General features: G+C 71.1%; 97 protein-coding genes and 5 pseudogenes (2 of these 102 cut by a window edge). 60 read left to right on the top strand and 42 right to left on the bottom strand.

From position 1 onward, the window contains the following. The 5 genes from OHS82_RS38235 to OHS82_RS38215 all read left to right on the top strand — a co-directional run. Window positions 1-739: the 3' portion of a carbohydrate ABC transporter permease gene (locus OHS82_RS38235; protein ID WP_057581456.1), read on the top strand. 185 nt of this gene lie to the left of the window's left edge; the window shows 739 of its 924 coding nt (coding positions 186-924); the start codon falls outside the window, past its left edge; it ends in the stop codon at window positions 737-739. Continuing rightward, a complete protein-coding gene (locus tag OHS82_RS38230; RefSeq protein WP_057581454.1) occupies window positions 736-1,641 on the top strand; it encodes a carbohydrate ABC transporter permease in 906 nt (301 codons plus the stop codon). The genes OHS82_RS38235 and OHS82_RS38230 overlap by 4 nt, the downstream gene beginning before the upstream one ends. Beyond that, window positions 1,638-2,672 (top strand): LacI family DNA-binding transcriptional regulator, encoded by a 1,035-nt coding sequence (locus OHS82_RS38225; RefSeq protein WP_057581453.1) that lies wholly within the window; start codon window positions 1,638-1,640, stop codon window positions 2,670-2,672. Before OHS82_RS38230 ends, OHS82_RS38225 begins: the two co-directional genes overlap by 4 nt. Window positions 2,673-3,993: 1,321 nt before the next feature. Next, window positions 3,994-4,341 carry a VOC family protein gene (locus OHS82_RS38220; protein ID WP_057581450.1) on the top strand — a complete coding sequence of 116 codons (348 nt, stop codon included), beginning with the start codon at window positions 3,994-3,996 and terminating at the stop codon, window positions 4,339-4,341. 82 nt (window positions 4,342-4,423) lie between these two features. Continuing rightward, on the top strand, window positions 4,424-4,816 hold the full coding sequence (locus OHS82_RS38215) for a MarR family winged helix-turn-helix transcriptional regulator (RefSeq protein ID WP_057581448.1): 393 nt from the start codon (window positions 4,424-4,426) through the stop codon (window positions 4,814-4,816). A 33-nt stretch (window positions 4,817-4,849) separates the two neighbouring features. Here OHS82_RS38215 and OHS82_RS38210 read toward each other — a convergent pair whose 3' ends face one another. Both OHS82_RS38210 and OHS82_RS38205 read right to left on the bottom strand, forming a co-directional pair. Beyond that, entirely contained in the window at window positions 4,850-5,248 is a 399-nt protein-coding gene (locus OHS82_RS38210; RefSeq protein WP_057581446.1) for an SseB family protein, read from the bottom strand. 239 nt (window positions 5,249-5,487) lie between these two features. Further along, a complete protein-coding gene (locus OHS82_RS38205) occupies window positions 5,488-6,105 on the bottom strand; it encodes a MerR family transcriptional regulator (protein WP_057581444.1) in 618 nt (205 codons plus the stop codon). Window positions 6,106-6,223: 118 nt separating this feature from the next. Between OHS82_RS38205 and OHS82_RS38200 the strand changes: the two genes are divergently transcribed. The 3 genes from OHS82_RS38200 (at window position 6,224) to OHS82_RS38190 (ending at window position 9,762) form a co-directional block, all read left to right on the top strand. Continuing rightward, window positions 6,224-6,625, top strand: coding sequence for a DUF3291 domain-containing protein (locus OHS82_RS38200; protein ID WP_328435532.1), 402 nt, complete (start codon window positions 6,224-6,226; stop codon window positions 6,623-6,625). 28 nt (window positions 6,626-6,653) lie between these two features. Beyond that, complete coding sequence (locus OHS82_RS38195) at window positions 6,654-8,096, top strand: MFS transporter (protein WP_328435530.1); 1,443 nt, start codon at window positions 6,654-6,656, stop codon at window positions 8,094-8,096. Between the two features lie 220 nt (window positions 8,097-8,316). Continuing rightward, window positions 8,317-9,762, top strand: a complete 1,446-nt coding sequence (locus tag OHS82_RS38190; RefSeq protein WP_057581440.1) for a glyceraldehyde-3-phosphate dehydrogenase — start codon at window positions 8,317-8,319, stop codon at window positions 9,760-9,762. Between the two features lie 89 nt (window positions 9,763-9,851). On the opposite strand, the gene gndA is transcribed toward OHS82_RS38190, so the two are convergent. The 9 genes from gndA to OHS82_RS38145 form a co-directional block, all read right to left on the bottom strand. Further along, window positions 9,852-11,291, bottom strand: a complete 1,440-nt coding sequence (gene gndA, locus OHS82_RS38185; RefSeq protein WP_057581439.1) for an NADP-dependent phosphogluconate dehydrogenase — start codon at window positions 11,289-11,291, stop codon at window positions 9,852-9,854. Window positions 11,292-11,445: 154 nt separating this feature from the next. Further along, complete coding sequence (locus tag OHS82_RS38180) at window positions 11,446-11,952, bottom strand: MarR family winged helix-turn-helix transcriptional regulator (RefSeq protein WP_057581437.1); 507 nt, start codon at window positions 11,950-11,952, stop codon at window positions 11,446-11,448. Window positions 11,953-12,183: 231 nt separating this feature from the next. Continuing rightward, window positions 12,184-13,785, bottom strand: coding sequence for a cellulase family glycosylhydrolase (locus OHS82_RS38175; protein WP_079041459.1), 1,602 nt, complete (start codon window positions 13,783-13,785; stop codon window positions 12,184-12,186). Window positions 13,786-14,229: 444 nt separating this feature from the next. Continuing rightward, on the bottom strand, window positions 14,230-14,820 hold the full coding sequence (locus OHS82_RS38170) for a MarR family winged helix-turn-helix transcriptional regulator (RefSeq protein WP_057581433.1): 591 nt from the start codon (window positions 14,818-14,820) through the stop codon (window positions 14,230-14,232). Window positions 14,821-14,966: 146 nt separating this feature from the next. After that, a complete protein-coding gene (locus tag OHS82_RS38165; protein WP_057581431.1) occupies window positions 14,967-15,908 on the bottom strand; it encodes an LLM class flavin-dependent oxidoreductase in 942 nt (313 codons plus the stop codon). Between the two features lie 29 nt (window positions 15,909-15,937). Continuing rightward, window positions 15,938-17,635, bottom strand: a complete 1,698-nt coding sequence (locus OHS82_RS38160) for an amidohydrolase (RefSeq protein WP_328435525.1) — start codon at window positions 17,633-17,635, stop codon at window positions 15,938-15,940. Between the two features lie 100 nt (window positions 17,636-17,735). Further along, window positions 17,736-18,737 (bottom strand): ABC transporter permease, encoded by a 1,002-nt coding sequence (locus tag OHS82_RS38155; RefSeq protein ID WP_057581427.1) that lies wholly within the window; start codon window positions 18,735-18,737, stop codon window positions 17,736-17,738. After that, window positions 18,734-20,440, bottom strand: coding sequence for a sugar ABC transporter ATP-binding protein (locus OHS82_RS38150; RefSeq protein ID WP_063894293.1), 1,707 nt, complete (start codon window positions 20,438-20,440; stop codon window positions 18,734-18,736). The genes OHS82_RS38155 and OHS82_RS38150 overlap by 4 nt, the downstream gene beginning before the upstream one ends. 11 nt (window positions 20,441-20,451) lie before the next feature. After that, window positions 20,452-21,489 (bottom strand): sugar ABC transporter substrate-binding protein, encoded by a 1,038-nt coding sequence (locus OHS82_RS38145; protein ID WP_057581425.1) that lies wholly within the window; start codon window positions 21,487-21,489, stop codon window positions 20,452-20,454. A 239-nt stretch (window positions 21,490-21,728) separates the two neighbouring features. On the opposite strand from OHS82_RS38145, the gene OHS82_RS38140 reads away from it, so the two are divergent. The 3 genes from OHS82_RS38140 (at window position 21,729) to OHS82_RS38130 (ending at window position 25,358) form a co-directional block, all read left to right on the top strand. Then, window positions 21,729-22,766, top strand: coding sequence for a helix-turn-helix transcriptional regulator (locus OHS82_RS38140; RefSeq protein ID WP_057581424.1), 1,038 nt, complete (start codon window positions 21,729-21,731; stop codon window positions 22,764-22,766). Window positions 22,767-23,029: 263 nt separating this feature from the next. Further along, window positions 23,030-24,454: a family 43 glycosylhydrolase gene (locus OHS82_RS38135; RefSeq protein ID WP_057581804.1), complete on the top strand. Its 1,425-nt coding sequence runs from the start codon at window positions 23,030-23,032 to the stop codon at window positions 24,452-24,454. A 235-nt stretch (window positions 24,455-24,689) separates the two neighbouring features. Continuing rightward, the gene (locus OHS82_RS38130; protein WP_057581422.1) at window positions 24,690-25,358 is read left to right on the top strand and encodes a YceI family protein; all 669 of its coding nucleotides are present in this window, start codon (window positions 24,690-24,692) and stop codon (window positions 25,356-25,358) included. A 176-nt stretch (window positions 25,359-25,534) separates the two neighbouring features. Here the strand turns inward: OHS82_RS38130 and OHS82_RS38125 are convergent, their stop codons facing one another. After that, entirely contained in the window at window positions 25,535-25,915 is a 381-nt protein-coding gene (locus OHS82_RS38125; protein ID WP_057581420.1) for a winged helix-turn-helix transcriptional regulator, read from the bottom strand. A gap of 130 nt (window positions 25,916-26,045) precedes the next feature. Here OHS82_RS38125 and OHS82_RS38120 point away from each other — a divergent pair, with 130 nt between their 5' ends. Next, window positions 26,046-26,699: an FMN-dependent NADH-azoreductase gene (locus tag OHS82_RS38120; protein WP_057581418.1), complete on the top strand. Its 654-nt coding sequence runs from the start codon at window positions 26,046-26,048 to the stop codon at window positions 26,697-26,699. A 528-nt stretch (window positions 26,700-27,227) separates the two neighbouring features. Here OHS82_RS38120 and OHS82_RS38115 read toward each other — a convergent pair. After that, the gene (locus tag OHS82_RS38115) at window positions 27,228-28,037 is read right to left on the bottom strand and encodes an MBL fold metallo-hydrolase (RefSeq protein WP_057581803.1); all 810 of its coding nucleotides are present in this window, start codon (window positions 28,035-28,037) and stop codon (window positions 27,228-27,230) included. 87 nt (window positions 28,038-28,124) lie between these two features. On the opposite strand from OHS82_RS38115, the gene OHS82_RS38110 reads away from it, so the two are divergent. Then, window positions 28,125-28,727 (top strand): CGNR zinc finger domain-containing protein, encoded by a 603-nt coding sequence (locus OHS82_RS38110; RefSeq protein WP_328435516.1) that lies wholly within the window; start codon window positions 28,125-28,127, stop codon window positions 28,725-28,727. A 205-nt stretch (window positions 28,728-28,932) separates the two neighbouring features. Here the strand turns inward: OHS82_RS38110 and OHS82_RS38105 are convergent. Continuing rightward, a pseudogene (locus OHS82_RS38105) lies at window positions 28,933-32,120 on the bottom strand (RICIN domain-containing protein). Between the two features lie 222 nt (window positions 32,121-32,342). Between OHS82_RS38105 and OHS82_RS38100 the strand changes: the two are divergent. Both OHS82_RS38100 and OHS82_RS38095 read left to right on the top strand, forming a co-directional pair. Then, window positions 32,343-33,086, top strand: coding sequence for a class I SAM-dependent DNA methyltransferase (locus tag OHS82_RS38100; RefSeq protein ID WP_328435514.1), 744 nt, complete (start codon window positions 32,343-32,345; stop codon window positions 33,084-33,086). A 206-nt stretch (window positions 33,087-33,292) separates the two neighbouring features. After that, window positions 33,293-35,455, top strand: a complete 2,163-nt coding sequence (locus OHS82_RS38095) for an ATP-binding SpoIIE family protein phosphatase (protein ID WP_057581411.1) — start codon at window positions 33,293-33,295, stop codon at window positions 35,453-35,455. A 51-nt stretch (window positions 35,456-35,506) separates the two neighbouring features. Here the strand turns inward: OHS82_RS38095 and OHS82_RS38090 are convergent, their stop codons facing one another. Continuing rightward, window positions 35,507-36,691 carry a polyketide synthase gene (locus OHS82_RS38090; RefSeq protein WP_057581409.1) on the bottom strand — a complete coding sequence of 395 codons (1,185 nt, stop codon included), beginning with the start codon at window positions 36,689-36,691 and terminating at the stop codon, window positions 35,507-35,509. Between the two features lie 803 nt (window positions 36,692-37,494). Here OHS82_RS38090 and OHS82_RS38085 point away from each other — a divergent pair. The 3 genes and pseudogenes from OHS82_RS38085 to OHS82_RS38075 all read left to right on the top strand — a co-directional run. Further along, window positions 37,495-37,815, top strand: a complete 321-nt coding sequence (locus OHS82_RS38085; RefSeq protein ID WP_328435511.1) for an MFS transporter — start codon at window positions 37,495-37,497, stop codon at window positions 37,813-37,815. Further along, window positions 37,815-38,486: an MFS transporter gene (locus OHS82_RS38080; RefSeq protein ID WP_328435509.1), complete on the top strand. Its 672-nt coding sequence runs from the start codon at window positions 37,815-37,817 to the stop codon at window positions 38,484-38,486. Before OHS82_RS38085 ends, OHS82_RS38080 begins: the two co-directional genes overlap by 1 nt. Window positions 38,487-38,625: 139 nt before the next feature. Beyond that, window positions 38,626-38,907: pseudogene (locus OHS82_RS38075) on the top strand (sigma-70 family RNA polymerase sigma factor); the annotation flags it as partial. Between the two features lie 340 nt (window positions 38,908-39,247). Here the strand turns inward: OHS82_RS38075 and OHS82_RS38070 are convergent. Next, window positions 39,248-40,003 (bottom strand): hypothetical protein, encoded by a 756-nt coding sequence (locus OHS82_RS38070; protein WP_057581405.1) that lies wholly within the window; start codon window positions 40,001-40,003, stop codon window positions 39,248-39,250. 819 nt (window positions 40,004-40,822) lie between these two features. On the opposite strand from OHS82_RS38070, the gene OHS82_RS38065 reads away from it, so the two are divergent. Beyond that, the gene (locus OHS82_RS38065) at window positions 40,823-42,019 is read left to right on the top strand and encodes a M4 family metallopeptidase (RefSeq protein ID WP_328435507.1); all 1,197 of its coding nucleotides are present in this window, start codon (window positions 40,823-40,825) and stop codon (window positions 42,017-42,019) included. A gap of 68 nt (window positions 42,020-42,087) precedes the next feature. Next, window positions 42,088-42,384 (top strand): protealysin inhibitor emfourin, encoded by a 297-nt coding sequence (locus tag OHS82_RS38060; RefSeq protein ID WP_242433268.1) that lies wholly within the window; start codon window positions 42,088-42,090, stop codon window positions 42,382-42,384. Window positions 42,385-42,505: 121 nt separating this feature from the next. On the opposite strand, the gene OHS82_RS38055 is transcribed toward OHS82_RS38060, so the two are convergent. From OHS82_RS38055 to OHS82_RS37995, 13 genes are all read right to left on the bottom strand, one after another. Further along, window positions 42,506-42,715 (bottom strand): DUF6243 family protein, encoded by a 210-nt coding sequence (locus OHS82_RS38055; protein ID WP_057581399.1) that lies wholly within the window; start codon window positions 42,713-42,715, stop codon window positions 42,506-42,508. A 398-nt stretch (window positions 42,716-43,113) separates the two neighbouring features. Then, on the bottom strand, window positions 43,114-43,638 hold the full coding sequence (locus tag OHS82_RS38050; RefSeq protein WP_242433267.1) for a peptidylprolyl isomerase: 525 nt from the start codon (window positions 43,636-43,638) through the stop codon (window positions 43,114-43,116). Between the two features lie 417 nt (window positions 43,639-44,055). Next, a complete protein-coding gene (locus OHS82_RS38045) occupies window positions 44,056-44,577 on the bottom strand; it encodes a hypothetical protein (RefSeq protein ID WP_328435501.1) in 522 nt (173 codons plus the stop codon). Window positions 44,578-44,590: 13 nt separating this feature from the next. Further along, on the bottom strand, window positions 44,591-44,959 hold the full coding sequence (locus OHS82_RS38040; RefSeq protein WP_328435500.1) for an ArsR/SmtB family transcription factor: 369 nt from the start codon (window positions 44,957-44,959) through the stop codon (window positions 44,591-44,593). Then, entirely contained in the window at window positions 44,956-45,402 is a 447-nt protein-coding gene (locus OHS82_RS38035; RefSeq protein ID WP_057581801.1) for an SRPBCC domain-containing protein, read from the bottom strand. Before OHS82_RS38035 ends, OHS82_RS38040 begins: the two co-directional genes overlap by 4 nt. A 598-nt stretch (window positions 45,403-46,000) precedes the next feature. Further along, a complete protein-coding gene (locus OHS82_RS38030; protein ID WP_328435499.1) occupies window positions 46,001-47,335 on the bottom strand; it encodes an RICIN domain-containing protein in 1,335 nt (444 codons plus the stop codon). A 48-nt stretch (window positions 47,336-47,383) separates the two neighbouring features. After that, window positions 47,384-49,366, bottom strand: coding sequence for an alpha-L-fucosidase (locus OHS82_RS38025; protein WP_057581388.1), 1,983 nt, complete (start codon window positions 49,364-49,366; stop codon window positions 47,384-47,386). Between the two features lie 81 nt (window positions 49,367-49,447). Beyond that, window positions 49,448-51,856, bottom strand: coding sequence for a ricin-type beta-trefoil lectin domain protein (locus tag OHS82_RS38020; RefSeq protein WP_328435498.1), 2,409 nt, complete (start codon window positions 51,854-51,856; stop codon window positions 49,448-49,450). Window positions 51,857-51,933: 77 nt separating this feature from the next. Beyond that, entirely contained in the window at window positions 51,934-52,182 is a 249-nt protein-coding gene (locus tag OHS82_RS38015; RefSeq protein ID WP_242433266.1) for an RICIN domain-containing protein, read from the bottom strand. Next, window positions 52,179-52,598 (bottom strand): hypothetical protein, encoded by a 420-nt coding sequence (locus OHS82_RS38010; protein WP_328435497.1) that lies wholly within the window; start codon window positions 52,596-52,598, stop codon window positions 52,179-52,181. The genes OHS82_RS38015 and OHS82_RS38010 overlap by 4 nt, the downstream gene beginning before the upstream one ends. A gap of 330 nt (window positions 52,599-52,928) precedes the next feature. Next, complete coding sequence (locus tag OHS82_RS38005) at window positions 52,929-54,356, bottom strand: arabinofuranosidase catalytic domain-containing protein (protein WP_328435496.1); 1,428 nt, start codon at window positions 54,354-54,356, stop codon at window positions 52,929-52,931. A 361-nt stretch (window positions 54,357-54,717) separates the two neighbouring features. Next, a complete protein-coding gene (locus OHS82_RS38000) occupies window positions 54,718-55,854 on the bottom strand; it encodes a ricin-type beta-trefoil lectin domain protein (RefSeq protein WP_328435495.1) in 1,137 nt (378 codons plus the stop codon). Window positions 55,855-55,909: 55 nt separating this feature from the next. Next, window positions 55,910-58,360, bottom strand: coding sequence for an RICIN domain-containing protein (locus OHS82_RS37995; protein WP_328435494.1), 2,451 nt, complete (start codon window positions 58,358-58,360; stop codon window positions 55,910-55,912). 385 nt (window positions 58,361-58,745) lie between these two features. On the opposite strand from OHS82_RS37995, the gene OHS82_RS37990 reads away from it, so the two are divergent. From OHS82_RS37990 to OHS82_RS37960, 7 genes and pseudogenes are all read left to right on the top strand, one after another. Further along, the gene (locus OHS82_RS37990) at window positions 58,746-59,789 is read left to right on the top strand and encodes a LacI family DNA-binding transcriptional regulator (protein ID WP_057581378.1); all 1,044 of its coding nucleotides are present in this window, start codon (window positions 58,746-58,748) and stop codon (window positions 59,787-59,789) included. 892 nt (window positions 59,790-60,681) lie between these two features. Then, window positions 60,682-60,972, top strand: coding sequence for a hypothetical protein (locus tag OHS82_RS37985; protein ID WP_443042389.1), 291 nt, complete (start codon window positions 60,682-60,684; stop codon window positions 60,970-60,972). Between the two features lie 27 nt (window positions 60,973-60,999). Continuing rightward, window positions 61,000-61,158: pseudogene (locus tag OHS82_RS37980) on the top strand (transposase family protein); the annotation flags it as partial. 775 nt (window positions 61,159-61,933) lie between these two features. Then, window positions 61,934-62,806 (top strand): annotated as a pseudogene (locus OHS82_RS37975) (SGNH/GDSL hydrolase family protein); the annotation flags it as partial. A 63-nt stretch (window positions 62,807-62,869) separates the two neighbouring features. Next, window positions 62,870-63,925 (top strand): glycoside hydrolase family 5 protein, encoded by a 1,056-nt coding sequence (locus OHS82_RS37970; RefSeq protein WP_328436155.1) that lies wholly within the window; start codon window positions 62,870-62,872, stop codon window positions 63,923-63,925. Between the two features lie 116 nt (window positions 63,926-64,041). Then, complete coding sequence (locus OHS82_RS37965; protein ID WP_328435493.1) at window positions 64,042-65,409, top strand: poly(ethylene terephthalate) hydrolase family protein; 1,368 nt, start codon at window positions 64,042-64,044, stop codon at window positions 65,407-65,409. Window positions 65,410-65,649: 240 nt separating this feature from the next. Then, window positions 65,650-67,230, top strand: a complete 1,581-nt coding sequence (locus OHS82_RS37960; RefSeq protein WP_057581369.1) for a ricin-type beta-trefoil lectin domain protein — start codon at window positions 65,650-65,652, stop codon at window positions 67,228-67,230. A 151-nt stretch (window positions 67,231-67,381) separates the two neighbouring features. Here the strand turns inward: OHS82_RS37960 and OHS82_RS37955 are convergent, their stop codons facing one another. Further along, entirely contained in the window at window positions 67,382-68,377 is a 996-nt protein-coding gene (locus OHS82_RS37955; RefSeq protein ID WP_057581367.1) for a LacI family DNA-binding transcriptional regulator, read from the bottom strand. A 224-nt stretch (window positions 68,378-68,601) separates the two neighbouring features. Between OHS82_RS37955 and iolC the strand changes: the two genes are divergently transcribed. The 14 genes and pseudogenes from iolC (at window position 68,602) to OHS82_RS37885 (ending at window position 85,520) form a co-directional block, all read left to right on the top strand. Beyond that, window positions 68,602-69,594 (top strand): 5-dehydro-2-deoxygluconokinase, encoded by a 993-nt coding sequence (iolC, locus tag OHS82_RS37950; RefSeq protein WP_328435492.1) that lies wholly within the window; start codon window positions 68,602-68,604, stop codon window positions 69,592-69,594. Window positions 69,595-69,598: 4 nt separating this feature from the next. Continuing rightward, a complete protein-coding gene (locus OHS82_RS37945; RefSeq protein WP_057581364.1) occupies window positions 69,599-70,471 on the top strand; it encodes a Cgl0159 family (beta/alpha)8-fold protein in 873 nt (290 codons plus the stop codon). Beyond that, window positions 70,468-71,346: a 5-deoxy-glucuronate isomerase gene (gene iolB / locus OHS82_RS37940; protein WP_328435491.1), complete on the top strand. Its 879-nt coding sequence runs from the start codon at window positions 70,468-70,470 to the stop codon at window positions 71,344-71,346. The genes OHS82_RS37945 and iolB overlap by 4 nt, the downstream gene beginning before the upstream one ends. Beyond that, complete coding sequence (gene iolD, locus OHS82_RS37935) at window positions 71,346-73,229, top strand: 3D-(3,5/4)-trihydroxycyclohexane-1,2-dione acylhydrolase (decyclizing) (protein WP_328435490.1); 1,884 nt, start codon at window positions 71,346-71,348, stop codon at window positions 73,227-73,229. Before iolB ends, iolD begins: the two co-directional genes overlap by 1 nt. A 30-nt stretch (window positions 73,230-73,259) precedes the next feature. After that, window positions 73,260-74,756 carry a CoA-acylating methylmalonate-semialdehyde dehydrogenase gene (locus OHS82_RS37930; protein ID WP_328435489.1) on the top strand — a complete coding sequence of 499 codons (1,497 nt, stop codon included), beginning with the start codon at window positions 73,260-73,262 and terminating at the stop codon, window positions 74,754-74,756. Between the two features lie 28 nt (window positions 74,757-74,784). Then, complete coding sequence (locus tag OHS82_RS37925; RefSeq protein WP_057581357.1) at window positions 74,785-75,735, top strand: TIM barrel protein; 951 nt, start codon at window positions 74,785-74,787, stop codon at window positions 75,733-75,735. Between the two features lie 9 nt (window positions 75,736-75,744). Further along, window positions 75,745-77,175, top strand: a complete 1,431-nt coding sequence (locus tag OHS82_RS37920; protein ID WP_057581355.1) for a sugar porter family MFS transporter — start codon at window positions 75,745-75,747, stop codon at window positions 77,173-77,175. A gap of 24 nt (window positions 77,176-77,199) precedes the next feature. Further along, window positions 77,200-78,219, top strand: a complete 1,020-nt coding sequence (locus OHS82_RS37915) for a Gfo/Idh/MocA family oxidoreductase (RefSeq protein ID WP_057581353.1) — start codon at window positions 77,200-77,202, stop codon at window positions 78,217-78,219. Further along, complete coding sequence (locus tag OHS82_RS37910) at window positions 78,216-79,115, top strand: sugar phosphate isomerase/epimerase family protein (RefSeq protein ID WP_328435488.1); 900 nt, start codon at window positions 78,216-78,218, stop codon at window positions 79,113-79,115. Before OHS82_RS37915 ends, OHS82_RS37910 begins: the two co-directional genes overlap by 4 nt. A gap of 602 nt (window positions 79,116-79,717) precedes the next feature. Next, window positions 79,718-80,719 carry a sugar ABC transporter substrate-binding protein gene (locus tag OHS82_RS37905; RefSeq protein WP_057581348.1) on the top strand — a complete coding sequence of 334 codons (1,002 nt, stop codon included), beginning with the start codon at window positions 79,718-79,720 and terminating at the stop codon, window positions 80,717-80,719. Beyond that, window positions 80,719-81,795 carry an ABC transporter permease gene (locus tag OHS82_RS37900; RefSeq protein ID WP_057583922.1) on the top strand — a complete coding sequence of 359 codons (1,077 nt, stop codon included), beginning with the start codon at window positions 80,719-80,721 and terminating at the stop codon, window positions 81,793-81,795. Before OHS82_RS37905 ends, OHS82_RS37900 begins: the two co-directional genes overlap by 1 nt. A gap of 8 nt (window positions 81,796-81,803) precedes the next feature. Further along, window positions 81,804-82,721: an ATP-binding cassette domain-containing protein gene (locus OHS82_RS37895; RefSeq protein ID WP_328435487.1), complete on the top strand. Its 918-nt coding sequence runs from the start codon at window positions 81,804-81,806 to the stop codon at window positions 82,719-82,721. A 966-nt stretch (window positions 82,722-83,687) separates the two neighbouring features. Continuing rightward, on the top strand, window positions 83,688-84,674 hold the full coding sequence (locus tag OHS82_RS37890; RefSeq protein ID WP_328436154.1) for an arabinan endo-1,5-alpha-L-arabinosidase: 987 nt from the start codon (window positions 83,688-83,690) through the stop codon (window positions 84,672-84,674). Window positions 84,675-84,795: 121 nt separating this feature from the next. Continuing rightward, a pseudogene (locus OHS82_RS37885) lies at window positions 84,796-85,520 on the top strand (response regulator). A 309-nt stretch (window positions 85,521-85,829) separates the two neighbouring features. Here OHS82_RS37885 and OHS82_RS37880 read toward each other — a convergent pair. Further along, window positions 85,830-86,150 (bottom strand): hypothetical protein, encoded by a 321-nt coding sequence (locus tag OHS82_RS37880; protein ID WP_328435486.1) that lies wholly within the window; start codon window positions 86,148-86,150, stop codon window positions 85,830-85,832. Window positions 86,151-86,394: 244 nt separating this feature from the next. Continuing rightward, the gene (locus tag OHS82_RS37875; protein WP_328435485.1) at window positions 86,395-87,078 is read right to left on the bottom strand and encodes a GntR family transcriptional regulator; all 684 of its coding nucleotides are present in this window, start codon (window positions 87,076-87,078) and stop codon (window positions 86,395-86,397) included. Between the two features lie 90 nt (window positions 87,079-87,168). Here OHS82_RS37875 and OHS82_RS37870 point away from each other — a divergent pair, with 90 nt between their 5' ends. The 11 genes from OHS82_RS37870 to OHS82_RS37820 all read left to right on the top strand — a co-directional run bounded on the left by OHS82_RS37870 (window position 87,169) and on the right by OHS82_RS37820 (window position 95,793). Continuing rightward, window positions 87,169-87,816 (top strand): NAD(P)H-binding protein, encoded by a 648-nt coding sequence (locus OHS82_RS37870; protein ID WP_328435484.1) that lies wholly within the window; start codon window positions 87,169-87,171, stop codon window positions 87,814-87,816. Between the two features lie 52 nt (window positions 87,817-87,868). Continuing rightward, window positions 87,869-88,270: a RidA family protein gene (locus OHS82_RS37865; RefSeq protein ID WP_328435483.1), complete on the top strand. Its 402-nt coding sequence runs from the start codon at window positions 87,869-87,871 to the stop codon at window positions 88,268-88,270. After that, on the top strand, window positions 88,270-88,710 hold the full coding sequence (locus OHS82_RS37860; RefSeq protein WP_328435482.1) for an SRPBCC family protein: 441 nt from the start codon (window positions 88,270-88,272) through the stop codon (window positions 88,708-88,710). Before OHS82_RS37865 ends, OHS82_RS37860 begins: the two co-directional genes overlap by 1 nt. Before the next feature lie 55 nt (window positions 88,711-88,765). Beyond that, on the top strand, window positions 88,766-89,875 hold the full coding sequence (locus OHS82_RS37855) for an NADH:flavin oxidoreductase/NADH oxidase (protein ID WP_057582492.1): 1,110 nt from the start codon (window positions 88,766-88,768) through the stop codon (window positions 89,873-89,875). 76 nt (window positions 89,876-89,951) lie between these two features. After that, window positions 89,952-90,362, top strand: coding sequence for an SDR family NAD(P)-dependent oxidoreductase (locus OHS82_RS37850; RefSeq protein ID WP_328435481.1), 411 nt, complete (start codon window positions 89,952-89,954; stop codon window positions 90,360-90,362). 41 nt (window positions 90,363-90,403) lie between these two features. Next, window positions 90,404-90,838 carry a VOC family protein gene (locus OHS82_RS37845; protein ID WP_328435480.1) on the top strand — a complete coding sequence of 145 codons (435 nt, stop codon included), beginning with the start codon at window positions 90,404-90,406 and terminating at the stop codon, window positions 90,836-90,838. 201 nt (window positions 90,839-91,039) lie between these two features. Further along, on the top strand, window positions 91,040-91,426 hold the full coding sequence (locus OHS82_RS37840) for a nuclear transport factor 2 family protein (RefSeq protein WP_328435479.1): 387 nt from the start codon (window positions 91,040-91,042) through the stop codon (window positions 91,424-91,426). Between the two features lie 387 nt (window positions 91,427-91,813). Then, window positions 91,814-92,890, top strand: a complete 1,077-nt coding sequence (gene namA / locus OHS82_RS37835) for an NADPH dehydrogenase NamA (RefSeq protein WP_057582496.1) — start codon at window positions 91,814-91,816, stop codon at window positions 92,888-92,890. 265 nt (window positions 92,891-93,155) lie between these two features. Then, entirely contained in the window at window positions 93,156-93,479 is a 324-nt protein-coding gene (locus tag OHS82_RS37830; protein WP_443061819.1) for a winged helix-turn-helix transcriptional regulator, read from the top strand. A 189-nt stretch (window positions 93,480-93,668) separates the two neighbouring features. Further along, window positions 93,669-94,169: a hypothetical protein gene (locus tag OHS82_RS37825; protein ID WP_328435477.1), complete on the top strand. Its 501-nt coding sequence runs from the start codon at window positions 93,669-93,671 to the stop codon at window positions 94,167-94,169. Between the two features lie 124 nt (window positions 94,170-94,293). After that, window positions 94,294-95,793: a hypothetical protein gene (locus tag OHS82_RS37820; RefSeq protein WP_328435476.1), complete on the top strand. Its 1,500-nt coding sequence runs from the start codon at window positions 94,294-94,296 to the stop codon at window positions 95,791-95,793. A gap of 31 nt (window positions 95,794-95,824) precedes the next feature. On the opposite strand, the gene OHS82_RS37815 is transcribed toward OHS82_RS37820, so the two are convergent. Both OHS82_RS37815 and OHS82_RS37810 read right to left on the bottom strand, forming a co-directional pair. Further along, the gene (locus tag OHS82_RS37815) at window positions 95,825-96,061 is read right to left on the bottom strand and encodes a hypothetical protein (RefSeq protein WP_328435475.1); all 237 of its coding nucleotides are present in this window, start codon (window positions 96,059-96,061) and stop codon (window positions 95,825-95,827) included. Continuing rightward, window positions 96,058-96,990 carry an IS630 family transposase gene (locus OHS82_RS37810; protein WP_328435474.1) on the bottom strand — a complete coding sequence of 311 codons (933 nt, stop codon included), beginning with the start codon at window positions 96,988-96,990 and terminating at the stop codon, window positions 96,058-96,060. Before OHS82_RS37810 ends, OHS82_RS37815 begins: the two co-directional genes overlap by 4 nt. Window positions 96,991-97,070: 80 nt before the next feature. On the opposite strand from OHS82_RS37810, the gene OHS82_RS37805 reads away from it, so the two are divergent. Together OHS82_RS37805 and OHS82_RS37800 are read left to right on the top strand one after the other, a co-directional pair. Then, the gene (locus OHS82_RS37805) at window positions 97,071-97,364 is read left to right on the top strand and encodes a hypothetical protein (protein ID WP_057582501.1); all 294 of its coding nucleotides are present in this window, start codon (window positions 97,071-97,073) and stop codon (window positions 97,362-97,364) included. Window positions 97,365-97,509: 145 nt separating this feature from the next. Beyond that, window positions 97,510-98,955 carry an MFS transporter gene (locus tag OHS82_RS37800; RefSeq protein ID WP_328435473.1) on the top strand — a complete coding sequence of 482 codons (1,446 nt, stop codon included), beginning with the start codon at window positions 97,510-97,512 and terminating at the stop codon, window positions 98,953-98,955. Window positions 98,956-99,199: 244 nt separating this feature from the next. Here the strand turns inward: OHS82_RS37800 and OHS82_RS37795 are convergent, their stop codons facing one another. The 4 genes from OHS82_RS37795 to lnt all read right to left on the bottom strand — a co-directional run bounded on the left by OHS82_RS37795 (window position 99,200) and on the right by lnt (window position 104,329). Next, window positions 99,200-101,122, bottom strand: a complete 1,923-nt coding sequence (locus tag OHS82_RS37795; RefSeq protein ID WP_328435472.1) for a helix-turn-helix domain-containing protein — start codon at window positions 101,120-101,122, stop codon at window positions 99,200-99,202. 118 nt (window positions 101,123-101,240) lie between these two features. Continuing rightward, window positions 101,241-102,044, bottom strand: a complete 804-nt coding sequence (locus tag OHS82_RS37790) for a 3-hydroxybutyrate dehydrogenase (RefSeq protein WP_057582504.1) — start codon at window positions 102,042-102,044, stop codon at window positions 101,241-101,243. A 57-nt stretch (window positions 102,045-102,101) separates the two neighbouring features. Further along, on the bottom strand, window positions 102,102-102,578 hold the full coding sequence (locus OHS82_RS37785; RefSeq protein ID WP_057582505.1) for an NUDIX hydrolase: 477 nt from the start codon (window positions 102,576-102,578) through the stop codon (window positions 102,102-102,104). Between the two features lie 137 nt (window positions 102,579-102,715). Next, window positions 102,716-104,329: an apolipoprotein N-acyltransferase gene (gene lnt / locus OHS82_RS37780; protein ID WP_057582506.1), complete on the bottom strand. Its 1,614-nt coding sequence runs from the start codon at window positions 104,327-104,329 to the stop codon at window positions 102,716-102,718. Window positions 104,330-104,629: 300 nt separating this feature from the next. Between lnt and OHS82_RS37775 the strand changes: the two genes are divergently transcribed. Then, window positions 104,630-105,646: an O-antigen ligase family protein gene (locus tag OHS82_RS37775; RefSeq protein ID WP_328435471.1), complete on the top strand. Its 1,017-nt coding sequence runs from the start codon at window positions 104,630-104,632 to the stop codon at window positions 105,644-105,646. A 19-nt stretch (window positions 105,647-105,665) separates the two neighbouring features. On the opposite strand, the gene OHS82_RS37770 is transcribed toward OHS82_RS37775, so the two are convergent. Both OHS82_RS37770 and OHS82_RS37765 read right to left on the bottom strand, forming a co-directional pair. Continuing rightward, window positions 105,666-106,256, bottom strand: a complete 591-nt coding sequence (locus tag OHS82_RS37770) for a hypothetical protein (RefSeq protein ID WP_328435470.1) — start codon at window positions 106,254-106,256, stop codon at window positions 105,666-105,668. Window positions 106,257-106,353: 97 nt separating this feature from the next. Next, window positions 106,354-107,139 (bottom strand): glutamate racemase, encoded by a 786-nt coding sequence (locus OHS82_RS37765; RefSeq protein WP_328435469.1) that lies wholly within the window; start codon window positions 107,137-107,139, stop codon window positions 106,354-106,356. A 39-nt stretch (window positions 107,140-107,178) separates the two neighbouring features. On the opposite strand from OHS82_RS37765, the gene OHS82_RS37760 reads away from it, so the two are divergent. Next, window positions 107,179-108,372, top strand: a complete 1,194-nt coding sequence (locus OHS82_RS37760) for a glycosyltransferase (protein WP_328436153.1) — start codon at window positions 107,179-107,181, stop codon at window positions 108,370-108,372. 25 nt (window positions 108,373-108,397) lie between these two features. On the opposite strand, the gene OHS82_RS37755 is transcribed toward OHS82_RS37760, so the two are convergent. Continuing rightward, entirely contained in the window at window positions 108,398-109,717 is a 1,320-nt protein-coding gene (locus OHS82_RS37755) for a TerD family protein (RefSeq protein ID WP_057582510.1), read from the bottom strand. A 298-nt stretch (window positions 109,718-110,015) separates the two neighbouring features. On the opposite strand from OHS82_RS37755, the gene OHS82_RS37750 reads away from it, so the two are divergent. The 4 genes from OHS82_RS37750 (at window position 110,016) to OHS82_RS37735 (ending at window position 114,675) form a co-directional block, all read left to right on the top strand. After that, window positions 110,016-110,447: a DUF6643 family protein gene (locus tag OHS82_RS37750; RefSeq protein ID WP_057582511.1), complete on the top strand. Its 432-nt coding sequence runs from the start codon at window positions 110,016-110,018 to the stop codon at window positions 110,445-110,447. 40 nt (window positions 110,448-110,487) lie between these two features. After that, window positions 110,488-111,312, top strand: coding sequence for an MOSC domain-containing protein (locus OHS82_RS37745; RefSeq protein WP_328435468.1), 825 nt, complete (start codon window positions 110,488-110,490; stop codon window positions 111,310-111,312). 202 nt (window positions 111,313-111,514) lie between these two features. After that, entirely contained in the window at window positions 111,515-112,120 is a 606-nt protein-coding gene (locus tag OHS82_RS37740; protein ID WP_057582670.1) for an Rv1733c family protein, read from the top strand. A 107-nt stretch (window positions 112,121-112,227) separates the two neighbouring features. Further along, window positions 112,228-114,675, top strand: a complete 2,448-nt coding sequence (locus OHS82_RS37735; RefSeq protein WP_057582513.1) for a right-handed parallel beta-helix repeat-containing protein — start codon at window positions 112,228-112,230, stop codon at window positions 114,673-114,675. Window positions 114,676-114,679: 4 nt separating this feature from the next. On the opposite strand, the gene OHS82_RS37730 is transcribed toward OHS82_RS37735, so the two are convergent. Beyond that, a protein-coding gene (locus OHS82_RS37730) for a lipase family protein (protein WP_242433368.1) crosses the window boundary here: on the bottom strand, window positions 114,680-115,343 show its final stretch. The gene runs 1,655 nt beyond the window's last position; 664 of the gene's 2,319 nt are visible here — the last part of the coding sequence; its start codon lies off the right edge, out of view; the stop codon is at window positions 114,680-114,682.

Genomic DNA, 115,343 nt, shown 5'->3' with positions numbered 1-115,343 from the left:
CGGCGTGGAGAACTACACCGACGCCCTCACCGACGGCGAACTGCTCGACGGTGCGCTGCGCGTCCTCGGGTACGGCTGCATCGTCGTCCCCGTGATGCTGGGCCTGGCGCTGCTGTTCGCGCTGATGCTCGACTCCGAGAAGGTGCGGCTCGCGCCGTTCACCCGGCTCGCGATCTTCCTCCCGTACGCCATCCCCGGCGTCGTGGCGGCGCTGCTGTGGGGCTTCCTCTACCTGCCGGACGTCAGCCCGTTCTCCTACGTCCTCGAGAAGCTGGGGCTGCCGCAGCCCGACCTGCTCGACGGCGGGCCGTTGTACCTCGCCCTGTCGAACATCGCGGTCTGGGGCGGCACCGGGTTCAACATGATCGTCATCTACACCTCGCTGCGGGCCATCCCGGCCGAGGTGCACGAGGCGGCGAAGCTGGACGGCGCCACCCCGCTGCAGACCGCGCTGCGGATCAAGATCCCGATGGTGGCGCCCTCGCTGGTGCTGACCTTCTTCTTCTCGATCATCGCCACGCTCCAGGTGTTCAACGAGCCGACCACCCTCAAGCCGCTCACCAACTCCGTGTCCACGACCTGGAGTCCGCTGATGAAGGTGTACCGGGACGCGTTCGGCACGGGTGACGTCTACCAGGCGGCCGCCGAGGCCGTGATCATCGCCCTGGCCACGCTGGTGCTGTCCTTCGGCTTCCTGCGGGCCGCGAACCGCCGTAACAGGCAGGAAGCGGCGTCATGAGTTCCCTCGCCGTCCACAAGGCCCCCTCCACCGCCGGCGCGACCGGCGCCGCACGCGGGCGTCCGCCGTCGCGCGGCCGGATCGCCCTGATCCCCACGGTCACCCTGCTGCTGGGCGCGGTCTACTGCCTCCTGCCGGTCGCCTGGGTGGTCATCGCGTCCACCAAGTCCGGCCGGGAGCTGTTCTCCACGTTCACCTTCCTGCCGGGCACGGGCTTCGCCGACAACCTCCAGGACCTCGACTCCTACCGCGACGGCGTGTACTGGACGTGGATGGGCAACTCGGCGCTGTACGCGGGTCTCGGCGCGCTGCTGTCGACGTGCGTGTCGGCGTTCAGCGGCTACGCGCTCGCCGTCTACCGCTTCCGCGGCCGGGAGTCGATCTTCAACATCCTGCTCGCGGGTGTGCTGATGCCGCCGATCATCCTGGCCGTGCCGCAGTACCTGCTGCTGGCCCAGGCCGACCTCACGGACTCGTACTGGTCCGTGCTGCTGCCGCAGATCCTCTCCCCCTACGGCGTCTACCTCGCGCGTATCTACGCGGCCGCGGCCGTGCCCGGCGACGTGGTGGAGGCCGGGCGGATGGACGGGGCGAGCGAGTGGCGGATCTTCAGCCGGATCGCCCTGCCGATGATGGTCCCCGGGCTGGTGACGGTGTTCCTGTTCCAGTTCGTGGCGGTGTGGAACAACTTCCTGCTGCCGTACATCATGCTCAGCGACGACGAGAAGTTCCCGATCACCCTCGGCCTGTTCACATTGCTGGAGCAGGGGTCCAACCAGCCCGCGCTGTACACGCTGGTGATCACCGGCGCGTTCCTCGCGGTGATCCCGCTGGTGGCGCTGTTCCTGGTGGTCCAGCGGTTCTGGAGCCTGGATCTGCTGTCCGGAGCCGTAAAGTCATGACCATGAACAATGGTGCGGGGGGCCGGCGCAGACCGCCGACCATCCACGACGTGGCGCGCGAGGCGGGGGTCTCCCGGGGCACCGTCTCGCGGGTTCTCAACGGCGGGCACTACGTCAGCCCGGCGGCCGCGGAGGCGGTCAACGCCGCCATCCGCAGGACGGGTTACGTCGTGAACCGGCACGCCCGTTCGCTGATCACCGGCAGGTCCGACTCCGTCGGCTTCCTGCTCACGGAGCCGCAGGAGCGGTTCTTCGAGGATCCCAACTTCAACGTCCTGCTGCGCGGCTGCACCCAGGCGCTGGCCGCGCACGACGTGCCCCTCCTGCTGATGCTGGCCGGCACCGAGGACGAACGCCGGCGCATCATCCGGTACATCACCGCCGGGCACGTCGACGGGGTGCTGCTGGTCTCCAGCCACTCCGGGGACCCGATCGCCACCGAGCTGCGGGAGGCGGGGGTGCCGCTGGTCGCCTGCGGCAAGCCGATCGGGATCGGCTCCAAGGTGAGCTATGTGGCCGCCGACGACCGCGACGGCGCCCGGGACATGGTGCGGCATCTGCTGGCGCAGGGCCGTCGGAGGGTCGGCGTGGTCACCGGCCCGCTGGACACCCCGGGCGGTGTGGAGCGGCTCGCCGGGTACCGGGAGGTGCTCGCCGAGGCGGACGTCCCCTACGACGAACGGCTGGTCGTGTCCGGCGACTACAGCCGGGCCAGCGGCGAGGCCGGCGCGGAGCTGCTGCTGACCCAGGCGCCGGAGCTGGACGCGGTGTTCGTCGCGTCCGACCTGATGGCACAGGGCGTGCTGACGGCGCTGCACCGGGCGGGGCGGCGGGTGCCGCAGGACGTGGCGGTCGGCGGCTTCGACGACTCCCCGGCGGCGACCGCGGCCAGTCCCTCCCTCACCACCATCCGCCAGCCCTGGGACCGGATCAGCAGCGAGATGGTCCGGGTGCTCCTCGCACAGATCGGCGGCGAGGACCCGGCTGCGGTGATCCTGCCGACGGAACTGGTCCGGCGGGAGTCCGCCTGACCTCGGGGTCCGCCGTCCGACCTCGGATCCGCCCGGCACTGAGGCCGCCGGTCCGGAGGCCGCCGGGCATCGGATTCGCCGATCCGGAGTCCCCCGGGCGTCGGATCGCGATCCTGAGCCTGCCGGGCATCGAGGTCCCTGATCCGGAGCCCTCAAGGGTCAAGGCATCTGGTTCTCCGATCCGGAGACTGCCGGCCGTCGGGTCCGGCCGGCCTCGCCCGGACGGCGGATACGGCCGGCGCCTCCTCCTCGGCGCCCGTGACAGACGTCGCGAGCGCCGCGCCCGACGCCTTCCGTCGAGGCCGGAGGCCGGGGCGGCTGGCCCCTGACGGCGGCCCGCCCCGGGCTCATGCCGACGTGCGGCCTGCGCGCGGGCCTTCGCGTGTCCGGCGGGCGGGCCTGCCGACGGGCCGTCGGGGGTACGGCGGCACCAGGCCCGGCAGGGCCCAGGACACAGACCGGGAGGCCCGGGAGGCCTGGGAGGCCGGGAGGCCTGGGAGGCCGGGAGGCCGGGAGGCCGGGAGGCCGGGAGGCCGGGAGGCCGGGAGGCCGGGAGGCCGGGAGGCCGGGAGGCCGGGAGGCCGGGAGGCCGGGAGGCCGGGAGGCCGGGAGGCCGGGAGGCCGGGAGGCCGGGAGGCCGGGAGGCCGGGAGGCCGGGAGGCCGGGAGGCCGGGAGGCCGGGAGGCCGGGAGGCCGGGAGGCCGGGAGGCCGGGAGGCCGGGAGGCCGGGAGGCCGGGAGGCCGGGAGGCCGGGAGGCCGGGAGGCCGGGAGGCCGGGAGGCCGGGAGGCCGGGAGGCCGGGAGGCCGGGAGGCCGGGAGGCCGGGAGGCCGGGAGGCCGGGAGGCCGGGAGGCCGGGAGGCCGGGAGGCCGGGAGGCCGGGAGGCCGGGAGGCCGGGAGGCCGGGAGGCCGGGAGGCCGGGAGGCCGGGAGGCCGGGAGGCCGGGAGGCCGGGAGGCCGGGAGGCCGGGAGGCCGGGAGGCCGGGAGGCCGGGAGGCCGGGAGGCCGGGAGGCCGGGAGGCCGGGAGGCCGGGAGGCCGGGAGGCCGGGAGGCCGGGAGGCCGGGAGGCCGGGAGGCCGGGAGGCCGGGAGGCCGGGAGGCCGGGAGGCCGGGAGGCCGGGAGGCCGGGAGGCCGGGAGGCCGGGAGGCCGGGAGGCCGGGAGGCCGGGAGGCCGGGAGGCCGGGAGGCCGGGAGGCCGGCCGGAGAGCGGCAACCGGTCAGGATCGGAGAAGCCGTCCGCCCCGCCCTCGTCCTAGCGTGGGACCACGGGAACACGGAGGTGCTCCCGGGTACCGCATCACTTCACCGAGGAGAGCGTCATGGCCGCCGGACTGCAGACGATCATCTACCCCGTCAAGGACGTCGACCGGGCGAAGGCCCTGTTCACCGCGCTGCTGGGGGTCGAGCCGTACGCCGACGAGCCGTACTACGTCGGGTACAAGGCCGCCGGCCAGGACGTCGGCCTGAACCCGAACGGGCACGCACAGGGGCTCACCGGACCGGTCCCCTACTGGCACGTCACCGACATCCAGGACCGTCTCGCGGCCCTGCTGGCGGCGGGAGCGGAGGTGCTCCAGGACGTCCAGGACGTCGGCAACGGCCGGCTCGTCGCCTCCGTCAAGGACGCGGACGGGAACCTGGTCGGGCTCCTCCAGGACCCCGCCTGAGCGCCGGACCTGTCGAGCCACTGCATGCACCCGCACTAATTGCGTCGTCAATAAATAACCGGGACGGCGTTACCATGCGGGTATGGCAGCGAAAACGGCCGGGACGGGCCTTGAGGAGCGGTGGCGGGACATCCTGTCGGTGCACGCCCGCACGATGTGCGAGATCGACCGCGAGCTGCACCCGCACGGTCTGGGAGCCAGTGACTTCGAGGTGCTCGACATCCTCGCCGCCGAGGCCCCCCGGGCGGGCGACCAGTGCCGGGTGCAGAACCTCGTCGGACGCGTACACCTCAGCCAGAGCGCGCTGTCCCGGCTCATCGGCCGCCTGGAGAAGGAAGGCCTGGTGGAGCGCTCGATCTGTGCGGAGGACCGGCGCGGGGTCTGGGTCGCCCTGACCGCCAAGGGCCGCGACCTGCACACCGAGGTCCTGCCCCTGCAGCGGGCGGTGCTGGAACGGATGCTGGCCGGATCCTAGATCCAGGGCCGGAGCGGACCCGGCCGGCGCCGCTCAGCGGACGAGCAGGGTGCGCACCCCCTCGGAGGTGAGCGTCAGCGGATGGTCGCCGGCCGCGTCGATGGACAGGGACAGCTCACCGGTCGGCCACTGCGCGGCGAGCGCGCCGAGCGGCACCAGCCGGTAGCGGTCGACCTCGGGCAGCAGGTCGGCCATCTCCGGCTCGGAGGTGAACACCGGCACCACGGCCGCTCCCCCGGGCTGCTCGAGAACGGGCAGGGCGACGGTGGCCGGATTGGTGATGTCCTCGTCGAGGGCGTCATCGGGTACCGGCACGAGCACGTCGCAGTGCGCGAGCGTGTCCAGTGCCGTGGTGTCCTCGGTGTCCCGGGCCAGCGCGTCCAGCGCCAGTGCGGCCGGGTTGTGGTGGCGGTCGTGTGCGGGCGTCTCCATGGTGTCTCCCCTGGTAGCGGCGGTCCGGCTCGCGTACCCGAGCGGGCGGGGCTCAATCCCCCGGGCGGTGGACGAGGGGCGTCCGGCGGTCGCGCACGGGAGGCCGGCGCGCGGCGGGGGCCGACCGGGAGACTGCCGACGCCGAGTCGGCGACCGACTGCTTCGTCACGCTCGACCACCCGCCGACGACGGTCCGCGGGCGAGCCCGGCCGCGGGAGCCGGGCCGGCGGGTCACGGCACTAGGACGTGTGTCTGCGGGCCGACTCGTTCTCCTGGGCCAGACGCCTGAGCGCCATCAGCGCGGGCTCCAGCAGGACGGTCAGCAGCAGGGCGCGCTCGGCGGCCTCCAACGGGTCCTCCAGAGACTCGAGTTGGTCGAGATCGAGGACGGCGGTGCGCTCGGCGAGTCGCGCATAGGGCAGCAGGGTCCGCCGGTCGAGCGGGACGCCGAGGTCACGCAGGGAGCCCAGGGTCTCGGCGAGGGCGGCGCGGGCGGGCGCCGCCTGGTGCACGTCCCAGGCCAGCTCCTCGACGAGTTCGTCCACCTCGGCCGTCTCCGGTCCGTTCCCGGCGGGCTTCTCGCCCACCCGGACGGATCCCAGCGCGAGGCCCAGCAGCCGGTGGGTGTCGCCCGTGTGCTCGGCCAGGGCGTCGAGCACCTCGCGGGTGGTGCTGACCGACAGGCCGCGCACACCGGTCAGCGCGCGGATCAGACGCAGCCGGCGCAGGTGCTGCTCGTCGTACTCGGCCTGGGTGGCGGCCGTCTGACGGCCCGGCGGGAGGAGCCCCTCGCGGAGGTAGTACTTGATCGTCGTCACGGAGACGCCGCTGCGGCGGCTCAGTTCGGAGATGCGCATGCGATCGGCTCCGGTTCGGTGGTCGGTCTTGCCCGAGCAACTGGATACCCCTACTGTCTAACATAGATAGTGGAGGTATCCAATATTCCCTCGCACTGCCGGAGAGAAGGCATCAGCCATGCCCACCCTGCCCTGGACCACCGTCAGCACCCCCGCCCCCGACGCGGAGGCGTTCGTCATGGCGTCCCGGTTCGAGGTCCGCTCGTTCAAGGACGTCCCGCGCTTCTTCCTCAAGTCGCTGGCCGCATGGAAGCAGGTGTCCGGCGCACCGGGCGCCTACGGCGCGTCGCTGATCGCCCAGCCGCTGAAGCGCACCTTCTGGACCCTGTCGGCCTGGGAGGACAAGGACGCGCTCTACACGTACGCGCGAACCGAACCGCACAAATCGATCATGACCGGGCTGCGGTCCACGACGAAGGACTCGGTCTTCACCTTCTGGCAGGTCCCGGCGGCCGACCTGCCCGTCGACTGGACGGACGCCCGCCGCCGCCTCGCCGAGCAGTCCCGCACCGGTGCCTGAGACCCCTCGCCCAGGAGAGACCCACGCCATGACGCTGTCCGAAGAGAGCCCCGTTCTCGACGATCCGGCCGCCACCGCCCCGCCGGCCGGGCGCCGCCGCACACCCCTGTGGCTCGCGATCGTCGCCGCCAGTGTGCCCATGTTCATGGTCGCGCTCGACAACCTCGTCGTCTCCACGGCCCTGCACACGCTGGCCGTCGACCTGAAGGCGGACACGCAGCAACTGCAGTGGTTCGTCAACGCGTACGTGCTGAGCTTCGCCTGTCTGCTCATGACCGGCGCCGCGCTCGGCGACCGGTTCGGGCGGCGGCGGGTCTTCGTCGCCGGTATCGCCCTGTTCACGCTGGCGTCCATCGGCTGCGGCCTGGCCGACACCAGCGCCCAGCTGATCACCTTCCGCGCGGTCCAGGGCTTCGGGGCGGCGGCCGTCATGCCGCTGTCGCTGACCCTGCTGTCCCAGGCGGTGCCGGACCGGCTGCGCGGCATGGCGCTCGGCGTGTGGTCCGGGGTCAGCGGGCTGGCCGTCGCGATGGGCCCGGTGGTGGGCGGCGCGGTGGTGGAGGGCCTGGACTGGCGGTGGATCTTCTGGATCAACGTGCCGGTGTGCCTGATCGCGATTCCGCTGGTGCTCCTCGCCCTCCGGGAGAGCTCGCTGCCCGGCGCGCGTCTCGACCTGGTCGGCATGGCGCTTGCGGCGGCCGGGCTGTGCGCGGTGGTCTGGGCGATCGTGCACGGCGAGCCGGACGGCTGGACGTCGATGAAGGTGCTCGGCGTGTTCACGGCGGGCGCGATCCTGTTGGCCGGGTTCGTCGGCTGGGAGTCCCGGGTGCCGGAGCCGATGCTGCCGCTGTCGTTCTACCGGGTCCGGTCCTTCACGCTCACCAACGTCGTCTCGGCGACGATGTACTTCGGCGTCTTCGGCTCTTTGTTCCTGCTGGCGCAGTACCTCCAGATCGTGCCGGCGCGCACTCCCCTGGAGGCCGGCGTGCGCACCCTGGCCTGGACGCTGATGCCGATGTTCGTCGCCCCCGTGGCGGGCCTGCTCACGGACCGGGTGGGCGGTGGCCGGCTGATGGCCCTCGGCCTCTTCCTCCAGGGCGTCGGCCTGGGCTGGATCAACCTGGTCGCGGACGTCGACACGGCGTACACGTCCCTGGTCGGACCGATGATCGTGGCCGGCGTCGGCATGGGCTTCGTGTTCGCGCCGACGGCGGCGGTGGTGCTCGGGTCGGTCGCCAAGGAGCACGCGGGCAAGGCGTCCGGCGCCAACACCACGGTCCGCGAGATCGGCGGCGCCCTCGGCATCGCCGTGCTGAGCACGGTCTTCGTGGCCCACGGCAGCACGGGGGGCCCGCAGCAGTTCGTGGACGGGCTGCATCCCGCGGTCTGGACCGGCGTGGCTGTCGTCTTCGCCGGCGCCGTGTGCGCGCTCGGCATCCCGCGCCGGCAGCAGCCCTCCGGGCAGGCCTGACGTCGCCCGACCGGGCGGCCGGGGCGGACGCCTTCACGTTCCCCCGCCGAGGCTCCCGCCCCGGCCGCCCCCGCGACGCCCGCACCCTGCACCCCTGAGCACCTGCACCCTCGAGCACCTGCACACCTGCACACCTGCACACCTGAGCGCGGACCCGCTTGAATGATCGCAAAACCGTAGGGTTAGCATATGAGCGCCACCTAGCTCGAAAGATAGGCCCGTGACGCTCAACGACGATTCGTTCACTGACTGGAAGAACCGCGAGGAGATCGCGGAGTCGATGATCCCGATGATCGGGAAGCTGCACCGCGAGCGGGACGTGACGGTCCTGCTGCACAGCCGCTCCCTGGTGAACAAGTCGGTGGTCAGCATCCTCAAGACCCACCGGTTCGCCCGGCAGATCGCGGGCGAGGAGCTCTCGGTCACCGAGACGCTGCCGTACCTGGAGGCCCTCACCTCCCTCGACCTCGGCCCGTCCCAGATCGACCTCGGCATCCTCGCCGAGAGCCACCGGGCCGACGACCGCGCTCTGTCGGTACGGGACTTCACCGCCGAGGCCGTCGCCGGCGCCACCGGAGCGAACAAGATCGACCGCCGCGAACCCCGCGACGTCGTGCTGTACGGGTTCGGCCGCATCGGCCGCCTCGTGGCCCGGCTGCTCATCGAGAAGTCGGGCTCCGGCAACGGGCTGCGGCTGCGCGCCATCGTGGTCCGCGGCGGCGGCGAGCAGGATCTCGTCAAGCGGGCCTCCCTGCTGCGCCGCGACTCCGTGCACGGCCAGTTCCAGGGCACGATCACGGTCGACGAGACCAACAACAAGATCATCGCCAACGGCAACGAGATCACGGTCATCTACGCCGACGACCCGTCCGAGGTCGACTACACGGCGTACGGCATCGACAACGCCATCCTGATCGACAACACCGGCAAATGGCGCGACCGCGAGGGCCTGTCCAAGCACCTGCGTCCCGGCGTCGACAAGGTGGTCCTGACCGCTCCCGGCAAGGGCGACGTCCCGAACATCGTGCACGGCGTCAACCACGACACCGTCAAGCCGGACGAGCGGATCCTGTCCTGCGCGTCCTGCACCACCAACGCGATCGTCCCGCCGCTCAAGGCGATGGCCGACGAGTACGGCGTGCTGCGCGGCCACGTGGAGACCGTCCACTCGTTCACCAACGACCAGAACCTGCTGGACAACTACCACAAGGCCGACCGTCGCGGCCGTTCGGCGCCGCTGAACATGGTCATCACCGAGACCGGCGCCGCGTCCGCGGTCGCCAAGGCGCTGCCCGACCTCGACGCGCCGATCACCGGCAGCTCGATCCGGGTCCCGGTGCCGGACGTCTCGATCGCCATCCTGAGCCTGCGGCTCGGCCGGGAGACGGACCGCGAGGAGGTCCTCGAGTACCTGCGCGGCGTCTCCCTGACCTCGCCGCTGCGCCGCCAGATCGACTTCACCACGGCGCCGGACGCGGTCTCCATGGACTTCATCGGCTCGCGCCACGCCTCGATCGTCGACGCCGGCGCCACCAAGGTCGACGGGGACAACGCGATCCTCTACCTCTGGTACGACAACGAGTTCGGCTACTCCTGCCAGGTCGTCCGCGTCGTCCAGCACGTCTCGGGCGTGGAGTACCCGACGTTCCCGGCGACGAGCGCCTGACCGGCGGCCGCCGGAACAGTCCACCGGGCCGGGAACGGCCGGAGCGGGGCACCCGTCGGGTGCCCCGCTCCGGCCGTTCCCGGGATCCGTCAGGCGGACGTCTCCGGGCGGCCCGGCTCGGCCCAGTGGGTGTGGAAGGCCCCCGGCCGGTCGGTGCGCCCGTAGGTGTGGGCGCCGAAGTAGTCGCGCTGCCCCTGGAGCAGGGCCGCCGGCAGCCGCTCCGCGCGCAGGGTGTCGTAGTGGGCGAGCGCGGCGGAGAACGCCGGCACCGGGATGCCGCGGCGGGCGGCGGAGGCCACGGTCTCCCGCCAGGGCACCTGCGCGTCGGTGATCTCCATGGCGAACTCCATCTCGCCGAGCAGGCTGACCAGGTCCGGGTCGGCCGCGTAGGCGGCGCGGATGCGGTCCAGGAACGAGGCGCGGATGATGCAGCCGCCGCGCCAGATCCGGGCGACCGCGCCCAGGTCGATCTTCCAGCCGAACTCGCCGGCCGCGTCCTGGATCATCTTCCAGCCCTGGTCGTAGGCGATGACCTTCGAGGCGTACAGGGCGTGCTCGACCTGCGAGGTGAAGCGGGTGGCCTCGGTGCGGCTGAGCGGCGGCGTCGTGCCGCCGGGCAGGCCCGCGTAGGCGGCGCGCAGTTCGCGCTGCCCGGAGGCCGCCCGGGCGAACGTGGCCTGGGCGATGGCGGTCACCGGAGAGCCGAGGTCCAGGGCGGTCTGCACGGTCCAGCGACCGGTGCCCTTCTGCCCGGCGGCGTCGGCGACGATGTCGACGAACGCCCGGCCGGTGGCGGCGTCGGAGTGGGCGAGCACCTCGGCCGTGATCTCGATGAGGTACGAGCCGAGCCGGCCCTCGTTCCAGGTCCGGAAGATGCCGGCGATCTCGGCGGGGGTGTAGCCGGCGACCTGGCGCAGCAGGTCGTACGCCTCGGCGATGAGCTGCATGTCGGCGTACTCGATGCCGTTGTGCACCATCTTGACGAAGTGCCCGGCGCCGTCGGTGCCGATGTGCGTGGCACAGGGCTCCCCGTCGACCTTGGCGCTGATGGACTCGAACATGGGGCCGAGCACGTCGTACGACTCGCTGGAGCCGCCGACCATCACGGCCGGCCCGTTCAGCGCGCCCTCCTCGCCGCCGGAGACGCCGGCGCCGACGAAGTGGAGCCCGCGCTCGCGCAGGGACTCCTCGCGGCGGCGGGTGTCGGCGTAGTGGGCGTTGCCACCGTCGATGATCATGTCGCCGGGCTCCAGGAGCGGGGCGAACTCCTCGATGACCGCGTCGGTGACGGCGCCCGCCTGCACCATGATCATCAGGCGGCGGGGGCGTTCCAGCGCCGCCACGAAGTCCGCGGCCGACTCGGCGGGCACGAACGCGCCCTCGTGCCCGAACTCCTCGACGAGCGCGCGGGTGCGTCCGGCGGTGCGGTTGTGGACGGCGACGGTGTAGCCGTTGCGGGCGAAGTTGCGCGCGAGGTTGCGGCCCATCACGCCGAGGCCGGTGACGCCGATGGCGGCGGTTGCGTTCACGAGGTGTCCCTAGGATCGGTGGCGTGGCCGGAGGGCGGGCGCCGCCCCCGGTACCCCCAGGTACGGACCGTCGGCCGGTTCTTCTCGATTCCCCGCCGAACAAGCCTGAACAGCCGATCGCCGGCGCCGCCGCACCCCGATCCGCCGGCCGGGTCTACCGGCGCCGCCAGGGCAGCGCCGCGGGGTCGGCCTCGGTGCTCTCGGCCCGGTGCAGGGCCTCGCTGATCGCCTCGCCGATCTCCGCGAACTGCCGCACCTGCTCGGGGGTGAGCGCGTCGAACACCGCCCGGCGCACGGCCTCGACATGGCCGGGGGCCACCTCCTCCAACAGGGCCCTGCCCGCATCGGTGAGGAAGGCGAGCTGGCCGCGGCCGTCGGCAGGGTCCTCCCGGCGGTCCACGAGGCCGACGTCGCGCAGCCTGCTCACCGCGTGGGTGAGCCGGCTGCGGGTGATCTTCAGCCGCTGTGCGAGGTCGGACATGCCGAGCGTGTTCTCCGGAGCCATGGAGAGGTAGGTCAGCAGGCTGTAGTCGGCGTGCGTCATGCCCGCGTCGCGCCTCAGCTGCCGGTTCAGGTGGTCGGACAGCAGGGTGGAGAACTCGATGTAGGCCAGCCAGGCTCGTCGTTCGTCGGCGTTGAGCCACCGGGGCGTCGTGGGCATGCGCACACAGTACGGGGTGCTTTCCGGCGGTCGGTCCGCTCGCGGCGGGCGGTGGAACCACGGGCCGGCCGAGCCCGTCGGGCGTGGCGGGTGCGACGAAGCGCCGGACGAGCGCCCGCCTCCCCGGGGCCGCGCCGTGCGCGCCGGCGGCGGCTCCCACGGGAGCGCGGGAGCCGCCGCCCGCACCGACGCCCGCCCCGGTGAACGGGCGCAAGCGTCGGTGACGTGACGTCAGGAGGTGGCGCATGCGCTGCCGTTGAGAGCGAACGCGGTCGGCGCGGTGTTGGCCGCACCCTTGCTGCCGATGAAGCCGACCGTGACCGAGCCGCCGGCGGGGACGGTGGAGGTGTAGGCGGCGGGCGTGACGCTCACCGTGCCGCCGCTCTGGGCCGCGGTGCCGCCCCACATGTTGGCGACGGTCTGGCCGTCGGCGAAGGAGAAGACCAGCTTCCAGCCGCTGATCGGCGTGGTGCCGGTGTTGCGCAGGGTGATGTCCCCCTGGAAGCCGCCCGGCCACTGACCCACCACCCGGTAGGCGACGGAACAGGCCACGGCGGGCGCACTGCCCGTGCTGACGTTCACCGTCGCCGAGCGGGCGGAGCGGTTCCCGGCGGCGTCACGGGCGTACACGGCGAAGGTGTACGCGGTGCTCGCCGTGAGCCCGGTGAGGGTGGCGGTGGGGCCGGTGGACGCCCCCACCTTGGTCTCGGCGGTGCCGCTGACCCGCACCACGTCGTAGCCGGCGACACCGACGTCGTCGGTCGCGGCGGGCCAGGAGAGGGTCGCGGAGGTCGCCGTCACCGCCGAGGCCGTCGGGGTGCCCGGGGTCGTCGGCGCCTGGGTGTCACCCGGCGTGCCGCCGCCGAAGACGGTGGCCTCCTTCGCGGTCTGCGCGATGCCGTTGACGCCGTTGAAGATGCGCTTGCCCCACGAACTGAGCCGGGCGGGATCGAAGTCGAGCGTCAGGTCGAGGATCGGGTCGGTGTTGCCGCTCCACGACCAGGCCAGGTAACCGAGCTTGAGCTGCTCGGCGGCGGCCATCATGGTGTCCTCGTCGGGGTCACCGTACTGGTCGGCGGGCCCACCGAACTCCCCGATCAGAAGAGGCAGTTCGGCGTTGACGAAAGTGTTCAGGTAGTCGGTGACCTCCGCCGACGTGTCGAAGACGCTGTACATGTGGATCGAGAAGATCAGGTTGCCGGTGGGGTCGGCGGAGTACACCGACCGGGCGTTGGCCTTCATGACGCCCTGCCAGTCCTGGCCCCAGTTGGGCGCGTCCACCATGATCGTGTGCTGGAGTCCGGCGGCGCGCAGCTTCTTGACCGCGGCGATCGTGGGCGCCGTCCAGCCCGCCGGATCGGTGTTGCCCCACGGCTCGTTGCCGACGTTGACGATGATGTAGTCCTCCTGGCCGGCCAGGACGTCCTTCAGGCCGATCCAGTAGTCCGCCGCCTGGTCCAGCGTCCCAGCCGCCGCGTCCTCGCCGTAACCGGTGGTGTCGTGCACCTCCAGCACGCAGATGAGGCGGTTGGCCTTGCACTGGGCGATCACGCCCGCGACGTCGGCGGGACTGTTGGCGCTCCACCGGTGGCCGTCCGCGAGGACGACGCGCACGGCGTTGGCGCCCATCGCCTTGATGTCGGCGAGCGACTGCTGCGTCCTGCCCGGGTACCAGGTGTGGGCGTGGTTGACGCCGCGCATGACGAAGTCGTTCCCGTTGCCCTCGACGAGACGGCCGTCGCTGATGTGCAGGCCGGTCGCGAGGGCGGCGGTCGACTGCGGCTGCGGCTGCGCCTGCGCGGCCGCCGGGCACAGGGCGCCCAGCAGGACCATGCCGAGGAGGGCCGCGAGCCTGGTCAGCAACCCGGCTGAGGACAAGGTGCGTGGGGTGGGGGCAGCGCTCACTGCGACTCCTGGGGTGAGGCCGGGGAACTCGGCCGGCGGGAGGGCGGGGAGGAACACGGAGCAGGTCGGGAGGGTGTGGGGGGCCACTGAAGCATGGGAGCGCTCCCATGAAGCCACTATGCCAAGTACACGTCAAGACGTCGCGCACAGACTCCGCCCGGCCCGCACACCGTCGCGCGCCTCCGTCGTCCTGCGGCTGAGCCCCGCTCACCGCCCGCCGCCCGGGCCGTCCGCCACACGTCTTCCGGCCTCCAGGCCCTTTCTCGCCGCCCCGGAACCCGTGCTCGCCCGCTCGGCACCCGTCCTTGCCCCTGGGCCCGTCCTTGCCCCCTCGGCCCCCGGCCTTGGCCTCGCGGGGTCTCGGGGCCGGGTTCAGGCCTTGGGAGCCTTCGGGGTCTTCGGGCGGCGGCCGCTGCGGCGCGGCGCCGGCCGGGCGCCGTCGAGGAGGTCGGCGCGCCGCCCCTCGCCCTCCTCCTCGACCTGCCGCACCACGCGGCGCAGCCCGTCCGCGACGGTCCGGCACTCCTCGTCGCTGAGCCGGCCCGCCACGAACGCCTCCTCCTCGTTGAAGGCCGGGAACAGCCGCCGCATGAGCGCCTCCCCCTCGTCGGTGAGGCTGAGCAGCACCAGCCTGCCGTCGGCGGGATGCCCGGCCCGTCGGACCAGCCCGCGGCCCTCCAGCGTGCGCGCCACCCCGGTCAGCGTCCCCTTGGAGATCCCGGCCTCCTCGGCGACGTGCCGGGTCTCCGACTCGCCCCACACCCACACCACCCACAGCACGACGAACGCCGTCCAGGTGAGGTCCGAGCCGCGCAGCACGGAGTTCTCCAGGTGCTGCCGTACCGCCGAGGCGGCGCGGTAGATGTTGGCGACGACGGCCATCTGCTCGCGTCGCAGCGGGATGCCGCCGAGTTTGGCCTCGGCGAGCTTCTCGGCTTCGGCGATGGATCGCTGGCCGGGCATCGGCACACTCCTTCGGCCACGTGGTGCGTGGGTCGGTGGATCGTCGTGTTGTTCGGGCTCAAATTGTACGAAACGACAGGCCCGCCGGGAGCGGGGGCGAGAAACGGGGCGAACGGGGTGAACGGGGCGAACGGGAGCACGCGGGCTCAGCGGGTGAACGCCTCGACGCGGCGCATCACCTCACGGCAGAAGGCGCCGACCCCGGCCGGGTCGTCGGTGAACTGGTTCGGTTTGACACAGAACGTGGTGAAACCCTGCTCCAGTTGTTCCGGTATCCCGGCGAGCGCGGCGCCGAGGTCGGCGGTGGAGCGGTCGTCGGGGAAGGCTCCCTGCGCGCCGCCGATCATCTCCAGGTCGGCGAGGTCCCGGCCGGCGGCGGTCATGGCCTCCTCGAGCGTTCGCAGGTCCTGCGGCGTCGGCCGCCCGAGGGGGTGGAAGCCGTGGCCGTGCCGCACGAGCCGGCGCAGCACCGGCCCGGCCAGGCGTTGTCCGCCGAACCAGAGCCGGGGCCCTTCGGGACGGAACGCCTTGGGCTCGAAGTAGACGTCCCGGAACGGGTAGTGCGCGCTCTCGTGCGAGATCGGCGACGGTCCCCACGCCTTGGCCCAGACGTCGAGATGCTCGTCCAGCAGCCGGCCGCGGCGGTCGAAGGGCACCCCCAGCGCGTCGTACTCGTCCCGGCTCCAGCTCACCGTCGGCTGTACTAGCAGCCGCCCCTCGCTGATCAGGTCGAGGGTGCCCAGCTCCCGGGCCATCAACAGCGGATGGCGCAGGGGCGCGAGGACCGCGGCGGCGGCCAGCCGCAGCCGCTCGGTGACCGAGGCGATGGCGGCCAGCAGGAGCAGGGAGTGGGGCCAGGGGGCGTAGGGGTCCTGGTTGCCCGGCAGGGCGTAGTCGCGGGGGTTGCCCATGACGCCGCCTGCGGCCGCGTCCGGGCCGAGCACGATGTGCTCGCTGACCATGACGGAGTCGAAGCCGGCGTCCTCGGCCTCGCGTGCCCAGCGGATCGCGGTGGGCAGGTCGGCCCGGCCGCCGGTGAGCGTCCAGTTCTCGCTGAGGACGAGCAGCATGCGGGGTGGGGTGGTCATGTCGTCTCCTTCCCTGCTCCTTCCTCCCCTCAGCGCTCGTGGACGATGCGGCCGTCGAACACCGTCAGGTCCACCTCGGCTTCGGTGACGGTGTGCGGGTCCCGGTCCAGCAACGGGCGGTCCAGGACGCACAGGTCGGCGACCTTGCCGACCTCGATCGAGCCCTTCCACTCCTCGGCGAAGTCCTGACGGGCGGGGTGGGCTGTGTAGGCGCGCAGGGCCTCGGCGAGCGGCACGCACTGCTCGGGTCCGCTCGGGCGGCCGCTGGCCTTGGACTCCCGCAGCAGCATCGCGCTCACCCCCTGCCGCCAGTCGGGCTCGGTGATCGGGGCGTCGGAGCTTGCGCACACCCGCACCCCGGCTTCGACGGCGGACCGCACGGGCCACTGGTAGGCGGAGCGCTCGGGGCCGACGACCTCGTCCATCAGGTCGGAGATGGTCCACTTGATGGCCGGGTTCATGTTGACGCCGTAGCCGTGGGCGGCCAGCCTGGCGAGGCTGCGCGCGCCGACGAAGTCGCCGTGGATGACGTAGTGCCGGGCGTCGGGCCGCGGTACGGCGGCGTTCGCGGCGACGAACGCGTCGACGACCTCGTCGATGGCCCGGTCGCCGGTGACGTGCACGCCGAGCTGGAAGCCGGCCTCGTGGGCGACGCGGATCATCTCGCGCAGTTCGCCGCTGCGCAGCGCGGGCGTGTCGCCGTGCACGCAGAGCGCGCCGTGGCCGCCGCCGGAGTACGGCTCGTTCATCCAGGCGGTGCGGTTGGGGGGCACGCCGTCGGCGAAGATCTTGACGCCGACGGCGTTCAGCAGGCGCGGGTCCGCGGACTCGGGGCGGCGCAGCTCGGCCAGTCCCTTGCGGACGTCGTCGGCCGAGCCGCCCATCGGCGCGGGCAGCAGCAGAACGCTGACACGGGCCTCGAGTTCGCCGCTCGACGCGAGATCGGCGTAGGCCGTCCAGTTGTCGGTGCTCAGCCCACCGAAGAAGGAGCCCGCTCCGCCGGGGCCGAGGCCCGGTTCGGTGTAGCTGGTGATGCCGCGGGAGTGGAGTTCGCGCACCACGCCCTGGATCGCCCGGCGGCGCTGGTCGACGGTGGGCCTGGGCAGACCGACGTTGACGAGTTCCTGGGCGGCTTCGCGCAGGATGCCGGCGGGACGGCCGTCGGGGTCGGCGTCGATGACGCCGCCGGGCGGCGGCACGCTGTCCGCGTCGACGCCGCAGCGGCGCAGCGCGGCGCTGTTGACCCAGACGAGGTGCGAGGAGAAGTGGGTCAGGCAGACCGGGTTGTCCGGTGCGACGGCGTCCAGGTCACGGCGGTGCGGGAAGCGCCGGGGGTCGGCGAGGCACTCCGCCAGGTAGCCGGCGTCCCAGCCCAGTCCGACGATCCAGTCGCCGGGCCGCGCGGCGCGGGCCGCCCGGCCGACCGCGTCGGCGATGTCGGCGATCGATCCGACCGCCGGGTGGCCGACGTCGAGGGCGAACGGCGGCTTGGTCATGCCGTAGGCGGCTCCGTGGAGATGGGAGTCGTTGATGCCGGGCAGCACGGTCCGGCCGCCGAGTTCGACGAGCAGGGTGCCGGGTCCGGCCAGGGCGCGCATCTCCGCGTCACTGCCGACGGCGACGATGTCCCGGCCGCGCACGGCCAGACCCTCCGTCACGGTGAAGTCGTCGTCGACGGTCAGGACCTGGCCGCCGGTCAGGACGAGGGAGGGGGCGCTGTCGTTCACGTGAGTCCTCTCGGAGCGGGGGTGGAGCGGGTGTACCGGGGGAGGTGGTGCGCGGGCGGATCGGGAGTCGCGGGATGGTCGGCGGCGGGACGGACGGGGTTCACCGGTTCAGCCGGGGCCCGAAGAAGGCGAGCGCCGCGCCGGCGACCAGTGCGGCGCCCTGGGCCATCTGCTGCCAGAACGTCGGCACGCTCAGCAGTGTCAGCCCGTTCTGCAGACAGCCGAGGAACAGCACGCCGAGCAGGACGCCGAGAACGGAGCCGGACCCGCCGGTCAGCGCGACCCCGCCGAGGAGCACCGCGGTGAGCACCGTCAGTTCGAACCCCGCGCCGGAGGTGCCGGCGACGACGCTGTCCAGCACCGAGGCCTTGATCGCGCCGGCGAGCGCGGCCGCGACCCCCGTCACGACGAACAGCGCGAACGGGGTGCGGCGAACGCCGATGCCGGAGAGGTAGGCCGCCTCTCGGTTGACGCCGATCGCGAAGACATGCCGGCCGGCCGGGGTGAGCGCCAGGAACAGCGCGCCCGCCACGAGGACGAGGGCGGCGATCACGACCGGTGCGTCGATCCCGGCGATCCGGGCTCCGCCGAGCCAGGCGAAATCGGAGCCGAAACCGCTCAGCGGCAGCGGGAAGAGCTGCTGGGCGAAGCCGCGCACCGCCGTCAGCATGCCGAGGGTCACGATGAACGCGGACAGTCCCAGGTAGCAGCAGAGCACACCGTTGACGGCGCCGACCACCGCGCCCGCCGCCAGCGCGCCGAGCACGGCGACGGCCGGCGACTGGTGCTGCTCCCCGGCGAGCCAGCCGGCCACCAGGCCGCCGAGGGCGAGCGTGGAGCCTACGGAGAGGTCGAGGTAGCCGCTGATGACCAGCAGGGCCAGCGGCACGGCCACGATGGCGACCGCGGCGGCGTCGGTGGCGATCCCGCGCAGGTTGCCGGAGTCCAGGAAGCTGCCGGTCGTCGTCTCGAAGACGACCACCATGACGGCGAGGACGGGCAGCAGCGGCTGCCGCCGAACGGCTTGGAGCGCGGTGAGCGCCGGCGTGCGCGGGGCGGGCAGCAGACGGTCGGCCGAGGGGGCGTTGGTCGCGGTGGTCATGCCGCTCCGTTCGAGGTCGCGGTGGGTGTCGAGGTCGTGGTGAGTGTCGGTGTCGTGGCGGGTGTCGAGGCCAGTGACGGTGGCGGCTCGGGGGCAGGGGTCGCCGGTCGGGCGGCTTCGTGGACGGCCGAGAGCAGGGCGGTTTCGGTGAGTTCGGCGCCGGAGAGCTCGCCGGTCACCCGGCCGCCGGAGACGATCAGACAGCGGTGGGCGAGCGCGACGACCTCCTCGGGGTCGCTGGAGGCGCACAGCACGGCCGTGCCGCGCTGCGCGGCCAGCGAGGACACCACCTGGTAGATCTCCTGGCGGGCGCCGACGTCGACGCCCTGCGTCGGGTCGTCCAGGAGCAGGACGTCGACGTCGTGCGCCTCGTTGATCCACCGGCCGAGGACGAGCTTTTGCTGGTTGCCTCCGGAGAAGGCGGCCGCCGGCAGCCGGGGGTCGGCCGGTCGCAGCCCCACAGCGCCGGACAGCCCGGCGAACACCCGCCGTTCCGCGCGCAGCGCCCGCACCCCACGCCGGGCCAGGCCGCGCACCGACGGGAGCAGGGCGTTGTCCTGTGCGCTCAGCGCAGGGAACAGGCCCTGCCGGCGCCGGTCTCCGGGGACCAGGGCGATTCCCGCGGCGAGCGCGTCCGCGGGCCGGGCGACCGTGACGGTCCGCTCCCCGACGCGGACGGTTCCTCCCGCGGCGGGGCGTCTTCCGAAAAGGGTCTCGAGGATGCGGGTGCGTCCTGCGCCGATGAGGCCGTACAGCGCCACGATCTCGCCCTCGGCGACGTCCAGGTCCACGGGGCCGAAGCCCGGTCCTCGCAGGTCCGTCACCGTGAGACGGGCCGAGCGGGGGCGTCCCGGGCTCGGAAGCGGTGGCGGGAGCGGGAGCGGGAGCGGGGTGGCGTCGGACGCGTGCGCGGTCGTCCCGGGCCGGTCCCCCTGTTCGCAGGGTCCCTCGGACCGCTGTCCCCGGCCGTGCTCGACGCGGGCCCCTCCGGCGATGGCCTCGACCAGCTCCTGCCGGGTCCGTCCCGCCACCGTGGAGCGATGGGTGACACGGCCGTCCCGCAGCACCGTCACCGCGTCCGCGAGGCGTTCCACCTCGGCGAGCAGGTGGGTGACGTAGACGATGGCCAGGCCCTGGGCGCGCAGGTGCTCCACCCGTGCGGCGAGGGCGTCGGTCTCGGCCCCGGACAGGGCGGCGGTGGGCTCGTCCAGGACCAGTACCGAGGCGCTGCGGCTGAGCGCCTTGGCGATCTCGACCAACTGCCGCTGCCCCATGGGCAGTTCGCCGAGCCGGTCACGCGGTGAGCAGGTGGCGGCGACCCGTTCCAGCAGGCCCGCCGCCACCTCCTCCTGGGCGCGCCGGTGGACGGTCCCGTACCGGGTCCACTCCTGGCCCAGGAAGATGTTCTCGGCGACCGTGAGGGAGTCGACGACGCTGAGCGTCTGGAAGATGATCGCCACCCCGGCGGCGATGGACTCGCGCGGGCTCAGCCGCGTGTGGACGGTCCCGTCGACCTCCATGGTGCCGGTGTCCGGCGGGTAGGCGCCGCCGAGGCACTTGATCAGGGTCGACTTGCCGGCGCCGTTGTGCCCGAGGAGCGCGTGCACCTGTCCCGCCGGGACGGTGAGGTCCACGCCGTCCAGGGCACGGACGCCGCCGAACGTCTTGCCGAGGCCGCGGATGCGGAGGGTGGGCTCGGTCATGACGGCCGCGCCTAGGCGTTCTGGGCGAGCAGGGCGTCGATGCGCGCGGTGTCGCCCGGCCCGACGAGGGTGATCGGCACCTGGACGCTCGGGTTCGCCTTCCCTGCGGCGACGGCGACGGGCACGTCGACGACGGCGTCGGCGATGTCCTGCGGCGCGAGGGCGGCCGACGCGCGGTAGAAGGTGCCCTGTTTGATCGCCAGCAGGGAGGGGGCGGCGCCGTCCTGGCCGCCGACGAAGGTCCTGGCGTCGGTCGTGGCGCGGCCCGTCTGCTGCAGCGCCTTGTACGCGCCGTACGCGGCGGCGTCCGTGACCCCGAGGACGAGGTTGAGGTCGGGATGCTTGGCGAGCACCGCCCGGGCCTTCGACAGACCGGTGTCGGGGTCGATGGCCTGCTCCCGGGCGACGACGTCGACGCCCGGCGCGGCCTTGGTGAAGGCGTCGATCATGCCCTTGGTGCGCTCGCGGCCCAGCTGGATCGTGTCGTCGGTGAGGAAGGCGATCTTCCCCTTGCCGCCGAGCTGCTCCTGGGCCCACTTGGCGGCGGCCTCGCCGAGGAGGGTGCCGCCCTTGAGGAAGTTGAACTGGATGTCGGCGCTCTGGTGTTCCAGGGACCCTCCGTAGGTGACCCAGATCAGGCCGGCGTCCGTCGCGGCCTTCGCGATCGACTCGGTCGCCTCGAAGACCATGGGGAACGACACGATGGCGGGGATCTTCTGGGCGACCCAGGTGCGCAGGTTGCCGGCCTGGGCGTCGGCGCTCGCGGCGTCGTTGGTGGTCACCAGGGAGACGCCGCGCTTCTTCCCCGCGGCGGTGGAGAGCTTGACCAGCGCCGAGTAGAGCGGGATCTGCGTGAACGGGTAGTCCAGACCGATCTTCGTGAGGGTCTTCGCTCCGGCGCCCGACGCTCCCGCGGCCTGTGCGGAGCTCGCGCCCCCGCCCGGCGCCGAGCAGCCCGCGGCGCCCAGCAGGGCGGCGGCGACGGTCCCGCCGGAAAGACCGAGGAACTGCCGGCGCGAGGAGGGGGGCGGGGACGGGAATCTGTTCATGGCGGCGCTCTCCGAGGGTCGCGGCCCGGCCTCGCTGGCATCGGGCGTCGGGCTGTGCCGAACAGGAAAGTCCCGGGCGGCGCGTCCCGCCATCCGTACAAATACCGACCGGCCCCGGCGGCGGGGGGTCGTCGGCGCACTTCGGTCACGAAACGGCGAACGGCTTGTCGGACCGCCCGACGGGTCATACCGTTAGGGACCAAACGACACTCCTGGTCGTGGGTTTCCGGAGGCCCGCCATGATCAGCCACCAGCAGCTCGCGGCGGCCGCCCGCATCGGCATGCTCACCCGCGAACGGGACACCGCCTCGGCCTGCGCCCAGGCCCTGGACGAACTCGGCCGGGCCCTGCCCCTCGACGCGGCGACCCTGCTGGCGATCGACCCGCGCACCGGAACGCACGTGCAGCTCGCGGGCATCGGCTATCCGGCCGGGACGTCCGAGTCGCTGGCCGCCGAGTTCGCCTCGACCCCCTGGTACGCCAATGTCGTCCGGCAGGAGCTGCCCCCGTCCATCACCGAGGACGTGGAGGACACGACGTCCGGCGGACAGCGGTTCCGCAACGGCTGGTTCTACGCCGAGCGGGTCCGCCCGGCCGGCTTCCGGGACGCGCTGACCGGGGCTCTGCGCCATCACGGGCGCCTGGTCGGCCTGATCAACCTGTCCGTCGAGGGTCCCGGCGCGTACGACACGGACGCGCGGCGGCTGCTCTCCACGGTGCTGCCCGCCCTGGGGGCCCTCGCCGACCCGGTCGCGCACACCAGCGACGTGCACGACCTGCCGCCCGGAGCGGGCGCGAGCCTGGTCACGGCGGCGGGCGTCATCGACCTCCCCGGCCGTGAGCCCGCCGAGGTGCTGGCGGACGACGCGTTCGCCCGTCTGGTCACAGCGTTCACGGCCGCCGGCGGCCTGCGCCTGCGGGCGCTGTGGCCGGTGGGCCGCGCATGGCGGCGCGTGGTGCTGAGCCGGTCCACCGCGGGGTCGCCGCTGGCCCGGGACGCCGTCCTGGTGACCGAGACGCCCACCGAACTGCCGTACGGCCTGAGCCCGCGCGAGCTGGAGGTCCTCACCCGGGCCGCCCGCGGCCAGACCAATCAGGCCATCGCCCAGGCGCTGTTCCTGTCCCCGCGGACCGTGCACAGTCACGTCGAGCACCTGCTCCGCAAGACCGGCAGCGCCTCACGCGCCGAGGCCACGGCGCTCGCCCTGCGCGACGGCCTGCTGCGACCCACGGCGGAGGACCTGGAGCACTTCGTCGAACGCAGGCCGGCCCGCTGACGCCCCTCCCCCCGCACCGCGGCGCCGTCACGGGCGACGCAGGGACGCTCGCGTGACGGAAGTGTTGACCGAGGCAGGTGCAGAACCTATCTTTTGGCCGAGTTCACGAACGTCGTTCGACATATCGACAACGGCTAAGGGGTGGCATCTCCGCACCCCCGCACCCCCGCACCCCCGCACCCCCGCACCCCCGCACCCCCGCACCCCCGCACCAGAGGGAGTACTCCGTGACACCTGAGCTCACCCGTCGAACGGTCCTCGGCATGATCGCCGGATCGGCCGCGGCCGCCGTCACCGGCGTCTCGGCCGGTACCGCTCACGCCGCCGTGCCCGCGTCACCCGGTGCGACCTACACGAACACCATCGCCGAGCAGCGGGCCGACCCGCACATCTACAAGCACACCGACGGCTTCTACTACTTCACCGCCACGGTGCCGGCGTACGACCGCATCGTGCTGCGCCGCGCCACCACGATCCAGGGGCTCACCGCGGCCCCCGAGACGACCATCTGGACCAAGCACGCCAGCGGTGCGATGGGCGCACACATCTGGGCCCCGGAGATCCACGTCATCAACGGCACGTGGTACATCTACTTCGCCGCCGGGGACGCCGACAACATCTGGAACATCCGGCCCTACGTCCTGGAGTGCGCCGCCGCGAACCCGATCACGGGGACCTGGACGGAGAAGGGGCGTATCGTCCTGCCGCTCAGTTCCTTCTCCCTGGACGCGACGACCTTCGCCGTCAACGGCACCCGCTACCTCGCCTGGGCGCAGAACGACCCGGCCGTCGGCCCCGGCACCAACATCTACCTGGCGCAGATGTCCAGCCCGTGGACCATCACCGGCACCCCGGTCATGATCAGCCGGCCGACCGCCTCGTGGGAGACCGCCGGAGGGGAGACGGTCAACGAGGGTCCGGCCGTGATCCAGCGGGGCGGCAAGGTCTTCATGACGTTCTCGGCCAGCGCCACCGACGCCAACTACTGCATGGGCATGCTGACCGCGTCCGCCTCGGCCGACCTGCTCAGCGCCTCGTCCTGGGCCAAGTCCACGGGCCCGGTCTTCGCCGGGAACGCCGCCACCAGCCAGTACGGCCCGGGGCACAACCAGTTCACGGTCTCCGAGGACGGCAAGTCCGACATCCTCGTCTACCACGACCGCAGCTACAAGGACATCAGCGGTTCCCCGCTCAACGACCCCAACCGCCGCACCCGCGTCCAGAAGATCTACTGGAAGGCCGACGGCACGCCCGACTTCGGCATCCCGGTCGCCGACGGCCTCACCCCGATCCGGCTGTCCTCGTACAACTTCCCCGACCGGTTCATCCGGCACTGGGACTACCGCGCCAAGATCGAGGCGAACGTCGCCCCACTCGCCGACTCGCAGTTCCGCGTCGTCACCGGACTCACGGGCACCGGCACCGTCTCCCTGGAGTCGGCGAACTTCCCCGGCTACTACCTGCGCCACAAGAACGGCGAGGTGTGGGTGGAGAAGAACGACGGGACGTCGCTGTTCGCCGGCGACGCCTCCTTCACCGCCCGGCCCGGCCTCGCGGACTCCGCCGGAGTCTCCTACGAGTCGTTCGCCCTCCCGGGCCGCTACATCCGCCACTACAACTACCTGCTGTACGTCCAGGCTCCCAGCACGGCGACCGACCGGGCCGACGCCACCTTCTACACCCAGTAAGCCACGACCGCGGTCCGTCACCGCACTTCCCGACCAGGATCCACCACGCGCACACCGGCCCTCGTGGCCTGTGAAGTCAGGTGGACCCCTTCTCGTTCGGTGACGGCCGTGTGTGGATGTCGTGACCCCCCGGTCGGCGATGGACGTCTATGAACCCTTCGGTACTGATTCGGACGGCCGCCGCCCGGGGCGCGGGCTTGCAGCCCCTGTCGGCCGTGCAGTAACCACGTGAATCATGAACCTGTTCACCCGCAGCGCGTCCCCTCGGCGTTCGGCGCCCTCCGCCGCTCCCCGACGGCCCGCCGGCCCGGCCGCGTTCACCCCCGCCGACGCCGACGGCCGGCCGGACCCAGCGCTGGCCGCACTGACCGGCGAGTGGATGATCGACCCCGCGCACAGCCGTGTCGGCTTCTCGGTCCGGCACGCCCTGGTGACCACGGTGCGCGGAGCCTTCACCCGCTACGAGAGCCGCCTCTACTTCGACGGCCGGGACCCGGCCCGCTCGCGCGCGGAGATCGTGCTGGCCACCGCCAGCGTCGACACCGGCGTGGAACAACGCGACGCCCATCTGACCGGCCGCGACTTCCTGGACGCGGCGGCCTATCCGCGGATGCGCTTCGCCAGCACCGCCGTGCAGCTCGCGGGCTCCGACGTCTATCGCATGACCGGCGACCTCACCATCAGGAACGTGACACGGCCCGTCGTCCTCGAGCTCACCTACCTCGGCCACGTCGTCGACCCGTTCGGTTACGAGCGGGCGGGCTTCGACGGCACCACCACCATCGACCGTTCCGACTGGGGTCTGACGTACAACGCGCGTCTGGCGGAGGGCGGCGCGATGGTGAGCGAGAAGGTGCGTCTGCAGTTCGACATCGCCGCGATCCGGACCCCCGACGCGGGCTGACCCCGGACGGGCTCCTCGGCGGAGCCCCGCATCACCCGAGCTCACCCGGGCTCACCACGGCCGTCGGCGCCGCGCTCCCGCCCAGGTCGTCCGGTGAAAGCCCCGTCCGCCCGGCAGGCGGACGACGCCACTTCGCGACGACGCCCCTTCCGAACACGCCCGCGGGCGGGCCCGGCTCACCTCTCCGGTGCGCCGGTCGTCGCGCGGGGGCATCCGCCGTGCTGCGCCTCCGGCAGATAGCGCCCCGCCCACTCCTGCAGCTCGGCCAGGGCCGGCCCGAGGGCCACACCGGCCTCGGTGAGCCGGTAGGCGACGCGCAGCGGCGGCCCCGCGTCCACCTCGCGCACCACCAGACCGGCGGCGCCCAGCTCGCTCAGCCGGTCCGACAGCATGCGCTCACTGATGCCCGGAATGGCGCGGCACAGGTCGGAGAAGTGCACCGGGCGCTCCATCAGCACGGCCACGATCAGGCCGGTCCAGCGCTTGCCGAGCAACACGAAGACGCGCGTGAGCCCGCCGTCCACCGGTTTGCAGGACTCCCTGGCCGCTTCCTCCATGCCGGAAGTGTACGACAACAGGCCAAGGAGCTGAGAAAAAGTAAGCGACTGTGCTATCAATAGTTCCACACGGAACGGCAGCTCCTTACCGACGTCCAGTCATGCCGTCCCTTCACTTCGGAGACTTCTCATGGCCACGCTGCTGCACCTCGACTCGTCGCTCTTCCCCGAGTCCGCCTCCACCTCGCGTTCGGTCACGGCGGCCTTCCGCCGGGCATGGGAGGACCAGCACCCCGACGGCACGGTGATCCACCGGGACCTGGCGACCGACCCCGTGCCACACCTGGACGCCCTCACCGCGTCCGCCGGGTTCGCCGCGCCGGCCGACCACACCGCCGAACAGGCCGCGGCCTTCGCCCCACGGCTCGAGCTGATCGAACAGCTGGAGAACGCGGACGCCGTTCTGATCGGCGCGCCGATGCTCAACTTCACGATCCCCTCGACGCTGAAGGCCTGGCTCGACCAGGTGATCCTCATGGGCCGCACCGCGCCGGCCGAGGCATCGTCGGTCCGGGGCACCCCGGTCTACGTGGTGGCCAGCCGGGGCGGCTCCTACGCCCCGGGCTCTCCGCGCGAGGGCTACGAGTACGTACAGAACTACCTGCAGGCGGTCCTGGGCGACATGCTCGGCATGACGGTCGAGTTCATCGTCCCCGAGCTCACCTCCGCCCACTCCAACCCGGCCATGGCCGAGCTGATCCCGCTGGCCGAGGCCTCGAAGGCCAGGGCTCACGAGGAGGCCGTCACCAAGGGCAAGGCAGCCGCCGCAAAGGCCGCCGCCTAGGAAAGGGCCCGGCCGATCACGCTCGAAGCCGGACAGTGAGTGCTGCGTGCCGCAGCGGGTGCCCGGGCTGGTGAGCATCGCGTTGCTGCCGTAGTCCTCGACGAGCAACCCATGGTGCCGGTGAGGGTGTCGTCGTCGGGGGCGCAGACGGCCAAGGTGTCCTTGCGGCGTGGGTGCGCGTGGGGCTGGGCCAGGGCCTGGGCGAACGCGTCGTGGGCCCGGCCGGAGTCCATGCGGTCGATGCCGAGGTAGCGGGTGAGCAGACGGTGGGTCAGGATCCGCGTGAAGGTTCGTGATCGTCGGCGCGCAGTTCCCGCAGGCGCAGGTGCTCGCCGTGCAGTTCGGGCACCCGGTTCACCGGCCGTCCCCCGGGACGATGGTGAGCAGGAAACGGATGCTCTCCTCGCGGTCCAGGTGCCGGACGTCGTCGGCGCCCACCGAATGCGGCCCCCGCCACTGCCGCTGATCCGCGGACAGAGCTGGGACCCGCCTCGGACGTCCGCCCCGGGGGAGGCTCGTGGCGGTGGGTCACGACCGGTCCGTCGGACGGCCGCCGCTCCCCCAGTCAAGGCGGTCGGCCAGCCCGGCGGCGGCGAAGGCGCGCTGCAGCTCCTCGCGGCCCTCGGTGAAATGAGCCCAGCTGTCGTAGTGGACCGGGACCACGCGGCGGGCGCCGAGGATCCGCGCGGCCTCGGCCGCCTGGGCGCTGTCCAGGACGAGGGCTGCTCCGTCGTAGAGGCCGGCGATGCGGGGCGCGCCGGCGAAGAGGACCGCGGTGTCCACCGGCCCGAATCGGGCGGCCGTCTCCCGGACCGCGTCCAGGGAGGCGTTGTCACCGCTGACGTACACGGTGGGCAGTCCGTCGCCGGTCAGCACGAAGCCGACGACCTGTCCGGAGACCGGCTCGATCTCCTCCCGCGGACCGGGGCCGTGCACGGCGGGAACACCGGTCACGGTGACAGTGCCGCCGCCGGGCCGGTCCAGTGCGACGGACTCCCAGTCGGCCAGCCCCCTGGCACGGTCGCCGAGGCGCTCGCCGCCGCCCGGGGTCGTGAGGGTGAGCGGCACCTCGGCGAGAAGGGCGCGGCCGGAGCGGTCGAGGTTGTCGGCGTGCTCGTCGTGCGAGAGCAGGACCACGTCGACGGGGCCGAGGTCGGCGGGGCCGCCGGCGGCGGGCGCGGTCTTGGTGAGCGACGGCCCGCCCGGCGCCGGGTAGTCGCCGGGGTCGTCGAAGGTGGGGTCGGTGAGGAGGCGCAGGCCGCCGTACTCGAACAGGGCGGTCGGGCCGCCGAAGACGCGGACGGGGAACGGCTCGACGGTTTCGACAGAAGACGTCACGAAGAACACCTCACGGATGAGAAGACTTTATCCGTGAGGAACCGTAGTCGCTTCTCACGGATACAGGCAAGCCGTACCATGAGAGTCATGGATGCGTCCGCGACCACCGAACCCGCCGCACCGCCTGCGCCGGGCGAGGAACAGCACCCGGCCCTGGCCCTCGTCAACAGCACCGTCGCGCTGACCGGCGGCCGGTTCGCCGACTACCTCGGCACGCCCTCCGGGGCCGACCGGTGGCTCGCGGCTCACGACCTCGCACCGGCGGACGCCGGACTGCAGGAGTTCTGCGCCGGGCGACTGCGCTCCCTGCGGGAGCAGGTCCGCACCCTGTTCGCCTCGCGCGTCGCCGCGCTCCCGGCCCCGCCCACCGCCCTGACCGCCGTCAACGACGCCCTGACCGGGGCGCCGGCCGCCCCGCTCCTGCGGTGGGACGAGCGCAGCGGCTTCCACCGCGCGACCCCGCACCCCACGGACCGGATCGTCGACCACGCCCTCGCGGCCCTCGCCGCCGACGCCGCAGATCTGCTCACCGGAGCCGACGCCGAGCGCCTCACCGCCTGCGGCTCCACCCCCTGCACCCGCTACCTGCTGCGCCACGGCCGCCGCCACTGGTGTTCGACCCGATGCGGCGACCGCGCCCGCGCGGCCCGCGCCTACGCACGCCGCACCCGGCCGGAGAGCACCGGCTGAGCGACCGGGTGCGCCGCCCGTCGCCGTCGACGCCCCGGCCACCCACCGGACGGCGCCGTTCGAGAGAGCGGTCCCGGCTGCGGAGCCACGGCACGGGCCCGCGCCCGGCCGCGCCCCCGCCCCCAAGGCCAACCGCCCGCCCGCCCGCACAGCCGACCGCCCTCCCGCTCGGCCACCCGCGCCGCGACCTGCCGCCCGCTCGGCCTCAGCCTCGGACGAGGTGGATCCGGTAGGTGCGGGTCTGCGATCCGTCCTCGCCGGTCACGGTGACGATCGCCGATCGTCCGCCGGGCTCGTCGCGGTACGCGACGGCGACCTTCGCGTAGGGGTCGCGGGCCGTCGCCGTGACAAGGCTGCGGCCCGGTGCGCCGGTGACGACCCGGTAGGCGGTGGTCTCCGGGTCGAACGACGCGACCGGCTTGCCGGACACCTCGACGGATGCGGCGGCGGCGTCCGCGGCGACTCCCGGGACCTTGGCGAACACCTCGATCTCGCTCGCGGTGAGGTAGCCGCCCGGGCGCGCGGTCATGACGACCCGCACCGCGGACGCCGCCTTCGCCGTCACGGGGACGTCGACCACCGGCGCGCCCTCGCCACCGACCGCGACCGGGCCGCTCGCGTCCGCCCATGCCCCGGTGGCGGCCGGCCGGACCTGCACCTTCAGCGTCTCGGGGAACGAGGCGCTGCTCCCGTCCCGGTAGAAGTGCGTGACGATCCGGCTCAGGTCGCGCGCCCCGGGAAGGGTGAAGGTGATCGTGTCGGAGGGGTTCTTGGCGGTCCCCGGTTTCCAGTTGGACCAGGCCTTCTCGGACAGGTCCCCGTTGCGCAGGCGCTCCGCGGAGTACCCGCTCTCGGTGAACGTGGCCGCGACGGACACGCCGTCGTCCGCGGCGATGTTGGTCTGCACGGGTTCCGTGACCTGCACGCGCGCCGTCGCGTCGATCGTGCCGCCGCCCACGATGCGGGCGACGCCGCGCAGGGCGACGACTCCGGTCCCGTCGAACGACCCCTCGGGCGCCGGGTCCCACGTCACCGGAAGGTCGACCCGGCCGCCGTGGCGGCCGACGCCGACGACGGTGGCCGGGAGGTCCGGCGTACCGCCGACGTAGGTCTTCGCGCGGCCCACGAGGGTCGAGGCGATCGTGTCGACGGTGACGACCGCGACCGCCGGGAGCCTCCGCCCGAGGGGGTCGGTCGCCTCCCCCCTGACCCGCACCGTCCCGGGAGCGCGCCACGTCCGGTCGGACGGAAGCCTCCACACCACGGGGAGCGCGCCACGGGCGCCGTCGCGGAACACCGGCGTCACCGTCTTCGGCAGTTCGGGCCGCAGACCCGGGACGGTGAACGCGTCGGCGGGCTCGGTGCGCAGGACCGTCTCGTCGATCACGGACCAGCGCTGGTTCGCCGCGGAGGTCGGTGTGTAGGTGGACACCTTGGCCCCGTCCGCGGTCGACTGCCCGGCGACGTCGAGCAGCCGGCCGGTGGCGGCGTTGACGAACGTCCATGTGCCGTCGCCGGTCGTCGACATGATCCACTGTGCGGCTTCGGCGACCCCGTCCTTCTGCGGCTGCTCCAGAACGGCCTGGCCGTCGCGCACGGTGAGCAGTTCGCCGGTCCCGGTGCGGGCAAGGGCGTAGCGCTCACGGTTGTCGATGCCGCGCGTCAACTTGCGTACGAACCAGAGCTGTTGTGCACTGCCGGCGTCGTCGGTGCGCAGTACGACGCCGCTGCCGGCGTCCGAGGGCGCGAGCGACTTGCCGCTCTGGGCCCCCTGGAGTCGGTAGACGTGCCCGGGCTGGACGAGCGCGGCGTTCCGCGCCACGCCGCCGACCCCGTCGACGAGGAACGTCGTGACCGACTTGGCGGGGACGACGAGCGTGGCCGACCGGTCGGCCACGCGGACCGGCGTGCCGCGTACGAGGGCGCCGTCGGCGCTCGTCACCACGGGCGTGACGGAGGCCCCTCTGGCGACCCTGCCGAAGCGGGAGAGGTCGAGGGTGACCGAGCGCGCGGAGGTGCCGCCGTTGACGTGCACGACGGTGGCCGTACGGCCGGAGCTCTGCACCGCGGCGACGCTCGACGGTTCGTCGGCCTTCACGAAGTGATCGCCCGGACGGATGTAGTGGGTGAAGTTTCGGATGGTGTGGAACTTGGAGTTGGTGCGGATCGGGCAGGTCTGCAGGGTGTCCTCGGCCGTGCAGTTGAACGGCACGTGGATGCTGCCCCAGTTCTTGCCCGCCGCGGCCTGAGGGATCGCGTCCTCGATCGGCTGCCAGAACACCCAGGCCGAGGGCTCCAGTTCACGCATGTCCTCGACCATCCGGGTGGCCATGCCGAGCCCCGGCTCCATGCCGGTGAAGTCGGTGCCGGTGCCCCAGGTGCCCTCGACCTCGCTCATCCACAGTTTCTTGTCCGCGCCCTTGGCGATGTCGCGTGCGCTGGTGCGCATGCCCGTGCCGTAGGTGTGCACGTTGAGCTGGTCGACGGCGGCGCGGGCGGGCGCACCGTAGGCGTTCCAGTTCTGGGTGAACAGGGTGGGGTTGGTCTCGTCCATCGCGGAGATCCGCGCGTTCGTCTTCGCGCCCCGGAGTGCCTTGTCGAGCGCGAGGACCACTTTCTGCTGAAGCTCCGGTCCGGCGTGGGCGCCCTCCTGGCGTCCGCCCGTGGGCCGTCCGTCCGCGCCGATCTGGGTCCCCCAGTAAGGGGTGTTGGGCTCGTTGAGGGGGTCGATGGTGTCGAACTCGATCCCGTGCGCCTGCTCCAGACGCTCGGTCACCTCGGTGAGGTACGTGGCGAAGTCGTCGACGCGGTCGGCGCGGATCTGGTCGGCGCTCGCGTCGAAGCCTCCGGAGACGTATCCGCTGACGGTCTGGAACCAGGGCGGCGAGTTGCTGAAGGCCTCCCACCGGCTGACCTTGTCCTTGATCTGATCCACCCACCAGCGCTGGCCGGCGTCGGCGTCCGGGTTCCAGTGGTCTGGGTCGTTCGGGTCCCACCAGTCGACGTCCTGCCGCGTGGTGCCGTCGGGAGCCTTCCAGAAGCCCTCCATGGTGGCGCCCGGCTTCATGTAGTCCGTGCGGACGTCCGGAGCGTTGCCGCCGCCGATGTTGTACCGGGCGATGGTGAGGCCGAGGCCGTCCCACCGAACAGCATGTCCACCAGGCGTCGTCGGATGGGGTCGGGGTAGCGGCCCGTGGCGTTGGCGAACCAGACGAGGCTGGTGCCCCAGCCCTCGAACTCCTGCTGCCGGTAGGAGGGGTCGATGTGTACGGTGACCGCGCTCCGCGGCGTCGGATCAGCGCTCGCCGCGGGCGCGGCGACCACGAGACTCGCGCCGAGCGCCAGGGGAACCGCGGACGCCAGCGCCCGGACGATGCGATGCCGAGGGGACACAGCACTCCCTTTCACAACACAGAGCCGAACAGAACCGAACAGAAGGAATCGCGCTCTGGGCATGCTTGAGGATGGCCATGAACTCGTCAAGACGGCGGACGAGTCGGAACGCGGGGGCCGGCCTCCCGGCGTCCGATACATCCGCAAAGCGCTTGCATCCGTGTGCCGCGGGCGACGAAACCCGTCGACAGCACCCTGCGGCGCCCGGCAGAGTGACGGCCCATGACGAGCAGCGAACTGTGGACGCGAGCGACCGCCGACCGCTACGACGCCGAGGAGACCACGATGTCCTCGGCCGCCGTGCTCGGGCCCACGCTCGCCTTCCTCGCCGAGCTCGCCGGTGAGGGCCGGGCGCTGGAGTTCGCCATCGGGACGGGACGGGTCGGCGTCCCGCTCCGGGAACGCGGCGTGCCGGTCGCGGGCATCGAACTGTCCGAGCACATGACGGCACGGCTACGGCGCAAGATCGACGAGGAAGCCCTCCCGGTGACCGTCGGGGACATGGCCACCACCGTCGTCGACGGCGCGTTCACCCTGGTCTATCTCGTCTACAACACCATCACGAACCTGCTCACACAGGACGAGCAGGTCGAGTGCTTCCGCAACGCCGCACGTCATCTGGCGCCCGGCGGCCGATTCGTCGTCGAGCTGAACGTACCGCCGCTGCGGTTCCTGCCGCCCGGCCAGGTCGCGGTGCCGTTCGACGTGTCCGAGCGGCATCTCGGCTTCGACACCTTCGACCTCGTCGAGCAGGTCCTCGTCTCCCACCACCTCACCCGCGACGGCGACGACGACGGCCGCTACCGCCGCGACGCCTCCCGGCACCGGTACGCCTGGCCGGCCGAGCTCGACCTGATGGCACGGATCGCCGGGCTCGAGCCGGAACGCCGCGTCGCCGACTGGGACGGGTCACCGTTCACCCAGGACTCCACGAAGCACATCTCGGTGTGGCGCAAGCCGCTCTGAGGCCGGCCGCCGGGCCGTCGGCGGGCGCACGGGCCGCTCGCCCGCGGCGCCGCCTCACCCTCCGTGTCCGTCACGCGATCCGCTGGTGTGGGCGAAGCGACGCCCGGTGTTATTCAATGAGGTGTGCGGTCAGGGATCTCGGGGCCCCGTCGCACGGGTCCGAGTAACGCACCCGGCGCTGGGCCGGGGAATGCCGAGAGAGCAGCATGGACTCCACGCCGTCGCCCTCGTCCTCATCCCCGTTCGACCTGCTCAGCAGCGCCCTGGGACGCTACTCCTCGCGCGGTGGCCCGGCAGCGGCCGCAGGATCGGCCGGCGCGCAGGGCGGCCATGCCCCCCGCCCGCAGCCGCCGGACGACCCGGCAGCCGACCGCCAGGACCAGATCCTCGGCGTGGTGAGCCTGGACGGGGATCTGCGGATCACCCGCTGCAATCTCGAAGCCGCCGTGTTCACGGGTCTGGACGCCGCGGTCGGACGCCCGTTCGCGGATCTCCTGCCCCCGGGGGACGTGCCCACGGTCACCCGGCGGTTGCGGCAGGTCCTGGACATAGGTGAGGCGCACGTCGCCCGCATCCAGCGTCTGCGGCGCCACGACGGGTCGGAGCTGGTGGTCTCCATGAGCATCCTCCCCGCGGCGGCGCCCCAGCACGGGCTGACCGTCTCCTTGATCGCCATGGCCAGGCGGCTGCACCTGTACGCCGCCGAGACCGCGATCGGCACCTCGCTCGACATCGGCGAGACCGCGCAGTCACTGGCGGAGTCCCTGCTGGCGTGGGGAGACGTGGCCGCCGTCGACCTCGACTTCGCCGTGTGGACGGGCGAGGGGGTCACCGAGCACGCACAGGGGCGCATCCGGCTGCGGCGGGCGGCCCTGGTGCCGGACCGGGTGTGGCCCGCGGGGTACACGACTCCCGGCGACGATCTTCCGAACGACGCGAGCCGCCTCCTGGCGCAGGCGGTGCGACGGGACGACGCGCCGCAGGCCATCGTCATACCGGACCGGGAGGCGGTGGAGCGGCTGCTCGGCAGTCCCCGGGTGATCCGGGCCCTGGTGCCGGGCGACCGCTCGGCGAGTGTGGCGTGCATACCGCTGGTCCTGGACGGCAGGCCGCCCGTCGTGCTGGGCGTGGCGGAGGTCTGGCGGCGGGCGGACTGCCCCTTCCGCGACAGCGAGCTGTTCGACCTGCAGGAACTCGTGGCCAGGACCGCCCATCACGTCGACCTGGCCCGTCAGCACCACCGCGAGCACACCCAGGTGCTGGCGCTGCAGCGCAGGCTGTTGCCCCGGACGAGCGGCCACACCATGGAGATCGCCAGCGTCTACCAGCCCGCCACCCCCGACAGCGCGGGCGTCGGCGGCGACTGGGTGAACAGCTTTCCGCTGCCCGACGGGCGTACCGCGCTGGTGGTCGGAGACGTCGTCGGGCACGGCCTGGGGGCCGCGGCGACCATGGGCCAGCTGAGCATGGAGGCACGCGCCCTGCTGTCCGCAGGGCTGGCGCCCGACGAGGTGCTGGAGCACCTGGACGAGACCGTGACCTTGCTGGACGACGCGGATTCCGGGCTCGCGGCCGGCTACAGCGCCCTCGGCTCCACCTGCTGCATCGCCCTCTACGACCCGGTCGGCCACCACGTGACGCTCTCCAGCGCCGGCCATCTCCCGCCGGTCCTGGTGCTCCCGAACGGCCGGGCGGGCCCGCTCGCGGTCACCCCTCACCCCGGCCTCGGCGCCGAGTTCGCGCTGCGGGAGCCGTTCGACGTCCACACGTTCGACGCACCCCCGGGTTCCCTGCTCGCCCTCTACACCGACGGCCTGGTGGAGGACCCGGCCCTGTCGATCGACGAGGGGATCGGCAGGCTGGCCGACACCATGTCCGCGGTGCATCCGTGGGACGCCCTGCAACAGGCCGCCCGGCACCTCGTCGCCACGCTGGCGCCCGTGCGCAGGCGCGACGACGTGACGCTGCTGCTCGTGCGCACGATCGGCTACCGCAAGGAGGACACCGCGACCTGGCGGCTGCCCGCCCGCGACGACGCGCCCGCCCGGGCCCGCGCGCACGTCGACACGCTGCTGCGGCGATGGCACACCAGGGACGACATCCGGGACGACGTGACACTGCTCGTCGGCGAGCTGGTGACGAACGCCGTGCGGTTCGCCACGGGCCCCGTCACGGTACGCCTGATCAGGGCCGGTGACGGCCTGCTGTGCGAGGTGGGCGACACCGGCAACGGCAGGCCGCGTCTGAGCCGGGGCGGTCTCCTCGACGACGGCGGGCGCGGACTGCACATCGTGCACCGGCTCACCACCCGGTGGGGGGTGCGGTGGACGGACACCGGCAAGGTGGTCTGGGCGGAAGTCGCGAGGTGAGACGGCAGCCGGGCAGGCCGGGGCGGTACGGCGACCAGGCGCGGGCGCGCCCTACAGCCACTCCCCTTCCAGGGCGGTGGCGGTGAGTCCCGGCGCCGCCGCGTACAGGACGGCGCGATCGCCCGACTTCTGGCCGGCGTCGTGCGCCCGCCTCAGGATGTCGAAGACGGCGGCGCCTCCGCGGTTGCCGCTGGTGTAACTCTCCCGGCTGTGGTCCAGCAGACCCGACGGCCAGGTGTCGGGCATCGTCTGCTCCATGTACTCCAGCACCCGGGTCCCGCCGGGGTGCGCCAGCAGCACGTCGGGGTGCCAGGCGTCGGGGGCGTCCTCGTAGCGGACGCGCAGCCACTCCCACATCGCGGTGACCGTCTCCTGCACGGCGCGCGGCCCGCGGCGGTCCATCACGAAGTGGGCGCCGTCGGCCCGCGTCTCCAGGCGGTGCAGGTCCTGGGTGCCGGGCAGGGTGTGATGCCAGGCGGCGTCGAGCCTCAGCACCGACTCGTGCCTCGGGCGGCCCGTGACCACCGCAGCTACCGCGGTGTCCGCGAACAGCAGCCGGACGATCAGGGACTCCAGGGTGTCGTCCGCGGGCTGGTAGGTCGTGCTCAGCGCCTCCGAGATCACGACCAGGACCACGCGGTCGGGGTCCGCGGCCACGAGGTCCGCCGCCAGCGCCAGGGAGCGGGTCCCCGCGACACAGGCCCACTGCGTGGCCGGCAGCAGCATCGTGTCGTTGCGGAGCCCGAGCCTGTTGGACAGGGCGAGATCCAGACCCGGCAGCGCCGGGGTGGTGGAGTGACTGGTGATCAGGCAGTCGACGTCCGCGGCGTCCAGGCCGGCGATCTGCAGGGCCCCGCGGGCCGCGCGCTCCCCGTAGGACTGCACGGCCTCCCAGGCCGGCGCGGTGCGCTCCTGGACGGTCTGCGGCGCGGGTATCGCTTCGAGGGCTGCGATCACGCGGTCCACGTCCTGCGGGCTGAACCCGTCGCGTGCCAGCGCCTCTTGGGCGGGTCCGACACCGCAGGTCCGCAGGCCGCCGCCGTCGCCGGGCGCGACGGCGGTCTCCAGCGGCAGCATCCAGCCACGGGTCTCTATGCCCGTGCTTGCGGCGATGCCGTCGATCCGCGGGGCCCACGGCGCGTGCGGGTGCCGGTCGCGGACCTCCGCCACGATCTGGCTGGTCCGCACAGTGTGCTCGCCGTGGATCACGGCAGGGGGACAGAGGTAAGCGGCCATGATGGTGCACCCTTTCGAGGGGAACGAGGAGGAACGTCACGAGGACGGCGTCATGGGCCACTTCGGAACTTCGCGCCCATGCCGAGGGGCTCCGCTTCGGGAGTCGCTGTGTGCGTGTCGAGCATGGACGCCAAAGGGACATTTCCGCTGTGACTCACACAACTTGGGCGACCCTTGAAGTGCGTGATACCGCACACATCGCGACAACGGGGACTTTCGGCGCGACTCCGCATCCGCGACCTGACCTGCCGTCAGCCTCCGCCCCGACGGTGCCCTCACCCGGCTCGCGAGCACCTCCCCACACGCGGCGCCGCCCCCGGGGCGACGGAGGTGGCGCGGTCAGCCGATCTTGATCACGCGGTGACCACGACTCTCCGGACGAGGCCCCGACCCACCCCCGCGGGGGGGAGCGGACGTCCTCCCGGCGGCCGCCGTGTCCGCGCGACCGGATCAGCCTCGTTCGGGGGACCTGCCGGGCGTCGCGCAGTTTCCCCCAGCAGACGCCGGAGACACCTTTCAACGGACTTCCCACGCGCTGTCACCTTGACGTTCGCACCGAGCCACTCGGGTGCGCGACCTGGTGGGACACCCTTGGACCTGTGGCTTTCCACGATCCCGGCCGCCGAAGTCAGCACGGAACCAGCCGGGCGGCGGCCGCCTCGAGCTACGTCGGCGGCTACAGACGTACCGGCACGGACTCGGCAGCCGTCGGCAACCGGACGAAGAAGACCAGGCCCGCCGGGACCGGTGCCCGTCCTATATCCCGGTGACGGACGCGCCGCCCGGTTCCGACGATCAGGCGCATGTCAGCCGCCCCGGTGCCCATGCGCCACCGCCCGTTCCGTCACCTCTTCATCGGTACGACGGCCAATCTGCTCGGCAACGGAGCGGCGCCGATCGCCCTGGCTTTCGCCGTGCTCGACGCCACCGGCTCGGTCGGCTCGCTCGGGTTGGTGGTCGGCGCCCACTCCCTCACCGGCATCGTCTTCCTGCTGTACGGCGGGGTGTTGGCGGACCTGCTGCCGCGCGGCCGGCTGCTGGTCGGCAGCAGCGTGGTCAGCGCCGCGAGCCAGGCGGTGGTCGCTGCCCTGGTCCTCACCCACCACGCCGCCATCCCTTGCTGATGGCGCTCGCCGCGGTCAACGGGGCGTCGAGTTCCTGCTACCAACCCGCCGCCCAGGCCCTGCTGCCCCAGACCGTGCCGGCCGAGGCCCGCCGCGCCGCCCTCGCGCTCTCCCGGATCGCGGGCAGCAGCGCGGCGATCGTCGGCGCCTCGCTGGGCGGCCTCCTGGTCGTCGCGGTCGGCCCCGGCTGGGGCCTGACCGTCGACGCCCTCAGCTTCGCGCTCGCCGCCGTGCCCTTCGCGCTGGTCCGCGTGAAGGCCGCGCCGCCCTCGCCCAGGGCCGGCATCGTGCACGAACTGCGCGTCGGCTGGCGTGAGTTCACCTCGCGCACCTGGGTGTGCGTGATCGTGGTGGCCTTCTGCTTCCTCAACGCCGGCGTCACCGCCTCGTTCACCGTGCTGGGCCCGGCCGTCGCCGACACCACCGGAATCGGCCGCACCGGCTGGGGCCTGGCCGTCGCCGCGTCCTCGCTCGGGGCGGTCGCCGGCGGCGTGCTGTCGCTGAGCTGGCGGCCCCGGCGGGCGATCCTGGTCGGCTGCGCGCTGATGGGCCTGATGGCGAGGCCCCCGCTGCTGCTCGCGCTCGCCCCGCACACCTGGCTGCTGGTGATCGCGAACTTCGTGGCGGGCCTGGGCGCCGTGGCAGCCGCTCCCGCTTTCCTCTGGCGATGAATCCGGCAACGGGGCGTACCGGCGAAGGGCACCCCGCTCACCTTGCCCGGGCCCACGGTCGCCACCGGCCACCGGCTTCCGGCTGCGCGGCTGTCGGTGCGACGGTCCGCATGTCTCCCCGCTGCGCCATGACGGGCCCGTGGACTTCGAGCCGTACCGGGGTGAACTGCTGGTCTGCTGCTACCGGATGCTGGGCTCGTTCCACGAGGCCGAAGACCTGGTGCAGGAGACGATGCTGCGCGCCTGGAAGGCCCACGACCGGTACGACCGCACACGCGCGTCCGTGCGGACCTGGCTGTACCGGATCGCGACCAACGCCTGCATGACCGCGCTGGAGGGCCGGGCGCGGCGGCCGTTGCCGTCCGGGCTGGGCACGCCGAGCGAGGATCCCGGGGCGGCGCTCACCCCTGCCCTCGACATCCGGCGTGACACCACGGCTTCGTCAGGAAGCTCATGGGCGAGTCTCCCCACGCTGTCTACCGGAGGCTCCGGTGGAACTACGCAATCGAATACGCAGGTTCTCCGGTTCTCCGGTCGGGGCGCGCCGAAGCTCTTCGATACGGCCCATGAAACGTGCAGGTCATAGCCTTCGTGGATCGTGGACGACGGCTTGTGGGCGCTGATCGAACCGTTCTTCCTGCACGAGGACGGCACCTGCACCGGGGGGCGGCCACTTCAGCGTCACCCGTGACGAGTTCGCCTTGGCGGACCGCACCGCAACTGTCATAAGTCGGTGCTGCACGGCCAACTCAGGCACCGCCTCAGCTGGTTCGTACCGCCTGCGTCAAGGCGGTGAGAATGCGGCGAGTCTTGTTCTCCGAATTCTCGGAGAGGGTCACCCCGCGCTCGCGCACCGCGTCCTCCAGCTTCCGCTGTTTACGCTCCGCCCTGGCGGTCAGCTTCTCGGCGTCGTCCTCGTCCTTGGGCTTCACTCGCAAGGACACCTCCAGGAACTCGAGATCGACGGCCGACCACGTCTCCAGGTCCACCTCGAGGTCGTCGAGCGGAACGTCGTCGGCCTTCGCCGAGAGGACAGGGCCCAGCGCGACCAGCCCGTCGAGCGGAACCGCGGGCCCGCAGGTGGACAGGAACTGCTTCTGCAGGGCGTCGATCGCACGGGTGGGATCTGCTCCGGGTTCCACCGCGTCCGACAGAGTCCCCGGGGAACACGTACGCACCGCGGAGGCCGCGAGCACCCGGCCCGCCGCCGACCAGTCCTCCTCGATCTTGTAGGTGAAAGGTTCCTCCTTGAAGGCCTCGGAGAACCGGCCGATCAGTTGTGCAACAGTGCACGGGCGCAGCTTGACGGTCAGGTCGTCCGAAGCGGCACCGATTCTGAACCGTATGATCCCGCCGCTGTCCAGAAGCGGAAGCCGCCCCTCGGCCACGCCTTTCGCCTCTTCGGCGAACCAGATGAGACGCGTCGCCATCGCGTCCTGGGTCCCCCCGAGGGCCGACAGCGCCGCGGAGACGTCGCCCTCTACGTTGACCTTGATCTCGACCGGGTGCAGGTTCATGGCTTGGCTCCAGTTCGCCTCGGTGGCTTGTGCGTCTCCACTCGTGGACGGGGCGCCTTCTCCCCGTCACGGGCAGCTGGTTGTGTCGAGACAGACAGGCCGCCTCCTCGCCCACTGCCGGCATTCAGGTATGCGGTCGATTGCTCCGACCTGTTTTCGCCCCGCAACACTGGGCCGTCCCGGAAGCGGAGGATGCGTGACCAGGATCGAAGGCAAGGTGAACTCGTCTTTCCAGTGTGTGCCCTGGAGCGCGCCTTCGCAGTGCATGGCCGGGTCGAAGGGACCGGCGCAGTAACCTGCACAGCCGAAAATCGCTCCGAAGAGGCGCGGCAGACACCGCATATGCAGGCGGGACCCGCACGTCGGACGGGGCGACGCGGTGGATCTCGCCCTCGTTCCCTCGGGCGCCGGCCGGGCCGTGACCTCCCCAACTCAGCAAACCGTCAACCGTGCGCTGTTCGCGGCCCCTCACGGCCAGTAGAGAAGCTCGACCCTCGACGCGACACCCGCCTCCACCCAAAGAATCGGGGCGAATGCGGGGAGTTATGTGAAATCGAAAAAGTCAACACCCTTTCTGCAACTGGGCGGTGAAATGTGGCACCGCACCCGGAACCCTGCAATGCTGATATTGGGAGAAAACCCACAACGTGACACATGCGAAGTGGCCGACGGTCAGGCTGCTTTGATCGGCCACGTCTCACAGCCCAGCCCATCTGGACGCTCCGGCAAGGCCAATAAGCATCTCACCCTGGGCGGTCCCGGCGGGCGGCAATCGGAGAATCATCAACAACCCTTAGGCTTAGGATCACGGAGCCCCCCATGACCAGCGAACGTCGAGTGAACTGCGCGATTCCCCCGTATATCCTCGAGGACCTTCTGGAAAGCGATGATCCTGAGGTGCGGAAGGCAGCTCTGAACACCCTGCTCACCACTGCCCGCCTGAGGGGCGCGCGGACGGTTCTGGCAGCCTTCCCCGGCGCCGCCACGCCCGGGAACGGGCGCAGGACAGTCTTCGACTGCCGAAACGGCACGGATTTCGCCTTCGCGGTACTGGCCCGGTCCGAGGACGGGCCGCCGTCATCGGACGGCGCCGCCAACCGGGCGTTCGACGCCCTCGGCAGGACTCGAGAATTCTTCCAGCAAGTGTTCGCCCGGAACTCCATCGATGGCCAAGGGATGCGGCTGGACGGCTACATTCACTACGACGAGAAGTACAACAACGCCTTCTGGGACGGGCGGGAAATGTGCTTCGGCGACGGTGACGGAATCATCTTCTCAGATCTCACGGGCTCGATTTCCGTGATCGCCCACGAATTGGCGCACGGAGTGACCGAGCACACCGCGGGACTCGTGTATCGCGACCAGTCCGGGGCTCTGAACGAGTCCATTTCCGACGTGTTCGGGACGCTGGTCGAGCAATGGACGCTGAATCAGACGGCCGATCAGGCGGACTGGCTGATCGGCCGCGAGGTCTTCACACCCATGGTCCAGATGGACGCTCTGCGATCATTGAAGGCCCCTGGGCACGCCTGGGAACGGGACCCTCAGCCTGACCACATGTCGAACTACGTCCACACGTCGAGCGACCACGGTGGGGTGCACACCAACTCCGGAATCCCGAACAAAGCCTTCTACCTGACGGCGGCAGCCATCGGCGGACCTGCGTGGAAGGCTCCGGGAATGATCTGGTACGAATCACTCAAGGCGTCCAACAGCGAGACGCGGTTCCAGGAATTCGCCGATACCACCTACCAGAAGGCAGGGGATCTCTACGAAGTCGGCGGCCTCCAGCAACAGGCCGTACTGGGCGCGTGGCAGCAGGTGGGCATCACCGTCACCGGGGTGCCGGCCGGGATCGCGAAGGAACAGGGCCGCCTGGTCGACGAGAGCAGTGACGCGGGCCAGCAGGATTCCGTGGCGGCAGTGGCCAGGCGGGTTCAGGCTCTTGCAGGCCAGGTCCAGGAACTGAGCAACGACGTGGCCACGCTGAAGGGACGTGTGACCAGCGCCCGTTGATCACCGCGCCCTCCGCCGGAACGGCGGAGGGCGCTGGACGCCCGTGAGGTGCCATGAAAATCACCTTGGTGACAGACGGAGGGCTCGCTGCCACAGTTCTCGCCGACCTTCCGCCGCAGGTCCTGGACACGGACACCCTGCCCGACGGAGCCGCTGCCGAGATGCACCGATTGGTGTCCGCAGCCGCCCGGTCGGTGGCGGAAGGTACCGAGGAACCCTCCAGCCTCGCGCGGGACGCCATGAGCTACTCCATCACGGTTGAGGAGGGCGGCCACGCGTCCGTCCTGGTGCAGTCGGATACGACCATGTCCGCCGAGTTCGCGGCGTTGCTGCGACGGCTCAGGCAACATACCGCCCGGCAGTGAGGGCCGACGCTGCAAAGGCGGCGTGCCTGTGGCTCGCTTCGTCGCCCGTGGAACAGCACCCCGGACCACGTGTCGCGGTCCGGGCCCTGCCCCGTGCGGTGCCGCCTGCGGTGGCGGTGCGTCAGCTCTGTGCGGTGTTGTCGCCCGTCTGCCCGGCACCCTCGGCTGCGCCCGCCTTCTCGCGCATCTTGCGCACCAGCTCCGCCTTCTGGTCGGCGGCACCCTGGCGGTCGAGGTTGCGGTGCGGACCGTTGTTCTGCCGTTCGGCGCGGGACAGCTTCTTGCGCTGGCCGCCGCCCATGCCCACGGGGTTGTTGATGTTCTTGCTCACGGGTTCTCCCGGAATGTCGTGAAGTGATCTACGGATTCACCGGTGGGGGACGGGCACGGCGACCTCGAAGGACGTCAGCAGGGGCCCGTCACGCTCTCACTCGTGAATCGGCGTCTGGAAGAACATGAGGACACGTTACCCGGCCCCGTCGGCTCCGCACACCAGGTTTTTCGCTGTCCCGGCGTCGACCGGGCCTTCGGTGAGCGCCCGGGCGCAGCCGTTCCCCGCCAGAGCCGGCCGGGCTCTGCAGCCCCGTTCCTCGGAAGTCGCTCCGCGAAGATCCTGGGAGGGCAAGTGGTCATCGGCTCGAACGGCGGCGTCCTGGCCTACATGTGAGCCTCCACCCCGTCACCGTGAGACCAGGCACGCTGGACCCACGGTGACCGCATCGCGGTTCATCAGGGCCGGCAGGACGGCCGGACGCCGAGCAGCTCGGTCCGCAGCACGGGTATGCCGTCGACAGGGGCCGGGTCCTGCGTAGTTGGCTCGATACCACCGGCAGCGATCTTGTCGAGCGTCTTCAGGCCGGCGGCACCGACGGTACCGAACACCGTGTAGTTGGGTCGCAGTGCGGAGTCGCCGTAGACGACGAAGAACTGCGAACCGTTCGTGTTCGGCCCGGCGTTGGCCATCGCCAGCACACCGCGCCCGTAGAGGCGACGGACGCCGGTCGGATCGCTCGGTGCCGGCGGCAGGTCCACCGGCAGCTCATCCTTGTACTGGTACCCCGGCCCACCCTCGCCAGTGCCGGTCGGGTCGCCACACTGCAGGACCTTCAGCGTCGGATACGCCGTCAGCCGATGGCACACCGTACGGTCGTAGAACCGGTGCCGCGCCAGGTGCACGAAGCTCTGGACCGTGCACGGCGCCTTCGCCCGGTCCAGACGCAGCGGGAGCGGGCCCTGGCTGGTCGGGACAGCCATGTCGACCGTGCCGTGACGGGGAGTGTGCCGCGGGTCGGGCGGCAGGGGAACCGGCCGCGCCGCCGGCTCGTCCGGGGTCTGGGTGTACTGGCAAGGACCGTGCGTGGTTCGCGGCGGGGCATCGGAAGCGGAGGCGGTGGCGCTACCCCCGGACACGACCAACGCTGCCGCCGCCGATACAGCCATGAGAGCTCGGTTCATCCTGCACACCCTCCAAAAGATCGTCAGATTTCGGAGCGGTCGCAGTCTAGAGCCCGGCCCGGCGGGCGAGTACCCGTCCGCAAGCCACGTCCGCCTCCCAGCCTTCGGCCCGCGGACGCGGGTACCAGCTGTGTCCGTTCGCCGAGCTGCACGATCCTGAGTGCTTCGGCCCCACGCCCTGAGCATGCCGATGGCGGCCCGGCGGCTGCCGGCGGCTCACAGCCCAGGATGTACCGGGGTTGCGGGCAGTCCGGTCGGAGGCACTGCGCCGGCGGCGACGCGAAGGCCGAGGAGCTGTTGCGTGTGCCTGGGCACGTGGTCCTGTGCGAGGCCGTCGATGAGGCCGGCCAGGGGAACCGGCTGGTCCAGTACCAGTTCGTCATGAGACACGAGGAGCGACGGCACCAGGATCGAGGCGGCCTCCTCACTGAGCCGATCGGCGACGTCGCACAGGACGCCGGCCTGGTCGCGGACGTGCTCGATCAGGTCCGCCCGGTCCGCGCGCTCGGCGATGATCCGGTTCAGGTTCCACGGGTCGAGGCAGATCCGGTTGTCGAAGGTCGGCCGCGCGCCGGCGACCACGCCCAGGGCCACCGCCGCGATCGAGGCGTCGACGCTGAGGAGGTGGGCCAGCACCTGGTCGGCGTTCCACCCTCCGTCGGCCGCCTCGCCGAGGTCGGGTCCGGCCGCCACTTCGAGCAGTCTGTCGTAGGCCTCGCGCAAAGGTGCCGTGTCCATGCCGCGCTTCCCTTCAGTCGGATTGAGTCGGATCCGCATCGCGCTCCGCTGCTTCGGCGACGCGTTTGATGTGGGCCAGCCGCCGGTCCCACTCCGTCGCGAGCGAGGCCATCCACCGTGCCGTCGTGTCCAGCGCCGCGGGCCGGACCGCGTACCGCACCTCCCGTCCGACGCGAGCGCCGGACACCAGCCCGGCCGCGTCCAGGACGGCGAGGTGCTTGACCACCGCCTGCCGCGAGACGGGAAGTCGTTCGGCGAGCGTCGTGGCGGTGGCCTCGCCCTGTGCGGCGAGAAGGTCGAGCAGCCGGCGTCGCGTCGGGTCGGCCAGCGCACCGATGACGCTGTCGACGACGTCGGCGGCGCCGGAGCCTTCCTCCGTCACGTGGCCGGCTGCTCGGCACGCGTCTTGAGCGCGCCGAGCTCCAGGGGCCAGCCTTCGCTGTGGTCCTTCCGGTTCTGGCTGCGCAGTTCCGCGGGCCCGGCCAGCGCCGCGAAGCCGCTCTCGACGACACGGAGCCGCGTCCGGTCGCCTTCCTGGGTCAGCGTGAACTCCACCAGCGTGCTGTTGTTCTCGCGCAGTTCCTCACCGGGGAACGCGCTGGTCCAGCGGTAGGCCAGATACGTCGGCGGCTCGACCTTCTCCACGCGCACCGGGAAGTCGCCGTGCTCGGCGTTCTTCGCCACCATCGACTCGCCCTCCCTCGCCACGGTGCCGGGAAGGCTCGCCTTGTCGGCAACCCAGAACCCCGGCTGGGCCACCAGCGACCAGACCCGCTCCAAGGGCGCTGCGATCAGGGTCTCGCGTTCGATCCGGTCCTCGCTCATGAGGTACTCCTTCATCGTCTCCGGCTTCGCCTCCTGCAACTCCACAGTTGCACATGGAATGGCCACACGCAACCCGAGGGTTGCACTTTGCGGGCGGCAAACAGGTTTCGGTCGCCTGAGAAGCTCGCCCGCGGCGGTCGGCGCTGCGGCCGTTACGCCACATCCGACGCCGTCACGACCAGACAGGTCGCACGCGCCAAGATCCGCAAACCATCCGTCGGGTGCTTGACCGTGTCGAGGTGAGGAGCCCCTTCATGGCGAAGGTCGCTCAGTCGGCGAAGGGCGGCGCCGACGGGCTGCCTGCCGACCTCCTCAGCGGGTCTGGGCCACCGAACCGAACGCGCGGGGGCATCAACCAGTTGTCCGGCTGATGCCTCCGGGCGTGCAACTGCACCTCATGCACGGCGCCGTCGTCCGTCCATCCCTTGCCAGCGATCACGACGCCGCCTGACAAGGCGCGCATGCCCCACTCGGCCTCAGGCAGATGGCACTACCCGAGTCGCAGGTGAACGGCCTCCGCCGGCCGCGGTGGCTGCGGTTGCGCTCCGGTTCGTCTGCGGGGGCAGGCCCGTGGGATGCGGTGCCTGCCCCCGGTGTGTCAGTTCTCCAGGCGCCAGTGCTGGTTCGCGCCGCCCGAGCAACTCCACAGCTGGATCTTCGTCCCGTTGGCGGTACCCTGGCCGCCGGCGTCCAGGCAGAGCCCCGACTGCGCCGCGGTGATCGTGCCGTCGGGGCTGATGTTCCATTGCTGGTCGGCCTGGCCGTTGCAGTCCCAGATCGCCGCCGGGGTGCCGTTGCCGGCTGCCTGGCCCACGCCGAGGCACTTGTTGCCGTACACCACCAGCTGCTTTCCGGTGGTGTGGGTCCACCGCTGGTTGGAGCCGCCGTTGCAGTCCCACAGTTGCGCCTGCGTGCCGTTGGCCGTGGTGGAGTTGTTGATGTCGAGGCAGCGCCCCGACTGCTGGCCGACGATCTTCTGGTTGCCGGAGGGCTCTGGCGGCGTCGGCGTGTTCGAGCCGAACTGTGTGAAGAACTGCCACACCGCCGCCGACGTCCAGGTGCGCCAGCCGCTGCCGGTGGAACCCTCCACGGGACCGGGGTCATGGCCGCCGTCGAACGCGGCCCAGACGACCGGGTAGCCGGACCGGCACCCGGAGTACGTGGTGATGATGTGCGTCAGGCTTCCGCCCGCCGGCTCGGGCGGGTTCTGCCGGGTGCAGCCGTTGTTCCGGACGAAGGTGTCGCGCAGTTCCCGTCCCAGCGAGATGGGCAGCACGTTGTCCCTGATGCCGTGCAGACCCATGTAGGCGATGGGCTGCGTGCCGCCGTTGCACCCACTGAGGTTGGCGCCGGAGTAGACCGCGACCGCGCGGAAGACCGTCGCCCGGGAGCAGGCGATGGCGTACGACATCCCGCCGCCATAGCTGAAGCCGCCGGCGAACAACTGGGTGGTGTCGACGCACAGGCCGGCTTCGATCTGGTTGACCATGGCGTCGACGAAGGCCAGGTCCTGGCCTCCAGGGTTGGCCCAGCCGTTTCCGTTGCCCTGTGGTGCGACGAAGATCGTGCCGTTGTTCGCGTTGTCCGCCAGGCGCCTGAGGCCGTAGTAGGACCAGTTGTACCCGTCCGTTCCGCCCGAGTCGACGTCGTTCGCGGTGCCGCCCCGCCAGTGGAAGCCGAAGATCAGCCGGTAGGGGCGGTTGCTGTCGTAGCCGGCGGGGACCCGCAGGATGTAACCGCGGTTCTGGCCGCCGCTCTGAATCGTGTGGTTGCCACTGGTCAGCGCCGGGGGCTTGCCACAGCCGGTGCTGGCCGCGGCGGTCTTCGTCACCGACGTGGGTACGCCGAGACCACTGCTGAACGAGGTGCCCGCGGTTGCCAGAACGAGAAGCAGCGCGGCCACCAGGGACGACAAGAGCGGTTTGCGTTTCATGCTCTCCTTCTTCCGTGGTCGAGGGAGGGACAGGGGGTTCGCCGGTGCTCAGACGGCGGTGATGGTCCATTGGTTGTTGGTGCTGGAGTTCGGCGTCCACAGCACCGTGGTCGAGCCGGCCGTGGTGCTGCCGCTGCCGTCGAGGGCGGTGCCGGTGGCGCGGTTGACGATCTGGTAGCGGTTGTTGCCGAGGCCGGCCAGCGACCACTGCTGGTTGTTGCCGCCGTTCCACGCCTGCTGGCGGGCGGGAGCGCCGTTGGCGGTGTTGCCGTAACTGTCGGCGACCATGCCGTTGGTGCGGTTCACGATGCGGTGGTAGCCGTTGCCGAGGTCGATCAGCTGCCACTGCAGGTTGGTGCTGCCGTCGGAGTTCCACTGCTTGAGGTTGGAGCCGGAGGCGACGGTGCCGCCGCTGTCGAGGAGAAGCCCACTGGTCACGTTCGCGATCCTCACCCAGGTGGTGGAGCCGCCCGGCGCGCCCAGGGTGGGGATCTCTCCGGAGAAGGTGAGCTTGACCGTGTACGCCAGGGCGCTGAACGGCGGGTTGGACGAGGGCATGGCGAGGTGCAGGCCGGAGGCGTCCTGGGTGGGTGCGGGCAGGTCGATGTAGGTGCCGGCGGTGTTGTCCAGCAGCTTGGCGCCGGTCAGACTGCTGAGGTTGATCTGGTGGGAGTTGAGCGTCGCGATGGTCATGGTGCCGCCCTGCCAGCCCAGGGCGGTGGCGTAGAGGACCTTGTTGTCCTTGCTGCGGGTGAACCGGACGTCCTGCGGTTTGCCGGCCACCGGTCCGCTGAACGAACCTCCGCCCATCTTGGTGGGGCCCTCGCCGTAACTGGCCCAGGAGCGGGTGGAGTAGACCGCCTCTCCGAAGCGGCCGAGCCAGTCGCCCATGGCGAGCAGGATGGACTGCTGCCCGGAGGGGATGGTGCCGTCGGCCATCGGGGCGATGTTCAGCAGCATGCTCCCGCCCTTGCTGACCCGGTCGATCAGCGAGTGGAGCAGGGCCTGCGTGGAGTAGTAGCCGATGCCGACCGTGTAGCACCAACTGGAGGAGGAGATGCTGTCGTCGGTCAGCCAGTAGGGGGTGAGCAGTCCTGCCGGGCCGCCGCGCTCGAAGTCGAAGACCTCGCCCTTGTTGTTGAAGCCGTCCTTGTAGGTCGCGGCCACGTCCTTGTTCCACGTGACCGCCTGGTTGTAGTAGTGCGCGAGGAACTGGAGCCGATAGGACTCCTGCACCTGGTTCAGGGCGAAGTCCTGCCAGACCAGGTCCGGTTGGTAACCGTCGACGACCTCGGCCAGCTTGTCGTACCAGAGCTTGTTCTCCGCCGCCGAGCCCAGCTGGCCGTAGAGGGTGCGCAGCGTGGGGTCCGACTGGGACGGCACGTGGTCGTAGTAGCCGTTGAAGTTGTAGGCGTGGTGCAGCGAGGCCATGAACTTCAGTCCCTGCCCCCGGATGGCCTGCGCGTGCAGCCCCACGAGGTCGAGCCGGGGGCCGTGCTGGACCGAGCTCCACGGGTTGGAGCGGCTGTTCCACATGGAGAAGCCGTCGTGGTGTTCGGCGACCGGGCCGGCGAACCTGGCGCCCGCGGCCTTGAACAGCCGCGCCCAGGCGTCAGGGTCGAACCTGCCGCCCTGAGAGGCGAGTCTGGGGGCGAACTGCACGAAGTTGCCGGCCTTGTCACGGGCGCCGTCGATGAAGTTGTGGTAAGGCCACGCCGAGGGGTCGCCGTAGGTGGCGATGTGGTGCCGGTTCTCGGCCGAACCGCCGATGTACATGTTGCGCGGATACCACTCGTTGCCGAACGCCGGAACGCTGAATGCGCCCCAGTGGTAGTAGATGCCGAACTTGGCGTCCTGGAACCAGGCCGGGGCCGGAGGGTGCTGGTCCACGGAGGACCAGCTCGGGGAGTAGCTCTGGGGGCCCTCGGTCGCGGCGGCGTCGGGTGCGAACCGCAGCAGGCCGACGGCTGTCGCAGCGCCGGCCGCGGCCAGCAGACGGCGCCGGCTGAGCGGCAGGGAGGAGGAAGACATGGATGGGGCCTCTCGGGGGACTGTCGGAGCGGGAACCTCGGAGGAGGTGCGGGAGTCGGGGAGCGTCGAACCGGCACCGGCTCAGTCGCGCGTCCACTTCTGACTGCTGCTGCCGTTGCAGGTCCACAGCTGCAGCGGGGTGCCGTTGGCCGTTCCGGCGCCGGTCGCGTCCAGGCAGAGACCGGACTGGACACCGGTGATGGTGCCGTCGGCGTGGAGCGTCCACTTCTGGTTGGCGCCGCCGCTGCAGCCCCAGATGTCCACCTTGGTGCCGGGGCTGGTGCCCTGGCCGGCCGCGTCCAGGCAGTCGCTCCCGTAGACCCGCAGCTCACCGGCCGAGGTGTCCGTCCACTGCTGGTTGCTGCCGCCGTTGCAGTCCCACAGCGCCACCTGGGTGCCGGCGGTGTGCGACTGGTTCGGCACGTCCACGCACCGGCCGGACGCGGACCCGACGATCGCGCCGGTCGTACCGCCGCCGCTCCCGCCGCTGCCGGGGGTGATGGACAGGTCGTCGAACTGAGCCGTCTCGCCCTGGCTGGTCCCGTAGCCGATCTGCCCGGTCGCCCAGGTGCCGTCGTTCGCGGAACCGGCCGTGGCACCGTCGACGACCGCGGTGATCGTGGCGCCGGAGAAGGTGAGGCCCAGGGTGTGCCACCGGTTGGTGCCCAGCGCGGCGGTCGTGCCGCGGGCCAGCGTGGAGACGGTGCCGTTGGTGTTCGAGTTCAGGATCGACCAGGCGCCCGAGTCGCTCACCCTGAGGCGGTAGGCGTTCTGCCCTCCAGTGCGGTCGTAGTCGTGCCCGCCCGCACGGCCGATCAGTTCGACGTATCCGGGCTGTTCGAGCATCACGTCCGACGAGACCGTGTAGTTGCCCCAGCTCACGTCGCCGAGCAGGGCGTGCGGATCGGTGAGCGTGTCCCAGGTGATCGGCTTCTGCGGGCTCATCTGGCGCACGCACATACCGCTACGGCCGCCGCCGCAGCCCACCGCCTCGAAGGCGCCCTGCCAGTCCATGAGGTACTTCCCCTCGGTACCGGTGGCATTGCCGTCGAACGAGTCGCTGTACGGCAGCTTCAGCGGGGCCTTGGCCGAGCCGGTGGCGGTGCCCTTGCCCTGTCCGGTCGTGGTGGTCAGGGTGTACATGTGCCCGGGCTGCACGGTCAGGCTGAAGGTGCCGCCGGACGGGGTGATGTCCGTGGCGTGCACGAAGTGGTCGGCCGTGTTGCCGGACCTGACGTCGGTGGACCAGACGTGGACGGTCCTGGTGGACAGCCCCCCGGTGACGTTGAAGTTCAGCGTCTGGGCGCTGCCGGCGTCCATCGTCTCGATGACCGTCGAGTAGTCGGAGTCGTTGGGGGACTTGAGCGACACGTAGCTTCCGTTGGCGCGGTTGCCGCCGATGTAGCCGCTGGAGGAGTCGAGGTACCGCCACCCCGGGGCGGTGAACTGGCTGGTGTGTGCCATCACCCAGGTGTTCTTGCCGATCGAGTAGGCGCCGGACCAGGGCTGCGAGGCCAGGGCGAGGCCCATCGTGGGGTACGGCAGGTTGGGGGTGAGCGCTGCGACCACCGGCCAGTTGAGGTACGCGGTCATCCTTCCGTCGATGTAACCGCGGTTGATGCCACGGGCCACGGCCTGCGCTCCCCCGTTGTAGTCGTCCGAGCCGTTCTCGCTCGCCCACAAGGGTTTGCCGGACGCCAGGGCGGCCGATGGAACCGAGCAGTTGGACTGGGACGACCGGTAGCCGCAGGGATAGTGCGTGCCGATGGCGCTCACCGCGGAGGCGAACGCCGGGTTGGAGTTGATGTCGTTCGCCACGGACCAGTCCGAGTCGGCCGCGACGAGCTTGACGCTGCCGTAGCCGTTGCTGTTGAGAGCGGTGCGCAGCTGCTGGTACCAGGAGACGTTGTAGCCCCGCTCGTTCCACCCGCCGAGGTAGTCGATGCTCAGCCCGTGCTTCTTCGCGCAACCGAGCCAGGAGAGCGCGTAGTTGACCATGTCGGTGGACCAGAAGTTCCCGCCGCCGATCCAGCCGGGCGCTCCCCAGGCGAGCCCGTACAGCTTGAGGGCGGGGTTGCGCGCCTTGGCCTGCTCCATCAGCCACCACTCGTAGCCCCGGCCGCAGTTCAGGTCGGCACGGGTGTGCTGGTGGCTCGGCTCGGCCCCCGAGGTGGAGTTGGTGTCGCCGCCGATCTCCGCCTTGAGAATCTGCAGGGAGGCGCCGTAGCCGGGCCGGAACAGGTAGTCGAGGACCTGGCCGCGCTGGGGCTCGGGATAGTCGATCAGGAGCCTGCTGTTGCCGCCCCCGCCGCTGATCGCGCCGACGCCGTCGAAGGTCCGGCCGCCGGACGCTCCGTTGATCGTGACGGAGGTGGCGGCCTGGGCCGGCGCGGCGGCCGTGCCGACGATGCCGCCGGCGGTCAGGAGGAGGCCCGCGAGCACGGCCGCTCCGGCGCGCAGGCGCCGTAACGGCCGTCCGAATGCTGACACGGTGGGTTCCTTTCGCAGGTGGGGTTGTCCGTGGCCGGTGGTGGCGGGTCCGGCCGCAGGGTCCGATGGCTGTACGGTCAGCGGACGAAGAAGTCCTGGTCGGCGCCCGGCGCGTTCTCGCACTGCCACTGGTCCAGTTGCTGGCCCAGGTCGCCGCCGGCGCCGTGGACGTCCAGGCACAAGCTGTCGTGCGCCACCACGAGTCGGTGGTAGCCGTCCGGGAAGCCCCCGTCGCCGGACGAGGCGGGGGTGAGACAAACGGCGAAGGCGTCGTGCGCGCCCTGGAATGCGAACGGCACGGTGATCGAGCCACCCGCGGTGCTCACGTCCTGGTCGTGCACGGTCTGGGGGCCGCGAGTGGCGCCTGGTCCGGGATGCGGTGCACGGTGACGTGCACACTGCCGTCGTTCGCCGGCCACGGCACCGACGACAGCCCGTTGAAGGTCACGGACGCGGCGCCCGTGTACCCGTTGGAGTCGCCGACGACCGCGACCGCTCGCCTGGCGGAGGCGTCCACGGCGGCCGAGATCGCCGTCGAGCCGACCTGGCCGCAGGCATCGACGGGGGTCCCGGTCATGTCGGCGTAGTCCCGGAGCGCCCACCGGTTGCCGGTGGGCTGCCGGCTGCCCCCGCTCCGGGTGAGGACGCCGGTCAGGCTCGGGGTGACGCAGCACACCCAGTTGCCGCGCATCGCGTTGGTGTACCGGGACTGCGCGAACCGGGCGAGGTACCAGGCCGTCACCCCGGCGGTCTGCCGGTCGGCGGGCTGGTACTCGTTCGAGGACAGCGGCAGCGGCTCGATGCCCGCCGAGGTCAGGGCAGCCGTACGCGTTCCAGTCGTTGAAACCCATCTGCGGGGTCAGCGCGAGCCCGTTGCCCGGCGCGGCGGCGGGCTGCGCCCTGCCCAGACCGAGGAGGGGGGCGGCTACGACGAGCCGCACGACCGAGAAGGTGAGTGCCAGGGTTCTGCGCGGGGACGCCGGCGTCGGCAGCGGCGCGGGACGCCTGGCTCTGGCCATGGTCGTGGGCATAGGTCATCGACTCCTCGGCCGGGTGGGGGGAGCAGAGGGGGTCAGCGGTAGCCGGCCGCGGTGATGTCGGCCTGTACGGCGTCGTCGGTCGCGTCGGAGGGGTAGCCGGCGACGATGGCTCCTTCATAGAAGGTGCCGGCGCTCAGGTTGGCGCCGCCGCCGGGCTTGCAGCAGTCGCCGCCGCTCCCCAGGACGATGGCCCCTTGCTTCTTCATGGGGCCGTATCCGCCGGGAAGTCTGCCGTCCCACAGCGTGGTCAGGCCACCGGACTGCGCGTTGCCGCCCTTGAGGGCGAACCTCGACGTGCCGTTGTTCTTCAGCATCGCCGTCACGAACTTGCCGGGAAACGCCCGCTGGTCGGGGTTCCAGGACTGGCTGCCGCCGGGGTACAGGCCCCACTCGAGATCGGCCTGCACCCAGGGGCCGCTGCCGGCGCACCCGCCGAACCAGCACTGGGTACCGAAGTTGATCGCGTCCATCGCCCCGGCGGCGTCGGCCTTCCGGCTCGTCTCGCTGTTGCCGTAGTCGAAGCAGCAGCCACTGTTGACGTGGGTGCCGCTGGTCACCATGTACGCCCCTTCGGGTGCGGCACCGGTCGGCACGCCCGTCAGGTGGCCGTCCCGCCAGTAGCTGTTCCCGGGGTTGACGTACAGCGAGTAGGCCTTGGCGCCCCCGGCCGTGAGCGACTCGGAGGTCGCCTTCGCGGGGCTGCTCTGACTCGAGCCGGGCACCTGGGCCGATCCCTGGTACCACAGGTCGTTGCCGTGTCCGGACTGGTCGCGTACGACGGTGATCACGCACGAGGTGCCGGCGCAGAACGAGTCCTGCGCCGCCGCGTCGGCGAAGCCGCCGGGCGCCAGCAGGCCGATGTCCCTGGTGGCGTTGTCCGAGGAGCGCCTGACCTGGTACAGGGGGCCGTTGTACGAACGCTGCAGTGCCCGCACCGTGCTGTGCGCGGCCACGCACGGCGTGCCGCCCGCGGCGTAGATGTCGCAGGGGCCGGACCCGCCGGGCGGAGGCGGAGGCGCCGGGGTGCCCCACTTCTGGTTCCTCTGGCCGTTGCAGGTCCACAGGATGACCGCGGTGCCGTTGGCCGTTCCGTCTCCGCTGACGTCCAGGCAGAAGCCGGATGCCGCACCGGTGACGGACCCATCGGAGTTCCGTCGCCACACCTGGGCCGGCCGGCCGTCGCATGCCCGGATGACCACCGGGGCTCCGGGAGTCGTCCGGTTGTCGTAGGCGTCCACGCACCGGGTGCCGCCCATCGTCCTCAGCTCACCCGCCGACGTGAACTCGAAGGACTGATCGGCCTGGTCGTTGCAGTCCCAGATGTCCAGCGCCGTTCCCGGCGTGTCGACGTTGCCCTTGACATCCAGGCACCGTCCCGACGCCGAGCTCACCAGGGTCGCCGCCGACGCCGCCGACGGCCAGGACGGCGCAGTCGCGAGCAGGACGGCCAGCAGTGCCATGACGCATACGGTGGCGGCCGCCGGTAAGCGTCGTCCGAGAGCCGCGGGGCTCCGGGGCGGAACGAATGAAGGCTGCATTCTGTTCCTTGGATATGTGGGGGAAGCGGACAGCGAGTGCCGTGCCTGTCCGAAGGGGCCAGGACGCTCTGGAGCATCCACAGGGGATCCTCAGACATCCCATGTCGATAGTGATTCCATACGCCTCTCGCGCTGTCAATAGACGTGTCGCCCTACGTCAGAACCTCATCCATCCCATGTATACGTGGGACTGAGCCGCTGTCAGGGCATGGTGAAACCCGCGTCCGGCGACGGCCGCCGTGCCGGGCGCGGGTGTTCCTCACCTCATCTGAGGTTCACCGGGTCAGGAGACCGGCAGAGCCGTCCACTGCTGGTTGGCGCCGCCGTTGCAGTCCCACAGGACCAGTTGCGTTCCGTCGGCGGCGGACGCGCCGGGGAGGTCGAGGCAGCGGCCGGAGACCGGGTTGCGGTAACCGCCGTTGTACGCCTGCCACTGTTGGTTGGTGCCACCGTTGCAGTCCCAGACAGCGATTTTCGTGCCGTTGGCGGTACCGCGGCCGGTGGCGTCGAGGCACTTCCCGAGGGCCAGCAGGGTGCCGCCGGAGCGAGCGGACCAGAGCTGGGCGTCGGAGCCGTTGCAGGACCAGATGTCCACCGCGGTCCCGTTGGCGCTGTTGCCACCGTTGACGTCCAGGCACTTCCCCGCGATCCCCGAGCGCACCTCGCCGCCCGCGGAAGCCGGCGGCTTGATCCAGCCGGCCGCGTCCGCTGCCTGGATTCCGGCGGTGAAGGCGTCCGCCATCTTGCGGTAGCCGGTGTCGTTGGGGTGCAGGGCGTCGGCCAGGTCCGCTCTGGTCAGGGCGCTCATGTCCACCAGGCGTACGTGCTTGCCGGCGGCCTGCGCGGCCTGGACGATCCCGGGGATCTTGGCGTTGAACGCGGGCCGGTTGGCCTCCTCCGTGCCACTGGTGGAGATGATCACGGTGCCGACCAGGACGGTCGCGTCGGGGGCGGCGCTGGTGATCCGGTCGATGAGCGCGCGGAGCCGGTCGGGGGCGGTCGGGATCTGGTAGTTGCCGTTCAGGTCGTTGGTGCCGATCTCCAGAGTGACCACGTTCGGGCGGTAACGGGCCAGCACGGAGTCCGCGATGCCGGTGATCTGGTCGATCCGCCAGCCGGAGTGGCCTTCGTTGTCCGGGTCGGACATGGTGCCGTTTCGACCCGAGCCGACGAAGTCCAGTGCGTGTCCCTCGGCCGCCAGCTGGTTCCGCAGGAAGCCGCGGTAGCCGTTCCCCGACGAGCTGCCGACGCCCCAGGTGATGGAGTTCCCCAACGGCATCAACCGCAGGGCGGTGGGCACGGCGGCCCGTACGGCGGAGGGCGGCGACTCGGTGCCGGTGGCGGCCGCCGCGGGCAGGGCGGCGCCCAGACCGAGCGCGGTCGCCAGCGCCGCGCCCCAGGGTGCCAGGTACTTCTTCATAAGCGTTCCTCACTGGTGCGGGTCAGTGGGTGGGGTGAACGAGCACGCGGGCCGGTCAACGGGGCGTGAAGTCCTGGTTGCTGCCGGCTGAGTTCTTGCAGGGCCATTGGTCGAGCTGCTGGCCGAGGTTGCTGCCGCCGCCGTAGACGTCGAGGCAGAGGCCGCTGTTCTTGTTCTGGAAGGAGTAGGAGCCGTCGGGCTGCTGTACCGGCAGCCACAGACTGCCGGCCGCTCCGTTCGGGGCCTGCTGCACGATGTCGGGCGTACCGGCTGTCGTGGAGCCGCCCGACACCGCCACGACGTGTCCGGAGTGCTGCGCCCTCAGCTGCCCGTAGCCGCCTGAGACCTGCACGAACTCGAACTGCTGGTTGCCCTGTCCGTTGCAGGTCCACTGGTCGATCGCGGCGCCCGCGACGGTGGAGTTGCCGTACACGTCCAGGCACAGACCTGTGCTGCCGACCACCAGCTGGTGGTAGCCGGTGGGGAAGCCGCCGCCGGTCGGCCGGACGCCGGCCTGCTGGATGACCTGCCTGGCGCCCTGCGGCCAGTCGGCGCCGCCGACCAGGACGTTGCCGGTGAGGACGTTGTTGTGCGGCGGACCGGTGGCCACGTAGGTGTTGCCGCCGTTGTACCAGTTGCCGGAGAAGGTGCTGTCGTCGGTGTGGTTGTTCGCGTTGGCGTTGGTGAGCGCCCAGTTGCCGGCGTCCTGCACCACGTTGTCGGACACCCTCAGGTACCGGGAGCCCTCGTCGAGGTACAGCGCGGTGGTGCGGTTGTTGTCGTACATGTAGTTCTCGGAGATCACCGAGCCGGGCATGGCGGACAGACTGTAGATGCTGCCGCCGTCGTGCATCGCGTTCTTGGTGTCGAAGACCAGGTTGCGGGAGACGGTGTTGTTCTTCAGCGTCGTGGGAGTGCTGTAGACGGGCTGGTAGTTGTACGTGCCCCGGTCTGCGTAGTCCTGGCTGCCGCCGGGGTCGTTCGTCCCCCAGCCCCAGCCGATGTCGATCCCGTCGTAGGGCAGGTGGTCGCACTGGTTGTGGGTGATCGTCGCGTTGGTGACGTAGGTGGACAAAATTCCCGCGGTCTCCTTGTAGTCGGTGCCCACCCCGCTGACCCTGTTGTTGCTGATGGTGATGTTCTGGTTGGTCATCTGCGGGTTGCCGGGGTGGTGCGCGTCCGGCCGGATCCCGCCGACCTGGATCCCGCTGCCCGCGATGTCGGTGAACGTGTTGCGGGTGACGGTGACGCCGTTGGCGCCGAGTCCGACGCCGGACGCCGTGGCGACGCCGTCGTTGCCCACGCCCAGTCCGGCCTGCCCGAGTTCGGAGAAGGTGTTTTCGGAGAGCGTGATGTCGGTGGCGGCGGAGACTTGTACGGCCGCGGGCATCTGCACCCAGTGGTTGCGGGTGGCCTCGAACTGGGTGCACCCCGACTTGCAGGTGCTCAGCCAGTTGGCGGGCATCGCGAAGGCACCGGTGATGTGCGCGCCGCTCTGCTGGTCCGCGTAGCCGTCGGGTCCGCTCGGGCCGAGCCAGGAGGTTCCCGTGAACCGGATGCCGGTGAACTTCAGGCCGGTCGCCGGTGAGCCGTAGCTGCCGCTGATGCCGAGCAGGCTCTGCAGCCGGGGCAGCTCGACGTCGAGACTGTTCGGGTCCTGCCCCGGCTGGGCCCGGTAGTACAGGTCGCCCGTGGACGAGTCGAGGTACCACTGTCCGGCCTGCTTCAGGAACGCGTAGTTGTTCTCCAGGTACATGGTCCCGCCGGCGAACGGCGCGTTGACGGTGTCGTAGCCCCAGGAGTTGTTGTTCCATGCGGGCTGCTGCATGGTGATCGTTCTGCCGCTGATCGACTTGACCGGCGCATAGCGGTCGGTGAAGGAGTTGAGGCTCTCGACTTCCATGTGGCTCTGGTCCGAGAGGCCGGCCAGGTAGTCGAGGGAGGAGTCGGTGACGGTCAGGCCGGTCTGGGTGAAGGTGAAGCTGGAGCGGGGCACCTGGATCGCCGCCCGCGGCGCCTGCCTGCCGTTCAAGTACAGCTGACGCGTGTTCACACCCGTACCGACATGGACCGACCAGATATTGCTGTTCTGATCATGCACCTGCCAACCTGACACGCGCTGGGCGCCGCTCAGGACCGGCTGCTGCCCGGCCATGGCCTGATAGGCGATGGTGTGGCCGTTCTGGCCGCCGTCGCCGGATCCGAACGTCAGCGGCTTGGACAACCGGTAGGTGCCACCGGCCAGGTGGACCACGACGTCCGTATCGGCCGAGAGCCGGTGCGCGGGCTGCCGCGCCTGCTCGATCGTCGCGAACGGCTGCTCGGCGGTGCCGCTCCCGCCGGGGGCCGCACCCGGATCCACGTACAGGGCGGCGGCAGGCGCCTGGCGCTCGGCCGGTACGGCGAACGCGTCCGGGGCCGTGGCCGTGGCCAGGCTCCCGACCAGTAAGGCGAGCAGAGCTACCGGGGCGGCCCACCGGCAGCCGAGCACTTCGGCTCTCGACATGGTCATCCTTCAGTGATGGCGCGTGAGGGCCCCGCCGCACGGTTCTCATCTGATCTCCTACCGTGTCGGCGCAACCCGGTCGGGTCGTGCGGTGACGCTGGGGGCGCGAGATTGCAGAGAGGTTTCGGGGGGAGACGGTGCTCCCGGCTCCGCGAGCTGTCAAGGTCGCGGGACGGCCTGTCGCGAACCTTGTCGCGGAATCGATTCGACGGCTGATTCTGCGGGTCGGAAGCGATCGGCAGCTCGAAAGGTTTCGCGTGAACGCACATCGGTTCGCGTCCCGCCGATCCGGTGTCCGAAAGAGGGCAACGCGCACCCGTGCCCGGCTGCGGACCGGTCGCCGCGGGCTATCCTGTCGGCCTCCGGGCGGGTTCTTGGGGGCTGCATGAACATCGGGGAGATCGCTCGGCGCGCCGGCGTGTCACGCAGCACGGTGTCGTACGCGCTCAGCGGCAAGCGACCCGTCGCGAGCAGCACCCGCAGACGGGTCCAGGACGTGATCAACGAGTTGGGATATCGCCCCAACGCGACCGCGCGGGCCCTCAAGGAGGGCCGGACCCGGACGATCGGTCTCGTCATCCCGCCGGCCGGAAACAGGCTCACACACATGCAACTCGACTTCGTGGCCAGCGTGGTCGACGCCGCAGCCCGGGTCGACCTGGACGTGCTCCTGTCCCCCTCCGGCGCGGACCACGACCGCTCCTTCGAGCGGTTGGTGTCGGAGAGCCGGGTGGACGGCGTCATCCTGATGGAGATCCGCCTGGAGGACCCTCGCGTGGGTCGCCTGCAGGTTGCCGGACTGCCCTTCGTCGGCATCGGGCACACCGCCGGCGACCAGCAGATGTCCTGGATCGACGTCGACTACGCCGGCCTGGTCCGGCACTGCGTGCGGCACCTCGCCGATCTGGGGCACCGCCGAGTGGCTCTGATCACGCGTTCCGCCGAACTCGTCGCGGCGGGTTACGGCCCGGCGCGCAGGGCCAGAGAGGGTTTCGAGGCCGCCGTGACCGAACGCGACCTCGACGGCATCGAAGTGCCGTGCGGAGACGACGCCCGCTCAGGTCAGGAATGCGTCGAGGCACTGCTGCGCAGATGTCCGGGCCTCACCGCCGTGACCACCATCAACGAGGCCGCCCTGCCCGGCATCCAGCGCGCGCTGGCGGACACCGGCCTCGACGTGCCGTACGACTTCTCCATCACCGGAGTGGCGGCCAGGACCTGGGCCGAGGACTTCCGCCCGCCGCTTACGGCGGCAGACGTACCGGCCCTGGAAATGGGTGAGAAGGCCGTTGCCCTTCTGGTGGAACGCATCACCGCGCCGGACGCCCCGCCTCGGCACATCCTGTTGACCCCACCGATCTCGCTGCGCTCCAGCACAGCCGCCGCGCGCACCGGCCGGCAGGCGTCACCCGACCGCGGGGCGCGCTGAGCCGTGCGGGTACGGCGACCCCGTCCGCAGGACGCCCCCTACGCCGACCGTTCCACATGCCGAGTCCTGCCGGCCGAGCACCTCCGCCCGGAGACCGGCCGTTGTCGCCCCTCCCGGTCCAGCCGGGCAGAAGGCCGGCCGCGGCGTGCAGGGCGGCTGGCGACGGCCACCCCACACCCGAGCGCGAGAGGGCACGGCAGGCGGACCCCTCTTGGGCTTCGCTCCCCTCGTGACGCCGGGCGGCCGGCCAGTCCGAGGGACCGCATCGGTCGGAGCCGGACCGTTCTCGGGCCGGCGATGCCGCCGAAGCGGAGAGCGGCGGCAACGCGCTGGTCAACGACGCGTCGGCGCTGTTCCACCAGCAGACGATGACTCTGCTGGAAGCATCGCTTCCTGGAACGCCACGTCTTCATCACTAAGTACCGGGACCAGGTCGTGGTCTGGACCTGCACCCCCTGGGAGCCCGTCCGCCCAGGCATCCGCCGACGGCTGTTCGCTGTTGCCGCATGCGCCTTCGCCGTGGGTGCGGCATGCGGAGTCATCGGCGCCATCGCCTTCCAGGGGCACCCCTCCAGCGGCGTCGATCTCATGCCGCGGATATCCCCCAACCCCACCACCCTCGACGCCGGGGAGGGCGGTGTGGCACACCTGGTCGTCAACGCGCCACGGCCGGGGCGCTACCTCGCGCTCACCGTCTCACTCGACAACCTGCAGGGCGCCACCAGCAACTGCCTCTCCGGTGCGCAACTGACCGCCCAGCCCGAAGCGGCCGACACCCGCCGGAACCACCGAGGCCGAGGCCCGCGCCGATCTCCCCCATGGAGTGACACTGGCCCTGGCACCGAGCTTCTCCAACTGCGTCCGGAAGGTCCTCCGGCGAGAAACCGACGCCGTGTTCACCGACACGGTTCTCCTCTACGGATACGCAGCCCAGAACGACGAGCTCCAGGTCCTCCCAGACATCAACATCGGAGATCCCACCTACTACGGAATCGGCCTCCCTAAGGGCCACCTGGCTGAATGCGAAAGAATCCGCAAAGCGCTCGTCAAGTACGCGAGAACCCAGTGGACCACTGACTTCAAGAACAATCTTTCAGCAGCAGTGGCCGCAGACAGCGCGTACATCAACCACTACCGCCCGGACAACGACAAGATGAATGAGGATTCATGCCGGTCCGATTAGCGACCCTCATGACAGTGCGGAGCTTGCGGACGCCAAGCGTTGACGAGCCTGGCGCACCCGCGGTGCGGACACACCTTTGCCCTGTTCGCGGCCGGTTTCGGCATCGGCGTGGCCGCCGCCCACCGCTATGTCCCCGAGGCTACCGAGGTACTGGCCGCACTCGCCCCCACTCTCGAGCAGGCGATCCTGGACAGCACTCGTTTCGCCCCTCTTCGAACCCCTGAACCGGCATGGTGGTTGTACGCACAGCTGCCCCCTCAACTATGGTGTCCCGCCAAATGTGCGCCTGAACTGCCTGTTTCTACGGTGTGCCGACACATACCCGTCCCCACCGCACATGAGGAAGTGGCGTCATGACCTCCGCACACCCCGCTCCCCCAGCCCCCGCCAGCCTCAAGCGCATCGTCGCCGCCTCGCTCATCGGCACCATGAGCGGGCGATTCGGCCGCACACCAAGTTTCGACGGAATCCTTGACGTTGCCCCGGCGTCTTCCTACGCTCCGTGGGAGCGTTCCCATGCCCGTCCGAGTGAATGACCCTTCCCGCCCCCGGTGGCACCGGTTCACTCGGCACCCCCACGCATCGGAGGCCACCGTGATCGCCGCAACCCTCGGCACCCCACCGGCACCGCGAAGAGCGACGATACGGTTCGCCGTGACCGACTGCTCGACGGCATCACCTCCCTCGCGCTGACCGGCACACGCGCATCACCTCGCAGCACCGGGCACCCAGTGCCGCGCCCGACGCGGCAGAACACCGCCTACGACCGGCCCCACCCCCTGGGCACTTCTTCGGAAATCCCGCCTCGCCCTGGTATCTGCGCTGCCTGCATCCCACGCCTGACGAGTGGTGGACCCGAGCCAGGCCTGTCGCCGTTGTGGCGGCTGCGCGGCGGCGAGACAACTGGTCACCGAAGCCCACCTCTGAATGCGCTCCCGGCTCGCACAGGAAAGGGACTGACATGCGCGGCAACCCACCATTACCGTTCTTCCGGATCCTGCCGATTCTGCTTCCGCTGACCCTGGGTCCGACCCAACTGGTCCTCGCGCCCGTGGGCGCCGCTGCCCCCGTGGCCGCTCCCGTACGCATCATGCCGTTGGGTGACTCGATCACCGGCTCGCCCGGCTGCTGGCGAGCGGTGCTGTGGAACCATCTGCGCAGTTCCGGCCACTCGAACATCGATTTCGTCGGGACCCTCAGCCAGCAGGGCTGTCCCCAAGCGTTCGACGGCGACAACGAGGGCCACGGCGGTGAGCTCGTCACCAACGCGGCGAACCAGAACCTGCTTCCCGCCCGCCTCTCGGCCACTCGTCCCGACATCGTTGTCATGCACTTCGGCACGAACGACGTCTGGAGCAGCATCGCGCCCGACCGCATCCTGGCCGCCTATACCAAGCTGGTGACACAGATGCGGGCGTCGAACCCGAACATGAGGATCCTGGTCGCACAGATCATTCCGATGAACCCCGCCAACTGCACCGGCTGTACCGGGCGCGTGGCCGACCTGAACGCGCGGATCCCCGGCTGGGCCCGGGCGACGAGCACAAGCCGCTCCCCGGTGACCGTGGTCGACCAGTGGACGGGCTTCAACACCTCGGGCGACACCTACGACGGGGTGCACCCGTCCGCCTCGGGAAACACGAAGATCGCCGCCCGCTGGTATCCCGCCCTCGCCGCTCTCCTGTGAACGATGTGCCGAGCGGGCCGGACTCCGGTGGTCCGCCTTCCTGGCCGTCGTCGGGCCTCCTCCGCCTGGAGGGGCGGCCGCCAGGGCGAGAGGACGATGAGCAGGACGTCCGCGTTCCACGTCACGGCCGGCACCCGCACCGCCGCCGGCAGCTCTCACGGCACACACCGCCTCCTCCTGAGTGCACGGTCCTCTTCTCCTGGAGCCGCCATGAGATTCCGCACGCCAACCGCCCCACGAGCGGCCGCCGTCCTGGCAGCTCTCCTGGGTCTCCTCGTCCCCCTGCTCGGTTTCGCCGCGCCGGCGCAGGCCGCGCCCACCGGCTTCCGCGTCCAGAACGGCCGCCTGCTGGAAGCGTCCGGCAACGACTTCGTGATGCGGGGCGTCAACCACGCCCACACCTGGTATCCGAGCCGGATCAGCGCCCTCTCCCACATCAAGGCCAAGGGCGCCAACACCGTCCGAGTCGTCCTCGCCGGCGGTGACCGCTGGGCTCGCAACACCGCCGCCGACGTGGCGAACGTCGTCGCCCAGTGCAAACAGAACCGGCTCATCTGCGTCCTGGAAGTCCACGACACCACGGGCTACGGCGACCAGAGCGGCGCGGCCACCCTGTCCCGCGCCGCCGACTACTGGATCAGCGTGAGGAATGTCCTGGCCGGCCAGGAGAAGTACGTCATCGTCAACATCGGCAACGAGCCGTATGGAAACAGCGACTACGCGAGGTGGACGGCCGACACCAAGGCCGCCGTCCAGAAGCTGCGGAGCGCCGGGTTCCACCACACGCTGATGGTGGACGCGCCCAACTGGGGCCAGGACTGGGCGTTCACGATGCGCGACAACGCCGCGTCGGTGTTCGCCGCCGACCCGGACCGCAACACGGTGTTCTCGGTCCACATGTACGGCGTCTTCAACACGGCTACGAAGGTCGACGACTACCTGAACCGTTTCGTGGCCGCGAAACTCCCCATCATGGTCGGAGAGTTCGGCCACAACCACTCGGACGGCAATCCCGACGAGGACGCCATACTGGCCGCCGCGCAGCGGCTCCGTCTCGGTTACCTGGGCTGGTCATGGAGCGGCAACAGCAGCGATGTGCAATACCTGGACCTGGTCACCGGCTTCGACCCCAACCAGCTCACCGGTTGGGGTCGACGCCTCTTCGACGGAGCGAACGGCATCGCCGCCACCGCCAAGGAGGCAGCGGTCTTCTCCGCCGGCGTCACGGACACCAACCCCCCGGCCGTTCCCCGGCTCCACCACTGACGCCACTCGCCCCCTACCTGTCATGCGCGTCAATCTGTCATGCGCACGTCATATGTAGCCGTCGCCCGTTCGGCGCGACTCCCGTAGACACCACAAAGGCATGGAGGAACAAGACGATGCACTTGAGAATCACCGACGTCCCGGCGTCCGTCGACGCCCCCACCCGCCCGACGAGATCCGGCAGGAGGAGCAGGACGCTCACGTTGAAGGCGGCCGTGGTGGCGGCCGTGACCGGCCTGATCACCGCGCTGGTGGCGATCCAGCCCGCATCGGCGCAGTCGCCCTCGGCCGCGGCCAACCCGTACGAGCGCGGCCCGGCTCCCACAGTGAGCAGCGTCGCCGCCCAGCGGGGCACGTTCGCGACCGCGGAACTGACCGTCCCGCCCGGCAACGGCTTCAACGGCGGGAAGATCTACTACCCGACGGACACCTCTCAGGGCACGTGGGGTGCGGTCGCCGCCGTGCCCGGCTACACCGCCCGGTGGTCCGCCGAAGGCGCGTGGATGGGGCCGTGGCTCGCGTCCTTCGGGTTCGTCGTCATCGGCATCGACACCAACAGCCCCAACGACTACGACACAGCCCGCGGCACCCAGCTGCTCGCCGCGCTGGACTACCTCACTCAGAAGAGCTCGGTGCGCGACCGCGTCGACCCCAACCGGCTCGGCGTACTCGGCCACTCCATGGGCGGTGGCGGCGCCATCAGCGCGGCCGAACGCCGGCCGTCGCTGAAGGCAGCCCTGCCTCTCGCTCCCTTCTCCCCCTCGCAGAACCTGTCCAGCCTGCGCGTGCCCACGATGGTCATGGGCGCACGGGACGACGGCACGGTCACGCCCTCCTACCTCAACGGGCTCTACGGCAGCATGCCGACCGCCACCCAGAGTGCCTACATCGAGCTCACCAGCGGCGGTCATGGCTTCCCCACCTGGGGCAACTCCAGCGTGACGCGCCGTACGATCCCCTGGCTCAAGATCTTCCTCGACAACGACGCCCGCTACACCCAGTTCCTGTGCCCGTCGCTCGCGGACAGCAGTGGGATCTCCCGGTCCCAGACCAAGTGCCCGTACGTGCCGCCCGGCGGCACGACCACTCCCCCGCCGAGCGGCGGACAGATCGTCCAAGCCGGCTCCGGCCGCTGTCTGGACGTACCGAACGCGTCGCAGACCAACGGCGTCCAGGTCCAGCTGTGGGACTGCTCGGGCAACGTCAACCAGAAGTGGGCGCGCACCGACGCCGGGGAACTGCGGGTGTACGGCGGCAAGTGCCTGGACGCCGAGGGGGCGGGAACCTCTCCCGGCACACGGGTCATCGTCTGGGACTGCCACGGCGGGCAGAACCAGCGCTGGAACGTCAACGGCAACGGCACCATCACCAGCGCGGGATCCGGTCTGTGCCTCGACACGGCCAGCGGCGGCACCGGGAACGGCGCCCAAAGCATCCTGGCCGACTGCAACAGCGCGTCCACCCAGCGCTGGACCCTCCGATAACGAGGACTGACTCCGACCCGAGGCAGAAGGGCACCGAAGTGCTGTGTGGAAAAAGGCACTTCGGACATGCCGTCACTGCGGCCCGGACACCCGGCGGGCCGGAGGGGGACGGCTGCTACGGCATCGCCGTACTCAGGCTGGCCGGCGCTGCCCTGGGTGCGGTCGTCGCACACCGGCACACCACGGGATCGGGCTCATGCCAGACGCCCTTGGACACGCACGACCGATCAAGGAGAAACCATGTTCAGACTCATTCGCGCGGTGCTGTCCGCGGCAGTGGTCGCCGCCGCGGTACCTCTCGCTCTCCTGTCCGCCCCCCAGGCCCTGGCGCTCGACAACGGCCTTGCCCGTACCCCGCAGTTGGGCTGGAACGACTGGAACAGCTTCGGTTGCAACACAAGTGACCGTCTGATCCGGCAGACCGCCGACGCCATGGTGTCCAGCGGCATGGCCGCGGCCGGTTACCAGTACGTCAACATCGACGACTGCTGGTCGACACGGAATCGTGACGCCGGCGGCAACCTGGTCGCGGACCCCGTGAAGTTCCCCAACGGAATGAAGGCAGTCGCCGACTATGTGCACGGCAAGGGGCTGAAGCTCGGCATCTACTCGTCGGCCGGCCTGACCACCTGCGCCGGGTACCCCGCCAGCCTCGGCAACGAGCAGCGGGACGCCAACCTGTGGGCGTCCTGGGGCATCGACTATCTCAAGTACGACAACTGCGGCGACCATCAGGGCCGCAGCGGCCAGGAACGCTACACCGCCATGCGCGACGCCCTCGCAAGGACAGGCCGCCCCATCCTCTTCGCCCTCTGCAACTGGGGCAACGACCAGGTCGGCACCTGGGGCCCCGCCACCGGCAACTCCTGGCGCAACACCGGCGACATCCAGGCCAACTGGAACTCCGTGATGGGAATCCTGGACGCCCAGCCCGGCTGGGCCGGCTTCTCGCGCCCCGGCGCCTGGAACGACCCGGACATGCTGGAGGTGGGCAACGGTCTGTCCGACACCGAGTCCCGAGCCCACTTCAGCCTCTGGGCGCTGCTGAACGCGCCTCTGATCGCGGGCAACGACCTGCGCACCATGAGCGCCGCCACCAAGTCGATCCTGACCAACACCGAGGTCATCGGGGTCAACCAGGACTGGGGCGGCCGCCAAGGCAACCGTCTCGTCGACAACGGCAACACCGAGGTGTGGACCAAGCCGATGGCAGGCGGCTCGGTCGCGGTGGTCCTCCTCAACCGCGGCAGCGGCACGGCCACCGTATCCACCTCCGCTGCGCAGATCGGCCTCGGCTCGGCGTCCAGTTACTCGGTACGCGATCTGTGGGCGCACACCACCAGCACGACCAGCGGCTCTGTCAGCGCCTCCGTCCCCGCCCACGGCGCCGCGATGTACGTGGTCTCCGGCGGCGGCACACCGCCCGGCAGCAGCACCTACTCGCTCAAGGGCCAGGGCTCCGGCCGCTGCCTGGACATCACCGGCGGCTCCCAGGCCAACGGAACACTTGCTGGGATCTGGGACTGCAACGGCGCCGCCAACCAACGGTTCACCAGCACCAGCGCGGGCGAACTGCGGGTCTACGGCAGCGCCAAGTGCCTGGACGTCGTCGGCGCCGCTGGCTCCAACGGCACCGCCGTGAACATCTGGGACTGCAACGGCCAGTCCAACCAGCAGTTCCGCCTCAACACCGACGGCACGATCACCGCCATCGGCTCCGGCAAGTGCCTCGACGTCAGCGGTGGCGCGACCGCCAACGGCACAAAGGTCCAGATCTGGGACTGCGGAGGCGCAGCCAACCAGAAGTGGACCCGCGTCTGACCGATTGCCTGTGCCCGACACCGTCCGGGCCGAAACCCGCGGGTCCGGCCCGGACGGCACCTTCTGATCCTCGCAACGGCGGAAGGGTTTCCGAGCGCCCACGGCATGAGAAGGCCGGCATCGCCTCGGCGGTGCAAGTCCCACTGTGGGCTCAGCCCACCGGCGGTGGCCCGCTGGTCCCCCGCACCACCAGCTTCGGGTCCAGCACCGCCTCCCGCGGCTCCCGTTCGGGATCCTCCAGCCGCTCCACGGCGAACCGCACCGCATGCTCGGCCATGAGCACGGCGTCCTGGCGCACGGTGGTCAGGCCGACGGGCATCAGATGGGAGAGGTGGCTGTCGTCGTATCCGACGACGGACAGGTCGCGCGGCACCTCGACACCGGCTCGGGTCAGGGACATCAACAGCCCCATGGCGCTGCGGTCGTTGCCCGCGAGGACCGCTGTCGGCAACGGTCGCCCCTGGTCCCGTTCCGCCACGAGGAGGATGCCGGTCTCGATGCCCGACTCCTCGGTGTGCTCGCCCGGGACGACCCGGGCCTCGGACTCCAGTCCATGGCGCCGCATCGCCGCCCGGTAGGCGCGCCGCCGCTCGGCCGAGCCGGGGCCGCGGCCGCCGTCGATGTGCGCGATCCGGCGATGTCCCAGCTCGACGAGATGATCCATCGCCTGCCGTACACCCTTGCCCTCGGCGGAGTGCACGAAGTCCACGTGCGCCTGCGGCACTCGGCGGCTGACGGAGACGGCGACCGTGCGGCGGCCCAGCTGGTCGAGGAACGCGGGCTCCGCGAAGGATCCGAGCAGGATCACCGCCTCGCAGCGGTGGCTGAGCAGCGCCTCGACGGCCTTCTCCTCGCTGCGACCGGCGGTGGCGCCGGACAGCAGGACCTCGTAGCCGAGTCGCTCGGCCTCAGGGTAGATGGCCTCGATGAGGTTGGTGTGGAAGGTTTGCTGCACGGTGAACATCACGCCGAGCGTGCGACTGCGGCCGCGCGCCAGCAGCCTGGCGGCACTGTCGGGCCGATAGCCGATCTCATCGGCGACCCGCAACACCCTTTCCCGGGTTTCCTCGCTCGCGCCCGGTTGATTGCGGAACACGATCGAGACGAGCGCCCGCGAGACGCCGGCCTTCGCGGCGACGTCCGCCATCGTGGGCCGCTGCTTGCCCGATCCATCCACCTGTGAACCACCCTCCGACGCCGCCCACCATAGAGCCTGCCCGGCGGCGCTCTGGAAATCTCCCGGCACCGAGCTATTGACATGACATTTGGACCGGGGACATCGTACTGCACTAGAGCGCGCTAGTAGAGCGCTGCAGAGGATCTTCCGAGACAGCTCCTCGGAGTCTCCGGAGCGAAGGGAAACCAAGCGTGATGCCGTTCGACGTGCTGACCATGGGCCGCGTGGGGGTGGACGTGTATCCGCTCCAGACCGGGGTGGGGCTGGCGGAGGTCACTTCGTTCGGCAAGTACCTGGGCGGCAGTCCGACCAATGTCGCCGTCGCGGCCGCCCGATACGGGCACTCCTCGGCCGTGATCACCAAGGCCGGGCGGGACCCGTTCGGCGACTTCGTCCGCGCGGCCCTGGAGGAGTACGGCGTCGACAGCCGCTTCGTGGGCACGTCCGACATCGCGCCGACCCCGGTGACGTTCTGCGAGATATTCCCGCCCGACGACTTCCCGCTCTACTTCTATCGGCTGCCGAAGGCTCCCGACCTGGACATCGATCCGGGTGAGCTGGACCTGGGCGCGGTGCGGGACGCCCGGATCTTCTGGGTGACCGGGACCGGACTGAGCGAAGAGCCGAGCCGCTCGGCCACCCTCGCCGCCCTCGCGCACCGGTCGAAGACCGGCCCGACGGTCTTCGACCTGGACTGGCGGCCGATGTTCTGGTCCGACCCGGCCAGGGCACGCGCCTTCTACGCGGAAGCCCTGCGCCACACGACCGTGGCGGTCGGCAACCTCGACGAGTGCGAGGTGGCGACCGGGGAGCGCGAACCGTACGCGGCCGCGAAGGCTCTGCTGGCCGCCGGCGTCGAACTGGCGGTCGTCAAGCAGGGCCCCAAGGGCGTGCTCGCGATGGGCCGTGACGGGTCGGCCGCCGAGATCCCGCCCGTCCCGGTGGACGTGGTCAACGGCCTCGGCGCCGGGGACGCCTTCGGCGGGGCGCTGTGCCACGGGCTGCTGTCCGGCTGGAACACCCGCCGCACGGTCGTCTTCGCCAACGCCGCCGGCGCGATCGTCGCAGGCCGGCTGTCCTGCTCCGACGCGATGCCGACCGAAGCCGAGGTCGACACCCAGCTGCGTGAGGCCCGCCTCGTCTCCGCCTCCACCTCCACCTCCACCTCCACCGAACGAAAGGCGTGACGCCGTGCTGTCCGACAACGTGAGCCGGATCGTGGCTGTCCGGGTGACCGACCCCGGCGCCGTCGCGACCGCCGCCGCACGCCGGGTCAAGGCCCCCTCGCTCACCGGTGAGCACGGCAAGGCGATGATCATCGCCGCCGACCATCCCGCGCGTGGCGCCAACGGCGTCGGCGGCGACCCGAGCGCCATGGCCGACCGCGCCCGGCTCCTGGACCGCCTCTGTGTCGCCCTGGAACGCCCCGGCGTGACCGGCGTCCTGGCCACCGCCGACATCCTCGAAGACCTGCTCCTGCTCGGCGTCCTGGACGGCAAGAGCGTCTTCGGATCCATGAACCGCGCCGGGCTCGCGGGTTCGGTGTTCGAGATCGACGACCGGTTCACGGGCTACGACGCCGAGACGATCGCCGCAATGGGCTTCGACGGCGGCAAGATGCTCACCCGCATCGCCCTCGACGACCCGGCCACCCCCGCCATCCTGGAGAACACCGCCCGCACGGTCAACGAGCTGAACGACCGGCGGCTCATCGCCATGGTCGAGCCGTTCCTCTCCGCCTGGCAGGACGGCCGCGTGCGCAACGACCTCTCCACCGACGCCGTCATCAAGTCGATCACCATCGCCTCCGGCCTGGGCCGCCGCACGACCTACACCTGGCTGAAGCTGCCGGTCGTGGACGACATGGAACGCGTCCTCGGCGCCTCCACCCTGCCGGCGCTCCTGCTGGGCGGCGAGGTCGCCGACCCCGAAGCGGCCTTCACCTCCTGGGGCAAGGCGCTCAAGCAGCCGACCGCACAGGGCCTGGTCGTCGGCCGCTCCCTCCTCTACCCGTCGAACGGCGACGTGGCGGGTGCGGTGGACAAGGCGGTGAGCCTGCTGTGAACGGCGCGAGCAAGTACCACCTCCCGAAGGGAACTTCGGCCGACGGCCCGTACGACCTCCTGATATCACCGGAGTCGGCCGGCTGGGGATACTCCGGTCTCAGGATCCTGAGCCTGGGACCGGGTGAGGCGCACTCCCTGTCCACCGGCGGCTCCGAGTTCCTGGTCCTGCCGCTGACGGGCTCCTGCATCGTCACCACGGACGGCACGGCCTTCGCACTCGAAGGCCGGACAGGCGTCTTCGCCTCGGTCACCGACTTCGCCTACCTGCCGCGCGAGTCGCAGGCCCTGATCAGCAGCGCGCAGGGAGGTCTGTTCGCGCTGCCCTCCGCCCGTACCGAGCAGAGCCCCCTGCCGGCCCGGTACGGGCCCAAGGAGGACGTGCCGGTGGAGCTGCGCGGCGCGGGAGCGTGCTCACGACAGGTCAACAACTACTGCCTGCCCGGCACCTTCGACGCCGAGCAGCTTCTGGTGTGCGAGGTCCTCACACCCGGCGGCAACTGGTCCTCCTACCCGCCGCACAAGCACGACGAGGTCCGACCCGGCCAGGAATCCGAGCTGGAGGAGATCTACTACTTCCAGGTCTCGGGCGAGGGCGGCTTCGGATACCAGCGCGTGTACGGCGTCCCCGGGCGGCCCATCGACGTCCTCGCCGAGGTCCGCTCCGGCGACAGCGTGCTGATCCCGCACGGCTGGCACGGGCCGTCGATCGCCGCCCCCGGTTACGACCTCTACTACCTGAACGTCATGGCCGGCCCCGGCCAGGACCGGGCCTGGCTGATCTGCGACGACCCCGCGCACGCCTGGGTGCGCGGCACATGGGACGCGCAGGACATCGATGACCGACTGCCGTTCGGTGCCGAGGAGAACGACTGATGGACACGATCAGGCTCACCACCGCCCAGGCCCTCGTGCGCTTCCTCGCCGCCCAGTACAGCGAGCGGGACGGCCAGGAGCAGCGTCTGATCCCCGGCGTGTGGGGCATCTTCGGCCACGGCAACGTGGCCGGCATCGGACAAGCCCTGCTGCAGGCCGCCACCACCGGCGAGGCCGCCCTGCCCTACTATCTCGCCCGCAATGAGCAGGGCATGGTCCACGCCTCCGTCGCCTACGCCAAGATGTGTGACCGCCTGGCCACCTTCGCCTGCACCGCCTCCACCGGCCCCGGCTCCACCAACATGATCACCGGCGCGGCCCTGGCCACCACCAACCGGCTGCCGGTGTTGTTGCTGCCCAGCGACATGTTCGCCACCCGCGCCGCCGACCCCGTCCTGCAACAGCTGGAAGACGCCCGCGGCGGCGACGTCACTGTCAACGATGCCTTCCGCGCCGTCTCCAAGTACTTCGACCGCATCTCCCGCCCCGAGCAGCTCATCCCCGCCGCGCTGGCCGCGATGCGGGTGCTCACCGACCCCGTCGAGACCGGCGCTGTCACCCTGGCCCTGCCCCAGGACGTGCAGGCCGAAGCCCACGACTGGCCGCTCGCCTTCTTCCGGCGCCGGGTGTGGCACGTGGGCCGGCCGGTGCCGGAGCCGGCCGCCGTCGTGCGGGCCGCGCGCCTGCTGCGCGGTGCGAGGAAGCCGCTGATCGTCGCGGGCGGCGGGGTCGTGTACTCAGGTGCGGAGACCGCGTTGCGGTCGTTCGCCGAGGGCACCGGCATCCCGGTCGCGGACACCCACGCCGGCAAGGGCGCGGTGGCGTGGGACCATCCCTGTGCCGTCGGCGGCATCGGCTCCACCGGCTCCTACGCCGCCGCCGAGCTCGCGCGTGAGGCCGACGTCGTGCTCGGCGTCGGCACCCGTTATTCCGACTTCACCACCGCCAGCCACACCGTTTTCGGCAACCCGGACGTCGCCTTCGTCAACCTCAACGTGGCTCGCCTGGACGCCGTCAAACACTCCGCCCACCCGCTGGTCGCCGATGCCCGCCTCGGCATCCGGGCCCTCGCGGGAGAACTCACGGGCTGGGAGGTCGACCCCGCCTACCGGACTCGCACCCGCGAACTGATCGCCCGGACACGGGAGATCGAGGCAGAGTGCTTCGCGCCCGCCCGCGGCAGCGGCGATCTGCCCGCCCAGACCCAGATCCTCGGCGCGCTCAACGATGTGCTCGACGACCGGGCCGTGGTCATCAACGCGGCCGGGTCGATGCCCGGCGACCTGCAACAGCTGTGGCGAGCCCGGGATCCGAAGGCCTACCACGTCGAGTACGCCTATTCCTGCATGGGCTACGAGATAGCCGCCGGTGTCGGCGCCAAGATGGCCGACCCCTCCCGCGAGGTCGTCGTCCTCGTCGGCGACGGCTCCTACCTGATGATGGCCCAGGAGATCGTCACCATGGTCTCCGAGGGCCTGAAGGTCATCGTCGTCCTCGTCCAGAACCACGGCTTCGCCTCCATCGGCGCCCTGTCCGAGTCGCTCGGCTCGCAGCGCTTCGGCACCAAGTACCGCTACCGGGACGGCGATTCGGGCCTCCTGGAGGGCGACAGGCTGCCGGTGGATCTGGCTGCGAACGCATCCAGCCTGGGCGCGGACGTCCTGCACGCCACCAGCGTCGAGGAGTTCCGTTCGGCGATGGAGAAGGCCAGGGCCGCGAGCCGCACCACCGTCGTCCACGTCGAGACCGATCTCTACGGGCCCAACCCGCCCGGCCACGGCTGGTGGGACGTTCCGGTCAGCCAGACCTCCGCCCTGGAGTCCACCCGCACCGCCTACGACGCCTACGCCGCCCACAAACAGGCCCAGCGGCACTACCTGTAAGCCCCCGTCCCCGCAAAGGAAACCCGCACCGTGAAGACCATCGAGCACTGGATCAACGGCTCACTCACCGCCGGCGCGAGCTCGCAGAGCGCGCCCGTGTTCAACCCGGCGACCGGCCAGGAGCAGGCACGGGTCGCCCTGGGCTCGGCGGCCGACGTGGACACCGCCGTCACCGCGGCATCGACCGCCTTCGAGACCTGGTCGGATTCCTCCCTCACGCAGCGCACCCAGGTCATGTTCGCCTTCCGCCGGCTCCTCGTCGACCACGAGGAGGAACTCGGCCGGATCATCTCCGCCGAACACGGCAAGACCGTCGACGACGCCCGCGGCGAGATCACCCGCGGCCGCGAGGTCGTCGAATTCGCCTGCGGGCTCGGCGACGTCCTCAAGGGCTCCTTCTCCGACCAGGTCTCCCGCGGCATCGACGTCCACGACTTCCGCCAGCCGCTCGGCGTCGTGGCGGGCATCACCCCCTTCAACTTCCCCGCGATGGTGCCGCTGTGGATGCACCCGATCGCCATCGCGACCGGCAACACCTTCATCCTCAAGCCCAGCGAACGTGACCCGTCGGCCGCCAACTTCGTCGCCGAGCTGTACCGGAAGGCCGGCCTGCCCGACGGCGTCTTCAACGTCGTGCACGGCGGCAAGGAAGCGGTCGACGCCATCCTCACCCACCCCGGCATCGAAGCCGTCTCCTTCGTCGGCTCGACCCCGATCGCCAAGTACGTCCATGAGACGGCCACCGCCCACGGCAAGCGCGTCCAGGCCCTCGGCGGCGCCAAGAACCACGCCGTCGTCCTGCCGGACGCCGACATCGAGTTCGCCGCCAACCACATCGCCGCCGGCGCCTACGGTTCCGCGGGCGAGCGCTGCATGGCCCTCTCCGTCGCCGTCGCCGTCGCAGACGCCGCCGACGCACTTGTCGAGGTGCTGGAACGCAAGACCCGCGAAGTCAAGGTCGGCCCCGGCAACGCCCCCGGCACCGAGATGGGCCCGCTGGTGACCAGGGCCGCGCAGGAGCGCGTCGAGGGCGCCGTCGCCACTGCCCACGCCCAGGGCGCCACCGTCGTCGTCGACGGCCGCGGACTCAAGATCGACGGCCACGAGGAGGGCTTCTTCACCGGGCCCTCCCTCCTCGACCACGTCACCACCCGTATGGACGCCTACAAGGAGGAGCTCTTCGGCCCCGTGCTCGCCATCGTCCGCGCCGATTCCCTCGACCAGGCCATCGGACTCATCAACGCCAACCCCTACGGCAACGGCACCGCCCTGTTCACCGGCTCCGGCGAGGCCGCGCGCCGCTTCCAGCGCAACGTCAAGATCGGCATGATCGGCATCAACGTCCCTGTGCCGGTCCCGATGTCCTACTACTCCTTCGGCGGCTGGAAGGACTCCCTCATCGGCGACTCACCCGTCCACGGCCCCGAAGGCATCCGCTTCTACACCCGCCCCAAGGTCGTCACCACCCGCTGGCCTCAGCCCACACAGCAGCTCAGCGTCGGCTTCGACTTCCCCACCTCCAGCTAACCCCCCGCCCTCCCACGAAGGACAAACCATGGCGACGGCGTCATCCTCCCTCCGCATCACCGCAGGCAACCTGTGCCTGGGCTCCGCCCCCGACTCCTGGGGCGTCTGGTTCCCCGAGGACGAGCACCAGGTGCCCTACACCCGATTCCTCGACGAGCTGGCCGAGGCGGGTTACCAGTGGCTCGAACTGGGCCCATACGGCTACCTCCCCACCGATCCGCAGCGGCTGAGGGACGAGCTGGCCTCCCGTGGGCTCCAGGTCAGCGGCGGCACCGCGTTCGGCGCGCTGCACCGGCCGGAGGCCTGGGACGAAATGCTCGCCCACGTCAGGCAGGTGGCCGCACTGACGGCTGCCGCGGGCGCCCGTCATCTGGTCCTCATCCCGCCCATGTACCGCGACGAGAAGAGCGGCGCGTTCACCGAGTCTCCCAAGCTGACCGCCGAGCAGTGGGCCGGCTTCGGCCGCAACGCCGACCGACTGGGCAAGCTGCTCCTGGACGACTACGACGTACGGCTCGTCATCCATCCCCACGCCGACAGCCACATCCAGACCCAGCCGGAGATCGAGCGGCTGCTCAACGAGTCCGACAGCCGGTACACCAACCTGTGCCTGGACACCGGTCACGTCGCGTACGGCGGCGGCGACAACCTCGACCTGATCCGTCGCTTCGGCGAGCGGGTCGGCTACGTCCACATCAAGCAGATGGACCCCGAGATCCTCGCCCAGGTCGCCGCCGAGGACCTCTCATTCGGTGAGGCCGTCAAGCGCGGTGTGTGCGTCTCGCCTCCCGCCGGCGTGCCGAACCCGGCCGACGTGGTGGCCGAACTCGCCTTTCTCAGCGCCGAGTTGTTCGTGATCGTCGAACAGGATCTGTACCCGTGCGCTCCCGAGGTGCCGCTGCCCATAGCGGTCAGCACCCGTGAGCACCTGATCGGCTGCGGGCTGACGGGCACCCGCCGCCCTACCCTCGACCGCTAGGGGGCGCCCATGGACGTCAGGAACGGCGACCCGGCACCGACCCGCGGTACGTCGGCGGCCGACGACACCCCGTCGGCCGTCTCGCGGCGGTTGCGGCTCATCACCGTCATCGCCACCTTCGGCGGGCTCCTCTTCGGCTATGACACCGGAGTCATCAACGGCGCCCTGCCGTACATGACCGACGATCTGGGCCTGACTCCCTTCACCGAGGGCATGGTCACCAGCTCGCTGCTGCTCGGCGCGGCCCTGGGCGCGGTGACCGGTGGCCGGCTGTCGGACGCGCGCGGACGGCGCCGTACGATCCTCGTCCTCGCCGTGGTGTTCTTCGTCGGCGCGCTGGGCTGCACGCTCGCCCCCGACACCGCCGTCATGGTCGTAGCCCGGTTCGTACTCGGCCTGGCGGTGGGCGGTGCTTCGGTGACCGTGCCGGTCTATCTCGCCGAGGTCTCCCCTGCCGAACGGCGCGGAGCGCTGGTCACCCGAAACGAACTCATGGTCGTCAGCGGTCAGTTGTTGGCCTTCACCTCCAACGCGATCATCGCCCGGGTCGGCGGCGAGTCCGGCGGAGTGTGGCGCTGGATGCTCGTCCTGGCCACCGTCCCGGCCGTCGTGCTCTGGTTCGGCATGCTGGTGATGCCGGAGAGCCCACGCTGGCTGGCCTCGAAGACCCGCTTCGGCGAGGCACTGGACGTGCTGAAACAGGTGCGGTCCCGGCAGCGCGCCGAGGCCGAACTCGCCGAGGTGTCCGCGCTCGCCCTCGCCAAGGACCAGGCCAGGCTCGGCGGCCGGCAGGACATGAGGTCCACGCCGTGGCTGCGCCGGCTGATGTTCGTCGGCTTCGGCATCGCGATCGTGCAGCAGATCACCGGCGTCAACACGATCATGTACTACGGCACTCAGATCCTCACCGACGCCGGTTTCACCGCCGACAGCGCCCTGACCGCCAACATCGCCAACGGCGTGATCTCTGTGCTGTCCACCTTCGTCGGCATCTGGCTGCTGGGGCGGATCAACCGGCGCCCGATGCTGATGACCGGTCAGATCGGCACGGCCGCCGCACTGCTGATGATCGGTGTCTTCTCCCTGGTGCTGCCCTCGGGTGACGGCCGCGCATATGCCGTGCTCGCCATGACAGTGACGTTCCTCGCCTTCCAGCAAGGGGCGATCTCGCCGGTGACCTGGCTGATGCTGTCGGAGATCTTCCCGATGCGGATGCGTGGCTTCGGCATGGGCGTCGCGGCAGTGGTGCTGTGGCTGACCAACTTCGCGATCGGGCTGGTCTTCCCGTCGCTGGTCGACGCAATCGGGATTTCCAACACCTTCTTCCTGTTCGTGGTGGCGGGCGTCCTCTCCCTCACCTTCGTCAAGTTCTACGTCCCCGAGACCAGGGGCCGCACGCTCGAAACCCTTGAGGCCGAACTCCGTGCCCGCTTCTCCTGACCTTCCCGCAGTAAGGACTCGACCATGACCGTACGTGTAGGTGTCATCGGCGCCGGAATGATCGGCCAGGACCACATGCGACGACTCACCGAGGTCGTCACGGGGGCCGCCGTGACAGCGGTGACCGACATCGACGCCGCCCGCGCCGCCGAGGTCGCCGCCCGCTTCGGCGCGACCGCGCTGCCCACGGGCGCCGATCTGGTCACCTCCTCCGACGTGGACGCCGTCCTCGTCACGTCCTGGGGCCCCACCCACGCCGAGCACGTGCTCGCTGCCATAGCCGCCGGGAAACCGGTGTTCTGCGAGAAGCCCCTCGCCACCACTTCCGAGGACTGCCTTCGCATAGTCGACGCCGAACGCGCCCACGGCAACCGTCTCGTCCAGGTCGGCTTCATGCGCCGCTTCGACCCCGGTTACCGCCAGATGAAGGAGGTCATCGACACCGGCGTGATCGGCACCCCGCTGATCGTGCACTGCGCGCACCGCAACCCGGCCGTGCCGGACGCCTACACCTCCCCGATGGCTGCCCAGGACACCGCCGTGCACGAGATCGACGTCCTGCGCTGGCTGCTCGACGACGAGATCGTCTCCGCCCAGGTGGTCACCCCGCGCGCCACGGGCAAGCGGTTCGCGCACCTCAAGGACCCGCAGATCATGTACTTCGAGACGACGACCGGCGTCCGCATCGACCTCGAGGTCTTCGTCAACTGCCAGTACGGCTACGACATCCAGTGCGAGACCGTCGGCGAGGAAGGCCTGGTGCGGCTGCCCGATCCGGCGGCCGTCGGCGTCCGCGCCTCCGGCCGGCACGGTACCGCCCTTGTGCAGGACTGGAAGGTCCGTTTCGCCGACGCCTTCGACACCGAGTTCCGCGAATGGATCGCCTCCGTGGCGGCCGGGGCTGCACCCACCGGTCCCTCCGCCTGGGACGGCTACGCCGCCACCGTCATCACCGACGCAGCCGTCCGCTCCCTGGAGTCCGACGGCACGGTCGTCACCGTCGACATCAAGCCCCGACCCGCTCTCTACGGAGGCACCGCGTGAAGATCGCCCTCGACCCGTACATGTTCCGCGCGCTGCCGATCGATGACATGGTGCGTACCGTTGCCGAACTCGGCTATGGATACATCGAGTTGTCGCCGCGCGACGATTTCATGCCGTTCTTCCTGCACCCGCGCGCCGACGACGATCGGATCGCCGAACTGAAGCACTCCCTGCGCACGCACGGCGTCCAACTGTCCTCCGTGCTGCCGCTGTACAAGTGGTCCTCACCGGACGAGACCGAGCGGCAGGCCGCCGTCCGCTACTGGAAGCGGATGATCGAGATCACCGCCGACCTCGGATGCCCGCTGATGAACTCGGAGTTCAACGGCCGCCCCGAGCGCGCCGCAGAGAGCGAGGCCGCGTTCTGGCGCTCCCTGGAGGAACTGCTCCCCCTCTTCGAACGGGAGGGCATCGCCCTCAACCTGGAGGCCCACCCGGACGACTTCTGCGAGGAGAACACCCCCGCCGTCGACCTCGTCCGCGCGATCAACAAGCCCTGGGTGAACTACCTCTACTGCGCTCCGCACTCCTTCCACCTCTCCGGCGTCGGTCCGGCAGCCGACGTCGCGGCCATGATGCGCTACGCCGGCGACAAGCTGAAGCACGTGCACATCGCCGACTCCTTCAATCACAAGGGCTCCTCAGGCCTGCGCTACATCCTCAACCCGCCCGGCACCGCCGCCCGCATCCACCAGCACCTGGACATCGGCCAGGGCGAGGTCGACTGGGACGGGTTCTTCGGCACACTGCGCGAGCTGGACTTCGACGGCGTCGCCACGGCCTGTGTCTTCGCCTGGGAGGAACGGGCCCGGGAATCATCCGCGTTCATGCTCGAGCGCATCACCAAGGAACTGGTCGTTCAAGGCCATCCCTGCGCCTCTCCTGCGCAGCGGTAGACGCGATCTGCACCTGAGCCCCGTCCACGGACCGTCCGATGTCGAGTCGGCTCACCGCCACGACGACGGTCCGGGGCAGGCGCACCGGCGACGGCAGGACCGGGCGGGGGAACACCGTACGCGCTCCATGAGGGCGTACGCCTCGCACAGGTCTGCGGTCGTCACGGCCATGCCCGCCGACAGCATGGCGGAGGAGCTGCGAGCGTCGCCGTACGGCTCCACACAACAAAAGGCGAACCATGTCGATACATCCTGACAAGGTTGTTGACATCACCGATGGCTCAATCCATAGTACGAGTCACTAGAGCGCGCTAATAAAGCGCTCTAGTGACAAAGTCAGGTGCTCCGCACAAAGACCGTCGGGCACCATGCTCCGCCACTGGACGAGGGCACCCGCGCTTCCGCTCGCCGGCCTCAAGGATCGAGGGCACGCCCCTCGGCCTGGTCGCGGACCCACCTGCTCAGGTTGCGTCGCGGGCCCTCCCCGCCGTCAGCCCGCGTCCCCCACCCTCCGGCCGCGGCAACCGGCTCATCCACACCTGAAGCCGTTTCACCCCATCCAGCACAAACCATCCTGACCAGCACAGTGAGGTGCGAGGGACATGCACAGACACCACAGAGCCGCCACCCTGGCCGTCGTCATCACCGGAGCACTTCTCGCCACGGGATGCTCCAGCAGCTCCGGCGGGAAGAAGTCGGAGGACGGCGGTGCCGCCGCATCCGCGGGCAAGGCGGGTACTCCCCGCATGACCGTGGCGATGGTCACCCACGCCGCCCCCGGAGACACCTTCTGGGACCTCATCCGCAAGGGCGCACAGGCCGCCGCGGACAAGGACAACATCAAGCTCGTCTATTCCAGCGACCCCAGCGCCGGCAACCAGGCCAACCTCGTGCAGAACGCGATCGACCAGAAGGTCGACGGCATCGCGCTCACCGCCGCAAAGCCCGACGCCATGAAGGACGTCGTCGCCAAGGCCACGGCGGCCGGCATCCCGGTCGTCGGATTCAACTCCGGCGTGAGCGACTGGAAGAAGCTCGGCATGCTCGAGTACTTCGGCCAGGACGAGAGCATCGCCGGCCAGGCCTTCGGCGAACGCCTCAACCAGCTCGGCGCCAAGCACGCCCTGTGCGTCATCCAGGAGCAGGGGCAGGTCGCCCTGGAGGCCCGCTGCGCCGGCCTGAAGAAGGGCTTCAGCGGCAAGACCGACATCCTCTACGTCAACGGCACCGACATGCCGTCCGTGAAGTCGACGATCACCGCAAAGCTCAAGCAGGACTCCTCCATCGACCAGGTGGTCACCCTCGGCGCCCCCATCGCGCTGACGGCGGTGCAGTCACTGTCCGACGCAGGTGCCAAGGCCAAGCTCGCGACCTTCGACCTGAACAAGGAGCTGGTGAAGGCCGTCCAGGACGGCACGATCGAGTTCGCCGTCGACCAGCAGCCCTACCTCCAGGGTTACCTCGCCGTCGACTCGCTGTGGCTCTACAAGACCAACGGCAACTTCAGCGGCGGCGGCACCGCGCCCGTGCTCACCGGTCCGGCCTTCATCACCAAGGAGAACGCCGACACCGTCGCCGCGTTCGCCGCGAAGGGCACCCGGTGATGAGCGGGACCCGGCATGCCGAGCCGGCGGTGACCACACCGCCGGTCTCCGGCCCGCAGCAGAGCGACGGCCGGACCGCCAGGCGTCCGCTGGCGCTGCGGCTGCTGGCCCGCCCCGAGGTGGGGGTGTTCCTGGGCGCTGTCGCCGTGTACGTGTTCTTCCTGATCACGGCCCCGCCGGTGCGCGAGGGCAGCGCGATGGCGAACGTCCTCTACCAGTCGTCGACCATCGGGATCATGGCGCTGCCGGTGGCGCTGCTGATGATCGGCGGCGAGTTCGACCTGTCGTCCGGCGTCGCGGTGATCACCTCGGCGCTCACCGCGAGCATGCTCAGCTACCAGCTCACCATGAACGTGTGGGTCGGTGTCGTGGTGGCGCTGACGGTGTCGCTGGGCATCGGGTTCCTCAACGGCTGGATGGTGGTGAAGACCGGCCTGCCGAGCTTCCTGATCACGCTGGGCACCTTCCTGATCCTGCAGGGCGTGAACCTGGCGGTGACCAAGCTGGTCACCACCAACGTGGCGACCGACGACATCAGCGACATGGACGGCTTCGGCCAGGCCAGGAAGGTCTTCGCGTCGTCGTTCCACATCGGCGACGTCCAGGTGAAGATCACCATCGTGTACTGGCTGGTGTTCGCGGCGCTGGCGACCTGGGTGCTGCTGCGCACCCGGTACGGCAACTGGATCTTCGCGGTGGGCGGCAACAAGGAGTCGGCGCGGGCGGTCGGCGTGCCGGTGACGTTCACGAAGATCTCGCTGTTCATGCTGGTCGGCTTCGGCGCCTGGTTCGTGGGGATGCATCAGCTGTTCACGTTCAACACCGTGCAGTCGGGTGAGGGCGTGGGCCAGGAGCTGATCTACATCTCCGCGGCCGTGATCGGCGGCTGTCTGCTGACCGGCGGCGCCGGCTCGGCGATCGGCCCGGTCTTCGGCGCGTTCATGTTCGGCATGGTGCAGCAGGGCATCGTCTACGCCGGCTGGAATCCCGACTGGTTCAAGGCATTCCTCGGCGTGATGCTCCTCGGCGCCGTCCTGATCAATCTGTGGGTCAGCCGCACGGCGACCCGGAGGTGACCCACCCCATGACATCCACCGACAAGAGCGCTGCCCACGGGGCCGTCATCGCGGACACCGTCCCCGAGCCGGGGGACGGCCCGATCGTCGAACTGCGCGGCGCGGGCAAGTCCTACGGCAACATCCGTGCCCTGCACGGTGTGAGCCTCGCCGTCCACCCCGGGCGGGTGACCTGCGTGCTCGGCGACAACGGCGCCGGCAAGTCCACCCTCATCAAGATCGTCTCCGGGCTGCACCAGCACACCGAGGGCGAGTTCCTCGTCGACGGCCGGCCGGTGCGCTTCACCACGCCCCGCGAGGCCCTCGACCGCGGTATCGCCACCGTCTACCAGGACCTCGCCACCGTCCCGCTGATGCCGGTCTGGCGCAACTTCTTCCTCGGCTCCGAGATGACGAAGGGCCCCTGGCCCGTGCGCCGTCTCGACATCGACGCCATGAAGAAGACCGCCGACCGCGAACTGCGCAACATGGGCATCGTCCTGGACGACATGGAGCAGCCCATCGGCACGCTCTCCGGCGGTCAGCGCCAGTGCGTCGCCATCGCCCGCGCCGTCTACTTCGGCGCCCGGGTGCTGATCCTGGACGAGCCCACCGCCGCCCTCGGCGTCAAGCAGTCCGGCGTGGTCCTGAAGTACATCGCCGCCGCCCGCGACCGCGGCCTCGGCGTCATCTTCATCACCCACAACCCGCACCACGCCTACATGGTCGGCGACCACTTCAGCGTCCTGCGTCTCGGCACCATGGAACTCACCGCCTCCCGCGACCAGGTCAGCCTCGAAGAACTCACCAACCACATGGCCGGCGGCGCCGAACTCGCGGCCCTCAAGCACGAGTTGTCCCAGGTGCGCGGCGTCGACGTCGACGAGCTCCCGGAGGCGAACGACCTCACCGCACCCGTGGCGGCCACCGCAACAGACGACGCGTGAGATCGACGCGTGAGATCCGTGACGGCAGGTGATTCCGGTACCCGGCGGGACAACTCCGACGACCGTCCACAAGGCGATCGAGGCCGCCACCGCGGTCACCGGTCGCGAACGCGCCCTCGCCTTCGGCGCGTGGGGCACCGGACCTCGCTGGGACAAGGCGCCTGCCACGTCATCCTGTGGCGCACGAGCACCGACATCATCCGACCAACCCGCCGGCACCGGCACCGGCACCGCCGCAGAATCGTGACGCGCAACCGGCGAGGGCGCCGACAGCTCTCGCCGGTCGACACACGACGCCTTCAGCGCCGTGCGCCGACAGCTCACTGTTCATCGTTCGACACCGGAGACAACGTCGTCCCTCACCCCGCGGCGACGCCCTGCGGACAGCACTGCCCGCCACCGGATCCGGCTCGCCGCCTCCCGTGATGCCTCCGTTCACCGGGTCGCACCCGAGTCACTCCTGCCTGGGAATCGCGCTGCGCCCGCTGTCGAGACCGAGACGACGCCCCTGTCCGTCGTCAGCTTCGCACCCACGCCGGTCTGGACAGCACCGCCTGACCCGGCAGGCCCTGAGCCTGCCGGGTCTGCTGCGGAGGGTGGCCAAAACGTTGCGCCGGCTCCTGCCGGCCTTCCTGTCCCGGCGCCCCGGGGCGAACCCGGTGTCGGAAGCGACGGTGCTGCGGCCCTGCAACGCCGAGTCGCCGCCAGGGCCAGCCATCCTCGTCGAACGAGGCGAGTGTTCAGTTCGCCCGTGAGCAGCGCCGCGAGCGTCATATGGCAGCACGGCGTGCCGACGGTGATCGAGCGGAGCTGAGCTCCGGTGCGTCGGTTTCGAAGAGTTTCGGGTGTGTGCGCGGAGCATTGACGCACACGGGATTTTGATCCTACGTTCCGCCCGATGACGCGACCGCTGTTCGGTATCGCGGACAGCGAGCCCCCCACTGAAGGAGCGTCCGCATGAGCCGCATGTCACGCACGCGCACCTCACGCACCTCCCGACGGGTCGCCCTGCTCGCGGTCCCAGCCGCGATCCTCCTGGCCCTGACCCCCTCCGCCGCCTCCACGTACCCCAACCCCGGCGGCGTCACCGGAGCCACGGTCGTGCACGACCCGACGATGATCCGGACCTCCGGCGGCCGCTACCTCCTCTACGCCACGGGAGGCGGCCTGTCCTACCGCACCTCCACCGACCGCGTCGCCTTCGGCGCGGGCGGCGACGCCTTCCCGGCCAGGCCGGGCTGGTGGTCGTCATACGGCACCAACGAGGCCTGGGCACCCGACATCTCGTACCAGGGCGGCAAGTACTCGATGTACTACGCCGTCTCCACCTTCGGGTCCAACCAGTCGGCGATCGGCCTGGCCACTTCGACCTCGGGCCTGCCCGGCTCCTGGACCGACCGCGGGACCGTCTACACCTCCACCACCTCCAGCGACTACAACGCCATCGACCCCAACCTCTTCGTGGACGACGACGGCAAGTGGTGGCTGTCATTCGGGAGCTGGTGGACGGGGATCAAGATGATCCGGATCGACCCCTCGACCGGCAAACAGCTCTCCTCCGACAGCGGCCGGCGCACGATCGCCGCCCGCCCCACCGGGACCAAGGCGGTCGAGGCGCCCTACGTCGTGAAGCGCAACGGCTACTACTACCTCTTCGCCTCGTACGACACCTGCTGCGCCGGCACCGGCTCCACCTACAAGGTGAAGGTCGGGCGCGCCACCGCCGTCACCGGGCCGTACTACGACAGGAACGGCGTGGCGATGACGAACAACGGCGGCACGCCGGTCCTCGAGTCGCACGGGCGCTACATCGGGCCGGGCGGCCAGTCGATCATGCACGACGCCGACGCCGACCTGATCGTCTACCACTACTACGACGGCAACGACAACGGCAGGCCCAAGCTGGGTCTCAACCTGCTGAACTGGAGCAGCGGATGGCCCGTTGCCCAGTGACAGTGATGACGTCGGCGGTGACGCAGCAGGTGAACTGACTCGCCTTCGACAAGCAGCCGCCCCACAGCGGGCCGACTGCGGGCGAGTCTCGAAAGAACCGCACCTGAGGCGTGATCGAGTCATGGCCAACCCCGCCCTGAGCACCCCGCCCATCCGGGTCCTGATCGCCGACGACCAGGCGATGGTCCGCACCGGTTTCCGGTTCTTTCTGGACGCCCGGCCGGACATCACGGTCGTGACCGAGGCCGTCGACGGGGAGGAGGCGGTGGCTCTGGCCCGTCGCCTGCGGCCGGACGTGTGTCTGCTGGACATCCGATGCCGAGGCTGGACGGTCCGGCGGCGACCCGGCTGCCGGCCGGACCCGACGTGGCCGACCCGCTGCGGGTCGTCGTGGTCACCACCTTCGACCCGGACGAGTACGTGTACGGGGCGCTGCGCGGCGGAGACTGCGGTTTCCTCCTGAACGAAGGACTCCGGGCCGACCCTTCTCGCCAAGGCGGTCCGCGCCGCGGCGAGAGGCGGCTCCCTGGTCTCGCCCTCGGTCACGGTCCGACTGCTGAGGCACCTGACCGCGCCGGAGCGCAGAGCCTCCGCCGAGCCATTGACGGTGGAACGCCAAGACTCCGTCGAGCCGTAGGCCACCCTGACCGAACGCGAACTGGATGTCGTGCGGCTGATCGCGGTCGGCCGGACCAACGCCGAGATCGCCGCCGAACTGTACGTCTCCCTGTCCACCGTCAAGACGCATCTTTCCAGCGGCCAGGTCAAGTTGGGCGTCCGAAACCGCAGAGAGTCGCCGCCTGGGCGTGGCAGAACGGGCAGCTTCGGCCGGAACCCCGGAGCTGACATGGGCAGCCGGCGCCGGCGGAGCGGGTGCGCCGGCCGGCCAGGGTGCCCGTCTCCTCCGGTGTCGCCGCCGCTGCTCATCCCACCGGGACGCCATCGCCAGCAGTACCGGGGATGACGGCGATGCGAGCGGCATGAAGCCCGTGCGCACCAGGGTGGCAATGACCCCAGGGACCAAGGAGCCGGCGGCTTCCTCTGCAGGGCTGACCTGGGGGCTCCCTCGCGGCATGGCAGCCTTGCGGTCAACCGCCTAGGCGACCACGGCGACGCCAGGTCCACGTCGAAGGGCATGCGACCGTCGGGGCGGAGTCAGTCAGCCGTCTGTGCCGGGGCCGCCGTCGCCTTCCGCAGCAGCGGCCTGCTGCCGGCGATCGCGGCGAACATGCCGAGAGCGCCGACGACGTCGACCCGGCGGAGCTCGCGGCGATCCTGCGCGAGCTGAGCGAGGACACCGACCCGCCCGGCGGGTTCATGGCGTCCGTCGCGCAGCAGCTCACCGCCGCCGCGAAGCGAGCCGAACGCATCGGGCATGACCGCGACGGCGGCGGCCTCGTGCCCGCTGCATGAGGCCGCCGCCCTGATCACCGACAACGCCTGGCTGTGCCTGATCTGGGCTGCCAGCGACTTCACCCCCAAGGAGACCCCGAATGGCCTCGATGCTGTACCCGTAGTTCAACGTGTCGAGTAAGCAGATTCCATCCTGAAGTCGCAGGTCACGGGCCTTGTGTGAGTGTCGGCCGGCGAGCTCGGGCTGGTCGAGGGGGAGATCGATAGCGCGTGATCGTCCGTCACGGGCACGGTCCGCCGTTCCAGGGCGGCCCCGGCAGCCGGCCGCGTATCGCTGGGCGGTGCCCAGATGGTGGCGGACCGGTCGTCAGGCAGGGTTCAACGTGCCGGTGACGACGTCCACCGCGTGGCGGCGGTGGGCGGCGAAGAGAGGGAGGGCGGCCTGAGGGTCGCGGGCGCGCAGGGCGGCGGCCAGCGCATGGTGCTCCTGGGGGATGCAGCCGAGGTAGCCCTCGGTGCTGAGGCCGATGCGGGTCAGCAGGAACAGGTGGACCTGGCAGCGGATGGCCTCCCAGGCCGCGACGAGACGCTGGTGGCCGGTGGCGGCGAACACGGCGTCGTGGAAGGCGATGTCCAGGCGGACCATGTCGTGCGGGTCCGTCGTGCGGTCCATCACGCCGGCCGCCTTCTCGATGACCGCGAGACTCTCGTCCGAGGCGTGCGCGATGACCTGCTGGACGGCGAGATCCTCCAGCGCGCCGCGCAGGCTGTCGAGCTCGGCGACATCGTCGGCGGACAGTGTCGTGACCACGGTGCCCCGATGCCAGGCGCAGTGCACCAGCCCCTCGCGTTCCAAAACGCGCAGAGCCTCACGCACCGGACCCCTGCTGACCTGCAGCACGCCGGAGAGTTCGACCTCTCGCAGCGGTGCTCCGGGGGCGTACGCACCGCTGAAGATCGCCTCCCGGATCCGGTCGGCGACCTCGTCGGCCAGTCCGCGACGGCGGACGGGGGTCACCGCGCGATCTCCCGTGAGTTGCGTTTTCTCCATGTCGTGATGTTAACATTTCACAGTTGTCGTAATGTCAACATTGCGACAACTGGAGGGACCGGTCGTCCGGCCAGGAGAGAGGTGTTGTCCATGAAGGTGTTCCAGATTGGTGCCGCCGGAGGTGTCGGCAGGAGGCTCGCCGGCCTGCTGTCCGCGCGCGGTGACGACGTGACCGGCATGCACCGCGGCCCGGCCCAGGTCGGGACGATTCGCGCGACCGGTGCGACGCCGGTGACCGGCGACCTGATCGCCGACTCTGTGGAAGAGCTCGCGGGCAAGCTCGCCGGGCACGACGCAGTGGTGTTCTCGGCCGGCGCCCACGGGACCGGCATGGACAAGACCACGCTCATCGACGGCAAAGGCCTGGAGAAGGCAGCCGCTGCGGCAGAGGCCGCCGGAGTCGCGCGCTTCGTCCTCGTCTCCGTGTTCCCCGACGCCTTGCGCGGCGAGGGAGCGTCCGAAGGCTTCGAGCACTACGTCAAGGTCAAGAAGAGTGCCGACGTCCATCTCACCCGCACCGGCCTCAATTGGTTGATCATCCGCCCGGGCACGCTGCTGGACGGACCGGGCACCGGGCGGGTCACCGCCGGGCCCGCTGTCGAGTACGGCGACGTGCACCGTGACGATGTCGCCGCGTTCATCGACGCCGCTCTGCACGAGCCCGCCCTCAGGCGCGTCATCGTCGAGCTGACCTCCGGCGACACTCCCGTCGCGGACGCGGTCGCCCGCCTCGCCTGAGCTCGGCGCTCCTGCCCGCCCCTGCATCCCCCACCAGAGAAGGACAGCCACCTTGACTGCGATCGATTCCTACAGCCACGGCGTCTCGGGCGAGCGCGAGTTCGGCTTCGCCCAGGCCATCAAGGTCGACCACACGATCTATGTCTCGGGCCAGCTCTCCCACGACGAAGAGGGCAACTTCCTCTACGCGGACGACTTCGAGGCGCAGAGCGAGCAGGTCTTCGCCAACTTCGAGAAGGTCCTCGCCCACTACGGCGCCACCCGTAACCAGGTCGTCTCCGAGACCCAGTTCATCGTGGACCTGCCGAAGTACAACAACGCGATGGCGGCCGCCAACCTGGCCTACTTCGAAGACCACCGCCCCACCAGCAGCACCATCGGCGTGGCCCACCTGTTCTTCCCCGGCCAGCTCATCGAGACCAGCTTCGTCATCGACACCCGTCTGCCCGCCTGATGGCACAGGCGTACTGGAGCTCAGTCTTCACCAGCTCCGCAGACGAGACCTGGGCGGTCGTCCGGCGGTTCAACGGCCTGCCCGACTGGCACCCGGGCATCCGGGCGAGCGAGATCATCGAGGGCGGGGGCGGCGACGGGCTCATCCCCGGTGCGGTCCGCCTTCTCACCGGGGTGGACGGCAGCATCTACCGGGAACGGCTCGTGGGCCTGGACGACGCCGGCCGGAAGCTGAGTTACGAGATCGTCGAGGCACCGCTGCCGGTCTGTGGCCACCGCTCGACGCTGCACGTCCAGCCCGTCGCCGACACCGGCGGCGCCTTCCTCAGCCGGCACGCCACCTTCGACCCGGCCGAGGGCACCACCGCCGGGGAAGCCGCCACGTTCCTCGAAGCGGCCTACGCCCCCGCCCTCGCAGGCCTCCACACGCTCCTCGCCTGACACCGGACGACAGCCGCCCCGGCCGACGACACCGATCACGAAAGAAGCACCCCTCATGAGTTCCCTATTCACCCCCCTCACCCTGCGATCCGTGTCGATACCCAACCGAGTGTGGATGTCCCCGATGTGCATGTACTCCGCGGCCTCCGAAGGCCCGGACACTGGTGCGCCGACCGATTTCCACCTCGCCCACCTGGCCTCCCGCGCCGCCGGCGGTGCGGGCTTGGTGATGGCCGAGGCCACCGGTGTCCGGCCCGACGGGCGCATCAGCCCCTGGGACCTGGGCCTGTGGAACGACCGCCAGCAGGACGCGTTCACCCGCATCACCGCGGCCATCAAGGCGCACGGCGCCGTCCCGGCCATCCAGCTCGCGCACGCCGGCCGCAAGGCGTCGGTGGACAAGCCCTGGCTGTCCGACCGCTACCTGCCCGAAGCCGAGGGCGGCTGGCAGCCCGTCGCCCCCAGCGCGATCGCCTACGACGGACTCGCTCTCCCGCACGAGCTGGCCGTGGACGAGATCCAGCAGCTCGTACGTGACTTCGCGGATTCCGCGCGGCGCGCGCTGGCCGCCGGCTTCCAGGTGGTCGAGGTGCACGGCGCCCACGGCTACCTGATCAACTCCTTCCTCTCCCCGGCGTCCAACCACCGCACCGACGCCTACGGCGGCAGTTTCGAGAACCGGATCCGTTTCGCCCTGGAGGTCGTCGACGCCGTCCGCGCGGTGTGGACCGAGGACCTGCCTGTCTTCTTCCGCACCTCGGCCACCGACTGGCTGACCGAGAATCCCGAGGACCAGCGCGAGGGCTGGACCGGGGACGACACCGTCCGCCTGGCCAAGGAACTCCAGGCCCGCGGCGTCGACCTGCTGGACGTGTCCACCGGCGGTATGGTCCGCGACGCCAAGATCGTCGCCGGACCCGACTACCAGGTCCCCTTCGCCGCCCAGGCCCGCCAGGCCACCGGCATCCCCACGGCAGCCGTCGGCATCATCACCGAACCGCAGCAGGCCGAGGACATCCTCACCAGCCGGCAGGCCGACGCGGTCTTCCTCGGCCGCGAACTGCTCCGCAACCCCTACTGGCCACAGCACGCCGCGCTCGCGCTCGACTCCGAGCCGACCTGGCCGGACCAGTACGCCTACGTCGTCAACCGCCGCAAGCGCTGACCCTCGCCCCTCTACGGCCTTCGCCGCGATCCCCTCACCACGGGGGCGCGCTGTACCACCGCACCGGGAGGTCCTCATGAACCACCTTCAGGACAAGGTTGTCGTCATCACCGGCGCCTCCTCCGGCATCGGCGCCGTCAGCGCCAAGGCTCTCGCCGCCCACGGTGCCACAATCGTCGCCGCTGCCCGCGGCCAGGAAGACCTCGACCCGCTGGTCGCCGACATCAACAAGGCCGGCGGCACCGCCGCCGCCCGGCTCACCGACGTCACCGACGCCGCCGACATGCAGGCACTGGCCGACTTCACCGTCGCCACCGGCTGGGCCGACAAGGTCACCGACCCCGCCGGCCGAAGGGCCGCCCAAGAGCTCAACAGCATCGCCATCAGCGCGCAAAGCGTCGCCGACGCCGTCGTCTACGCCCTCGACCAGCCCGCCGGCGTCACCGTCAACGACCTGATCATTTCCCCCACCCGTCAGAACTGGTGAGCGCCATGCGCTCCACGCCGCACGAAAGGAACCCCAGTCCCATGTCCGGTCTCGTCTCCCCCATCCCCCGCTTCCACCTGGCTGTCCCGGTCGACGACCTGGACGCCGCCCGGCGTTTCTACGGCGAAACGCTCGGCCTGGAACAGGGCCGTAGCGCAGGCACCTGGGTGGACTGGAACCTGCACGGCCACCAGTTCGTCACCCACCTCGCCCCGGCCCGCACCGAACAGATACACAACCCCGTCGACGGCCACGACGTCCCCGTACCGCACTTCGGGCTGATCCTGACCATCGACGCCTTCCACAAGCTCGCCGACCGCCTGCGCGCCGCTGACACCGACTTCGTCATCGAGCCCTACGTGCGCTTCGCAGGCGAAACCGGCGAGCAGTGGACGATGTTCCTGCTCGACCCGGCCGGCAACGCCCTGGAGTTCAAGGCGTTCGCCGACGACTCGCAGGTGTTCGCGAAGCCATGACGCGAGGACCCTGCGGCGCGCCCCGGCCGTGAACTGGCAGGTACCCCAGCTATTACAGGTACCCCAGGCATTAATGGGCTGGTGGCTCACCTACCCGGACAGGCGTAGCGCAGGTCTCGGTCACCTGGCGCCGACGCAACCTGACCCACGTCCCAACCCTCTCGGCGCACGTGCGCCGCAACATCAGACTGGAGACACAACATGTCGAAACCGACCTATGTCGCTGACCATATCGCCATCACCGAAGTGCTGGAAAAGTACAATCAGGGCGTCGCCAAGGCCGACAGCTCGATCATGAAGCCGGCGTTCGCAGAAGAGGCGACGATTTTCGGCGTGGAGAACGGCAAGGTCTCCGGCGGTGCGATCACGGGCCTGTACCAGGGGATCGACAGGGATTTCCGCCCCTCGCCGGAAGGCCGCGCCGTGATCGCCTACATCAACGTGACCGGCACCGCAGCCAATGCCCGTGTCGATACCAACGATGTCTCCAGCCTGTGCTTCACCGACTACTTCAACCTGCTGAAAGTCGATGGCACGTGGACCATCGTCAGCAAGATCTACCACACCAACGACGCACCGAAATCGTAGATGTGAACATGGCCCGGCGTCCGGTCGCAGATAAGTCCGGGCGAGGCGGGCCCCTGACCTGAGATTCCCGGACTTGAGTGAGACGGGTTTCGCAAGGCCATCTCGCTCAAGTCCGGGAAAACGGCCTTCTTGGCCAAATGAGGAGTACGGGCTGGAATTCGGTCCAACGCAGTTCTGCGGGCAGGTGCCGCATGTTGTGGAACAGCGGCGCCCTCGCGCGGACCGGACGGCAGTAGGAGGCGCCGATGGCCCCCATCATCAGCGCCCGACCAGCACACTTCCCTTTTTGTCCATATGAGACTTTAAAGTGCATACTGTTGCATTTGGCGTGTTTCTTCTATGGTCGGAAGTGACAAGACCTCCACTGAACGACAGGGATAATCTTTCGTGTCCGCACACCTTTTTGACCCGCTCACGATCCGCGACGTCACCTTCCGGAATCGGATCGCCATGTCCCCGATGTGCATGCACTCCGCGGACGCCCAGGGGCGCGCCACCGACTTCCACACGGTGCACTACGGCGCGCGTGCACTGGGCGGTGCCGGCCTCGTGATGCTGGAGACGGCGGCGGTGCTGCCCAACGGGCAGATCGGCCCGGGCGACCTTGGCATCTGGAGCGACGACCACGTTGCAGGCCTGTCGGGCATCGCCGAGGTGATCCATCGCTTCGGCGCCAAGGCCGGCGCCCAGATCGGCCACGCGGGGCGGCAGCTCGGCGTGGAGTCCGAGATCGCGGTGGCCCCCTCACCCATTCCCTTCAGTGACGGTTCACGCGTTCCCCAGGAGCTTGGCGTCGGGGACATCAAGGAGGTCATCGAGGCGTTCCGGACTGCGGCGGCACGGGCGAAGGCCGCCGGATTCGACGTGCTCGAGGTGCACACCGCGCACGGCTTCCTGCTCAACGAGTTCCTCTCACCCCTGGCCAACCACCGCACGGATGAGTACGGAGGCAGCCGGGAGAACCGCTACAGGATCGTGCGGGAGACCATCGACGCGGTGCGCGGCGAGTGGGACGGCCCGCTATTCGTCCGCATCTCCTCGACCGACTATGCGGAGGGCGGGAACGTTCCGGAGGACTTCGTCACCTACGGCAGGTGGATGAAGGAGCAGGGCGTCGACCTGATCGACGCCTCATCCGGCGGCATCGCCCCGGTGAAGGTGCAGTCCTACCCGAACTACCAGGTTCCCGCGGCGGACCTGATTCGCAGGGAGGTGGGAATCAAGACCGGTGCTGTCGGCCTGATCGAGAGCGGCCGCCAGGCCGAGGAGATCCTGCAAAACGACCGCGCAGACATCGTGCTGGTCGGCCGGGAGATGCTGAAGGACCCCTTCTGGGCCCGGACAGCCGCGGACGAGCTCCGCGCCGCCATCGAGGTCCCGCTGCAGTACACCCGCTACGGGTCGGCCTGGCAGCGCTCGCAGCCCCCGCTGCCCGCCGCGCCGATGGACGCCACGGTCTCCTAACCGTCTCTGCCCTGGACCCGCAACCACCCCGGGGCAAAGGCACCGAACTCGTTGCGGCCACCCGGCGCCCGGGGCGGCCGAAGAGCTCCCGGCACCGGGCGGCGGACCGGCCTTGTGCCCGGAGGGGATGCCCCTCCGGGCACGAGAAACTCGACAAGGCAGCACGACTCGGAGGTGCCCCATGCCGCGAACACGACCGTTTGACGACCTGCCAGGCTGCGCGATGGAAGCAACAGTCAAGATTATCGGCGGGAAGTGGAAAGGCGTGATCCTTTTCCATCTGCTTGAGGGGACCGTGCGGTTCAACGAGCTGCACCGCCAGGTGCCCGGCATCGCTCCGCGCCTGCTGACCAAGCAACTGCGTGAGCTGGAGGAGGACGGGCTGGTGCAGCGAACTGTCTACCCGGTCGTCCCGCCCAAGGTGGAGTACGCCTTGACCGAGGAAGCACGCTCGATGGAGCCGCTGCTGATCGGACTCAGCAACTGGGGTGAGCAGTGGTTGGCCCGACGTGGCATCGTCCTGCCGGCCGCCAAGGACGCGCAGGAGAAGCCCTCCTCCGCCACGCCGCCAGCGCCGTCCGAGGCTTAGTGGTCGGCTCCGTAAGTCCTTCGGGGGTTGACGTCGGAGGCAGTTCTGTGTCCGGCGTCTGCTCAGATGTCGGGGGCAGCGAGGTGGAGATGGCAGGCACAGTCGAGTGCGTCTGTCCGGGCTGCCGGGGCCGCCGGTTCCGGAGCGAGGTCCTCGCGGTGCGCCACGAACGGGTACGACATCGCGGAGGTGCTGGCCGCGACGGTGGACGAGGCGCTGACCGTCTTCCGGGGCGTACGGCAGATCGCGGCCCGGCTGCAACGGCTCTCGGACGTGGGCCTCGGCTATCTCCCGCTCGGCCGGCCCGCCACCACCATCTCCGGCGGCGAGGCCCAACGCCTCAAGTTGGCAAAGGAGTTGGGCCGCCGCGCGACCGGCCGCACCCTCTACCTCCTCGACGAACCGACCACCGGCCTGCACGCCGCCGACACCGCCCGCCTGCTCGACGTACTCCAACGCCTCGTGGACGCGGGCCACTCGATCGTCACGATCGAGCACCACGTCGACGCCATGCGCGCCTCCGACTGGATCATCGACCTCGGGCCGATGGGCGGCGCCGGGGAGGGCAGGTGGTGGCCGAGGGGACACCTGAGCAGGTCGCGCGGGCGGCGGCAGAGGAGGACGGGGGCGGTTCCCGGACGGGTGGGTCTCTGCGCGAGTCCGAGCCCCATGTCTGAGCCCCATGTCTGAGCCCCATGTCCGAGGCCGATGTCCGAGGCCGATGTCCGAGGCCGATGTCTGAGGCCACACTGCTTCGATTCGGCGGGACAATAAATGCCCGAAAGCCAGGGCCTGTTGCGGTCACAATGCTCCTGTGAAGCATGCCGATGTCCTGAGCGGGCTTGCCGCCAACGCCTCCCTTCCGCCCGAACTCGTCGACCGGCTGATCGAACTCGCGGTCGCCGACACCGACGCCGACTTCACCGATGACCTCGCCGACCGCCCCGACCTCACCCACGCGCAGGCGCTCGCGCTGTACACACGCGTCCCGGAGAGCGGCCCACAGCTCGCGTGCGAGGGCCGGCTGACCGTCGCCGACGTCGATCCGGCAGCCGATCCGGACACCGCTCTCGCTCTGCTCGGCGAGGGGCGCGGCGATCCGGTGTGGGGCCGGGTCCTCGTGGCGGACCCGGATTCCTGGCGTCGGCAGCGGCTGGCCCGGTGTGTGGGCCTGCCGCCCGATGTCGTCGAGACGCTCGCCGCCGGTCCGGATGCGCGGGTGGTGAGGGAACTCGCCCTGTGGACGACGGATCGGGCGCTGGCCACGAGGCTCGCGGGGCATCCGAACGCCGAGGTCCGCAAGTACGCGGCCTGGAACGAGGCAACGCCACCGGCCGTACTGGCGGCACTCCTCGACGACAAGGGACTGCCTCCCGTACAGCGGTGCTCGGTCTGCAGCGTCGAGGAGACCTTCTGCGAGGTGCTGCCGTCCGATGTCTGTGACGGCACGCACGAGACCGCCGTGCACGACGTACGGCACGGGGCCCTGAGCAACCCCGCCACCCCCATCGAGGCCGCGATCCCCTTCGCCGACCACCCGTCGGAGAACCTGCGCTTGGCCCTCGCCGAACACCCCGACCTGCCCCCGGAGGTGAGCCGACGGCTCGCCACGGACCCCGACGTGCGCATCCGGGCCTGCCTCGCCGAGAAGCCGGCCGGCGACGACGCCCTGATGCGCGTACTGGCCGAGGACGAATGCCAGGACGTACGGCGCCGACTCGCGCACAACCCCAACGTGCCCCTCGACGTCCTCGTTCGCCTCATCGCCACCACGAAAATCGGCCCCACCCTGCTACCCCGCGTCGAGGCCGCGTCCCCGGCCGAGGTCGGGAAACTGGCCCACTCGACCGATTCGACCGTACGGATGCTCGTGGCCCTGCGCCGCGACCTGCCCGCCGAGATACGCGACGCCCTCGCCACCGACCCCTACGCGAAGGTGCTCAAGAACATCGCCCCGCACCCCGGCCTCTCCGAGGCGCGACTGCGGGCCATGGTCGACCGGCACGGAGTCCAGGTCCTGGCGGCGGTGGCGGCCAACCCGGACGCGTCCGGGGCACTCCTGGAACACCTCGCCCACCACCGTCCGTCGGTGCACAAGGCGTTCTGCGAAATCGCCGCCCACCCCCACGCGACCCCGCGGGCCCTGCTCGTCTGCCTGACGGACGGCCAGGCGAGGCCCATTGCCGCGGGCCATCCGGCCCTCCCGCCCCAGGTGATCGCGGAGTTGCTCGCCGACGATGACGGTCATGTGGCGAAGGCGGCGGCGGGCAATGCTTCGCTGCCGGGTGCGGTGATGCGAAATCTGGTGCCTTAGCGGTCGGCTCCGTAAGTCCTTCGGGGGTTGATCATGTAGCTGGCTCGGCGGAGGATTCTTCGTGGTGATCGGTGGTGTGCCGGTCGCCCCTGGCCAGCAGATCGTCCAGGTCGTGGGTGGTGACCTTCCACTGGAACGGCTGTGCTGTGGCGTTGTAGCGGTCTTCGAAGGCCCCAAGCCGGTCGGCGACCTGGGCGAGGTCGGTGAAGTCGTTGGGTGAGACGACCTTGCGCTGTACGACGGAGAAGTAGATCTCCACCTGGTTCAACCACGAAGTATGCACGGGGTGTGGACCATCACCGCGTTGGGGAAGGCGGCGGCCAGGCGGTCGGCGGCCTTCTTGCCGCGGTGGGAGGAGCCGTTGTCCACGATCCAGAACACGCGCTTCGCGCTGGCGCAGGGCTCGGTGCTCATGACCTGGGCGACCAGGTTCATGAACGGGTCGATGCCGGTGCGCGGCTCGGTGCGGCCGGACACTTTCGCGGCGTGGACGTCGTAGGCGGCGAGGTAGGCCAGGGCGCCGCCGCGTCCGTAGGTGTGGTTGACGCGCATCGCGCGGGCCTGGCCGGGGGCGAGGGTGGGGTGGCCGCGGCAGCGGGCCTGGATGGAGGTCTTCTCGTCCGCTCTGATGACGTACTCGTCCTCGCCGAGCCGGACGCCTCGCCAGGTGCGGGCGTACAAGCCGAGCACCCGCTCGGCCTTGGTCCGGAAGCCGGGGTCAGTGATGAAGATCCAGGACTGGTGCTGCCAGGGCTTGAGCGCGTCGTCGGTGAGCCAGCGGCGCACGGTGGAGGCGCAGACCGAGCAGGCGATCGCCTGGGCGACGACCTCACGGGCCAGTTCCGGGCACGACCAGCGCGCCAGCGGCACGCCGCTCTCGGCTGGCAGCCGGCAGGCCAGGGCCTTTACCTGGGCCACCTGCAACGCGGTGAACGACGGAGGCCGCCCTGACCGCTCGCGGTCGGACAGACCGGCCGGACCGTGCTCGACGAACCGGCCGCGCCAGCAGCGGACCGTGTCCAGATGCAGCCCCGTCTCACGGGCGATGCGCGCGTTGGAGCGTTCGCGTGCGGCGTGCAGTACCACCTGCGCGCGCATCCGCAGCCGGTGCTCGGTCTTGTGGCCGTAGGCCATCTTCTTCAGTCGCTCGCGCTCGGCGGCGCGCAGGACTATCGGGCGGGCGGCGGTAACGGGCAAGGCAGGCAGGCCGATCGACAGAAGTGGATCATGACAGGCCGAAGCCTGCCGCAACCGGCCCCTCGGGCAGGATGACCGACATGCCCACGCCTTCGGAACACACCCGGCTCTCGGTGGAGGCGCGCCTCGGTGAGCGCGCCCGCACCGCCTGGCCGCAGCTGGAGCGGCTACACATCCGCCACCGGGGAGCCTTCGCCTATGTGGAGGCCGAACTGGCCGACGGCGAACGGGTCAAACTGATGCGACTGCGCTACACCGGCGCGGTCGACAGGTTAGCCAGCACCGAACCAGCACGGGAGTCAGCACCGCACCGTCAAGTCACCCTGAACCACGCGTCCCGGACGGACCCGCTTCGACCACCATCGATCCCCTGAACCGCCTTTCCACGAGCCGGCATGGTGGCCGCGCGCATAGCCGACCCTCGAACTATGTTGTCCCGCCACATGTGCCCCTGACCTGCGGATTCCTACGGTATGGCGACACGAACACGTCCCCGTCAACCGCTTGGAAGTGGTGCCGATGTCCTCCCCCGCGACCGCTCCCCCACCCCCCGCAAGCCTCAAGCGCATCGTCGCCGCCAGCCTCATCGGCACCACCATCGAGTGGTACGACTTCTTCCTCTACGGTTCAGCCGCCGCGCTCGTCTTCAACAAGTTGTTCTTCCCGGACTCCGATCCGCTCGTCGGCACGCTCCTGTCGTTCCTCACCTACGCCGTCGGGTTCGCCGCCCGCCCGCTGGGAGCTCTGGTCTTCGGGCACTACGGCGACCGGCTCGGACGCAAGAAGCTTCTGGTCCTGAGCCTGTTGCTGATGGGCGGGGCGACCTTCGCGATCGGGCTGCTGCCCACGCACGCGACGGTCGGCACCGCCGCGCCCGTCCTGCTGACGGTGCTGCGACTGGTCCAGGGCTTCGCGCTCGGGGGTGAGTGGGGTGGCGCCGTGCTGCTGGTGTCCGAGCACGGGGACGCGCGGCGCCGCGGCTTCTGGGCGTCGTGGCCGCAAACGGGCGCACCCGCCGGGCAGTTGCTCGCGACCGGCGTGCTGTCCCTGCTCACGGCGGTGCTCTCGGACGAGGCCTTCGCCTCCTGGGGCTGGCGGATCCCGTTCCTGCTCTCGGGCGTGCTGGTGCTCGTCGGACTGTGGATCCGACTGTCGGTCGACGAATCCCCCGTCTTCCGGCAGGCGTTGGCACGCGCCGAGGCCCGCAAGGCGGCGCGCACGGCGGACGCCGAGCCGCTGCCGCTGGTGTCGGTGCTGCGGCACCACTGGCGTGACGTGCTGATCGCGATGGGCGCGCGCATGGCGGAGAACATCTCCTACTACGTCATCACCGCGTTCATCCTGGTGTACGCGACCACCTCGGCCGGCGTCTCCAAGCAGACCGCGCTCAACGCCGTCCTCGTCGCGTCCGCCGTGCACTTCGCGGTGATCCCCGCATGGGGCGCGCTGTCCGACCGCGTCGGGCGACGTCCCGTGTACCTGGTGGGCGCGGTCGGCATCGGCCTGTGGATGTTCCCGTTCTTCGCCCTCGTCGACACCGGCGACTTCGGCGGCCTCCTGCCCGCGGTGACCGTCGGCCTGGTGCTGCACGGGGCGATGTACGCGCCGCAGGCCGCCTTCTTCTCCGAGATGTTCGCGACCCGGATGCGCTACTCCGGGGCGTCGATCGGCGCCCAGTTCGCCTCCGTCGCCGCGGGCGCCCCCGCCCCGCTCATCGCCACGGCGCTGCTGGCCGACTACGACAGCTCCACTCCGATCGCCCTGTACGTGATCGCCGCGGCCCTGCTGACGGTCCTGGCGGTGGGGGTCGCCAAGGAGACCCGCCACCGCGACCTCGCCGACGTCGAGCCCTCCGCGGACTCCGAGCCGGCCGGGAAGTCCGGGCTCGCCGTGGAGGCCGGGGCCGACAAGGCCGGGAAGACCTCCAGGGCAGCGGACACACAGACCCTCCCGGCCGACCGCTGATCACACCGACCGACTCCTGATCCGGCTCCGGATCCAAATCCGGCTCCCTCCGAATCCGACTCCGGCTCCCGCTCCGATCTTTCCGGGCAGCGCCGTCCGGGCGGCTCGTTCCGTCGGCGGCGACCCGCTGTACCGACCGCCGTGTGCCGCTCGCGCACACGGCGGTCGGCAGTGCACGGCGGTCAGCGGTACACAGCGGGTCAGCCGCGCACGCGGTCCGCACCGCCCTCAGCGGCGCACGCCATCAGCGACCGGGGGCGGCCAACCGGTGCAGACGCAGGGCCAGGTGGATCTCCAGGGCGCGGGCGGGACTCTGCCAGTCGTCGCCCAGGAGGCGGCCCACACGTTCCAGACGCTGGGCCACCGTGTTGACGTGCACGTGCAGTTCGTCCTTCGTACGGGTCGGGCTCATGCCCGCGGCGAAATAGGCGTCGAGGGTGCGCAGCAGGTCGGTTCCGCGCCGTTCGTCGTAGGCGACGACCCGGCCGATGGTCCGGTCCACGAACCCCCCGACGTCCCGGTCGCCGGCGAGGAGCAGCCCGAGGAAGCCGAAGTCCTCCGCCGCCGCACCGTCGCCCGTGCGGCCGAGCAGCTTGAGGGCGTCGAGACAGCGCCGGCCCTCCTCGTAGGCGGCCACCACCGCGTGCGGTCCGGCGGTGAGGTCGCGGACCGGGGCGGAAGCGCCGACGGTGACCGCCTCGTGGACCGCGGCGCCCAGATGCTGCGCGGTACGGCGGGCCAGCTCCGTGGCGGTGTCGCCGGGCTCCAGGGGCAGCAACAGCACGGTCCCGCCGTCGCGGGCGGCGGCCAGGCCCTTCCGGGTCGCGGCGAGGTGGAAGGCGGCGGACCACAGCCTGCGCCGGGCGGCCGCCTCCTGGTCGGCGTCGGGCGCGGCGGTGCCGAGGCGGGCCGCGAGGACGACGTGGGTCGCGTCGAGGTCGGCGTGCAGCCGGGCCGCCCGCTCGCGCAGCAGGCGGGGATCGCGGTCGCGGGTCTCGAGCAGGTCGTCGAGGAGTTCGCCGCGCACGCGCTGTTCGGCCTCGGCGGCCGAGCGCCTCGCCAGCAGCAGCAGGGACGTCACCATGGCGGCCCGCTCCAGCGTGCGCTGGTCGACCGGGTCGAGGCCCGGGTGGCACCTCAGCACGAGCGCTCCGAACAGCTCCTCGCCGGCCGCCACCGCCGCGATCCAGTCGTCCCGGTGTCGTACGGCGCGGCCTTCCGCCCGGGACGCCTCCAGCGCGCCGGCCGTCGCCGTCTCCGCGAACTCAACGGTCTTGTCGAGCACTTGGGACACCGCGGCGGCCACGTCGTGGACGCCGCCGCCGCGCAGCACGAGTTCGGCCAGCCGGTCGTGGACGTCGGAGGCGCGCTCGATGACGGCACTGCGGTCCCGGATGATCTCGTTGGCGTGTTCCAGACCGGCCAGCGCGGAGCGGGTCTCGGTGAGCAGGTTGGCGGTGTCGATGGCGGCCGCGGCGAGCGCGGCGAAGGAGCCGAGCAGCGCGATCTGCTCCCGTTCGAAGACCCGGGCGCGCCGGTCGGCGGCGAACAGGACGCCGATGACGTTCGGTCCCAGCGTCAGGGGAACCCCGAGGATCGCCACCAGCCCCTCGTCGCGCACGCCCGAGTCGATGGCGTTCGTGTGCCGGAAGCGCTCGTCCTGGAAGTAGTCGTCGGTCACGTACGGTCGCGCCGTCTGGGCGACGAGACCGCCGAGCCCCTCCCCCATGCCGAGGCGGAGCTGCTGGAAGCGGGCGGCCACGGAGCCCTCGGTGACCCGCATGTAGGTGTCGCCCTCGGCCGGGTCGTTCAGGCTGAGGTAGGCGACGTCGGTGCCGAGAAGCGAGCGGGCCCGCTGCACGATCGCGCGCAGGACGGCGTCGAGGTCGCGCAGGCCGGCGAGGTCGTGGGCGGTCTCGAAGAGGGCCGACAGCTCGGCCTCCCTGCGCCGTCGGCCCTCCAGTTCCGCGCGCACCCGCAGGGCGACCCGCTTGGCGTGCTCGAGCGCCGCGATCCGCTCGCCGGAACCTCCTTCGGCGCGCGCCTCCAGCACGGGCCGGTCGTACGCCTCGGCGGCCGCGCCCCGGGCGAGCAGCTCGAGGAACGGCGCGTCGGCGTCGTGGGCGGTGGTGAGGGCCGCGGCGCCCTCCACGTGGTCGCGGGACATGGTCACAGGATTCCTCATCGCCGGGCAGCCCGGTCAGCCCTGTGGAAAACTGCGCCGAGACCGCCTGCCGGGGCCTTGCCCAGGGCGTTCCCCGGGCCTTCCGGACCGCTCGGCGGGCTCAGTGTGCGGTCCAGCCCCCGTCGAGGACCAGCGACGTGCCCGTCACGAACGAGGCCTGCGGGCCGCAGAGGTAGGCGACCGCCTCGGCGACCTCCGCCGGCTCGATGAGCCGCTTGACCGCGCTGTCGCGCAGCAGCACCTCGGCCAGGACCCGCTCCTCGGGGACGCCGTGTGTCCGGGCCTGGTCGGCGAGCTGCCGCTCGACGAGGGGCGTGCGCACATAGCCGGGGTTGACGCAGTTGGAGGTCACCCCGTGGGGTGCGCCTTCGAGGGCGGCGGTCTTGGACAGCCCTTCGAGTCCGTGCTTGGCGGCGACATAGGCCGCCTTGTAGGGCGAGGCACGCAGCCCGTGCACCGAGGACACGTTGACGATGCGGCCCCAGCCCTGCCCGTACATGTGCGGCAGCGCGCCGCGGATGAGACGGAAGGGCGCCTCCAGCATCACGGTGAGCACCGTGTGGAAGACGTCAGGCGGGAACTCCTGGAGCGGAGCCACCCGCTGCAGTCCCGCGTTGTTGACGAGTACGTCGGTCCCGGCGGCGGCGAGTTCGGCGGCGTCCAGATCGGTGAGGTCCAGCACGTGGGGTTCCAGCGAGCCGGGCAGACCGGCCGCGCTGTCGGCGAGCCTCTCCAGACCGCTCGCGTCGCGGTCGACGGCCCGGACCTTGGCCCCGGCGGCAGCGAGCCGTAGCGCGCAGGCCCGTCCGATGCCGCCGGCGGCGCCGGTGACGAGGGCGGTGCGACCACCGAGGTCGAGCGAGGGCGCGGCGGGTCCGGCAGCGACGGCCTGGGGCGAAGTCATGTCTCGACCCTAGGCAGAGCCCCGCGCCGGACCCATGTGGTCAGCACCCATACTTCGTTACGGCGTCGTGGTCTCGAACCATGTGGGTTCGTCGGAGAGTGCCTGCTTGATGCGGAACAGCTGCCGGTCGCGCAACGGCGGCAGGGCGTCCAGCGCGAACCAGCCCACGTCGACGGACTCGTCGTCGTTGACCCGCGCGGCCCCGCTCACGGCCCGGCAGCGGAAGGTGATGTCCATGAACTGGCAGGTGTCGCCGTTGGGGTACTCCACCTGCTTCCCGGCGCGTACGACGACGACGCGCTCGGGAACGCAAGTCACCCCGGCCTCCTCGTAGACCTCGCGCACGGCGCAGTCCGCGGGCTGTTCCCCGGGGTCCGGGATGCCGCTGATCACGGTCCACTGACGGTTGTCCGCACGCTGGCCCAGCAGCACCCGCCCCTCGTCGTCGAAGACGACGGCGCTGACGCCTGGGAGCCAGAGAAGCTGGTGTCCCGCGGAGGCCCGGATCTCGGTGATGAACTCTGGAGTAGGCATGGGCCGACCCTATCCGGGCGTCCGGCCTCGTCCCGGGCCTCCCGCCGCCTCCCGGTCAGCCCGGCGCCTCCCGGTCGGCCCGGCTCCTCCCGGTCGGCCCGCCTCGCCCCGGTCTTCCCGGTCAGGACGCCTCCCCGTCAGCCCGCCGTGCTCCGGCGGGTCCGCAGGCCGGCGCCGATCGCCCATCCGAGGCCGCCCGCGGCGACGAGCACCAGGGCCAACTCGGGGAGGATGCCGAGCTTCGTCGCCGGAGTCTCCGAGGAGCGCAGGGGCACCTTCTGCACCAGGGAGTCCGCCACGAACATGCCGGTCTTCTGGGTGATCTTCCCGTCCGGCATGATGATCGCGCTGACACCGCTGGTCACGGGCACCGTGACGGTCCTGCTGTGCTCCACCGCGCGGACCCGGGACATGGCGAGCTGCTGGTAGGTCATCTCGCTGCGGTCGAAGGTGGCGTTGTTGCTGGGCACGGAGATCAGCTGGGCGCCGTCGGTGACCTCGGAGCGCACGGCCCAGTCGAACGCGGCCTCGTAGCACGTGACCAGGCCGACCTTGGCGTCGTCCATGTCGAACACGCCCGGCTTCGTGCCGCGGCTGAAGTCCTTGCGGACCATCGACGTCCAGTCGCTGTTGATCGCCCCGATGAGCGAGCGCAGCGGAAGGTACTCGCCGAACGGCTGGACCTGTCGCTTGTCGTACGTCTGGGTGGGGCCCTTCACCGGGTCCCAGAGGATCTGCTCGTTGTAGAGCTTGCCGTCCCGCTCGACGACGCCGCCGACCGAGATCGGCGCGCCGATCGCCTTGGCGGCCTTGTCGATGACGGCGGCGGCGTCGGCGTTGGCGAAGGGGTCGACGTCGGAGGAGTTCTCGGGCCACAGCACGAAGTCGGGCCGGGCGACCTTGCCCGCCTCGACCTCGGCGGCCAGCCGCTCCGTCTCGCGCGCGTGGTAGTCGAGCACGGCCCGGCGCTGGGAGTTGAAGTCCAGGCCGAGGCGCGGCACGTTGCCCTGGATGACGGCGACGGTGGCGGTGCCGGCCTGCGCCTTGTCGCTGACCAGCGTGCGGGCCGCCAGCGCGCCGACGACCGGGACGGCCACGCTGAGCAGGGCCACCGCGGCGGCCGACCGCCGCACCTCGCCCGAGCGCCGCCGCTCGAGCACCAGGCGCACGATCTCGTACAGGCCGAAGCCGCACAGGACGACGCCGAAGCTGAGCACGGGGGTGCCGCCGACCGCGGCGAGGGGCAGGAAGACGCCGTCCGCCTGACCGAAGGCGATCTTGCCCCACGGGAAGCCGCGGAAGGGCACACGCGCGCGTGCCGCCTCACCGGCGATCCAGAGCGCGGCCGCCCACAGCGGCCAGGCCGGCAGCTTGGACACGACGGCGACGCCCACGCCGACCAGTGCGACGAAGATCGCCTCGATGGCCACCAGGGCGAGCCAGGGGCCGGGTCCGACCTCGACGCCGGTCCACACCAGGAGCGGCAGCAGGAAGCCCAGCCCGAAGAGGTAACCGAGACCGAATGCGGCCTTCCGGCTGCGCCCCCGCAGCACCCAGCCGAAGACGGCGAAGGCCGGCAGTGCCAGCCACCACACGGTGCGCGGCGGGAAGCTGACGTAGAGCAGCACTCCGGAGAGCGCCGCGGTGGCGGCCGGGACGAGGCGGCGCAGGAGCCGCGCGCCGCGCGAAGCCGGCGCGGCCGAGGGCTCCAGCCGGTCCGGCCGGCCTACGGAAGTTGCGGTGACGGTCACTCCGGGAGTGTACGGCGAGTCACCATTTGGCCGACAGCTCGGTCCGCGGGGGCCGATGACCTGGCCGGCCGGGGCCCCGCGCCCGGCGCACAACCCGGCGCAACTCATCCACAAACGGCCGATCGGCGGTTACGGTGTGGCAGAGCTCCGGTCGTGTGCGGCCGGGGTCCGTCGCGGTTCAGGTCCGTCACGGTCGGGGGGCGACCGGGTTCGGGGGGCGGGGTGGGTTCCACCGGGATGTCGTCCGCGGTCTGCGAGGCCGCGGACAGAGACAGCCGAAACGTTTCGGACGCGCTCGGCGTGACCGTGCTCGGGGCCTGCGCCGTCTGGCCCCTGGTCACCGCCGCGATGCACGGCGGGCGCCCCGAGGGCGTTCTGCTCGCCGTGCTGGCGCTGGCCGCCGGCTATGCGGCGGGGCGGATCACCGGCGTGCTGCTGCCGGTGGCCGCGCCCTGCGCCGGAGCACTGGCCGGGCTGGTGCTGACGGTGACCGTGCGGCTCGGCCCGGGGCCGGAGATCGCCCCGCACCTCGGGCACGCCGGCGCCACCGCCGCGGTGCTGACCCTGTCGGCCGGCGCCGCGTGCTGCGCCGCCTGGGCGACTCCGGTGCCCGCGCAGCGGCTCGCGCTGTGGCTGCTCGCCGTGGGCGTGACGGCCGCCGCGGCCCTCCTGGACTCGACGACGGGTGTGGTGACCTGCTGCGCCGTGCTGTGGTGCGCCCTGACCGCCGGGCGGGTGCGCCACCGGGGTCCGGCGCTCGCCGCGTCGGCCGTGACGGCCGCCCTGGTGACCGGCCTGACCTGGGCCGTCGCCGGGAACGCACTGCCCGGCAAACTCGCCGACCCCCTGACGGACCGGCTGACACCGCACCGCGTCGACCTGTGGCGCGACGCCCTCGGCATGGTGCGGCGCCAGGGCGTCCTCGGTGTGGGCCCGGGGCGCTTCGGCGAGCTGAGCACGACGGCGGCGCAGTCGACACTGTCCGACGGCAAGCCGCACTCGGCGCCGCTGCAGACGGCGGCTGAGCAGGGCGTCGTAGGACTGCTGCTGCTGTCGGCGGTCTTCTGCTGGGTGCTGTTCGCGCTCTGGCGGTCACAGCGCCCGACACCCGTCGTCCTCACCACGGGGGCCACACTGACGGCGCTCACCGCGATCGCCGCGATCGGCAACGCGCTGAGCTTCACCACGGTGTCGGTGGGCGCGGGACTGCTGGCCGGCCTGGCCACCGCTCGACCGCTCGCCGAGGAGCCCGCGCCGCCCGGCGCCCCGTCGACGTCCGGGCGGGACCCGCGACGCGGCGACCGGCCGGCGGCCTGACGCGGCCAGGGCGTGTCGGTCAGCGCGCCGGGCCCGGGGCTCCGGTGCGCAGCCGCTCCCGGATGACGCGGACCGCCGACTCGGCGTCGTCCACGGTGATCGTGAACGTGTGGCCGTCCCACAGCCGCAGCACCACGCCCTCGCCCTTGCGGACGACGACCGCGGTGCCCTTCTCCGGCCGCCAGCGGTAGCCCCAGCCGCCCCAGTGACGAGGGGTGACGTGCGGTTCGAAGTCGGCGCCGGCGACATGCGCCAGCGGGATACGGCGGCGCGGCAGCCCGATGTGGCCGCACCGCACCTCGAGGGACTCCTTGTCGAGCTTGAGGTCGACGTGGACGAAGGCGAGGGTGCCGAAGAGCACCAGCAGCCCCGCGGCGATGCAGCCGACGACGGACATCACGAGCGGGGCGACGCCGGACGTCCAGGCCGACTCGACGGCGAGTTCCACGCCGAGCGCCAGACAGGCGGCCCCGACCAGCGCGAGCAGCCACTGGAAGCGGTTGGTGGCGCGCCCCGTCCAGACGTCGGCATGCGGGGCGGCGGAATGCAGGGCGTCGCGATGCGGGACGTCGGGAAGCGGGATGCTCTCGTCGCGGGGTTGGTCCCTCATATTCATGAGGTTACTCAGGTTTCGCTGCGCCGGTAGTCCGTGGCGCAGGGTGACTGCTCCGCCCGGGGACCCCGCGGCGGGGGTCGGTGCCGGACGGTCACGGAGCGGGGCTGACGGCCTGGAGCAGGCGACCTTCCGCGTAGGCCAGCGCGGGCGCCGGCAGAGCGCCCGGGCGGCCGCTGAGCAGAACCGTCACTGCACCGAGCGCCGCGGCCTCCGGCCCGGGGCGGGCGCCGATCCTGCGCAGCGCCTGCGCGACGACCGCGCCGGCCGATCCGTGCAGGGCGAGCGGCGGCCGGCCGGGACGCTGCACGGCGGCACGGATGCGGTCGGCGACGAGCTCGTAGTGGGTGCAGCCGAGGACGACGGTCGTGACGTCCTCGGGGGTGAGGGCGGCCGCCGCGGCGACCGCGGCGTCGATCGCGGTCTGGTCCGCGTGCTCCACGGCCTCGGCCAGCCCCCAGCAGGGGACCTCGGCGACCGTGACGCCGCCGGCGAAGTCCTCGATCAGGCCCCGCTGATAGGGGCTTCCGGTGGTGGCGGGCGTGGCCCAGATCGCGACCGGGCCGCCGCCGGCCGCGGCCGGCTTGATCGCCGGAACGGTGCCGATCACCGGGATGCCGGGTTCGAGGCTCGCCCGCAGCGCGGGCAGGGCGTGCACGGTCGCCGTGTTGCAGCCCACGATGAGTGCCTCGGGCCGGTGCGCCGCGGCGGCCTCGGCGACCGCCAGCGCCCGCGCGGTGAGGTCCTGCGGGGTGCGCGGCCCCCAGGGCATGCCGTCGGGGTCGAGGGAGAGCACGAGATCGGCGTCCGGCCGCAGGCGCCGTACCGCGGCGGTGGCCGCCAGCAGGCCGATTCCGGAGTCCATGAGCGCGATCTTCACCCGGCCACCATAGACGATGTGCGCCTGCCGCCCCTTCGGGTGGGGAAGACTGCGCACGTGAGCGCCATCGTGTGGATCGCCGCCCTGTCCCTGGCCGCCTGGCTGTGGCTGCTGCTCTGTCAGGGGTTCTTCTGGCGCACGGACATCAGGCTGCCGGACCGGACGGCGCCGCGGGAATGGCCGTCGGTCTGCGTCGTCGTCCCCGCGCGCGACGAGGCGGCGGTGCTGCCCGCGAGCCTGCCCTCGCTCCTCGCCCAGGACTATCCGGGACCGGCCGAGGTCTTCCTCGTCGACGACGGCAGCCGCGACGGCACGGGAGACCTGGCGCGCGCCCTCGCCGCGCGGCACGGCGGGCTCCCGCTGACCGTGGACTCTCCCGGTGAACCGCCCGCGGGCTGGACCGGGAAGCTGTGGGCGGTGCGGCACGGGATCAGCCTGGCACGCGCGCGTGAGCCCGAGTACCTCCTCCTCACGGACGCGGACATCGCGCACGCGCCCGACAGTCTGCGGGAGCTGGTGGCGGCGGCCCGCACCGGCGGCTTCGACGCCGTCTCCCAGATGGCTCGGCTGCGGGTGGAGAGTCCGTGGGAGCGACTGGTGGTGCCGGCGTTCGTCTACTTCTTCGCCCAGCTGTACCCGTTCCGCCGGATCGGCAGGCGCGGTGCGCGCACGGCGGCCGCGGCGGGCGGCTGCGTCCTGCTGCGCGCCGAGACGGCCGAGCGGGCGCGGATCCCTGACGCCATCCGGCAGGCGGTCATCGACGACGTGGCGCTCGCACGGGCCGTGAAGGGCGCGGGCGGGCACATCTGGCTGGGGCTGGCCGACCGGGTGGACAGCGTGCGGCCGTACCCGACGCTGCACGACCTGTGGCGGATGGTGTCGCGCAGCGCGTACGCGCAACTGCGCCACAGCCCGGCCCTGCTGCTCGGCACGGTGCTCGGCCTGGCGCTGGTGTACCTGGTCCCGCCGCTCGCCGTCCTCTTCGGGCTCGCGGCCGGCAGCGCGCCGACGGCGGTGTGCGGCGCGCTGGCGTGGCTGGTCATGGCGGGGACGTACATCCCGATGCTGCGCCACTACCGGCAGCCGCTGTGGCTCGCCCCCCTGCTGCCGTTCACCGCGTTCCTCTATCTGCTGATGACGGTCGACTCCGCCGTGCAGCACTACCGGGGGCGCGGTGCGGCCTGGAAGGGCCGCACCTACGCACGTCCGGACGCCGTCGCCGACGAGGGCTGAACCGCCCCGGGACCCCGCCGGGGCCCTATTTGCGGCCCGGCGTCCAGTTCATGCCCCAGCCGTAGGCGTGGTCGACGGTCCGCTGCGGGCTCACGCCGCGCTCGGGCACCAGGTAGCGGGCCTCGCGCTGGACGACGAGGTCACCGCCCTGGTTGGTGATGAGCGCCAGCGCGCAGACGGTCGACGGGACGGTGCACTCGTCCAGGGAGAAGTCGACCGGAGCGCCGAACTGGGGCTGCAGCGTGACCGTGGCGTGCAGGTCGGCGAACGAGCGAGCCCCCTCGTAGATGGTCACGAAGACCAGGATGCGCCGGAAGTCGTTCTTGCGGTCGAGATTGACCGTGAGGTTCTCGCCGCTCGACACGGCGCCCGTGCGGTCGTCACCGTCGAGGTGGATGTACGGCGGCTGGTGCAGCGACCCGAAGGCGTTGCCGAGCGCCTGGACCACGCCCTTGCGGCCGTCGGCGAGTTCGAACAGGGCGCACAGGTCGAGGTCGAGGTCGTTGTGCATCGCGACCGCCCGCCCGCGCTTGCTGCCCCACCCGGAGAACTGCTTGCGCACCTCCCAGTTGAGGTTGACGCGCAGGGCGCCCGACGTGCCGCCCTGTTTGGTCAGGGACACCGACGGGGCGGCCTTGGTGAGCGTCACCTTGGTCAGCCTGACCGGCGCGCCCGGCACCGCGGGCGGGGCGGGCGGGGGCGGCGGCGGGGCCTGGTGGACGGGCGGTGGCACGGTGACGGGGAAGGCGGGCATGGTCGGCTGCTGGGGCGGCGGCGTCGGGGTCACGGGGGCGGGCGCCGGCGGAACGGGGGCCGCGGTGTGCTGGGGCTCGTCCACGGTGATGCCGAAGTCCGTGGCCAGACCCTCGAGACCGCTGCCGTAGCCCTGGCCGACGGCGCGGAACTTCCAGGCGCCCTGACGTCGGTAGAACTCGCCCAGCACGAAAGCGGTTTCGACCGTGGCGCCCGTGCTGTCGAACCGCGCAACCACCGCGCCCTGCGCCGCGTCCCGCACCTCGATGTAGAGGTCGGGGACCTGGCCGAAGGAGCCGCCGTCCGACGAGGCGGCGAGGACGACGGTCTCGATCGAGGGCTCCACGCGCGCGAGGTCGACGAGGATGCCGTCCGTCACCCGGCCCCCGGCATCGCGTTTGCCCTCGTGGCGGACGGCGCCGGAGGAGTGCGCGGGCTGGTTGTAGAAGACGAAGTCGGCGTCGGAACGGACCTTTCCGCCCAGCAGCAGAAGCGCCGACGCGTCCGCGTCGGGAACGCCCGGGCCGGAGCGCCAGCCCAGCTCCACGCGCAGCGCCGTGGTCGGCACCGGGACATTGGACCCCTTCGACATTGACATGTACGCCCCCCTCGCGTGTCGGTGCACCGGGCCGTAGGTCCCGGCGCCCCTCGGGTTGTCTACCGGCCAACCTATTCCGAGGGACGGCGGACGCCCATCGGGAGCGCACGATCAGCCCTGACCAACCCCCGGTAACCCACCCGGAACTCGGCCTTTACACGATCTACGCGCCGTTTGCCGTCCCTTTTTCCCACGTTCGCTCGCATTGGGGATCCGAGGCTCCTACCGACACGGAAATCAACCCTCTTATCGGTCTCCCCAACCAGCACATCGTGGGCTTACCTTATGTGCCATGACCTCCCCCCGCTCCACCTACGGAGGCGGCTACTACTCCGCCTTCCCGGACACTCCGATCTACGACTCGCTCGTGGCCGAGCGGGGCACCCCGCAGATCGCTCCGATCCGGGTCCCCGCCGCGTACGACATGGGCGGCAACAACCTGCCCGCGTTGCCGTCGGCGCTGCCCGCCCTTCCGGCAGGCCCGTCCCAGCAGTCCTACGGCTACCCGCAGGCGCAGCAGCCCGCGCCGCTGCAGCAGGCCCCGGCGGCCTACATCCCGCCGCAGGCCGTCGCGCCGCGCGGCTACCCCGGCCCCCAGATGCAGCAGCAGCCGCGTCCCGCGGGTCCCGGGATGAACTACGAGGCGATGCGCCCGGCCGCGCCTCGGCCCGCCGCGCCCCAGTACCAGGATCCGTACAACCAGCAGCAGTACCGCGGTTACTGAGCCGATCGGGGTCACCGGCGCCACCTGGCAAAATGGCCCCATGCCTCTCGCGGAACTGCTGTCGATCCACGTCCACCCGGTCAAGGCGTTGCGGGGCCAGGCGCCCCGTGAGGCCGTCGTGGAGCCCTGGGGCCTTGCCGGGGACCGGCGCTGGGCACTGATCGACGACGGGGGAAAGGTCGTCACCCAACGCCAGCAGCCGCGCCTCGCACTGGCCGCCGCCGAGCTCATGCCCGGCGGCGGCGTGCGTCTGTCCGCGCCCGGTCGGCCATCGCTGACGGTCCCCGTGCCCGATCCCGCGGCCACGGTGTCGATGGAGATCTTCCGCGACAAGGTGGAGGGGGTCCTCGCCGACACCGCCGCGCACGCCTGGTGCAGTGCCTACCTCGACGCGGACGTACGGCTGGTGCACATGGACGATCCCGCCACCCGCAGGCCCGTCGACCCGGCGTACGCGCTGCCCGGCGAGACCGTCGCGTTCGCCGACGGATATCCGCTGCTGGTCACCACCACCGCGTCCCTCGACGCCCTCAACTCACTCGTCGCGAACGGCGAGCACGCCGCCGAGGGGCCGTTGCCGATGAACCGTTTCCGGCCGAACCTGGTCGTGTCGGGCACCGAGGCGTGGTCCGAGGACGGCTGGTCACGTCTGGCGGTCGGCGAGGTGGAGTTCCGGGTCGCCAAACCGTGCGGACGGTGCGTGGTCACCACCACCGACCAGGACACCGCGGCGCGCGGCAAGGAGCCGCTGCACGCCCTCGGACGACACCGGCGCATCGGCAGCGCGCTGGTCTTCGGCCAGAACCTGGTGCCCCTGTCCCGCGGCACGATCAGGATCGGCGATCCGGTGCGCGTCACCGGCTGAGGTCCGTAGTGGTCCGGCCCGCTCCCCCCGGTCACGGCCGGGACGACCGGCGGGAACCCCTGCCCGGCTCCGGGGCGTTGGAAGGGCGTGAGCGGTTCATGAGGGCTCCTCGGCCCTGGTGATTTCGCTCTCTCTTTCACGGGACGCGCGTGCGAACGGCTCCGACGGGGGGTTGTCTCGGAGCGGGAAGGGGGTGCGGTCGATGCGAGCGATCGGCGGAATCTGGCGATGGCGGCACAACCCGCTGTGCCGCGGAACGGATCTGGTGGAGGCGTGGGTGGCCCTGTCGGCGCTGCTCCTGATCCTCCTCGTCGCGCCCGTGGCGGGCTCCGTCGTCGGCGCCCTGGCACAGGACGCTCTGCAACAGTCGGTCCGTGCGCAGCACGCGTCGCGCCACGAGGTCACGGCCACCGTGGTGCGCAGGGCGACCGGTTCACCGCTGGACGTGGATCCGGAGACGACCACCGGCCGGGAGACGCGGACCCGGGTCGTCGCCGACTGGACCGCGCCGGACGGCGCCGCACAGCACGGCACGGTCCTCGCGGGTCTCCGAACCCCGCACCCCGGCGACCGCTTCGCGATATGGACGGACGGACACGGCCGCCTCGTGGCCCGTCCCCTGGACTCCGCCACCGCCACGACGCACGCCGTGCTCGCCGGCTTCGGCGCGGCCCTGTTCACCGCGGGCGCCGTGGAGGGCAGCCGACGGCTGGTCGTCTGGCGCATGGTCCGCCGCCGGCACGCCCGTTGGGACCGGGCCTGGGAGCGCGCGGGCCCGGACTGGGGGCGCACCGGCGCCGGCAGCTGACGGCCTTTCGCCTCTGGTCAACCCACTGCCCGCGCGCACGCTACGGTGGTCCGGCCGAAGCTTTCGGCATCAACCCGCGTACCACGAGGTGGGGGCACAGCAACGCCATGGCACAGGGCACGGTCCAGGTGACGCACACCGGCACATCGCGGTGGCGGCGCCGCACGGGTGAGTACGCATCGCTCGCCGCAGCCCTGGAGGCCGCGGCGGAGGGCGACGTCCTCACCATCGCTCCCGGTACGTACCGGGAGAACCTGGTCGTGGAGCGGTCGGTGACCCTGCGCGGTCCCGAGGGCTCCCCCGGCTCCGTGCGGCTGGCTCCGGTGGACGGGGTGCCGCTGACGGTCCGGGCCTCGGCCGTGGTGCAGGACCTGCACGTGGAGGGCCAGGACGCGGCCGCGCCCGCGGTGCTGGTCGAGGAGGGCACGCCGGAGCTGCTGGACCTGCGGATCGTCACCCGGTCCGCGGCGGGCATCGAGGTGCGCGGCAGCGCCCGCCCCACGGTGCGGCGGTGCACCGTCGACAACCCGGCGGGCATCGGCATCGCCGTGGTCGACGGCGGCGGAGGCGTGTTCGAGGAGTGTGAGGTCCTCGCGGCCGGCCAGGCCGGCGTCGCGGTCCGCGGCGGCGCGCGTCCCCGGCTCGAGCGCTGCCGTGTGCACCACACCGCGGGCGCGGGACTGAGCGCGACCGGCGACCACACCGCGCTCGAGGCCGTGGGCTGCGAGGTGTACGAGGTCAGGGGCAGCGGCGTCCAGGTCAGCGCGCGGGCCACGGCCCATCTCACCGACTGCGATGTGCACCGCACCACCGCCGACGGCGTCACCCTCGACACCGACGCCGTGCTCACCCTGGCCGACTGCCGCATCCACGACATCCCGGAGAACGCGGTCGACCTGCGCTCCCGTTCCGTCCTGACGCTGACCCGCACGACGGTGCGTCAGTTCGGGCGCAACGGGCTGTCGGTCTGGGACCCTGGCACGCGCGTGGACGCCAACCAGTGCGAGATCTTCGACAGCACCGGCGACTACCCGGCCGTCTGGGTCAGCGACGGCGCCACCGCGGTGCTGGACTCCTGCCGGGTGCACGACGTGCCGGACGCGCTGTTCGTCCTCGACCGCGGCTCCCGTGCGGACGTCGTCGACAGCGACCTCTCCCAGGTGCGCAACACCGCGGTGTCGGTGAGCGACGGTGCGACGGCCCAGCTCGACGACTGCCGGATCCGGGACGCGGCCACCGGCGCCTGGTTCCGCGACCACGGCAGCGGCGGCACCCTCGACAACTGCACCATCGACGGCACGCAGACGGGCGTGATCGTCACCAAGGGCGCCGACCCGACCGTCGAGCGCTGCACGGTCGACTCCCCCGCCGAGGCCGGGTTCTACGTGTCGGCCGGCGGTCGCGGAAGCTTCCTGAACTGCCGGGTGACCAACAGCGGGGGCTATGGCTTCCACGTGATAGACGGCAGCCGCACGACGCTGCGCAAGTGCCGGACCGAGCGCTGTGCGCGCGGCGGCTACGAGTTCGCCGACGCCGGTACGGAATCCGCGTCCGGTTCCGCGCCCGTGGTCGAGGACTGCAGCAGCGACGAGAGTGCGGGAGTGCGCACGCCGGGGGCCCCGACGGCCCTGGAGACCGTCGTCCAGACGACCGTCCAGGCCCCGGGCCTGCTCGGAGTGCTGCCCGAACAGCGCGTCGCCGTGCCGGAACCGCAGCCGGCCGCGCCGGATCCGCAGACGTCGGCGCGGACCTCTCAGGACGTGCTCGGCGAGTTGGACACCCTGGTCGGTCTGGACAGCGTCAAGCGCGAGGTGCGGGCCCTCATCGACATGATCGAGGTGGGCCGGCGCCGTCAGCAGGCGGGGCTCAAGGCGGCGTCCGTCAAGCGCCACCTGGTCTTCACCGGCTCTCCCGGCACCGGCAAGACGACGGTCGCGCGCCTGTACGGCGAGATCCTCGCCGCTCTCGCCGTGCTGGAGAAGGGCCATCTCGTCGAGGTGTCCCGGGTGGACCTGGTCGGCGAGCACATCGGTTCGACGGCGATCCGCACCCAGGAGGCGTTCCAGCGGGCGCACGGCGGCGTGCTGTTCATCGACGAGGCGTACGCGCTGTCGCCGGAGGACGCCGGCCGGGACTTCGGCAAGGAGGCCATCGACACCCTGGTGAAGCTGATGGAGGACCACCGCGACTCCGTCGTCGTGATCGTCGCGGGTTACACGGCGGAGATGGAGCGGTTCCTGTCGGTCAACCCCGGTGTGGCGTCCCGTTTCTCACGGACCATCACCTTCGGCGACTACGGCCCGGACGAGCTGCTGCGGATCGTGCAGCAGCAGGCCGAGGAGCACGAGTACCGGCTCGGTCCGGGTGCCGCGGACGCCCTGCTGAAGTACTTCACGGAACTCCCGAAGGGTCCCGCCTTCGGCAACGGCCGCACCGCCCGCCAGACGTTCGAGGCGATGGTGGAGCGGCATGCGAGCCGCGTCGCGCAGGTGGCGGAGCCCAGCACGGACGACCTCACCCTGCTGTACGCGGAGGATCTGCCGGAACTGCCCTGACGGTTCACGACCGCTGTACCGGCACCTCGCCGGCGGGCGTCCCGGGCCGCAGCCGCCCCAGCAGCAGTTCGCGCTCCTCGGCGAACGCCGGGTCGGCCTGGTAGTCGGAATGCCCGAGGACGGGCGTGGGCAGCGGATGGTCCTCGCTGCGGCCGTACGCCAGGGGGTCGGCGAGCGGCTCACGGTCCACCCGGGGGCCGCAGCCGTCGCCGGACAGCCGCACGGGCCCGCCGATGGGATCGGTCCGCCGGTACAGGTTGCGCCAGCAGTCGATGTCCTCGTGCAGGGCGGCCAGCGCGGCCGGTCCGAAGTGGGCGGGAAACCAGCGGCCGTAGAGGCGCTCGATCGGGGAGCCGTAGGTGAGCAGGGCGACGCGGGCGCGGTCGGAGGGTTTCAGCTGCCAGGCCGCCGCGGCCGCGAGGACGCTGCCCTGGGAGTGGCCGGAGATGACCAGCCGTCCGCCCGTGGCACGCGTCCAGGTGGCCATGCGCCAGGTCAGGTCGGGCACCGCGCGCTCCGCGTAGCAGGGCGGGGCGAAGGGGTGCGCGGCGCGCGGCCAGAACGTGCCGACGTCCCAGAGGATGCCGATCGTGCGCCGCGCGGAGACGTCCTTGTAGGCGCGCCGGCCCCAGGTCACGAAGAGGAGGAAGCCGAGTCCGATCAGCCAG

Origin of the sequence: Streptomyces sp. NBC_00425, from assembly GCF_036030735.1 — a bacterium.
Classification (GTDB): domain Bacteria; phylum Actinomycetota; class Actinomycetes; order Streptomycetales; family Streptomycetaceae; genus Streptomyces.
Note: the sequence above shows the minus strand (reverse complement) of the source record. Positions and strands in the feature narration are given on the sequence as shown.

Excerpts from the sequence above, each read along its gene's own strand:
- OHS82_RS38230 (WP_057581454.1), top strand. The coding sequence starts at position 736 with ATGAGTTCCCTCGCCGTCCACAAGGCCCCCTCCACCGCCGGCGCGACC.
- OHS82_RS38225 (WP_057581453.1), top strand. The coding sequence starts at position 1,638 with ATGACCATGAACAATGGTGCGGGGGGCCGGCGCAGACCGCCGACCATC.
- OHS82_RS38220 (WP_057581450.1), top strand. The coding sequence starts at position 3,994 with ATGGCCGCCGGACTGCAGACGATCATCTACCCCGTCAAGGACGTCGAC.
- OHS82_RS38215 (WP_057581448.1), top strand. The coding sequence starts at position 4,424 with ATGGCAGCGAAAACGGCCGGGACGGGCCTTGAGGAGCGGTGGCGGGAC.
- OHS82_RS38210 (WP_057581446.1), bottom strand. The coding sequence starts at position 5,248 with ATGGAGACGCCCGCACACGACCGCCACCACAACCCGGCCGCACTGGCG.
- OHS82_RS38205 (WP_057581444.1), bottom strand. The coding sequence starts at position 6,105 with ATGCGCATCTCCGAACTGAGCCGCCGCAGCGGCGTCTCCGTGACGACG.
- OHS82_RS38200 (WP_328435532.1), top strand. The coding sequence starts at position 6,224 with ATGCCCACCCTGCCCTGGACCACCGTCAGCACCCCCGCCCCCGACGCG.
- OHS82_RS38195 (WP_328435530.1), top strand. The coding sequence starts at position 6,654 with ATGACGCTGTCCGAAGAGAGCCCCGTTCTCGACGATCCGGCCGCCACC.
- OHS82_RS38180 (WP_057581437.1), bottom strand. The coding sequence starts at position 11,952 with ATGCCCACGACGCCCCGGTGGCTCAACGCCGACGAACGACGAGCCTGG.
- OHS82_RS38175 (WP_079041459.1), bottom strand. The coding sequence starts at position 13,785 with ATGGTCCTGCTGGGCGCCCTGTGCCCGGCGGCCGCGCAGGCGCAGCCG.
- OHS82_RS38170 (WP_057581433.1), bottom strand. The coding sequence starts at position 14,820 with ATGCCCGGCCAGCGATCCATCGCCGAAGCCGAGAAGCTCGCCGAGGCC.
- OHS82_RS38165 (WP_057581431.1), bottom strand. The coding sequence starts at position 15,908 with ATGACCACCCCACCCCGCATGCTGCTCGTCCTCAGCGAGAACTGGACG.
- OHS82_RS38155 (WP_057581427.1), bottom strand. The coding sequence starts at position 18,737 with ATGACCACCGCGACCAACGCCCCCTCGGCCGACCGTCTGCTGCCCGCC.
- OHS82_RS38150 (WP_063894293.1), bottom strand. The coding sequence starts at position 20,440 with ATGACCGAGCCCACCCTCCGCATCCGCGGCCTCGGCAAGACGTTCGGC.
- OHS82_RS38145 (WP_057581425.1), bottom strand. The coding sequence starts at position 21,489 with ATGAACAGATTCCCGTCCCCGCCCCCCTCCTCGCGCCGGCAGTTCCTC.
- OHS82_RS38140 (WP_057581424.1), top strand. The coding sequence starts at position 21,729 with ATGATCAGCCACCAGCAGCTCGCGGCGGCCGCCCGCATCGGCATGCTC.
- OHS82_RS38135 (WP_057581804.1), top strand. The coding sequence starts at position 23,030 with ATGATCGCCGGATCGGCCGCGGCCGCCGTCACCGGCGTCTCGGCCGGT.
- OHS82_RS38130 (WP_057581422.1), top strand. The coding sequence starts at position 24,690 with ATGAACCTGTTCACCCGCAGCGCGTCCCCTCGGCGTTCGGCGCCCTCC.
- OHS82_RS38125 (WP_057581420.1), bottom strand. The coding sequence starts at position 25,915 with ATGGAGGAAGCGGCCAGGGAGTCCTGCAAACCGGTGGACGGCGGGCTC.
- OHS82_RS38120 (WP_057581418.1), top strand. The coding sequence starts at position 26,046 with ATGGCCACGCTGCTGCACCTCGACTCGTCGCTCTTCCCCGAGTCCGCC.
- OHS82_RS38110 (WP_328435516.1), top strand. The coding sequence starts at position 28,125 with ATGGATGCGTCCGCGACCACCGAACCCGCCGCACCGCCTGCGCCGGGC.
- OHS82_RS38100 (WP_328435514.1), top strand. The coding sequence starts at position 32,343 with ATGACGAGCAGCGAACTGTGGACGCGAGCGACCGCCGACCGCTACGAC.
- OHS82_RS38095 (WP_057581411.1), top strand. The coding sequence starts at position 33,293 with ATGGACTCCACGCCGTCGCCCTCGTCCTCATCCCCGTTCGACCTGCTC.
- OHS82_RS38090 (WP_057581409.1), bottom strand. The coding sequence starts at position 36,691 with ATGGCCGCTTACCTCTGTCCCCCTGCCGTGATCCACGGCGAGCACACT.
- OHS82_RS38085 (WP_328435511.1), top strand. The coding sequence starts at position 37,495 with ATGTCAGCCGCCCCGGTGCCCATGCGCCACCGCCCGTTCCGTCACCTC.
- OHS82_RS38080 (WP_328435509.1), top strand. The coding sequence starts at position 37,815 with ATGGCGCTCGCCGCGGTCAACGGGGCGTCGAGTTCCTGCTACCAACCC.
- OHS82_RS38070 (WP_057581405.1), bottom strand. The coding sequence starts at position 40,003 with ATGAACCTGCACCCGGTCGAGATCAAGGTCAACGTAGAGGGCGACGTC.
- OHS82_RS38065 (WP_328435507.1), top strand. The coding sequence starts at position 40,823 with ATGACCAGCGAACGTCGAGTGAACTGCGCGATTCCCCCGTATATCCTC.
- OHS82_RS38050 (WP_242433267.1), bottom strand. The coding sequence starts at position 43,638 with ATGGCTGTCCCGACCAGCCAGGGCCCGCTCCCGCTGCGTCTGGACCGG.
- OHS82_RS38045 (WP_328435501.1), bottom strand. The coding sequence starts at position 44,577 with ATGGACACGGCACCTTTGCGCGAGGCCTACGACAGACTGCTCGAAGTG.
- OHS82_RS38035 (WP_057581801.1), bottom strand. The coding sequence starts at position 45,402 with ATGAGCGAGGACCGGATCGAACGCGAGACCCTGATCGCAGCGCCCTTG.
- OHS82_RS38030 (WP_328435499.1), bottom strand. The coding sequence starts at position 47,335 with ATGAAACGCAAACCGCTCTTGTCGTCCCTGGTGGCCGCGCTGCTTCTC.
- OHS82_RS38025 (WP_057581388.1), bottom strand. The coding sequence starts at position 49,366 with ATGTCTTCCTCCTCCCTGCCGCTCAGCCGGCGCCGTCTGCTGGCCGCG.
- OHS82_RS38005 (WP_328435496.1), bottom strand. The coding sequence starts at position 54,356 with ATGGCACTGCTGGCCGTCCTGCTCGCGACTGCGCCGTCCTGGCCGTCG.
- OHS82_RS38000 (WP_328435495.1), bottom strand. The coding sequence starts at position 55,854 with ATGAAGAAGTACCTGGCACCCTGGGGCGCGGCGCTGGCGACCGCGCTC.
- OHS82_RS37995 (WP_328435494.1), bottom strand. The coding sequence starts at position 58,360 with ATGTCGAGAGCCGAAGTGCTCGGCTGCCGGTGGGCCGCCCCGGTAGCT.
- OHS82_RS37990 (WP_057581378.1), top strand. The coding sequence starts at position 58,746 with ATGAACATCGGGGAGATCGCTCGGCGCGCCGGCGTGTCACGCAGCACG.
- OHS82_RS37970 (WP_328436155.1), top strand. The coding sequence starts at position 62,870 with ATGAGATTCCGCACGCCAACCGCCCCACGAGCGGCCGCCGTCCTGGCA.
- OHS82_RS37965 (WP_328435493.1), top strand. The coding sequence starts at position 64,042 with ATGCACTTGAGAATCACCGACGTCCCGGCGTCCGTCGACGCCCCCACC.
- OHS82_RS37960 (WP_057581369.1), top strand. The coding sequence starts at position 65,650 with ATGTTCAGACTCATTCGCGCGGTGCTGTCCGCGGCAGTGGTCGCCGCC.
- OHS82_RS37955 (WP_057581367.1), bottom strand. The coding sequence starts at position 68,377 with ATGGCGGACGTCGCCGCGAAGGCCGGCGTCTCGCGGGCGCTCGTCTCG.
- iolC (WP_328435492.1), top strand. The coding sequence starts at position 68,602 with ATGCCGTTCGACGTGCTGACCATGGGCCGCGTGGGGGTGGACGTGTAT.
- iolD (WP_328435490.1), top strand. The coding sequence starts at position 71,346 with ATGGACACGATCAGGCTCACCACCGCCCAGGCCCTCGTGCGCTTCCTC.
- OHS82_RS37925 (WP_057581357.1), top strand. The coding sequence starts at position 74,785 with ATGGCGACGGCGTCATCCTCCCTCCGCATCACCGCAGGCAACCTGTGC.
- OHS82_RS37920 (WP_057581355.1), top strand. The coding sequence starts at position 75,745 with ATGGACGTCAGGAACGGCGACCCGGCACCGACCCGCGGTACGTCGGCG.
- OHS82_RS37915 (WP_057581353.1), top strand. The coding sequence starts at position 77,200 with ATGACCGTACGTGTAGGTGTCATCGGCGCCGGAATGATCGGCCAGGAC.
- OHS82_RS37905 (WP_057581348.1), top strand. The coding sequence starts at position 79,718 with ATGCACAGACACCACAGAGCCGCCACCCTGGCCGTCGTCATCACCGGA.
- OHS82_RS37900 (WP_057583922.1), top strand. The coding sequence starts at position 80,719 with ATGAGCGGGACCCGGCATGCCGAGCCGGCGGTGACCACACCGCCGGTC.
- OHS82_RS37895 (WP_328435487.1), top strand. The coding sequence starts at position 81,804 with ATGACATCCACCGACAAGAGCGCTGCCCACGGGGCCGTCATCGCGGAC.
- OHS82_RS37890 (WP_328436154.1), top strand. The coding sequence starts at position 83,688 with ATGTCACGCACGCGCACCTCACGCACCTCCCGACGGGTCGCCCTGCTC.
- OHS82_RS37875 (WP_328435485.1), bottom strand. The coding sequence starts at position 87,078 with ATGGAGAAAACGCAACTCACGGGAGATCGCGCGGTGACCCCCGTCCGC.
- OHS82_RS37870 (WP_328435484.1), top strand. The coding sequence starts at position 87,169 with ATGAAGGTGTTCCAGATTGGTGCCGCCGGAGGTGTCGGCAGGAGGCTC.
- OHS82_RS37860 (WP_328435482.1), top strand. The coding sequence starts at position 88,270 with ATGGCACAGGCGTACTGGAGCTCAGTCTTCACCAGCTCCGCAGACGAG.
- OHS82_RS37855 (WP_057582492.1), top strand. The coding sequence starts at position 88,766 with ATGAGTTCCCTATTCACCCCCCTCACCCTGCGATCCGTGTCGATACCC.
- OHS82_RS37850 (WP_328435481.1), top strand. The coding sequence starts at position 89,952 with ATGAACCACCTTCAGGACAAGGTTGTCGTCATCACCGGCGCCTCCTCC.
- OHS82_RS37845 (WP_328435480.1), top strand. The coding sequence starts at position 90,404 with ATGTCCGGTCTCGTCTCCCCCATCCCCCGCTTCCACCTGGCTGTCCCG.
- OHS82_RS37840 (WP_328435479.1), top strand. The coding sequence starts at position 91,040 with ATGTCGAAACCGACCTATGTCGCTGACCATATCGCCATCACCGAAGTG.
- OHS82_RS37805 (WP_057582501.1), top strand. The coding sequence starts at position 97,071 with ATGCCCACGCCTTCGGAACACACCCGGCTCTCGGTGGAGGCGCGCCTC.
- OHS82_RS37800 (WP_328435473.1), top strand. The coding sequence starts at position 97,510 with ATGTCCTCCCCCGCGACCGCTCCCCCACCCCCCGCAAGCCTCAAGCGC.
- OHS82_RS37795 (WP_328435472.1), bottom strand. The coding sequence starts at position 101,122 with ATGTCCCGCGACCACGTGGAGGGCGCCGCGGCCCTCACCACCGCCCAC.
- OHS82_RS37790 (WP_057582504.1), bottom strand. The coding sequence starts at position 102,044 with ATGACTTCGCCCCAGGCCGTCGCTGCCGGACCCGCCGCGCCCTCGCTC.
- OHS82_RS37785 (WP_057582505.1), bottom strand. The coding sequence starts at position 102,578 with ATGCCTACTCCAGAGTTCATCACCGAGATCCGGGCCTCCGCGGGACAC.
- OHS82_RS37770 (WP_328435470.1), bottom strand. The coding sequence starts at position 106,256 with ATGAGGGACCAACCCCGCGACGAGAGCATCCCGCTTCCCGACGTCCCG.
- OHS82_RS37755 (WP_057582510.1), bottom strand. The coding sequence starts at position 109,717 with ATGTCGAAGGGGTCCAATGTCCCGGTGCCGACCACGGCGCTGCGCGTG.
- OHS82_RS37750 (WP_057582511.1), top strand. The coding sequence starts at position 110,016 with ATGACCTCCCCCCGCTCCACCTACGGAGGCGGCTACTACTCCGCCTTC.
- OHS82_RS37745 (WP_328435468.1), top strand. The coding sequence starts at position 110,488 with ATGCCTCTCGCGGAACTGCTGTCGATCCACGTCCACCCGGTCAAGGCG.
- OHS82_RS37740 (WP_057582670.1), top strand. The coding sequence starts at position 111,515 with ATGCGAGCGATCGGCGGAATCTGGCGATGGCGGCACAACCCGCTGTGC.
- OHS82_RS37735 (WP_057582513.1), top strand. The coding sequence starts at position 112,228 with ATGGCACAGGGCACGGTCCAGGTGACGCACACCGGCACATCGCGGTGG.